This window comes from Thioclava sp. NS-SX20 (assembly GCF_057380695.1).
Genome location: NZ_CM170816.1, coordinates 1,545,738 through 1,660,488, shown reverse-complemented (window position 1 = coordinate 1,660,488; position 114,751 = coordinate 1,545,738). Strand labels below are relative to the sequence as shown.

At 61.6% G+C, this 114,751-nt stretch carries 101 protein-coding genes, 2 tRNA genes and 1 pseudogene (2 of these 104 only partly in view); 74 read left to right on the top strand and 30 right to left on the bottom strand.

Annotated features, from left to right (window positions below; translation table 11 throughout):
- On the bottom strand, positions 1-135 hold the start of the coding sequence (gene pepN, locus AC2ISB_RS08085) for an aminopeptidase N (protein WP_486574672.1). 2,409 nt of this gene lie to the left of the window's left edge; only the first 135 of its 2,544 coding nucleotides appear in the window; it begins with the start codon at positions 133-135; its stop codon lies beyond the left edge, outside the window.
- A 161-nt stretch (positions 136-296) separates the two neighbouring features.
- On the opposite strand from pepN, the gene AC2ISB_RS08080 reads away from it, so the two are divergent.
- Both AC2ISB_RS08080 and AC2ISB_RS08075 read left to right on the top strand, forming a co-directional pair.
- On the top strand, positions 297-2,453 hold the full coding sequence (locus AC2ISB_RS08080; protein WP_486574671.1) for a malate synthase G: 2,157 nt from the start codon (positions 297-299) through the stop codon (positions 2,451-2,453).
- Positions 2,454-2,646: 193 nt separating this feature from the next.
- Complete coding sequence (locus tag AC2ISB_RS08075) at positions 2,647-3,420, top strand: gamma-glutamyl-gamma-aminobutyrate hydrolase family protein (RefSeq protein ID WP_339107722.1); 774 nt, start codon at positions 2,647-2,649, stop codon at positions 3,418-3,420.
- 99 nt (positions 3,421-3,519) lie between these two features.
- Here the strand turns inward: AC2ISB_RS08075 and AC2ISB_RS08070 are convergent, their stop codons facing one another.
- The 3 genes from AC2ISB_RS08070 to glmU are packed head-to-tail and all read right to left on the bottom strand — an operon-like array spanning position 3,520 to position 7,596.
- Positions 3,520-4,419 carry a DNA alkylation repair protein gene (locus AC2ISB_RS08070; RefSeq protein WP_486574670.1) on the bottom strand — a complete coding sequence of 300 codons (900 nt, stop codon included), beginning with the start codon at positions 4,417-4,419 and terminating at the stop codon, positions 3,520-3,522.
- A complete protein-coding gene (gene glmS, locus AC2ISB_RS08065) occupies positions 4,416-6,230 on the bottom strand; it encodes a glutamine--fructose-6-phosphate transaminase (isomerizing) (protein WP_406736284.1) in 1,815 nt (604 codons plus the stop codon). Before glmS ends, AC2ISB_RS08070 begins: the two co-directional genes overlap by 4 nt.
- Positions 6,231-6,234: 4 nt before the next feature.
- Positions 6,235-7,596, bottom strand: coding sequence for a bifunctional UDP-N-acetylglucosamine diphosphorylase/glucosamine-1-phosphate N-acetyltransferase GlmU (gene glmU / locus AC2ISB_RS08060; protein WP_486574669.1), 1,362 nt, complete (start codon positions 7,594-7,596; stop codon positions 6,235-6,237).
- Positions 7,597-7,735: 139 nt separating this feature from the next.
- On the opposite strand from glmU, the gene AC2ISB_RS08055 reads away from it, so the two are divergent.
- From AC2ISB_RS08055 to AC2ISB_RS07945, 23 genes and pseudogenes are all read left to right on the top strand, one after another.
- Positions 7,736-8,416 carry an HAD-IA family hydrolase gene (locus tag AC2ISB_RS08055; RefSeq protein ID WP_339107718.1) on the top strand — a complete coding sequence of 227 codons (681 nt, stop codon included), beginning with the start codon at positions 7,736-7,738 and terminating at the stop codon, positions 8,414-8,416.
- 76 nt (positions 8,417-8,492) lie between these two features.
- A complete protein-coding gene (locus AC2ISB_RS08050; RefSeq protein WP_486574668.1) occupies positions 8,493-9,686 on the top strand; it encodes a DegT/DnrJ/EryC1/StrS family aminotransferase in 1,194 nt (397 codons plus the stop codon).
- Positions 9,687-10,096: 410 nt separating this feature from the next.
- Positions 10,097-10,462 (top strand): NADH-quinone oxidoreductase subunit A, encoded by a 366-nt coding sequence (locus tag AC2ISB_RS08045; protein ID WP_339107716.1) that lies wholly within the window; start codon positions 10,097-10,099, stop codon positions 10,460-10,462.
- Positions 10,453-10,986 carry a NuoB/complex I 20 kDa subunit family protein gene (locus AC2ISB_RS08040; RefSeq protein WP_339107715.1) on the top strand — a complete coding sequence of 178 codons (534 nt, stop codon included), beginning with the start codon at positions 10,453-10,455 and terminating at the stop codon, positions 10,984-10,986. Before AC2ISB_RS08045 ends, AC2ISB_RS08040 begins: the two co-directional genes overlap by 10 nt.
- A gap of 12 nt (positions 10,987-10,998) precedes the next feature.
- Complete coding sequence (locus tag AC2ISB_RS08035; RefSeq protein WP_339107714.1) at positions 10,999-11,643, top strand: NADH-quinone oxidoreductase subunit C; 645 nt, start codon at positions 10,999-11,001, stop codon at positions 11,641-11,643.
- 34 nt (positions 11,644-11,677) lie between these two features.
- Positions 11,678-12,916, top strand: a complete 1,239-nt coding sequence (locus AC2ISB_RS08030) for an NADH-quinone oxidoreductase subunit D (RefSeq protein WP_486574667.1) — start codon at positions 11,678-11,680, stop codon at positions 12,914-12,916.
- Positions 12,916-13,782: pseudogene (gene nuoE / locus AC2ISB_RS08025) on the top strand (NADH-quinone oxidoreductase subunit NuoE); the annotation flags it as partial. The gene AC2ISB_RS08030 and the pseudogene nuoE, both read left to right, overlap by 1 nt.
- Before the next feature lie 85 nt (positions 13,783-13,867).
- Positions 13,868-14,638, top strand: a complete 771-nt coding sequence (locus AC2ISB_RS08020; RefSeq protein WP_486574666.1) for a hypothetical protein — start codon at positions 13,868-13,870, stop codon at positions 14,636-14,638.
- Between the two features lie 101 nt (positions 14,639-14,739).
- Positions 14,740-16,035 carry an NADH-quinone oxidoreductase subunit NuoF gene (nuoF, locus tag AC2ISB_RS08015; RefSeq protein ID WP_339107710.1) on the top strand — a complete coding sequence of 432 codons (1,296 nt, stop codon included), beginning with the start codon at positions 14,740-14,742 and terminating at the stop codon, positions 16,033-16,035.
- A complete protein-coding gene (locus AC2ISB_RS08010) occupies positions 16,032-16,352 on the top strand; it encodes a hypothetical protein (RefSeq protein WP_339107709.1) in 321 nt (106 codons plus the stop codon). Before nuoF ends, AC2ISB_RS08010 begins: the two co-directional genes overlap by 4 nt.
- A 63-nt stretch (positions 16,353-16,415) precedes the next feature.
- Positions 16,416-18,449, top strand: a complete 2,034-nt coding sequence (gene nuoG / locus AC2ISB_RS08005; protein ID WP_339107708.1) for an NADH-quinone oxidoreductase subunit NuoG — start codon at positions 16,416-16,418, stop codon at positions 18,447-18,449.
- A 12-nt stretch (positions 18,450-18,461) separates the two neighbouring features.
- Positions 18,462-18,863 carry a hypothetical protein gene (locus AC2ISB_RS08000; RefSeq protein ID WP_339107707.1) on the top strand — a complete coding sequence of 134 codons (402 nt, stop codon included), beginning with the start codon at positions 18,462-18,464 and terminating at the stop codon, positions 18,861-18,863.
- A gap of 23 nt (positions 18,864-18,886) precedes the next feature.
- Complete coding sequence (gene nuoH, locus AC2ISB_RS07995; protein WP_339107706.1) at positions 18,887-19,924, top strand: NADH-quinone oxidoreductase subunit NuoH; 1,038 nt, start codon at positions 18,887-18,889, stop codon at positions 19,922-19,924.
- Position 19,925: 1 nt separating this feature from the next.
- Entirely contained in the window at positions 19,926-20,417 is a 492-nt protein-coding gene (gene nuoI, locus AC2ISB_RS07990; protein ID WP_339107705.1) for an NADH-quinone oxidoreductase subunit NuoI, read from the top strand.
- Between the two features lie 6 nt (positions 20,418-20,423).
- Positions 20,424-20,846, top strand: coding sequence for a carboxymuconolactone decarboxylase family protein (locus AC2ISB_RS07985; RefSeq protein ID WP_339107704.1), 423 nt, complete (start codon positions 20,424-20,426; stop codon positions 20,844-20,846).
- Positions 20,843-21,445, top strand: a complete 603-nt coding sequence (locus AC2ISB_RS07980; RefSeq protein WP_339107703.1) for an NADH-quinone oxidoreductase subunit J — start codon at positions 20,843-20,845, stop codon at positions 21,443-21,445. Before AC2ISB_RS07985 ends, AC2ISB_RS07980 begins: the two co-directional genes overlap by 4 nt.
- Before the next feature lie 124 nt (positions 21,446-21,569).
- On the top strand, positions 21,570-21,875 hold the full coding sequence (gene nuoK, locus AC2ISB_RS07975) for an NADH-quinone oxidoreductase subunit NuoK (protein WP_339107702.1): 306 nt from the start codon (positions 21,570-21,572) through the stop codon (positions 21,873-21,875).
- 3 nt (positions 21,876-21,878) lie between these two features.
- Positions 21,879-23,978, top strand: coding sequence for an NADH-quinone oxidoreductase subunit L (gene nuoL / locus AC2ISB_RS07970; protein ID WP_486574665.1), 2,100 nt, complete (start codon positions 21,879-21,881; stop codon positions 23,976-23,978).
- Positions 23,978-25,507 (top strand): NADH-quinone oxidoreductase subunit M, encoded by a 1,530-nt coding sequence (locus AC2ISB_RS07965; RefSeq protein WP_339107700.1) that lies wholly within the window; start codon positions 23,978-23,980, stop codon positions 25,505-25,507. Before nuoL ends, AC2ISB_RS07965 begins: the two co-directional genes overlap by 1 nt.
- A 12-nt stretch (positions 25,508-25,519) precedes the next feature.
- The gene (nuoN, locus tag AC2ISB_RS07960; RefSeq protein WP_339107699.1) at positions 25,520-26,959 is read left to right on the top strand and encodes an NADH-quinone oxidoreductase subunit NuoN; all 1,440 of its coding nucleotides are present in this window, start codon (positions 25,520-25,522) and stop codon (positions 26,957-26,959) included.
- Complete coding sequence (locus AC2ISB_RS07955) at positions 26,949-27,707, top strand: biotin--[acetyl-CoA-carboxylase] ligase (protein ID WP_486574664.1); 759 nt, start codon at positions 26,949-26,951, stop codon at positions 27,705-27,707. Before nuoN ends, AC2ISB_RS07955 begins: the two co-directional genes overlap by 11 nt.
- 12 nt (positions 27,708-27,719) lie before the next feature.
- Positions 27,720-28,499, top strand: coding sequence for a type III pantothenate kinase (locus AC2ISB_RS07950; RefSeq protein ID WP_339107697.1), 780 nt, complete (start codon positions 27,720-27,722; stop codon positions 28,497-28,499).
- Positions 28,496-30,169, top strand: coding sequence for a ribonuclease J (locus AC2ISB_RS07945; protein WP_406721004.1), 1,674 nt, complete (start codon positions 28,496-28,498; stop codon positions 30,167-30,169). The genes AC2ISB_RS07950 and AC2ISB_RS07945 overlap by 4 nt, the downstream gene beginning before the upstream one ends.
- Positions 30,170-30,370: 201 nt before the next feature.
- On the opposite strand, the gene AC2ISB_RS07940 is transcribed toward AC2ISB_RS07945, so the two are convergent.
- A complete protein-coding gene (locus tag AC2ISB_RS07940; RefSeq protein ID WP_486574663.1) occupies positions 30,371-32,491 on the bottom strand; it encodes a DEAD/DEAH box helicase in 2,121 nt (706 codons plus the stop codon).
- Positions 32,492-32,824: 333 nt separating this feature from the next.
- On the opposite strand from AC2ISB_RS07940, the gene AC2ISB_RS07935 reads away from it, so the two are divergent.
- From AC2ISB_RS07935 to AC2ISB_RS07905, 7 genes are all read left to right on the top strand, one after another.
- The gene (locus AC2ISB_RS07935; protein WP_486574662.1) at positions 32,825-34,762 is read left to right on the top strand and encodes a cation:proton antiporter; all 1,938 of its coding nucleotides are present in this window, start codon (positions 32,825-32,827) and stop codon (positions 34,760-34,762) included.
- 107 nt (positions 34,763-34,869) lie between these two features.
- Positions 34,870-36,612, top strand: coding sequence for an arginine--tRNA ligase (argS, locus tag AC2ISB_RS07930; RefSeq protein WP_486574661.1), 1,743 nt, complete (start codon positions 34,870-34,872; stop codon positions 36,610-36,612).
- A 57-nt stretch (positions 36,613-36,669) separates the two neighbouring features.
- Entirely contained in the window at positions 36,670-38,133 is a 1,464-nt protein-coding gene (locus AC2ISB_RS07925) for an SPOR domain-containing protein (RefSeq protein WP_486574660.1), read from the top strand.
- Positions 38,133-39,125, top strand: coding sequence for a glycoside hydrolase family 3 N-terminal domain-containing protein (locus tag AC2ISB_RS07920; RefSeq protein ID WP_339107692.1), 993 nt, complete (start codon positions 38,133-38,135; stop codon positions 39,123-39,125). Before AC2ISB_RS07925 ends, AC2ISB_RS07920 begins: the two co-directional genes overlap by 1 nt.
- A complete protein-coding gene (locus tag AC2ISB_RS07915) occupies positions 39,125-39,904 on the top strand; it encodes a segregation and condensation protein A (protein WP_339107691.1) in 780 nt (259 codons plus the stop codon). Before AC2ISB_RS07920 ends, AC2ISB_RS07915 begins: the two co-directional genes overlap by 1 nt.
- Positions 39,901-40,569: an SMC-Scp complex subunit ScpB gene (gene scpB, locus AC2ISB_RS07910; RefSeq protein WP_339107690.1), complete on the top strand. Its 669-nt coding sequence runs from the start codon at positions 39,901-39,903 to the stop codon at positions 40,567-40,569. The genes AC2ISB_RS07915 and scpB overlap by 4 nt, the downstream gene beginning before the upstream one ends.
- Positions 40,570-40,580: 11 nt before the next feature.
- Entirely contained in the window at positions 40,581-40,793 is a 213-nt protein-coding gene (locus AC2ISB_RS07905) for a hypothetical protein (RefSeq protein ID WP_339107689.1), read from the top strand.
- Positions 40,794-40,994: 201 nt separating this feature from the next.
- Here AC2ISB_RS07905 and AC2ISB_RS07900 read toward each other — a convergent pair whose 3' ends face one another.
- The 8 genes from AC2ISB_RS07900 to AC2ISB_RS07865 all read right to left on the bottom strand — a co-directional run bounded on the left by AC2ISB_RS07900 (position 40,995) and on the right by AC2ISB_RS07865 (position 47,422).
- Positions 40,995-42,071 carry a 2'-deoxycytidine 5'-triphosphate deaminase gene (locus tag AC2ISB_RS07900; protein ID WP_339107688.1) on the bottom strand — a complete coding sequence of 359 codons (1,077 nt, stop codon included), beginning with the start codon at positions 42,069-42,071 and terminating at the stop codon, positions 40,995-40,997.
- A 93-nt stretch (positions 42,072-42,164) separates the two neighbouring features.
- A tRNA-Pro gene (locus AC2ISB_RS07895) sits at positions 42,165-42,242 on the bottom strand.
- A 103-nt stretch (positions 42,243-42,345) separates the two neighbouring features.
- Positions 42,346-43,662 (bottom strand): MerR family transcriptional regulator, encoded by a 1,317-nt coding sequence (locus AC2ISB_RS07890; protein WP_486574659.1) that lies wholly within the window; start codon positions 43,660-43,662, stop codon positions 42,346-42,348.
- An 85-nt stretch (positions 43,663-43,747) separates the two neighbouring features.
- Positions 43,748-44,047: an integration host factor subunit alpha gene (gene ihfA / locus AC2ISB_RS07885; RefSeq protein ID WP_339107686.1), complete on the bottom strand. Its 300-nt coding sequence runs from the start codon at positions 44,045-44,047 to the stop codon at positions 43,748-43,750.
- Positions 44,048-44,172: 125 nt separating this feature from the next.
- Complete coding sequence (locus AC2ISB_RS07880) at positions 44,173-45,147, bottom strand: beta-ketoacyl-ACP synthase III (RefSeq protein ID WP_339107685.1); 975 nt, start codon at positions 45,145-45,147, stop codon at positions 44,173-44,175.
- Between the two features lie 4 nt (positions 45,148-45,151).
- A complete protein-coding gene (gene plsX / locus AC2ISB_RS07875) occupies positions 45,152-46,192 on the bottom strand; it encodes a phosphate acyltransferase PlsX (RefSeq protein WP_406721675.1) in 1,041 nt (346 codons plus the stop codon).
- 150 nt (positions 46,193-46,342) lie between these two features.
- Positions 46,343-46,549: a 50S ribosomal protein L32 gene (rpmF, locus tag AC2ISB_RS07870; RefSeq protein WP_339107683.1), complete on the bottom strand. Its 207-nt coding sequence runs from the start codon at positions 46,547-46,549 to the stop codon at positions 46,343-46,345.
- Between the two features lie 312 nt (positions 46,550-46,861).
- Positions 46,862-47,422, bottom strand: coding sequence for a YceD family protein (locus tag AC2ISB_RS07865; protein ID WP_486574658.1), 561 nt, complete (start codon positions 47,420-47,422; stop codon positions 46,862-46,864).
- A gap of 230 nt (positions 47,423-47,652) precedes the next feature.
- Here AC2ISB_RS07865 and AC2ISB_RS07860 point away from each other — a divergent pair, with 230 nt between their 5' ends.
- From AC2ISB_RS07860 to proB, 10 genes are all read left to right on the top strand, one after another.
- On the top strand, positions 47,653-48,132 hold the full coding sequence (locus tag AC2ISB_RS07860) for an outer membrane protein assembly factor BamE (RefSeq protein ID WP_339107681.1): 480 nt from the start codon (positions 47,653-47,655) through the stop codon (positions 48,130-48,132).
- A gap of 267 nt (positions 48,133-48,399) precedes the next feature.
- Entirely contained in the window at positions 48,400-49,137 is a 738-nt protein-coding gene (locus AC2ISB_RS07855) for a GNAT family N-acetyltransferase (protein WP_486574657.1), read from the top strand.
- Between the two features lie 119 nt (positions 49,138-49,256).
- Positions 49,257-51,080 (top strand): ATP-binding cassette domain-containing protein, encoded by a 1,824-nt coding sequence (locus AC2ISB_RS07850; protein ID WP_486574656.1) that lies wholly within the window; start codon positions 49,257-49,259, stop codon positions 51,078-51,080.
- Between the two features lie 127 nt (positions 51,081-51,207).
- Positions 51,208-52,311, top strand: coding sequence for a histidine kinase dimerization/phosphoacceptor domain -containing protein (locus tag AC2ISB_RS07845; protein ID WP_486574655.1), 1,104 nt, complete (start codon positions 51,208-51,210; stop codon positions 52,309-52,311).
- A 184-nt stretch (positions 52,312-52,495) separates the two neighbouring features.
- The gene (gene rplU / locus AC2ISB_RS07840; RefSeq protein WP_406720996.1) at positions 52,496-52,879 is read left to right on the top strand and encodes a 50S ribosomal protein L21; all 384 of its coding nucleotides are present in this window, start codon (positions 52,496-52,498) and stop codon (positions 52,877-52,879) included.
- Between the two features lie 18 nt (positions 52,880-52,897).
- On the top strand, positions 52,898-53,167 hold the full coding sequence (gene rpmA / locus AC2ISB_RS07835; protein WP_339107676.1) for a 50S ribosomal protein L27: 270 nt from the start codon (positions 52,898-52,900) through the stop codon (positions 53,165-53,167).
- Between the two features lie 267 nt (positions 53,168-53,434).
- Positions 53,435-53,974 (top strand): GNAT family N-acetyltransferase, encoded by a 540-nt coding sequence (locus AC2ISB_RS07830; protein WP_339109524.1) that lies wholly within the window; start codon positions 53,435-53,437, stop codon positions 53,972-53,974.
- A gap of 3 nt (positions 53,975-53,977) precedes the next feature.
- Complete coding sequence (locus tag AC2ISB_RS07825) at positions 53,978-55,000, top strand: GNAT family N-acetyltransferase (RefSeq protein WP_486574654.1); 1,023 nt, start codon at positions 53,978-53,980, stop codon at positions 54,998-55,000.
- 137 nt (positions 55,001-55,137) lie between these two features.
- The gene (gene obgE, locus AC2ISB_RS07820; protein ID WP_339107674.1) at positions 55,138-56,169 is read left to right on the top strand and encodes a GTPase ObgE; all 1,032 of its coding nucleotides are present in this window, start codon (positions 55,138-55,140) and stop codon (positions 56,167-56,169) included.
- Between the two features lie 11 nt (positions 56,170-56,180).
- Complete coding sequence (proB, locus tag AC2ISB_RS07815; protein WP_486576776.1) at positions 56,181-57,323, top strand: glutamate 5-kinase; 1,143 nt, start codon at positions 56,181-56,183, stop codon at positions 57,321-57,323.
- A gap of 55 nt (positions 57,324-57,378) precedes the next feature.
- Here proB and AC2ISB_RS07810 read toward each other — a convergent pair whose 3' ends face one another.
- From AC2ISB_RS07810 to AC2ISB_RS07790, 5 genes are all read right to left on the bottom strand, one after another.
- A complete protein-coding gene (locus tag AC2ISB_RS07810) occupies positions 57,379-58,797 on the bottom strand; it encodes a hypothetical protein (protein ID WP_406720994.1) in 1,419 nt (472 codons plus the stop codon).
- Positions 58,798-58,858: 61 nt separating this feature from the next.
- Complete coding sequence (xth, locus tag AC2ISB_RS07805; protein WP_406736302.1) at positions 58,859-59,665, bottom strand: exodeoxyribonuclease III; 807 nt, start codon at positions 59,663-59,665, stop codon at positions 58,859-58,861.
- Positions 59,662-60,093 (bottom strand): HD domain-containing protein, encoded by a 432-nt coding sequence (locus AC2ISB_RS07800; protein ID WP_486574653.1) that lies wholly within the window; start codon positions 60,091-60,093, stop codon positions 59,662-59,664. The genes xth and AC2ISB_RS07800 overlap by 4 nt, the downstream gene beginning before the upstream one ends.
- 30 nt (positions 60,094-60,123) lie before the next feature.
- A complete protein-coding gene (locus AC2ISB_RS07795; RefSeq protein WP_486574652.1) occupies positions 60,124-60,663 on the bottom strand; it encodes an NYN domain-containing protein in 540 nt (179 codons plus the stop codon).
- A 140-nt stretch (positions 60,664-60,803) separates the two neighbouring features.
- Positions 60,804-61,136, bottom strand: a complete 333-nt coding sequence (locus tag AC2ISB_RS07790; RefSeq protein ID WP_339107669.1) for a HesB/IscA family protein — start codon at positions 61,134-61,136, stop codon at positions 60,804-60,806.
- An 89-nt stretch (positions 61,137-61,225) separates the two neighbouring features.
- Here AC2ISB_RS07790 and AC2ISB_RS07785 point away from each other — a divergent pair, with 89 nt between their 5' ends.
- Entirely contained in the window at positions 61,226-62,422 is a 1,197-nt protein-coding gene (locus tag AC2ISB_RS07785) for a deoxyguanosinetriphosphate triphosphohydrolase (protein WP_486576774.1), read from the top strand.
- Between the two features lie 67 nt (positions 62,423-62,489).
- Here the strand turns inward: AC2ISB_RS07785 and AC2ISB_RS07780 are convergent, their stop codons facing one another.
- The 4 genes from AC2ISB_RS07780 to puuE all read right to left on the bottom strand — a co-directional run bounded on the left by AC2ISB_RS07780 (position 62,490) and on the right by puuE (position 66,039).
- Positions 62,490-63,041 (bottom strand): VOC family protein, encoded by a 552-nt coding sequence (locus tag AC2ISB_RS07780; RefSeq protein ID WP_339107668.1) that lies wholly within the window; start codon positions 63,039-63,041, stop codon positions 62,490-62,492.
- A 267-nt stretch (positions 63,042-63,308) separates the two neighbouring features.
- Complete coding sequence (locus AC2ISB_RS07775; RefSeq protein ID WP_486574651.1) at positions 63,309-63,791, bottom strand: ureidoglycolate lyase; 483 nt, start codon at positions 63,789-63,791, stop codon at positions 63,309-63,311.
- Entirely contained in the window at positions 63,791-64,624 is an 834-nt protein-coding gene (locus AC2ISB_RS07770) for a bifunctional allantoicase/(S)-ureidoglycine aminohydrolase (RefSeq protein WP_406736305.1), read from the bottom strand. Before AC2ISB_RS07770 ends, AC2ISB_RS07775 begins: the two co-directional genes overlap by 1 nt.
- Complete coding sequence (puuE, locus tag AC2ISB_RS07765; protein ID WP_486574650.1) at positions 64,624-66,039, bottom strand: allantoinase PuuE; 1,416 nt, start codon at positions 66,037-66,039, stop codon at positions 64,624-64,626. The genes AC2ISB_RS07770 and puuE overlap by 1 nt, the downstream gene beginning before the upstream one ends.
- A 159-nt stretch (positions 66,040-66,198) precedes the next feature.
- Between puuE and uraH the strand changes: the two genes are divergently transcribed.
- From uraH to AC2ISB_RS07740, 5 genes are all read left to right on the top strand, one after another.
- Positions 66,199-66,555, top strand: a complete 357-nt coding sequence (uraH, locus tag AC2ISB_RS07760) for a hydroxyisourate hydrolase (protein WP_486574649.1) — start codon at positions 66,199-66,201, stop codon at positions 66,553-66,555.
- 257 nt (positions 66,556-66,812) lie between these two features.
- Positions 66,813-67,442: an ATP-dependent Clp protease proteolytic subunit gene (locus AC2ISB_RS07755; RefSeq protein ID WP_339107664.1), complete on the top strand. Its 630-nt coding sequence runs from the start codon at positions 66,813-66,815 to the stop codon at positions 67,440-67,442.
- 126 nt (positions 67,443-67,568) lie between these two features.
- On the top strand, positions 67,569-68,834 hold the full coding sequence (clpX, locus tag AC2ISB_RS07750) for an ATP-dependent Clp protease ATP-binding subunit ClpX (protein WP_339107663.1): 1,266 nt from the start codon (positions 67,569-67,571) through the stop codon (positions 68,832-68,834).
- A 132-nt stretch (positions 68,835-68,966) separates the two neighbouring features.
- Positions 68,967-69,341 carry an NADH:ubiquinone oxidoreductase subunit NDUFA12 gene (locus AC2ISB_RS07745; protein ID WP_339107662.1) on the top strand — a complete coding sequence of 125 codons (375 nt, stop codon included), beginning with the start codon at positions 68,967-68,969 and terminating at the stop codon, positions 69,339-69,341.
- 8 nt (positions 69,342-69,349) lie between these two features.
- The gene (locus AC2ISB_RS07740; RefSeq protein WP_406736307.1) at positions 69,350-69,733 is read left to right on the top strand and encodes a DUF2155 domain-containing protein; all 384 of its coding nucleotides are present in this window, start codon (positions 69,350-69,352) and stop codon (positions 69,731-69,733) included.
- Here AC2ISB_RS07740 and aat read toward each other — a convergent pair.
- Positions 69,697-70,335, bottom strand: coding sequence for a leucyl/phenylalanyl-tRNA--protein transferase (gene aat / locus AC2ISB_RS07735; protein WP_486574648.1), 639 nt, complete (start codon positions 70,333-70,335; stop codon positions 69,697-69,699). The two genes, AC2ISB_RS07740 and aat, sit on opposite strands and share 37 nt — an antisense overlap.
- 72 nt (positions 70,336-70,407) lie before the next feature.
- On the opposite strand from aat, the gene AC2ISB_RS07730 reads away from it, so the two are divergent.
- The gene (locus AC2ISB_RS07730) at positions 70,408-71,118 is read left to right on the top strand and encodes a class I SAM-dependent methyltransferase (protein WP_339107659.1); all 711 of its coding nucleotides are present in this window, start codon (positions 70,408-70,410) and stop codon (positions 71,116-71,118) included.
- A 90-nt stretch (positions 71,119-71,208) separates the two neighbouring features.
- Here AC2ISB_RS07730 and accC read toward each other — a convergent pair whose 3' ends face one another.
- Together accC and accB are read right to left on the bottom strand one after the other, a co-directional pair.
- The gene (accC, locus tag AC2ISB_RS07725) at positions 71,209-72,555 is read right to left on the bottom strand and encodes an acetyl-CoA carboxylase biotin carboxylase subunit (protein ID WP_339107658.1); all 1,347 of its coding nucleotides are present in this window, start codon (positions 72,553-72,555) and stop codon (positions 71,209-71,211) included.
- A 10-nt stretch (positions 72,556-72,565) separates the two neighbouring features.
- Positions 72,566-73,057, bottom strand: a complete 492-nt coding sequence (accB, locus tag AC2ISB_RS07720) for an acetyl-CoA carboxylase biotin carboxyl carrier protein (protein WP_339107657.1) — start codon at positions 73,055-73,057, stop codon at positions 72,566-72,568.
- Positions 73,058-73,323: 266 nt separating this feature from the next.
- Here accB and AC2ISB_RS07715 point away from each other — a divergent pair, with 266 nt between their 5' ends.
- Entirely contained in the window at positions 73,324-74,667 is a 1,344-nt protein-coding gene (locus AC2ISB_RS07715) for an NAD(P)-dependent oxidoreductase (protein WP_486574647.1), read from the top strand.
- 3 nt (positions 74,668-74,670) lie between these two features.
- Positions 74,671-75,969 (top strand): NAD-dependent dihydropyrimidine dehydrogenase subunit PreA, encoded by a 1,299-nt coding sequence (gene preA, locus AC2ISB_RS07710; RefSeq protein WP_486574646.1) that lies wholly within the window; start codon positions 74,671-74,673, stop codon positions 75,967-75,969.
- Between the two features lie 51 nt (positions 75,970-76,020).
- On the opposite strand, the gene AC2ISB_RS07705 is transcribed toward preA, so the two are convergent.
- Positions 76,021-76,941, bottom strand: coding sequence for a hypothetical protein (locus AC2ISB_RS07705; protein WP_406720983.1), 921 nt, complete (start codon positions 76,939-76,941; stop codon positions 76,021-76,023).
- Positions 76,942-77,182: 241 nt separating this feature from the next.
- On the opposite strand from AC2ISB_RS07705, the gene AC2ISB_RS07700 reads away from it, so the two are divergent.
- The 11 genes from AC2ISB_RS07700 to AC2ISB_RS07650 all read left to right on the top strand — a co-directional run bounded on the left by AC2ISB_RS07700 (position 77,183) and on the right by AC2ISB_RS07650 (position 87,319).
- On the top strand, positions 77,183-77,782 hold the full coding sequence (locus tag AC2ISB_RS07700) for a TetR family transcriptional regulator C-terminal domain-containing protein (RefSeq protein ID WP_339109520.1): 600 nt from the start codon (positions 77,183-77,185) through the stop codon (positions 77,780-77,782).
- 137 nt (positions 77,783-77,919) lie between these two features.
- On the top strand, positions 77,920-78,465 hold the full coding sequence (locus AC2ISB_RS07695; RefSeq protein WP_406720982.1) for a hypothetical protein: 546 nt from the start codon (positions 77,920-77,922) through the stop codon (positions 78,463-78,465).
- Between the two features lie 116 nt (positions 78,466-78,581).
- Positions 78,582-79,442, top strand: coding sequence for an alpha/beta hydrolase (locus AC2ISB_RS07690; protein WP_486574645.1), 861 nt, complete (start codon positions 78,582-78,584; stop codon positions 79,440-79,442).
- Positions 79,443-79,729: 287 nt separating this feature from the next.
- A complete protein-coding gene (locus tag AC2ISB_RS07685; protein ID WP_486574644.1) occupies positions 79,730-80,980 on the top strand; it encodes a Zn-dependent hydrolase in 1,251 nt (416 codons plus the stop codon).
- A 175-nt stretch (positions 80,981-81,155) separates the two neighbouring features.
- Positions 81,156-81,545, top strand: coding sequence for a tautomerase family protein (locus AC2ISB_RS07680; protein WP_339107650.1), 390 nt, complete (start codon positions 81,156-81,158; stop codon positions 81,543-81,545).
- A gap of 64 nt (positions 81,546-81,609) precedes the next feature.
- Positions 81,610-83,064: a dihydropyrimidinase gene (gene hydA, locus AC2ISB_RS07675; protein WP_486574643.1), complete on the top strand. Its 1,455-nt coding sequence runs from the start codon at positions 81,610-81,612 to the stop codon at positions 83,062-83,064.
- A gap of 87 nt (positions 83,065-83,151) precedes the next feature.
- Positions 83,152-83,931: an ABC transporter ATP-binding protein gene (locus tag AC2ISB_RS07670; RefSeq protein WP_339107648.1), complete on the top strand. Its 780-nt coding sequence runs from the start codon at positions 83,152-83,154 to the stop codon at positions 83,929-83,931.
- A gap of 84 nt (positions 83,932-84,015) precedes the next feature.
- Positions 84,016-84,879 carry an ABC transporter permease gene (locus tag AC2ISB_RS07665; RefSeq protein WP_406720979.1) on the top strand — a complete coding sequence of 288 codons (864 nt, stop codon included), beginning with the start codon at positions 84,016-84,018 and terminating at the stop codon, positions 84,877-84,879.
- 44 nt (positions 84,880-84,923) lie between these two features.
- On the top strand, positions 84,924-85,718 hold the full coding sequence (locus tag AC2ISB_RS07660; protein ID WP_486576772.1) for an ABC transporter permease: 795 nt from the start codon (positions 84,924-84,926) through the stop codon (positions 85,716-85,718).
- 44 nt (positions 85,719-85,762) lie between these two features.
- Positions 85,763-86,746: an ABC transporter substrate-binding protein gene (locus tag AC2ISB_RS07655; protein WP_339107645.1), complete on the top strand. Its 984-nt coding sequence runs from the start codon at positions 85,763-85,765 to the stop codon at positions 86,744-86,746.
- A 117-nt stretch (positions 86,747-86,863) separates the two neighbouring features.
- Complete coding sequence (locus AC2ISB_RS07650; RefSeq protein WP_339107644.1) at positions 86,864-87,319, top strand: hypothetical protein; 456 nt, start codon at positions 86,864-86,866, stop codon at positions 87,317-87,319.
- A gap of 5 nt (positions 87,320-87,324) precedes the next feature.
- On the opposite strand, the gene AC2ISB_RS07645 is transcribed toward AC2ISB_RS07650, so the two are convergent.
- Positions 87,325-88,563: a mechanosensitive ion channel family protein gene (locus AC2ISB_RS07645; protein WP_339107643.1), complete on the bottom strand. Its 1,239-nt coding sequence runs from the start codon at positions 88,561-88,563 to the stop codon at positions 87,325-87,327.
- A 163-nt stretch (positions 88,564-88,726) separates the two neighbouring features.
- Between AC2ISB_RS07645 and AC2ISB_RS07640 the strand changes: the two genes are divergently transcribed.
- From AC2ISB_RS07640 to AC2ISB_RS07615, 6 genes are all read left to right on the top strand, one after another.
- Positions 88,727-90,061 carry a short-chain fatty acyl-CoA regulator family protein gene (locus AC2ISB_RS07640; protein WP_486574642.1) on the top strand — a complete coding sequence of 445 codons (1,335 nt, stop codon included), beginning with the start codon at positions 88,727-88,729 and terminating at the stop codon, positions 90,059-90,061.
- 99 nt (positions 90,062-90,160) lie between these two features.
- Complete coding sequence (locus AC2ISB_RS07635) at positions 90,161-90,574, top strand: response regulator transcription factor (RefSeq protein ID WP_339107641.1); 414 nt, start codon at positions 90,161-90,163, stop codon at positions 90,572-90,574.
- Entirely contained in the window at positions 90,561-90,830 is a 270-nt protein-coding gene (locus tag AC2ISB_RS07630; protein ID WP_406720977.1) for a hypothetical protein, read from the top strand. Before AC2ISB_RS07635 ends, AC2ISB_RS07630 begins: the two co-directional genes overlap by 14 nt.
- 29 nt (positions 90,831-90,859) lie before the next feature.
- The gene (locus AC2ISB_RS07625) at positions 90,860-93,553 is read left to right on the top strand and encodes an ATP-binding protein (RefSeq protein WP_406721670.1); all 2,694 of its coding nucleotides are present in this window, start codon (positions 90,860-90,862) and stop codon (positions 93,551-93,553) included.
- Between the two features lie 116 nt (positions 93,554-93,669).
- Positions 93,670-94,812: a FliM/FliN family flagellar motor switch protein gene (locus AC2ISB_RS07620; protein ID WP_406736319.1), complete on the top strand. Its 1,143-nt coding sequence runs from the start codon at positions 93,670-93,672 to the stop codon at positions 94,810-94,812.
- 192 nt (positions 94,813-95,004) lie between these two features.
- Positions 95,005-96,939, top strand: a complete 1,935-nt coding sequence (locus AC2ISB_RS07615) for an enoyl-CoA hydratase-related protein (RefSeq protein WP_406736320.1) — start codon at positions 95,005-95,007, stop codon at positions 96,937-96,939.
- Positions 96,940-96,987: 48 nt separating this feature from the next.
- Here AC2ISB_RS07615 and AC2ISB_RS07610 read toward each other — a convergent pair whose 3' ends face one another.
- Positions 96,988-97,203 carry a hypothetical protein gene (locus AC2ISB_RS07610; RefSeq protein WP_339107637.1) on the bottom strand — a complete coding sequence of 72 codons (216 nt, stop codon included), beginning with the start codon at positions 97,201-97,203 and terminating at the stop codon, positions 96,988-96,990.
- Between the two features lie 156 nt (positions 97,204-97,359).
- Here AC2ISB_RS07610 and AC2ISB_RS07605 point away from each other — a divergent pair, with 156 nt between their 5' ends.
- Complete coding sequence (locus tag AC2ISB_RS07605) at positions 97,360-97,611, top strand: DUF2312 domain-containing protein (RefSeq protein WP_339107636.1); 252 nt, start codon at positions 97,360-97,362, stop codon at positions 97,609-97,611.
- Positions 97,612-97,741: 130 nt separating this feature from the next.
- Here the strand turns inward: AC2ISB_RS07605 and AC2ISB_RS07600 are convergent, their stop codons facing one another.
- The gene (locus AC2ISB_RS07600; RefSeq protein ID WP_339107635.1) at positions 97,742-98,617 is read right to left on the bottom strand and encodes a hypothetical protein; all 876 of its coding nucleotides are present in this window, start codon (positions 98,615-98,617) and stop codon (positions 97,742-97,744) included.
- A gap of 118 nt (positions 98,618-98,735) precedes the next feature.
- Between AC2ISB_RS07600 and AC2ISB_RS07595 the strand changes: the two genes are divergently transcribed.
- Together AC2ISB_RS07595 and AC2ISB_RS07590 are read left to right on the top strand one after the other, a co-directional pair.
- The gene (locus tag AC2ISB_RS07595; protein WP_486576770.1) at positions 98,736-100,397 is read left to right on the top strand and encodes an ABC transporter permease; all 1,662 of its coding nucleotides are present in this window, start codon (positions 98,736-98,738) and stop codon (positions 100,395-100,397) included.
- A gap of 51 nt (positions 100,398-100,448) precedes the next feature.
- Positions 100,449-100,524, top strand: a tRNA-Thr gene (locus AC2ISB_RS07590).
- Between the two features lie 220 nt (positions 100,525-100,744).
- Here AC2ISB_RS07590 and AC2ISB_RS07585 read toward each other — a convergent pair.
- Entirely contained in the window at positions 100,745-100,975 is a 231-nt protein-coding gene (locus AC2ISB_RS07585; protein ID WP_486574641.1) for a M48 metallopeptidase family protein, read from the bottom strand.
- Between the two features lie 245 nt (positions 100,976-101,220).
- Between AC2ISB_RS07585 and AC2ISB_RS07580 the strand changes: the two genes are divergently transcribed.
- The 3 genes in view from AC2ISB_RS07580 to AC2ISB_RS07570 are tightly spaced (at most 4 nt apart) and all read left to right on the top strand, a layout consistent with a single transcriptional unit that may run on beyond the window.
- Entirely contained in the window at positions 101,221-104,118 is a 2,898-nt protein-coding gene (locus tag AC2ISB_RS07580; protein ID WP_486574640.1) for an SNF2-related protein, read from the top strand.
- 4 nt (positions 104,119-104,122) lie between these two features.
- The gene (locus tag AC2ISB_RS07575; protein WP_486574639.1) at positions 104,123-109,027 is read left to right on the top strand and encodes a hypothetical protein; all 4,905 of its coding nucleotides are present in this window, start codon (positions 104,123-104,125) and stop codon (positions 109,025-109,027) included.
- A gap of 4 nt (positions 109,028-109,031) precedes the next feature.
- Positions 109,032-114,751 carry the 5' portion of a DEAD/DEAH box helicase gene (locus AC2ISB_RS07570; RefSeq protein WP_486574638.1) on the top strand. Its footprint extends 634 nt past the window's final position, so the window shows 5,720 of its 6,354 coding nt (coding positions 1-5,720); the start codon lies at positions 109,032-109,034; its stop codon lies off the right edge, out of view.

The following is a 114,751-nucleotide window of genomic DNA, read 5'->3' as shown; positions in this document are numbered from 1 at the left end:
GCCTTCGCCCTTGGGGGTCAGATGCAGCCGCGCCATCACGCGGGTGGCGGCAGGGGCCAGCCGGAAGGTCAGATGTACCTGATCCAGATCGAACGGGTAGGGCGTATAGTCTGACAGGTAGATCGTGCCGTCCATCGGGGTGGCTCCTTTGCTTCGTCTTGTGACGTCTTTATAGGCGGCTCAGGGTAGGCCCGCACGCGGGGAGGTTCAAGACGGGGTCATGTCTTTGTGTCACTGGACACTCCCGTGATCTCGGGTCAGGTTGTAAGCCAAATCACGAATGACGGGAGGGTGCTATGGTTGATCGGGTCGAGCGCGCAGGACTACAGGTCGCGGCAGAGCTTGCCGCCTTTATCGAAGAGCAGGCGCTTGCGGGCACGGATGTGACGCCCAAGCGGTTCTGGGCAGGTCTTGCGGTGCTGATGAGCGACTTCGCTCCGAAAAACCGCGACCTGCTTGACGTGCGCGAGAAGATGCAGGCGCAGATCGACGCATGGCATTTGCAGCGGCGCGGCCAGCTGCATGATGGCGCGGCCTATAAGGCCTTCCTGCAAGAGATCGGCTATCTGCTGCCCGAGGGCGCGGATTTCACCGTTGAGACCCCCGCGACTGATCCGGAATTCGCGCAGATCTGCGGGCCGCAGCTGGTGGTGCCGATCATGAACGCGCGCTATGCGCTCAATGCCGCCAATGCGCGTTGGGGGTCTTTATATGATGCGTTTTACGGCACCGATGCTTTGGGCGATCTGCCCGAGGGCAAGGGCTTTGATGCTGCACGCGGGGCCAAGGTTGTCGCCGCCGCCAAGGCGTTTCTGGACAGGACCTTCCCGCTGGTTTCGGGCAAATGGGCCGATGTCAGCAGCCTGCGGGTTGATCATGGCGGGCTGTTTGTGACCACCGATGATCTGACCGGCCTGATGAATCCCGCGCAATTTGCGGGCTATCAGGGCGCGACGGATGCGCCCTCGGCCATTGTGCTGAAGAATAACGGGCTGCATGTGATCGTGAAGATCGATGCCTCCCATCCCATCGGCAAGACCGATCCGGCGCATATCAGCGATGTGGTGATAGAGGCGGCTGTTTCCGCGATCATGGATTGCGAGGATTCGGTCGCCGCTGTGGATGCCGAGGATAAGGTGCTGGCCTATTCCAACTGGCTGGGGCTGATGCGCGGTGATCTGACCGAAAGCGTCGAGAAGGGGGGCAAGAGTTTCACCCGCGCGTTGAACCCCGATCTGGCCATCACCCTGCCTGAAGGGGGCGAGGCGCAGCTGAAGGGGCGCTCGATGATGCTGGTGCGCAATGTCGGCCATCTGATGACCAACCCCGCCGTGCTGGATGCCGAGGGCCGCGAGATCCCCGAGGGGCTGATGGATGCGCTGGTCACGACGCTTTGCGCCATGCCCGATCTGGCCAAGACGGACGGGCCGCGCAACTCCGAGACGGGCTCGGTCTATGTGGTCAAGCCGAAGATGCATGGTCCTGCCGAGGTCGCATTTGCCTGTGCGGTCTTTGACTATGTCGAAGAGGTGCTGGGCCTGCCGCGCTATACGGTGAAGCTGGGGATCATGGATGAGGAGCGCCGGACCTCGGTGAACCTCAAGGAATGTATCCGCGCGGCCAAACATCGCGTGGCCTTTATCAATACGGGCTTCCTTGACCGGACGGGCGACGAGATCCATACCTCGATGGAGGCCGGTGCCCTGCTGCCCAAGGGCGAGATGAAATCCCAGCCGTGGATTGCCGCCTATGAGGACCGCAATGTGGATATCGGTCTGCGCTGCGGGCTTTCGGGGCGGGCGCAGATTGGCAAGGGCATGTGGGCGATGCCCGATCTGATGGCGGCCATGCTGGAGCAGAAGGTGGGCCATCCCAAGGCGGGGGCCAATTGTGCTTGGGTGCCATCGCCCACGGCGGCCACTTTGCATGCGATGCATTACCATGCGGTGGATGTTCTGGCCCGTCAGCGCGAGATTGCGGCCGAGCGCCGGCCCGAGCGGCTGGATGATCTGCTGTCGATCCCGCTGGCTGCGGGGCGTAATTTCTCGGAAGAGGAAACCACCCGCGAGATCCGCAATAACGCTCAGGGCATTCTGGGCTATGTGGTGCGCTGGGTCGATCAGGGGGTGGGCTGTTCCAAAGTGCCCGATATCCATGACGTGGGGCTGATGGAAGACCGCGCCACCTGCCGGATTTCGGCGCAGGCGCTGGCGAACTGGCTGCATCACGGGGTGGTCTCGGAAGAGGCCGTGATGCATGGGCTGCGCGAGATGGCTGTGGTGGTGGATCGCCAGAACGCGGGCGATCCCGCCTATCAGCCGATGGCGCCCGATTATAATGGCGTGGCCTTTCAGGCGGCCTGCGATCTGGTGTTTCAGGGGCGCAACCAGCCTTCGGGCTATACCGAGCCGGTCCTGCATCACCGTCGCCTGCAATATAAGGCGACCCGCTAGGTAACCGAACCGGATCTGCTTGCGGTGCAGGCAGATCCGCTTTGTCGCGCTGCATTCGCGGGCAGAATGTTACGCGACGGGCAGGCTGTGCGTATCTTTGGCAGGCTCTTCGCCGTGGCGCACATTTGTTGCGCATATGAAGCCTTTTCTTGCGAAACCTTCCCGCTTAGCTTGACCGCAAAGGAGAGCAGGCATGACCAGACCCATCGTAGGCATTATCGGCAACACCGCGCTGATCAATGATCGTTTTCCGGTGCACGAGACCGGCACCATGGTGTCCGAGGCGATTGCGGAAGTGTCTGGCTGTATCCCGATGATCATTCCGCCCGACCCCGGCTGGATGACGGTGGCCGAACTGATGGAAAGCTGTGACGGCTTCCTTCTGCCCGGCGGGCGCCCGAATGTGCACCCGTCCGAATATGGCGATGAGGAAACCGAGGCGCATGGCACTTTTGACCGCAAGCGCGATGCCATTGCACTGGAGCTTGTGCGGGCCTGTGTGGCGACCGGTCAGCCGATTTTCGGGATCTGCCGCGGCTTTCAGGAAATCGCCGTGGCGATGGGGTCCACCCTGCATCCCGAGATCCGCGAATTGCCGGGGCGGCGCAACCACCGGATGCCTGTGGATGTGTCGCTGGAGGAAGGGTTTTCCAACCGGCACAAGGTCTCGCTTGCTGCGGGGGGGCGATTTGCGCGGCTCTTCGGGGCGGAAGAGGTGGAAACCAATTCGCTGCACGGTCAGGGCATTCTGGAAGCGGGCCCTCGCATCGTGATCGAGGGGCGGGCCGATGATGGCACTGCCGAGGCGATCTATGTGAAAGACGCGCCCGGGTTTACCATGTCGGTGCAATGGCACCCCGAGCATCGGGCGGCGCAGGACCCTGTGTCGCGGCCCCTGTTCGAGGCCTTTGGTCATTCGGTGAGGTCATGGGCGATTGCGCGGCGTGGTGCGGTGAAAGTGGCCTGATCTTGGTGGCAGATGTGGAAAAGGGGGCGATCTCGCCCCCTTCTTTCATATTCGGGGAATATGAAATTCATCCCCCGAGGATATTTTCGGCAGCTGGACTCAGAGACCGTTCTGGGCTTCGCGGCGCAGGGTGCGCGGCAGATGTTCCTGTGTGGCAAGGAAATGTTCGACGCGGGCGCGTTCGAATTTTGCCAGATCTGCCAGCCAGCGGCCGATGGCGCGCGACAGATCGACCGGCGCGCCCGGTGCCAGACGTGCGGCCAGTGTCAGCAGGTGGTCTTGTACGCGGTGGTCTTCGGGTTTGGGGTTGCGCAGCTTGGTATAGGGGCGCGTCATCAGGAAGATGGCGAGCTTCGGGCCGATCGGGCCTTGGGGCTGTTCGACCGCTTCGTCGAGGTCTTCGGAGAGGGGCTGGCCCTCATTCGCCCATGCGTCAAGCTGGCTGAGGCGCGCGAGATTGGCCTGCAGGCGTTTGGCCGCCGGCTTGCTGATCGCGTCGATCAGGGCGAAGCAATCGGCCTCTTCGATCCAGCGGGTCAGCAGTTGCCACGCCATATCGTCGGGGCGCATGCGGGCTTGGGTCAGCAGCTTGGTGGCGGCGATGCGGGCCTCATAGATGCCCGATTGCCAAAGCTCATTGGCGAGGCTGACACGGCCTTCATTGTCCAGCGCCTCGCGCCACATGGCGGCCATATCGGTGAGGCCGGTGGCGGTTACGCCGATGACGCGGCAGCTGGTGCCGGTTTGCGCTTGCAGTTGTGCGGCGCGTTCCGCATCGGCCCATGCCTCGAGGGCATAGAGCGCATCTTCGATGCTGGGCGGTGCGAGGGTGTCTTCCGGCTCGGCCTCTTCCTCGAAGAACTCGTAATCGGCATCCGAGGCGGCATAGGCTTCGGCCTCGGCGCTGAGTTTTGCGGTTTCTTCGGGCGAAAGGCGGGTGCCATCGTCCTGCAGGATTTCGGGTTTGGGGCCTTTGCGGCCCCCACGTTTGCGGCTCATTCGACGGTCACCGATTTAGCTAGGTTGCGGGGCTGGTCCACATCGGTGCCTTTAGCGATGGCGGTGTGATAGGCCAGAAGTTGCGCGGGCAGCGCATAGAGGATCGGGGCCCATGGTTCAAGCACTTCCGGCAGCTGCAGCGTGGCCCAGGTGCCCTCGGAGGCCTCGGAGAGGCCTTGGGCATCGGAGACCAGAAGCACCTTGCCGTGGCGGGCCATGACCTCTTGCATATTCGAGACAGTCTTGTCGAAAAGCCCGTCATGGGGGGCGAAGACGATCACCGGCACCGTGCGTTCGATCAGCGCGATGGGGCCGTGTTTCAGCTCGCCGCTGGCATAGCCTTCAGCGTGGATATAGCTGATTTCCTTCAGCTTCAGCGCGCCTTCCATCGCCAGCGGATACAGCGGGCCGCGCCCGAGGAAGAGGATGTCTTGCGCCTCGGCCAGCTGGCCCGACAGCTCGGCAATCTTCTCGCCGATGCCGAGGCCTGCATTCATCAGGCCGGGCAGGGCGCGCAGGGCCTGCATATGGTTTCGGGCGTCTTCGGGGCTGAGATGGCCGCGATCCAGACCCGCCTTCAGTGCCAGAATGCCGAGTGTCAGCAGCTGGCAGGTGAAGGCTTTGGTCGAGGCCACGCCCACTTCGACGCCCGCATGGATCGGCAGGGCGATGCCCGCCTCGCGCGCCATAGTGGAGGTGGGGACATTGACCACGGCGATGGTTTTCTCGACCTTCTCGTTGCAATAGCGCAGCGCGGCCAGCGTATCGGCGGTTTCGCCCGACTGGCTGACAAACAGCGCCGTGGAGCGCGCGGGCATCGGCGGCTCGCGGTAGCGGAACTCGGAGGCGACATCAATCTCGCAGGGGATGCCCGCGAGCTTTTCAAACCAGTATTTCGCGGTCTGGCAGGCATAGAAGGCCGTGCCACAGGCCACCAGCGTCAGCCGCTCGGTGCCGGAAAAATCCACGCTTTCCGGCAGGTTGAGGCTGTCGCCCCGCAGATAATGGGTCAGCGCATCGGCCAGAACCACCGGTTGCTCGGCGATCTCCTTGGCCATGAAGTGCTTGTATCCGCCCTTTTCGACGCGGGTCTGGCCCAGATCGATACGGGCCTCATCGCGATTGGCGCGGCGGCCCGCGTGGTCGAAGATTTCCGCGCCCTGACGGGTGATGAAGGCATAATCGCCCTCTTCCAGATAGGTGATGCGGTCGGTCATCGGCGACAGCGCGATGGCATCCGACCCCACGAACATCTCGCCCTCGCCATGCCCGATCGCCAGAGGCGAGCCTTTACGCGCGGCGATCATCAGATCGTCCTCGCCGTCAAACAGCCACAGAAGGGCGAAGGCGCCCTCAAGCTTGGCCAGCGTGGCCACGGCTGCCTCGCGCGGGGGCATGCCGCGGTCCATCATCAGGCGGGTCAGCTGGGCCACGGTTTCGGTGTCGGTCTCGGTTTCGGGGGTGATGCCGGCTTGGGCCAGCTCGGCGCGCAGCTCGCGGAAATTCTCGATGATGCCGTTATGGACCACCGCCACCGGCCCCGAGCGATGCGGATGTGCATTGGTCACCGTCGCCGCGCCGTGGGTCGCCCAGCGGGTATGGCCGATGCCGGCTTTGCCCGGCAGCGGTTCATGCACCAGAAGGTCCGAGAGGTTGACCAGCTTGCCCACCGCGCGGCGGCGGTCAAGGCGGCCTTCGTTGATGGTGGCGATGCCCGCGCTGTCATAGCCGCGATATTCCAGCCGTTTGAGGCTTTCGACCAGAAGGGGGGAGACTTCATGCGTGCCAAGCACGCCGATGATTCCGCACATGGGCTCAGCCTTTCTTTTCGGATTTCGCGGCGGCGCGGCGGGCTTTTTCCTCGCGCAGCATGGTCATCAGTTTGCGGGCCAGACCGGGTTTGTTGACCTGTTGGCCGCGCGCCACGGAAAGGGCGTCATCGGGCACATTCTTGGTGATCACCGACCCCGATCCGGTGAGCGCGCGCGCACCGATGGTCACGGGGGCCACCAGCATGGTCGAGGAGCCGATAAACGCGTCTTCCCCGATTACCGTGCGATGTTTGAAGACGCCATCATAGTTGCAGGTGATGGTGCCCGCGCCGATATTGGTGCGCGCGCCGATCTCGGCATCGCCCAGATAGGTCAGATGGCCGACCTTCACCCCCTCGGCCAGCGTCGCATTCTTGACCTCGACGAAATTGCCCACATGGACATCCTCGGCCAGTTCCGCGCCGGGGCGCAGGCGGGCAAAGGGCCCGATAGTGGCCCCGCGCGAGATATGGCAGCCTTCAAGATGGCAGAAGGCTTCGATAGAGGCGCCGGATTCAACGGTGACCCCCGTGCCGAACACCACATTCGGGCCCACGGTCACATCGCGGCCCAGATAGGTGTCGAGTGCGAAATAGACGCTGTCGGGATCGGCCATGCTGACGCCGTTTTCCAGAGCGTCGTTGCGCTGGCGGGTCTGGAACAGGGCCTCGGCACGGGCGAGTTCGGCGCGGGTGTTGATGCCCAGCGTCTCGGCCTCGTCGCAGGTGACCACTTCGGCGCTCAGGCCGCGGGCACGCGCCGCGCCCACGATATCGGTCAGGTAATATTCGCCCGCCGCATTGTCATTGCCCAAGCCCTGCACCAGCTCGGTCAGCAGCACCGCATCACAGGCGATGACGCCGGAATTGCACAGCCGGATCGCCCGCTCGCTTTCGGAGGCGTCCTTGTATTCCACGATCCGCTCCAGCGCGGGACCCTGCGCGATCAGGCGTCCGTAACGGCCCGGATCGGCGGCCACAAAGCCCAGCACCGCAACCGCCGCATCCGAGGCGGCAAGCGCGTCCAGCGTTTCGGGGCGGATGAAGGGTGTGTCGCCATAGAGCACGATCACGCGCCCGTCGAAGCCCTCCAGCAGCGGCAGCGCCTGTGCCACGGCATGGCCGGTGCCAAGCTGCTCGGCCTGCCGGACATATTGCGCATCGGGTGCCCATTGGGCGACCGCCTTCTCCACCAGATCGGCCCCGTGGCCGGTTACGGCGATAATCCGCTCGGGCTCCAGCGCGCGTCCTGCGGCCAAAGCATGCGCGACCAGAGGCGCGCGGCCCACCTGATGCAGCACCTTCGGCAGGTCGGAATTCATGCGGGTGCCTTGCCCGGCAGCAAGGATAATCAGCGCGTTTGCCATAGCTCTGCCTTTTCTTCTGGCCTTTTCTTCTGCTCATCCCCGTTTTACCCATAGTGCAACGGGCCGCAAGGTGCCTGATCATCACGTCGTTTTTCGGCGTGTTTCAACATCGCCCCGGCTTCGGGGCAGGAAGGACTGCATGCAGACGGTTGTCTTCGATCTGGACGGCACATTGGCCGATACCTCGGCGGATCTTATCGCGGCGGCCAATGCCTGTTTCGTGGCGCGCGGCTATGCGCCGGTGCTGCATCCGCTGGACGATGCGGTGATCGCTTTTCATGGCGGGCGGGCGATGCTGCGCGAGGGGTTCGGGCGGCTGGGCCATGAGGATGTTGAGGCGGCCATCGATGCCGATTTCGACCGCCTTCTGGCCCATTACGACGCCCATATCTGCGTCCACACCACGCTGTATCCCGGTGTGGTGGCGGCGATAGAGGCGCTGCGCGAGGCGGGGTACAAAACCGCCATCTGCACCAATAAGCCCGAAGGCCTTGCGGTGAAGCTGGTGGATCAGCTTGGCATTGCGCCTCTGTTCGATGCGCTGATCGGGGCCGATACCCTGCCCACCCGCAAACCCGACCCCGCCCCCTATCTTGCGGCAGTCGAGCGGGCAGGGGGGGCTGTGGCGCAATCGGTCCTGATCGGTGATACCGAAACGGACCGGAAGACCGCCGCCGCCGTGGGGGTGCCTTGTGTGCTGGTCACTTTCGGCCCCGAGGGCGAGGCTATCTTGCGTCTGGAACCCGAGGCGGCGATGGCCAGCTATACGATCCTGCCCGCCTTGGTCGCGCAGCTTCTGCCCGCGCGGCCACAGGGCTAAGGGGCGGGGCGGCGGCTGCGCGTTGTGCCGCCCGCCGAATGGTGCCGATTTTCCGCCGAACTCTGGAGCATGGCCGATGCCTGACGAGATCTTTACCAAGCCCTTCACCCAGCAGGAGCCTCTCCCCGAGGCGGCCATCGCCCGCGCCGTCGAGGTGATGCGCCACGGGCGGCTGCACCGCTATAACACCCTTCCGGGCGAATATGGCGAAGTGGCCGATCTCGAGATCGAGTTTGCCGATTTCACCGGCGCGCGCTTTGCGCTGGCGGTGGCATCGGGGGGCTATGCTCTGGGCTGCGCCTTGCGGGCGATTGGTGTGCGGCAGGGCGAGCACGTGCTGACCAATGCTTTTACGCTGGCGCCTGTGCCCGGCGCGATTGCGGCGGTGGGGGGCGTGCCGGTGCTGGTCGAGGTGACGGAAGATCTGGTGATCGATCTGGACGATCTGGAGGCCAAGGCCGGTCAGGCGCGGGTGTTGATGCTGAGCCATATGCGCGGCCATATCTGCGACATGGACCGGCTGATGGAGATTGCCCGCCGCCATGACCTGACGGTGATCGAGGATTGCGCCCATACGATGGGGGCGGCGTGGAAGGGGGTGCCTTCGGGGCGGCATGGGGTGATCGGCTGCTATTCGACCCAGACCTACAAGCATATGAATTCGGGCGAGGGCGGATTGCTGGTCAGTGACGATCCGCAGGTGATGGCGCGGGCGATCCTGCTGTCGGGCAGCTATATGCTTTATCCGCGCCACCGCGCTGCCCCCGCCAGCGACTATTTCGAGCAGTCGAAATATGACACGCCCAATGTCTCGGGGCGGATGGATAACCTGCGCGCGGCGATCCTGCGCCCGCAACTGGCCGATCTGCCGCAGCAGATCGCACGATGGAATCGCCTTTACCAGAGATTGGAAGCCGAGCTTGCAGGGGGGCAGGGGCTGGCCTTGGTGTCGCGTGCCGAGGGCGAATCCTATGTGGGATCGTCATTCCAGTTCCGCCTGCCCGCCTTTAGCGCCCCTATGGTTGTGGATTTTGTGACGCGCTGTCTGGCGCGCGGGGTCGAGCTGAAATGGTTCGGCGCGAAGGAGCCCATGGGTTTTACGTCACGTCATGAGAGCTGGCACTATGTTCCGCCCCAATCCCTGCCACGTAGCAATGCCATTCTGGCCGGATTGCTCGATCTGCGGCTGCCTTTGAGCTTCGATCTGGACGATATCGCGCTGATCGCCCGTATTCTGCGCGAAGAGCTGCAAAAAACACGGGCGATATAAACCGGAAGTTGTGCATTCTTTGCCGTCTCGGGGCGGGTGATCCGGAAATGAAACACCTGCGACAAAGAATTTCGCGGGATTTCAACATGGAATTTTCCCTGTGAAACAAGCCATTTGCGGAAAATAGGGTTAATAAATGCATATTTTAGAGGAAAACATTTCGCCGTAAACGGTCGATTCACGCTTGCTCGTTAGCTCTCATGCCATATCCTGAGCGGTGAGTTGGACTGATCGGTTTGCTTCGGATCTTATTGTCGATATTCGCTTTTTCAGGGTTTCTTATCTAAAATGACTGCCCCGAAATATACGAAATAGACCCGACATCTGTTGACCCCGGAGCGACACGAGTCTATTGCTCACCGCAGCTTGAACCGGCGCGACGAAACGTCGCGAGTCTAGGGAGCCAGACAGTGCACGAATACCTGCGCGAATATCTTCCCATCCTCATCTTTCTGTGCGTTGCCATTGCCTTGGCACTATTGCTTCTGGGGGCAGCCGCGATCATTGCGATCCGCAATCCTGACCCGGAAAAGGTCTCGGCCTATGAATGTGGTTTCAACGCATTCGATGACGCGCGGATGAAATTCGACGTGCGCTTCTATCTCGTGTCGATCCTTTTCATCATCTTCGACCTCGAAGTGGCCTTTCTGTTCCCGTGGGCGGTGGCGTTCCAGGATATCTCTATGACCAGTTTCTGGGCCATGATGGTGTTCCTTGGCGTGCTGACCGTGGGCTTTGCCTATGAATGGAAGAAAGGGGCGTTGGAATGGGCGTGATGACCTCTGCCAATACCGCTGCTGTGGACAAAGAGTTCGCGACGCAGGCCATCAACAAAGAGTTGCAGGACAAAGGCTTCCTGCTGACCTCGACCGAGGATGTGATCAACTGGGCGCGCAATGGCTCGCTGCACTGGATGACCTTCGGTCTTGCCTGCTGCGCCGTGGAGATGATGCAGGCTTCCATGCCGCGCTATGACGTCGAACGGTTCGGCATGGCGCCGCGGGCCTCGCCGCGCCAGTCGGACCTGATGATCGTGGCCGGCACGCTGACCAACAAGATGGCACCCGCGCTGCGCAAGGTCTATGACCAGATGCCCGAGCCGCGCTATGTGATCTCGATGGGGTCCTGCGCCAATGGCGGTGGCTATTACCACTACAGCTATTCGGTCGTGCGTGGCTGCGACCGCATCGTTCCGGTCGATATCTATGTGCCGGGCTGCCCGCCCACCGCAGAGGCGCTGCTTTACGGTCTGCTGCAGCTGCAACGCAAAATCCGCCGTACCGGCACGCTGGTTCGCTAAGGAGGGCAGGCTATGACCGATGATCTGCAAACCGACGCCCGTCAGGACGCCCGCCTTGATGCGCTGGCCGAGCTGGCCGCCCATATCGAGGCCCGTCGCCCCGATGACGTGATTTCCACCGAGATCGCTTTTGGCGAGCTGACGGTGAACGTGACCCTTTCGGGGATCGAGGATTTCGTGGCCTTCCTCAAGGAAGACCCGAACTGCATGTTCTCTTCGTTGACCGATATCACGGCGGTCGACCACCCCGAGCGCGCGAAGCGCTTCGATATGGTCTGGCAGTTCCTGTCGATGTATCGCAACCAGCGCATCCGCGTGAAGGCCGAGGTCCGCATCGACGAGATGGTGCCCTCGATCACCGAGGTGCATAAATGCGCCAACTGGTTTGAGCGCGAGGTCTTCGACATGTTCGGCGTGCTGTTCTCGGGCCATCCCGACCTGCGCCGTCTGCTGACCGATTACGGCTTCCGTGGCCACCCGCTGCGCAAGGACTTCCCGACCACCGGCTATGTCGAGGTGCGTTGGGACGAGGTGCAGAAACGCGTGGTCTACGAGCCCGTCAAACTGGTGCAGGAATTCCGCCAGTTCGACTTCCTCAGCCCGTGGGAAGGGGCGAAATACATCCTTCCGGGCGACGAGAAGGCGGGGGCGAAGTGATGCACATCAAGACTTTTGCGATGGAGATGGGCGCATGATGGACGGCGATATCCGGCAGAACCATTATGACGACGGCACGCAGGACGCCCTGACCGGCGAACAGCGCATCCGCAACTTCAACCTCAACTTCGGGCCCCAGCACCCCGCAGCGCACGGCGTTTTGCGGATGGTGGTCGAGCTTGACGGCGAGATCGTGGAACGCGTTGACCCGCATATCGGCCTCTTGCATCGCGGCACCGAGAAGCTGATGGAAAGCCGCACTTATCTGCAGAACCTGCCCTATTTCGACCGGCTCGATTATGTCGCGCCGATGAATCAGGAACATGCATGGTGTCTGGCGATCGAGAAACTGACGGGGACCGAGGTGCCGCGCCGTGCTTCGCTGATCCGCGTGTTGTTCTGCGAGATCGGCCGCGTGCTGAACCACCTGCTGAACGTGACGACCCAAGCTATGGACGTGGGCGCGCTGACGCCGCCGCTCTGGGGCTTCGAGGAACGCGAGAAGCTGATGATCTTCTACGAGCGGGCCTGTGGCGCGCGTCTGCACTCGGCCTATTTCCGGCCCGGCGGCGTGCATCAGGACCTGCCGCCCGAGCTGATCGAGGATATCGACACTTGGGCCAAGGAATTTCCAGCCAAGCTCGACGATATCGACACGCTGATCACCGAAAACCGCGTGTTCAAGCAGCGTAACGTGGATATCGCCATCATCACCGAGCAGGACATCCTCGACTGGAGCTATTCCGGCGTGATGGTCCGCGGCTCGGGGCTTGCATGGGATCTGCGTCGCAGCCAGCCCTATGAATGCTATGACGAATTCGATTTCGACGTGGCCGTGGGCAAGAATGGCGACTGCTATGACCGCTATCTGGTCCGTATGGCCGAGATGCGCGAATCGGTGAAGATCATCCGTCAGGCGCTGGACAAGCTGCGCGTGGAGAAGGGCGATGTTCTGGCCCGTGGCAAGATCACGCCCCCCAAACGCGGCGATATGAAAACCTCGATGGAGAGCCTGATCCACCATTTCAAGCTTTACACCGAAGGGTTCAAGGTTCCGGCAGGCGAGGTCTATGCCGCCGTCGAGGCGCCCAAGGGCGAATTCGGCGTGTTCCTCAAATCCGATGGCACCAATAAACCCTACCGCGCGAAGATCCGCGCGCCGGGCTATCTGCACCTGCAATCCATGGACTATGTCGGCAAGGGCCATATGCTCGCCGATCTGGCCGCAATCATCGGCACGATGGATATCGTGTTCGGGGAGGTCGACCGCTAATGCTTCGCCGTCTACATCACGAACAGCCCGAGAGCTTCGAGTTCACGCCCGCCAACCATGAATGGGCGCTGGCGCAGATGACCAAATATCCGGTCGGGCGTCAGGCCTCGGCCATCATTCCGCTCTTGTTCCGCGCGCAGGAGCAAGAGGGCTGGCTGAGCCGTCCGGCAATCGAATATGTCGCTGATATGCTGGAAATGCCCTATATGCGGGCGCTTGAGGTTGCGACCTTCTACTTCATGTTCCATCTGGCCCCTGTTGGGTCGGTGGCGCATATCCAGATCTGTGGCACCACGTCCTGCATGATCTGCGGGTCGGAAGACCTGATGAAGGTCTGTAAGGAAAAGATCGCGCCCAATCCGCATGAGCTGTCGGCAGATGGCACCCTGTCTTGGGAAGAGGTCGAATGCCTTGGCGCTTGTGCCAATGCGCCGATGGCCCAGATTGGCCGCGATTACTATGAAGACCTCTCGGAAGAGAGCATGTCGACCCTGATCGACCAGCTGAAAGCGGGCGAGCGTCCGGCTCCGGGGTCGCGCATCGGGCGCTTCTCGTCGGAACCGAAGACCGGCCCAAATGCCTGTGTCGATGTTCCGGGCGATAAGGAAGCCCATAACGCGACCACTTCGATCGCGCTGCAATATGGCACCTATATCAAGAAAATCGATGGCACCGAAGTGCCGCTGACCGCGCCGTGGCAGGCGACGGGCCAGATTGGCCCTGTGGGCCTGATGGGCACCCAGCCGCGTCCGAAAACTGCCGCTCAGCAGGCGGCTGCCCGTGCTCCTCGCCCCGCACAGGGCGTGCCTGCAAGCACCCACGGCATCACCGAGCAGGACGCCGAGGCCGATTCCAAAGGGAAGCCGACCGAAGAGTCCAAGCCGCTTTAATTCACGCCCCGTGCCCCGTTAGGGGCATGGACCTCTCCGCAGCCCGAAAGGCCTGACGCGCATGATGAACGAAATGAAGAGCCAAGCGCAGAAAACAGTGACCCTCTGGGGTGCTGTTCTGGGTGTTATCGTCTTCTTGTTCACTCTTAGCTCGGGTTTTCTTGCGGCACTGTTTTTGGGGATCGTGGCAGGGTCGCTGTTTCGCGGGGTTCTGAAATGGGCCTTCATGGACGGGACACTGGATCTGCAGGAGGCCGAAATCGAGGTGGGCAAAGCGGCGCGTGCCGTCCCGCCGATGCATTCGGTCAATCATGACGCTGTGGTGGCCTATACGCATAAAAGCGAGCCTGCCGCCGAGTTGAGCGAAAAGCTGGCCGACGGTCTGGACGCGGCAGAATCGCAGGCCAAGGTGCATATGGACAAGGTCGATATCATCGCGGCCACGGCGGAAAGCCGGATCCGTCACCAGAAGGACCAGCCCGGCTGGGTCGATCCGGACGAGGAGGATGCCGAAGAGGCGGATCCCGCCGAGGGGGCCGCAGATCCGGGCGAGGCACCGCAGGGGATTGCCGCACCGCGGAACGGGCAGGGCGACGACCTCAAACTGATCGAGGGGATCGGGCCGAAACTGGAAGAGCGCTTGAACAGCTGGGGGATCTGGCATTACGAGCAGATCGCGGCTTGGGGGCCTGCACAGGTGGCTTATGCCGATGCCAATGTGCCGCGCTTCAAGGGGCGCTGCACGCGGGATAAATGGGTCGCACAGGCCAAGCTGATTGTGGAGGAAGGCAAAGAGGCCTTTCTTGCACGCGCGAAGACGAATGATTACTGAGCGTTAGCTCGATTACAATACCGCGCTGGTCGGAACGGCGCATCTGCCGCCGGAACTCCGGTAACAGCCGGCCAAAGGGCCAGGGAAGTGAGGAAAGTGACATGCTGAAAGATCAGGATCGGATCTTTACCAACCTCTACGGGATGTATGACCAGTCGCTGGCTGGTGCGATGAAACGCGGGCATTGGGATAATACCGCCGGTCTTCTGGCCAATGGGCGCGACTGGATCGTGGACCAGATCAAGGCGTCGGGGCTGCGTGGCCGTGGTGGTGCAGGTTTCCCGACCGGTCTGAAATGGTCCTTCATGCCGAAGGAAACCGATGGCCGTCCGTCCTTCCTTGTGATCAATGCCGATGAATCCGAGCCCGCGACCTGTAAGGACCGCGAGATCATGCGCCACGACCCGCATTGTCTGGTCGAAGGGGCGCTGGTTGCCGGTTATGCGATGGGCGCGCGCGCGGCCTATATCTACCAGCGCGGCGAATATACCCGCGAGAAAGAGGCGCTGCAGCGCGCGATCGACGAGGCCTATGACGCGGGCTTCCTTGGCCCGAATGCCTGTGGCTCGGGCTATCAGTTCGATGTCTTCCTGCATCACGGGGCCGGTGCCTATATCTGTGGCGAGGAAACCGCGCTTCTGGAAAGCCTCGAAGGCAAGAAGGGCATGCCCCGCATGAAGCCGCCATTCCCCGCAGGCGCGGGCCTTTATGGCTGCCCGACCACGGTGAATAACGTTGAATCCATCTCGGTAACGCCCACGATCCTGCGTCGCGGGCCGGAGTGGTTTGCAAGCTTTGGCCGCCCCAACAATGTGGGCGTGAAGCTGTTCGGCTTCTCGGGCCATGTGAACACGCCCTGCGTTGTCGAAGAGACGCTGGGCCTGTCGATGCGCGAGATGATCGAGAAACATGGCGGCGGTGTCCGTGGTGGCTGGAAAAACCTCAAGGCGGTTATTCCGGGCGGCGCATCCTGCCCGATCCTGCCCGCCTCGATGTGCGAAGACGCGATCATGGATTTCGACGGGATGCGCGACAAGAAATCGGTCTTCGGCACGGGCTGCATGATCGTGATGGACCAGAACACCGATGTCATCAAAGCGGTGGCGCGCCTGTCGAAATTCTTCCATCACGAAAGCTGCGGCCAATGCACGCCCTGCCGTGAAGGCACCGGCTGGATGAGCCGCCTGATGGACCGTCTGGTGACCGGCGATGCCGAGATCGAAGAGATCGACATGCTGCAATCGGTCACCAAACAGGTCGAAGGCCACACCATCTGCGCCCTTGGCGACGCGGCGGCTTGGCCGATCCAAGGCCTGATCCGTAACTTCCGTGAAGAGATCGAAGACCGGATCAAGGCCCGTAAGACCGGTCGCATGGGGGCGTTTGCGGCAGAATGACCCTGAGCTTCCCTCATATCGCCCGCGGGGCTGTCCTTGCCGGTGCGCTTCTGGCGCTTGCGGCATGTGGCGACAAGCCTCTTGATGGTCCGGATGCACTGGTGGATGGCGCGGCGCGTGCGGTGCCTGCGGGGTACCAGATCGCGCAATCGCCTTCGGGGCTGATCGTCATGCGCGACGGGGCGCCCTTCGCCGCCGATGAGGGGGCCGAGGCCAAGAAAGTCCTCAGCCGCTGGTGTGGCGCGCAGGGGGTCAATTCGGGGCTGGATGACAGTTTCAGCAACGGAACCTGGGTCTTTCCGGGGGGCTGTAAATGATGGCCCTTCGCACAGATATCACCGCGCGGATTGCCGCGCCCGAGCATACTGACGGATTGTGACATGGCAGACCTCAGAAAAATCAATATTGATGGCACCGATTACGAGGTGGATGGCAGCCTGACGCTTCTGCAGGCCTGCGAGGAAGCCGGTATCGAGGTTCCGCGTTTCTGCTATCACGAGCGTCTGTCGATTGCGGGCAACTGCCGGATGTGTCTGGTGGAAGTCGTGGGCGGCCCGCCCAAACCCACGGCCTCCTGCGCGATGCAGGTCAAGGATCTGCGCCCCGGGCCGGAAGGCCAGCCGCCGGTCATGAAGACCAAATCGCCTATGGTGAAGAAGGCGCGCGAGGGTGTGATGGAGTTCCTCCTGATCAACCACCCGCTCGACTGCCCGATCTGTGACCAGGGCGGCGAATGCGACCTTCAGGATCAGGCGGTGGCTTACGGCGTCGATTTCTCGCGCTATCGCGAGCCCAAGCGTTCGGCCACCGAGCTGAACCTCGGCCCGCTGGTCGAAACCCATATGACGCGCTGCATCTCCTGTACCCGCTGCGTGCGCTTCACGACGGAAGTCGCGGGCATCACCCAGATGGGCCAGACCGGACGCGGTGAGGATAGCGAGATTTCCTCCTATCTGGACCAGACGCTCGACAGCAATCTTCAGGGCAATATCGTTGATCTTTGCCCCGTTGGCGCGCTGGTGTCGAAGCCCTATGCCTTTACCGCCCGCCCGTGGGAGCTGACCAAGACCGAATCCATCGACGTGATGGATGCGCTTGGGTCGAACATCCGCGTGGATACCAAAGGCCGTCAGGTCATGCGGATCCTGCCGCGCAATAATGACGCGGTGAACGAGGAGTGGCTGGGCGATAAGTCGCGCTATATCTGGGACGGGCTGAAACGCCAGCGTCTGGACAAGCCCTATATCCGCAAGGATGGCAAGCTGACCCCCGTCAGCTGGCCCGAGGCTCTGGAAGCGGCTGCAGCCGCGATCAAGGGCAAGAAGGTTGCGGGCCTTGTTGGCGATCTGGCCTCGACCGAAGCGGCCTTCGCGTTGAAACAGCTGATCGAGGCGCAGGGCGGTAAGGTGGAATGCCGCACCGATGGCGCGCGTCTGCCGGTTGGCAACCGCTCGGCCTATGTGGGCAATGCGACCATTGCCGATATCGACAATGCCAAGATGATCCAGCTGATCGGGACCAATCCGCGCGTCGAAGCGCCGGTGCTGAATGCGCGTCTGCGCAAGGCATGGCTGAATGGGGCGAAGATCGGTCTGGTCGGTGAGGCTGTCGATCTGACCTATGACTATGCCCATGTCGGCACCGACCGCGCGGCGCTGGAAAGCCTGTCCTCGCGCGAGATCTCGGACGAGACCAAAGAGAAACCCAGCCTTGTGATCGTGGGGCAGGGGGCGCTGTCCGAGGCGGATGGCGAGGCCGTTCTGGCCCATGCGATGAAGCTTGCGGAAAACAGCAACTCGAAGCTTCTGGTTCTGCATACGGCGGCTGGCCGTGTGGGGGCGATGGATGTGGGCGCTGTCACTATGGGCGGTCTGCCGGTGGCGATCGAGGGTGCAGAGGTGATCTATAACCTCGGCGCCGATGAGGTCGAGATCGCGCCGCGTTCCGAGGGTGGCCCGCTGGTCATCTATCAGGGCAGCCACGGCGATCGCGGTGCGAACCGCGCCGATATCATCCTGCCAAGCGCCTGCTACACCGAGGAAAACGGTCTGTTCGTCAATACCGAGGGCCGTCCGCAGCTTGCCTTCCGCGCTGCTTACCCGCCGGGTGAGGCGAAGGAAAACTGGGCGATCCTGCGTGCGCTTTCCGCCGAGCTGGGCGCGAAACAGGGCTGGGATACGCTGGCCGGTCTGCGCCGTGCGATGGTGGCCGCCGTGCCGCATCTCGCACGCGTGGACGAGGTTGTCGAAAGCGACTGGACGCCGGTCGAGATCCGCGACATGGGCAAGGCGACCTTCCGTGCCCCCTTCCGCGACTATTATCTGACCAACCCCATTGCACGGGCTTCGGTGCTGATGGCGGAGCTTTCCGCCGGTGCCAAGGAACGTGCGAAATCCCAACTGGCCGCTGAATAAGGACCCCGCCCGATGCGCCCCAGCCTTTGCCAGATCGCGCTTGCCACAACCGGCCTTTTGGTCGGTCTGTCGGCCTGTGCCTCGGCAAAAGGGACGTATCGGGACGTGACCTACCAGCCGGTTGAAACCCGCCTGCTACAGGATGATCTGGTCGAATTCAGGGCATCCGTGGGCGGTAAGGGGGCAACCGCCGAGGCGGCAACCGATTTCGCGGCCTGCGCTGCGGCACAATATTCCCTGATCAGGGGCTTCGGGTTCGCGCGGCATATCCGCACGACCCTTGACGACAAGGACGGTCTCTGGCGGGCAGATGCCGTTTACACAATTTCACCCGCATTGCCGCGGGGTCTGCGCACCATCGATGCCGAAGTGACGGTATCCGATTGCGCTGATCGTGGCATCCCGACGGTTTAAGAGAAGGCGATCTGAGGAACATCATGGCCGAGTTTATCGCTACACCCTTTGGCACATTCGTGATCATCCTCCTGCAGGCGGTCGCATTGATTGCCTTCGTGATGGTTGCATTGATCTTTCTGGTCTATGGCGACCGCAAGATCTGGGCGGCGGTGCAAATGCGCCGCGGTCCCAACGTTGTCGGTCCGTGGGGTCTGTTCCAGACCTTCGCCGATGCGGGGAAATACGTTCTCAAAGAGATCGTGGTTCCCGCCGGTGCCGATAAATTCGTGTTCTTCCTCGCACCTGTGATGTCGATGGTGCTCGCGGTCCTCGCTTGGGCCGTGATCCCGATGGCCGATGGCTGGGTGCTGGCCGATATCAACGTGGCGATCCTGTTCGTCTTCGCGATCTCCTCGCTCGAGGTTTACGGCGTGATCATGGGCGGCTGGGCGTCGAACTCGAAATACCCCTTCCTCGGCTCGCTGCGCTCGGCGGCACAGATGATCTCCTACGAGGTCTCTCTCGGTCTGATCATTATCGGGATCATCATCTCGACGGGGTCGATGAATCTAAGCGATATCGTGCGTGCCCAGGATGGCTCCTTCGGTCTGTTCAACTGGTACTGGCTGCCGCATCTGCCGATGGTAGCACTCTTCTTCATCTCGGCGCTGGCCGAGACGAACCGCCCGCCGTTTGACCTTCCCGAAGCCGAATCCGAACTGGTTGCGGGCTTCATGGTGGAATATAGCTCCACCCCCTATCTGCTCTTCATGGCGGGCGAATATATCGCGATCTGGCTGATGTGTGCGCTGATCTCGATCCTGTTCTTCGGTGGCTGGCTGTCGCCGATCCCCGGTCTGCCCGATGGTGTGCTGTGGATGTTCCTGAAGATGGTCTTCTGGTTCTTCATGTTCGCCATGGTGAAAGCCATCACGCCGCGCTATCGCTACGACCAGCTGATGCGCATAGGTTGGAAGGTCTTCCTGCCGCTGTCGCTGGGTTGGGTCGTGATCATCGCGTTCCTGGCGAAATTCGAAATCCTTGGTGCCTTCTGGGCCCGCTTCGCGATTGGAGGCTAATATGGCATTCGATTATGCCCGCGCCGCGAAATACTTCCTGCTTGTCGATTTCATCAAAGGCTTCGGCATCGGTATGCGGTATTTCTTCAGCCCGAAGCCCACGCTGAACTACCCGCATGAAAAGGGGCCGCTATCGCCACGTTTCCGTGGCGAACACGCGCTGCGCCGCTATCCCAACGGGGAAGAGCGCTGCATCGCCTGCAAGCTGTGCGAAGCCGTCTGCCCCGCGCAGGCGATCACCATCGATGCGGAGCCGCGCGCTGATGGCTCGCGCCGCACCACGCGCTACGATATCGACATGACGAAATGCATCTATTGCGGCTTCTGTCAGGAAGCCTGCCCTGTGGATGCCATCGTCGAAGGCCCGAACTTCGAGTTTTCCACCGAGACCCGTGAAGAGCTGTTCTACAACAAGGAAAAGCTTCTGGATAACGGCGCGCGCTGGGAAGCCGAGATCGCCCGTAACATCGAAATCGACGCCCCTTATAGGTAACGTGCCATGACGCAGGATTTCACCAAACTTTTCCAGACGATGATGGAGCAGGGGGCCGAGATGGCCCGCCGCTTCAATCCCGCATTGGAGAGCTTCAATCCTGCGGCATTCGATAGCTACTTCCCCACCATGTCGCGCGACATGATGGAGATGTGGTTCGGCAATACATTCAATCGCGATGGTCTGGATGCGAAGACACGTCTTCTGCTGACCCTCGCGGCACTGACCGCCATGGGCGCGCAGGCCGACGGCCAGATCCGGCTGACGATCCGCCACGCGATGGAGGCCGGTGCAACACAGCGGGAGGTCGCCGAGACGATCTTCCAGATGAGCATGTTTGGCGGGGTGCCCGCCATGAGCCGTGCCTTCGAGATCGCCAAAGCGGTCTTTGCAGAGCAGGCAGAAGAATCTGCGGGAGATGACGCATGATGGTATTTTCGTTTTATCTCTTCGCCATCCTCGTGGTGGTGTCGGGGCTGATGGTTGTGCTGGCGCGCAACCCCGTGCACTCGGTGCTGTGGCTGATTTTGGCCTTCTTCTCGGCGGCGGGGCTGTTCATTCTGATGGGCGCGGAATTCGTCGCCATGCTGATGGTCATCGTCTATGTGGGCGCGGTCGCGGTGCTGTTCCTCTTTGTGGTGATGATGCTGGATGTGGACTTTTCGGCGCTCAAAAGCGGGATGGTCAAATATCTGCCCATCGCCGTGCTGATTGGCATCGTGATCCTCGTTCAGCTTGGCTGGGCGATTGGCACATGGAAGATTTCGGATCAGGCGACCTCGCTGCGGGCGGCTGTCGCGCCGGAAGGTGTGGATAACACCCGCGCGCTGGGGATGATCATCTATGACCAGTATTTGTATCTCTTCGAGGCCTCGAGCCTTGTGCTTCTGGTCGCGATGATCGGCGCGATCATGCTGACCATGCGCCATCGTGTGGATGTGAAGCGGCAGGACCCGATGATGCAGATGCAGCGCGACCCCAAAGCACAGCTGAAGCTTGTTGATGTGAAGCCGGGGCAGGGGCTTTAAGCCTGCCGCGATAAAGATCGGGCGCGGGAACCTGCGCCCCCAAACGCCTGAGCGCGCAAGAATTCGGCAGGCAGGACCTGTCAAAGACGGATGGAGTACGGGACGATGACCCGGAGGGACAACGATGATCGGACTTGAGCATTACCTGGGGGTGGCGGCGATCCTGTTCGTCATCGGCATTTTCGGAATTTTCGTGAACCGGAAGAACGTCATCGTCATTCTGATGTCGATCGAACTGATGCTTCTTTCGGTCAATATCAACCTCGTCGCCTTCTCGACCCATATGGGCGATCTGGTGGGGCAGGTGTTTACCATGTTCGTGTTGACGGTGGCTGCCGCAGAGGCCGCGATCGGCCTTGCCATTCTGGTGGTCTTCTTCCGTAACCGTGGCTCTATCGACGTGTCCGACGTCAATATGATGAAGGGATAAGCGATGCCGACGATCATTCTGTTTGCGCCGCTTCTGGGCGCGCTTATCGCGGGCTTCGGCTGGCGGCTGATCACCGAGAAGGGCGCGATGTATGTCTCGACCGCCCTGCTGATCCTGTCTGCCGTGCTGAGCTGGGTCGTGTTTCTGGGCTTTGACGGTCCGACGCAGCATATCGAACTGTTCCGCTTTATTGAATCGGGCGATATCGACAGCTCCTGGGCGATCCGCCTTGACCGTCTGACCGCGATCATGCTGATCGTGATCAACACCGTCTCGGCGCTCGTGCATGTCTATTCCATCGGCTACATGGCGCATGACGAGAATTTCGGGGAGGGCGAGCATTACAAGGCCCGCTTCTTCGCCTATCTGTCGCTCTTCACCTTCATGATGCTGTCGCTGGTCACTGCCGACAACCTGATCCAGATCTTCTTCGGCTGGGAAGGCGTGGGCTTGGCCTCCTATCTGCTGATCGGGTTCTACTACAAGAAACCCTCGGCAGGGGCCGCCGCGATCAAGGCGTTCATCGTCAACCGTGTGGGCGATTTCGGTTTCCTGATCGGGATTTTCGCGCTGTTCTTCCTGACCTCCTCGGTCGATTTCGACACGATCTTCCAGATGGTGCCGCAACTGGCAGAGCGCCGTCTCGATTTCTGGGGCGTGCAGGTGAATGCAGTCGAGCTGGCTGCGATCTTCCTCTTCATCGGTGCGATGGGCAAATCCGCGCAGCTTCTGCTGCACACCTGGCTGCCCGACGCAATGGAAGGCCCGACGCCCGTTTCGGCGCTGATCCACGCGGCCACGATGGTCACCGCAGGCGTGTTCCTGCTGTGCCGCATGTCGCCGCTCTACGAATTCGCGCCGGAAACCAAATCCTTCATCGTCTTCCTTGGTGCAACCACCGCCTTCTTCGCCGCGACCGTTGGTCTTGTGCAGAACGACATCAAGCGCGTGATCGCCTATTCGACCTGTTCGCAGCTGGGCTATATGTTCGTGGCGGCAGGCGTCGGGGTCTATCCGGTTGCCATGTTCCACCTGCTGACGCATGCCTTCTTCAAGGCGATGCTGTTCCTCAGCGCCGGTTCGGTCATCACCGCGATGCATCACGAGCAGGATATGCGCAACTATGGCGGTCTGCGTAAGAAACTGCCGCTGACCTTCTGGGCGATGATGGTGGGCACGCTGGCGATCACCGGCGTCGGCATTCCGCTGACCCATATCGGTTTTGCGGGTTTCCTGTCGAAAGACGCGATCGTGGAAAGCGCATGGGCAGGTACTGCGGGCGGTTATGCCTTCTGGATGCTGGTCATCGCCGCGCTCTTCACCTCGTTCTACTCGTGGCGTCTGATGTTCATGACGTTCTTCGGCACCGCACGCGGTGACAAGCACAAGCATGAGCACGCGCATGAAAGCAAAGCCGTCATGACCGTGCCGCTGGGCATCCTTGGTCTGGGGGCCATTCTGGCGGGGATGGTCTGGTATGGTCCGTTCTTCGGAAACGAAGAGAAAATGGCCAAATTCTTCAATATGCCCAGCCATGAAGTGGCCGCTGTCGAGGCGCCTGCCGTCGAGGCCGTGGCAACCGGCACCGGGACGACCGAGGCAGGTCAGGCCGCCGATGGTGCGCATGAGATGCCTGTTGTGGGTCCGACTGGCGAAGCGGCTGTGTATATCTCTCCCGCGAACCATGTGATCCACGAAGCGCATGAGGCCCCCGCATGGGTCAAGGTCTCGCCGTTCATCGCAATGCTGATCGGCTTCGTTGTGGCGTGGGTGATGTATATCGCTCAACCCAAACTGCCCGCCAAACTGGCCGCGTCGATGTATCCGCTTTATAAGTTCCTGCTGAACAAGTGGTATTTCGACGAGCTTTATGACTTCCTCTTCCGCCGTCCCGCATTGGGCCTCGCACGTTTCTTCTGGAAGAAAATCGACGAAGCCACGATTGACGGTGCCATCAACGGGCTTGCGTTCAAGGTTATTCCTGCGCTGACCCGCCTCGCTGGCCGGATGCAGTCCGGCTACCTCTTCCACTACGCATTCACCATGGTCATCGGCATCGTGGTGCTCATGTTCTGGGTCGTTCTGGCCGGAGGGTCGCAGTAATGCAGAACCTGCTTTCCATCGTCACCTTTATCCCCGCGCTGTCGGCGATCATCCTTGCGGTGGTCATGCGCGGGGGCACCGAGGCGGCAGACCGTAACGCAAAATGGTTTGCACTGACCGCCACGCTGGTGACGCTTCTTGCGTCCTTCTTCCTGCTGGCAGGCTATGATCCGAAAAACACCGAATTCCAATTTGTCGAGCAGGCAAGCTGGATTCTGGGTATGAACTACAAAGTCGGTATCGACGGGATCTCGCTGATTTTCGTGATGCTGATCACCATCATGATGCCGATCACCATTCTGTCGGCATGGGTCAATGACCGCCGTGTGAAGGAATACATGATTGCCTTCCTCGTGCTGGAAACCTTCATGCTGGGCGTGTTCACCGCGCTCGATATCGTGCTGTTCTACCTCTTCTTCGAGGCGTCGCTGATCCCGATGTTCCTGATCATCGGTGTCTGGGGCGGGCGTCGCCGCGTCTATGCGACCTTCAAGTTCTTCCTCTACACCTTCACGGGCTCGGTGCTCATGCTGGTGGGGATTGCATGGATGTTCGCGATTACCGGCACCACCGATATCCCGAGCCTGATGAGCTACGACTTCTCGTCGGAGGCCTTCAGTGTGCTGGGCATCAATATTCCGGGCGGTGTACAGACGCTGCTGTTCCTTGCCTTCTTTGCCTCTTTCGCGGTGAAAATCCCGATGTGGCCGGTGCATACATGGTTGCCTGACGCGCACGTGCAGGCCCCGACGGCGGGCTCGGTCGACCTGGCGGCGATCCTGCTGAAAATGGGCGGCTACGGCTTCCTGCGCTTCTCGCTGCCGATGTTCCCTGTCGCCTCCAACCTGATGTCGGATTTCATCCTGTGGATGTCGGTCATCGCGATCATCTATGCCTCGCTGGTGGCGCTGGCGCAGACCGATATGAAAAAGGTCATCGCCTATTCGTCCATCGCGCATATGGGCTTTGTGACGATGGGGATCTTCTCGTTCAACAAGCAGGGCATCGACGGGGCCGTCTATATCATGCTGAGCCACGGCTTCGTTTCGGGCGCGCTGTTCCTTGGTGTGGGGATCATCTATGAACGCCTGCATACCCGCGAGCTGGCCGCTTTCGGCGGGCTGGTCAAGCGGATGCCGACCTACGCGCTGTTCTTCATGTTCTTTACGATGGCCAATCTGGGCCTTCCGGGGACGGGCAGCTTTGTGGGGGAATTCCTCGCGCTGACCGGTGCCTTCAAGGCGCATACGGTTGTTGCCACGCTGGCGACGGTCGGGGTGATCCTTTCGGCGGCCTACGGGTTGTGGATGTATCGCCGGATCTTCTTCGGCGATCTCATCAAGGAGAGCCTGAAAGCGGTGCGTGATCTGGATGCGCGCGAATACGCAATGGTCGTGCCGCTGGTCTTCATCGTGCTGCTTCTCGGGATCTATCCCAGCTTCCTGACCGATATCATCGGACCGACCGTGGCCAAACTGGTCGCTAACTACCATGCCGAACTCGCCGCTGCCGGCGTGCTCGTGCAGTAAGGAGAGCCAACAATGACTTCTACGGATTTCACCACGGTGATACCGGAATTTATGCTGTCGCTTTACGCGATGGCGGCACTTCTGGGTGGCGTCTGGCTTGGCAAGGACAAGGTCGCGGGGTTCATCCTGTGGCTGACGGTGGCGATCCTCGTGCTGTTCGCACTGCTGATCGGCCTTTCCAACGTGAACAATGTGGCCTTTAACGGGCTGTTCATCGAGGACGGGTTCTCGCGCTTTGCCAAAGTGCTTATCCTGCTGTCGGCGGCAGGGGTGCTGGCGATGGGGGCGGATTATCAGGAGCGTCGCGGCCTGATGCGCTTCGAATATCCGGTGCTGATCACGCTGGCGGTCGTCGGGATGATGATGATGGTCTCGGCGGGCAACCTGATGTCGCTCTATATCGGGCTGGAGCTGCAGTCGCTGGCGCTTTATGTGGTTGCCGCGCTGCGCCGTGACAGCACGCGGTCCTCGGAAGCCGGTCTGAAATATTTCGTGCTGGGCGCGCTCAGCTCGGGGATCCTGCTTTACGGTGCGTCGCTGACCTATGGCTTCGCCGGTACAACCGATTTCGCGGGGATCCTGTCGGTGGTCCATGCCGGCGAGATCCCCGTCGGCGTGCTCTTCGGGCTGGTCTTCATGATGATCGGTCTGGCCTTCAAAGTGTCGGCAGTGCCGTTCCATATGTGGACGCCGGATGTCTATGAGGGCTCGCCCTCTTCGATCACCGCCTTCTTCGCAACCGCACCGAAAGTGGCGGCGATGGCGCTCTTCGCGCGTCTGCTGTTTGATGCATTCGGCGGCGTTACGGCGCAATGGGGTCAGGTTGTGGCGCTGTTGTCGGTGGCCTCGATCATGCTGGGCTCCATCGGAGCGATCGGTCAGACCAATATCAAACGTCTGATGGCCTATTCCTCGATCACCCATATGGGCTTTGCGCTTCTGGGGCTGATGGCAGGCACGGAGCAGGGCGTCGCGGCGATGCTGCTCTATATGGCGGTATATGTGACGATGAATATCGGCATGTTCTCCTTTATCCTGTCGATGGAACGCGATGGCCAGCCGGTGACCGATATCAAAGCGCTCAGCATGCTGGCGCGCCGTGGTCCGATGCGGGCATGGGCGCTGTTGATCCTGCTCTTCGCGCTGGCCGGTGTGCCGCCGATGATGGGCTTCTGGGCCAAGTTCTCGGTGCTCGTGGCCGCTGTCGAGGCAGGCTATGTCTGGCCTGCGGTCTTTGCGGTGGTCGGCTCTGCCATTGCGGCCTTCTATTACCTGCGCATCGTCTACTATATGTATTTCGGTGACGAGGAAGAGCTGGGCATCGACAAGCGTATCGCCACGCCGCAGCGCGTGTTGCTGATCGGTTCGGGGATCCTCATGGTGGCCGGTTCGATCAATCTCTTCGGCATCGAGGGCGTCGCGCAAGCGGCAGCGGCAGCACTTGTCCACTGACCTACCGCACTGGCCCGAGGCAGTGGCCCGCAAGACCCTGCCTCGGGTGGACAGCACGATGAGTGAGGCGTCCCGCATGGCTCCGCATCAAGCGGGGCCTGTGTGGATTCTGGCCCATGAACAAACCGCAGGTCACGGGCGGCGTGGTCGCCCGTGGATCGCGCCAGCGGGCAATTTCTCGGCCAGCTACCTGTTCCGTCCGGGCGTCGAACCGGCGCAGGCGGCCCTGTATTCCTTTGTGACGGCCTTGGCGCTGGACGAGGCGTTGTGTCAGGTTGCCGGTCCGCAAGCGCATCTGGCGATCAAGTGGCCCAATGACGTGTTGCTGAATGGTGGCAAGGTCTCGGGGATCTTGCTCGAAACCATCGGGCAGGGACCGGAGGCATGGTTGTGCATCGGGGTGGGCGTCAATCTGGCAGGGGCACCGCCCGGCACAAGTGTCGAGCCAGGGGCCATTGCCCCCATCAGCCTGCGTGAAACGCTGGGATTTGCCCCCACGCCCGACGAGTTCCTCGCCTATCTTGCCCCCGCGTTCGAACGCTTCGCGACCCAGTTCCGCACCTATGGCTTTGCGCCCATCCGCACGGCATGGCTGGCGCGCGCGGCACGGATCGGCACGCAGATCCGCGCCAGAACGGGCACCGAGACCCATGAGGGCATTTTTGAAACGATCGACGAAAGCGGCGCGATGATTCTGGCCGGTGCCGACGGGCGCATGGCCATTTCCGCCGCCGATATCTTTTTCTGAAAGGGGGGCGCGATGCTTCTCTGTATTGATTGCGGGAACACCAATACGGTTTTCTCGATCTGGAACGGCACCGAGTTTCTGAGCACTTGGCGCATCGAGACCAATCACAAGCGCACGGCGGACGAATACTATGTCTGGCTGACCTCGCTGATGATGCTGCATGATATGAAAGTGCGGATCGGGGCAGTGGTGATCTCCTCGACCGTGCCACGGGTGGTCTTCAACCTGCGGGTTCTGGCCAGCCGCTATTTCGATTGTCGCCCGCTGGTGGTGGGCAAGCCCGAATGCCTGTTGCCGGTTGCGCCGCGCGTGGATATCGGCACTACGGTCGGGCCGGACCGGCTGGTGAATACCGTGGCGGGGTTCGACCGGCATGGGGGTGACCTGATTGTTGTCGATTTCGGCACGGCAACCACCTTCGATGTGGTGGCCCCCGATGGGGCCTATATCGGCGGGGTGATCGCGCCCGGCGTGAACCTGTCGCTTGAGGCGTTGCATGCCTCTGCGGCGGCGCTGCCGCATGTCGATGTGACCATGCCGGAAAAGGCCGTAGGCACGAATACGGTCGCCTGTATCCAATCCGGTGTTTTTTGGGGCTATATCGGCCTTGTCGAAGGCATCGTGCGGCAGATCCGGCTGGAACGTGCCCGCCCGATGAAAGTGATCGCCACGGGTGGTCTTGCAGAACTTTTCGAGCAAGGGTTTGATCTCTTTGACAGTGTCGAGTACGACCTAACTATTCACGGGCTGCGACTGATACACGATTATAACAAGGGGCTGGCAACCGCATGAGCGACAGGCTGATCTATCTCCCGCTGGGCGGGGCAGGCGAAATCGGGATGAATGCCTATGTCTATGGCTATGGTCCCGAAGGGGCGGAACGGCTGATCGTTGTCGATCTGGGCGTGACTTTCCCTGATATGGACGGTTCGCCCGGGGTCGACCTGATCATGGCCGATGCAGGCTGGTTGGAAGACAATGCCGACCGGATCGAGGCGATTTTCATCACCCATGCCCATGAGGACCATATCGGCGCGCTGCCCTTCCTCTGGCCGAAACTGCGCAAGCCGGTCTATGCCCGTGCCTTCACCGCAAGCCTGGGCCAGCAGAAGCTGAACGAGAACGGGGTGAACACGCAGGTGACCGTGGTCGAGCCGCGCCCCGAGGTGATCGAGGCAGGCCCCTTCAAGGTGCAATTCGTGCCGATCTCGCATTCGATCCCCGAAAGCTCGGCGCTGATCATCGACACGCCTGCGGGCCGTGTGGTGCATTCGGGCGATTTCAAGCTGGATGCCAATCCCATCGTGGGCGAACCCTTCGATGTGAATATGTGGCACGAGATCGCGCAGGAAGGCGAGGGCATCAAGGTGCTCACCTGTGATTCCACCAATATTTTCAGCCATCTTCCGGGCAAATCCGAAGCCACCCTGATCGAGCCTTTGACCAAGCTGATCCAGATGCAGGAAGGCATGATTGTTGCCACGACCTTTGCATCCAACGTTGCGCGTCTGAAAACGCTGGCGGATGCCGGCGTGGCGGCAGGGCGTTCGGTCTGCCTGCTGGGGCGTTCGATGAAACGCATGGTGCAGACGGCGAAAGAGACCGGCGTGCTGAAAGGGTTCCCTTCGGTGATCCAGCCGGAAGAAGCCGCCGAGATCCCGCGCGAGAACCTGATGCTGATCGTCACCGGCTCGCAGGGCGAGCGGCGCGCGGCTTCGGCGGCACTGTCGCGCGGCAAATATCTGGGGCTGGAGATGAAAGAGGGCGATGCGTTCCTCTTCTCTTCGAAAACCATCCCCGGCAACGAGATCGGCGTTATCAAGATCATGAACGCGTTTTCGGAGATGGGGGTCGAGGTGATCGGTGATCGCGGCGGCCTCTATCACGTCTCCGGCCATGCCAACCGCCCCGATCTGGAAGCGGTGCATGACTTGCTGCGCCCGAAGATGCTGATCCCGATGCATGGCGAACACCGCCATCTGCGCGAGCATATGAAACTGGCGCAGTCGAAGGGGATTGCCTCGGAAATTGCGACCAACGGCACCATGCTGGATCTGGCGGGCGACACTCCGAAGGTGGTGGAATATATCGAGACGGGCCGCCTGTATCTGGACGGCACCGTGTTGATTGGCGCGCTGGACGGGGTCGTGCGCGAACGGATCCGGATGGCGCTGAACGGTCATATCATGGTCAACGTGATTATCGACGAGGATGGCGGCCCGCTGGGCGATCCGTGGGTCGAAACGATGGGCCTGCCGCCGAAGGGCCGTTCCGGTATCGCGCTTGAGGAGGTGCTGGAGCAGGAGCTGACCGAGGCGCTGGACCGCGCGCCGGGTAAGGTGCTGGGCGATGACGACAAGATCGAGGATCTGCTGCGTCGTCAGGCCCGTACCTGCTCTTTGGAAGAGATCGGCAAGAAGCCCGAGGTGACGGTTGTGGTCTCGCGGCTGATGGACGAATAATCCCGTCTCTGCATCCCAAAGATGCCCCGCCCGTGCATGGCACGCGGCGGGGTTTTTTATGTCCGCGTGCCGCGCCTCTTTTACCGTTTTCGCAGGGCGGGCATGATGTGGCCTGGCCCGAGACGGCAGGTGCCTTTCGGCCATTAAAAAAGCGACCCCGAAGGGCCGCTTTCTCGTCGTTTCATCATATTGGGTCGGGCCTCAGGCCTCGTCCCCCGGCACTGTGGTTTCAGCGGCGGGAGCCTCTGCGCCTGTGTCCGTGGCAGGCTCCCCTGCCGCCGCCTCGTCCACTTTTTTCTTGCGCGTGCGCGTCGTGGTCGTTTTGGCCTTGGTGGTCTTCGGCTTTGCGGTTTTGGCGCGCGCACGGGTGGCACGTTTGGGCTTTTCGGGCGCCTCTGCCGCGGCTTCGTCTTCGGCAGCCGAGACGACCGGAGCGCCGACAGGCGCGGGCTCCTGCGCTGTCGGCGCGTCGTCAGCGGGCACAGACGCCGTTTCGGCCGCAGCGTCCGCGACACCCGCGGGGGCAGGCGCAGCCGACGGCTCGGCTGCGGGCGCCTTGTCGTCCCCTGTGGCGTCAGCCGACACCTCTTCTGCGGTGGGCGCAGCGGTCGCGGCTGCCTCGGTCGAGGCGTCCTCGGCCTTCTTCGCCGGAGATTTGCGACGGCGCGAACGGGCGGGCTTTTCCGCCGGTGCCTCTTTGACCGTTTCGACGGTATCGGTCGCAGTCTGTGCCACAACCTCGGTCTCGTCCTCGGTATCCTCGGGCGTCGGGCGCGAAATCACGAATTCCCGCAACAGGAATTCCGGCACATGATCGCCCATGCCCACCACATCGGGACCGTCATCCCGACGGTTGCGGCGATAGCGGTCCGAGCCATTGCGATCCGTGTTGGGACGGTCCTGCTCGCGGGGGTGTGCGCGGGGATGTTCGTGGCGCGGGGCGCGGGCCTGCGTATCCTCGATACGCGGGGCGTCTTCCTTGCGCTCGGCCTTGGCGCGCTCCGGCTTGGCAGAGGCTTCGCCGGATTGCTTGATCGGCTCTTTCGAGGCTTCCTGACCGTGGTCAGGCACCGGACGCTTGCGGTCGCGATCACGTTCGCGGCGCGTGCCGGTGCGGCCCCCGCGGTCATTGCGCGGACGCGGGGCCTGACTTGCGGCTTCCGAAAGCTCGAACCCTTCGGGGATCTCTGCACGGGGCAGGGTCATCTTGACCAGTTCCTCGATCTGGCTGAGGAATTTCTCGTCATAGGGCGTTGCCAGCGACACAGCGGTGCCATGGCGGCCCGCGCGGCCCGTGCGCCCGATGCGGTGCACATAGTCTTCGGCATGCATCGGCAGGTCATAGTTGAACACATGGCTGACGCTGGGCACATCCAGACCGCGGGCGGCCACATCCGACGCCACAAGGATCTTCAGCTTGCCATCGCGGAAATTCTCCAGCGTGCGCGTGCGCTGCGACTGGTCCAGATCGCCGTGGATCGGCTGTGCGTCAAACCCGTATTTCTGCAACGATTTCGACACGATATCCACATCTGTCTTGCGGTTGCAGAAGACGATGCCGTTATCCAGCTTATCGCCTTCAGCCGTGATCAGCGCGCGCAGCAGCTCGCGTTTGGTCTTGGCGGATTGGTCCTTACGCGGCGGGGTGATTTCCACCAGCTTCTGGGTGATGTTCTGCGAGGTGGTGGCCTGACGGGCCACTTCCACACGCACCGGCGCCTGCAGGAAGGTATTGGTGATCCGTTCGATCTCGGGGGCCATCGTTGCCGAGAAGAACAGCGTCTGGCGGGTGAAGGGGGTCAGCTGGAAGATGCGCTCGATATCGGGAATGAAGCCCATATCCAGCATGCGGTCGGCCTCGTCGACGACCATCACCTTCACATCGGTCAGAATCAGCTTGCCGCGTTCGAAATGGTCCAGCAGGCGGCCCGGGGTGGCAATCAGCACGTCCACGCCCTTGTCGATCAGCTTGTCCTGTTCGCCAAAGGCCACGCCACCGATCAGCAGGGCGCGGGTCAGTTTGGTGTGCTTGGCGTAAAGGTCGAAATTCTCCGCGACCTGAGCGGCCAGTTCGCGCGTCGGTGCCAGCACCAGCGAACGCGGCATCCGCGCGCGGGCACGGCCACGGCGCAGGCGGGTCAGCATCGGCAGGGTGAAGGACGCGGTCTTGCCGGTACCGGTCTGTGCAATTCCCAGAACATCCTTGCCTTCAAGGGCAGGGGGAATCGCTTTTTCCTGAATCGGGGTGGGCGAGGTATAGCCCGCCTCTTCGATGGCAAGAAGAACCTTGGGGTCGAGTTTCAGCTCGGAAAACTTGGTCATACGCGTCCTGATCACAGCAGAGGAGGTCTGCAGAAAAAAGGGACGCGGTTGTTCAGGCGCCCCGGCTACTGTCCCGCCGGATTGCGGGATGGCGCTGCACTAGCCGAATTTCTGCAAAAGGTCAATGTAAACGGGGTTTGGCATGGCAAATGCCCGCATTTTACCGCAAACGGGCGGCGCGACAGCCCCGAAACGGCTTTCTTGCCGCGCGGATCGGGGCCGATATTGACCTTTGGCGGGGCGGGTTCAAATGTCGGGAACAGGGCGCGGCGGTTCTGTCAGCTGTGCCGGTTCTTCGGTTCAGGATGCTTCAGTTTGTAAAGGGCCTAGGGAATGGCGCAAGAGATCGCAACGCAGGCAGTGCATCAGGCCGCCGGTCTGGGGCCTGTCATGGCCTTCGCCCTTGTGGGGATCGTTGGAGTGGGGGCGCAATGGCTGGCGTGGCGTCTGCGCCTGCCCGCCATCGTATTCATGCTGATTGCAGGGGTTCTGGTCGGGCCGGTGACAGGTCTGGTGGACCCGATGCGCGATTTCGGAGACCTGACCGGCCCGCTGATCAGTCTTGCGGTGGCGGTGATCCTTTTCGAGGGGGGCATGTCGCTTGATCTGCACCGGCTGGGCGATGCCCGTGCGGGGGTGATGCGGCTGGTGCTGATCGGCGCGCCTCTGGGCTGGCTGATGTCGACGCTGGCGCTGCGCTTGGCGGCGGATCTGTCGTGGGAAAGTGCAGCCGTGTTTGGGGGCATCATGATCGTGACGGGCCCCACGGTGATCGCGCCGCTCTTACGCTCGGCACGGCTGGCGCGGCGACCGGCGCAGCTTCTGCAATGGGAAGCCATCGTGAACGACCCGATCGGGGCGCTGGCGGCGGTGCTGGCCTATGGTGTGGTGCTGGTGTTCCATGCCGATCTGGCATTGTCGAAAGCCGCGCTGGAGACCGGTTTCGGCATTCTGTTCGCTCTGGCGCTGGGGCTTGCGGCGGGGCGCGCGACGGTCTGGGCGTTTCAGGGCGGCAGGGTGCCCGAATTCATGAAGGTGCCGGTGCTGTTTGTGGGGTTGCTGATGACCTTCGCGCTGGCCGATACCATCTTGCATGAAAGCGGGCTTCTGGCGGTGACGGCGATGGGGCTGGTGATCGGCAATGCCGATCTGCCCGCCTATACAGAGCTGCGCCGTTTCAAGGAACATGCCACGGTGCTGCTGGTGTCGGGGGTGTTCATCCTGCTTGCGGCCAGTCTGGACCTGTCGCAGCTGGCGATGCTCGACTGGCGCGCGGCGGGCTTTATCATCGCGGTTGTGGGGATTGCGCGTCCGGCCACGGTGCTTCTGTCGCTCATGGGGACGACGATCGCGTGGAAAGAGCGGCTGTTCATCGCGCTGACCGGTCCGCGCGGGGTGGTTCTGGTGGCGGTGGCGGGGCTGTTTGGCCAGCGCTTGGCCGATGCGGGAGTGGAGGATGGGGCCCTGATCGCGCCTCTGGCTTTCCTGCTGGTGACGGTCACGGTGGTGCTGCATGGCTTTACGCTGGCCCCGCTGGCGCGGTTTCTGGGACTTGCGGACACCGATAAACCGGGGGTGCTGATCGTGGGCGGCTCGCGGTTTTCCACCCGTCTGGGTGAGGCGTTGCAAAAAGCCGATGTGCCGGTGCTGATTGCCGACCCGAACCACCAGCATCTGATCCGTGCCCGTGCGGAGGGGCTGAAGACCTTCTATGGCGATATTCTGGGCGAGGCGGCGGAAGACACGATTGAACGTCTGGCCTATTCCAACGTTCTGGCGGTCACCGATAACGATGCCTATAACACGCTGGTCTGCACCGACCTTGGCGCCGAGCTTGGCCGCGCCCATGTCTGGCAGGTGGCGCGGCAGAAAGAAGACCAGCGCCGTCATGCGCTGCCCACGCAACTGGGCGGGCAGCCCTTTGGCGGAGGGCGCAGTTTTGAAACCTTCCGCGATATGGAGCGTGAGGGCTGGAGCTTCCGTGTGACCCGCCTGACCGAGGAGTTCACGCTGGCGCAATGGCGCGAACGGCGTCCGATGGCGGTGCCCATCCTGCGGATTTCGCCGCGCGGCGAGATCGGGTTTGTCGATAATGGCGAGGAGATGAAAGCCGATGCGGGGATGCGGATTCTGGCGCTTTTGCCGCCCGATGCCGGATCGCCCGATGCCGGATCGCCCGATGCGGGATCGGAGGACCCCGCGCGCCAGTCTGTACCCGAGGGGGGCGACCGGCCCGATGCCCCGCCCGGACCAGTGGCACCGTTGCCCTGAGGGCTGTGACGGCCTAAAGATCGCCGCAAAAGCCGCGCGGCCCAGCCGCAGCAGTTGACCTTATGCCCCGCCTCTGGCAGTGGAGAGGCAACCAGAGGAAGACCCAGATGAACCTGTTTGCCAATATCCGCGCGGTCGTGATCAACGCGCTGAACGAGATGTCGAAGGAAGGCACGCTCCCCGAGGGGCTGGACCTGAGCAATGTCACTGTCGAGCCGCCGCGTGATCCGCTGCATGGCGATATGGCGACCAATGCCGCGATGGTGCTGGCCAAGCCCGCAGGCGCCAAGCCCCGCGATCTGGCCGAGGCGCTGGCGGCCAAGCTGCGCGATGAGCCGCGCGTGACCTCTGCCGAAGTGGCAGGCCCGGGCTTTTTGAACCTGCGTCTTGAGGGATCGGTCTGGGGCGATGTGGCGCGTGCGGCGCTGAAAGCCGGCGCTGATTTCGGGCGTGCCGATCTGGGCAAAGGTCTGAAGGTCAATGTCGAATATGTTTCGGCCAATCCGACCGGTCCGATGCATGTGGGCCATACCCGTGGCGCGATCTTCGGTGATGCGCTTTGCAGCCTGCTGGATTTCGCGGGTTATGATGTGACGCGCGAATATTACATCAATGATGGCGGCGCTCAGGTCGATGTTCTGGCGCGCTCCGCCTATGAGCGTTACCGCGAGGCCTGCGGTCAGGAGCCCGAGATCCGCGAGGGGCTGTATCCCGGCGATTACCTGATCCCCGTGGGTCAGGCGCTGAAGGACAAATACGGCGACAGCCTGCTGGATAAGGGCGAGCAATACTGGCTTGAGGATATCCGCGAATTCGCCACCGAAGCGATGATGGAGATGATCCGCGGCGATCTGGCGTCGCTGGGTGTGAAGATGGATGTCTTCTATTCGGAAAAATCGCTTTATGGCACGGGGCAGATTGAAGGCGCGTTGAAGCGTCTGGAAGATCTGGGCCTGATCTACGAAGGCGTGCTGGAGCCGCCGAAAGGCAAGCTGCCCGAAGATTGGGAAGAGCGCGAGCAGACGCTGTTCAAATCGACCCAATTCGGGGATGATGTTGACCGTCCGGTGAAGAAATCCGACGGCAGCTGGACCTATTTCGCCCCCGATATCGCCTATCACTGGACCAAGGTCGAGCGTGGCTATGACATGCTGATCGACGTCTTCGGCGCCGACCATGGCGGCTATGTCAAGCGGATGAAAGCGGCTGTGGCGGCTTTGTCCGACCGCAAGGTGCCGCTGGATATCAAGCTGATCCAGCTGGTGAAGCTGTTCAAGAACGGCGAGCCCTTCAAGATGTCCAAACGTGCGGGCACCTTTGTCACTCTGCGCGATGTGGTCGAGCAGGCGGGCGCCGATGTGACCCGCTTCCATATGCTGACCCGCAAGAATGACGCAGCCCTTGATTTCGACTTCGACAAGGTGCTGGAGCAGTCGAAAGACAACCCCGTGTTCTACGTGCAATATGCGCATGCACGGGTGTGCTCGGTGCTGCGTAAGGCGCGTGATGCCGGTTGGGATCTCAATGATTCCAAGCTGGCCGAGGTGGATATCATGCTGGACGATGCCGCCCAGCAAGTGCTGGCGCGCAAGATCGCGGAATGGCCGCGTCTGGTGGAAATCGCGGCGCGTGCCAATGAGCCGCACCGCGTGGCCTTCTTCCTCTACGAGCTGGCCTCCGATCTGCATAGCCTGTGGAACCGTGGCAATGACAAGCCCGAGCTGCGTTTCTTCCAGGAGGGGGACGAGGCCGCAACCGCTGCACGAATCACATTGGCACGCGCCACGGCGGTTGTGATTTCTGCCGGACTTGGTATCCTTGGCGTCACTCCGGCTGAAGAGATGCGCTAAAACGCACGCCGCCGGAATAGAAGGTAGTGGACCGGGAAACCGGCGGCGAGGCGGATAATGGCAGTCTTTCACAGACCCTTCGAAGGGGAGGATGCGTCCTTTGAAGAGGAGGCATCCGGCAATGAGGGGGGGCGCCCACGGCGGCGCTCGTCCAGCTATCTTGCGCCTTCGGTTGGCAAGAAGCGGCGCGATTCCTCCGACCCTTCGGGCGAGTCGAGCTTTTTCATGCCCAGTCAGGCCTTTGTGCCGCGCGGTGATTATGACGTGGAGGACGAGGCACTGGAATTCGGGGCCTATCGCCCGCACCGCCAGCCTGACGATCACGATTTCATCGCGGAAGAAGATCCCGAGGCATGGGCCGAACCCGCACCGGCCTACACGCCAGAAGCCCCTGCCGCAGCGGCTGTTGCCTCCGGCGCATCGGTGGCCGGTTCCGCACGGGGCTTTACCCCGAATTACGCCAATCAGCCGCATCCCTCGACCGCAGGCGGGTTTGATCCGCGTTACGGGGCGGAGGTCTTTGACGATGACGAACCCGCCTTACGCCCCAATCCGTTCCAGCGCTGGGTCAATCTGGCGGGGGCGGCAACATCTGTCGCGCTGATTCTGGGCGTCGTCGTCTGGGGCTACAAGCTGGCGATGCGCGATATTCAGGGCGTGCCGGTCATCAAGGCGATGGAGGGTCCGTCGCGCGTGGCCCCCGAAGATCCGGGTGGCGAACTGGCCGAACATGTGGGGCTTTCGGTCAATGGTGTGGCGGGAACCGGCGTGGCCGCGCCTGCCCCCGAACGGGTGACATTGGCCCCCGCCGAAGCCGGTCTGAGCGATGATGACAAGGCGATGTCCGATCTCAAGCCCATTGATGCCGCGACCGCGCCGATGGAAACCGACGAGACGCCCGAGACCATTGTGGTGCCGGTGCCCGACAGCAATGCCCGGCCCACCCCCGAGATGCAGGCCGCGACTCAATCGCTTGCCGCCCCGGGGGCGGTGGACGAGGCCACTGCCGATAGCCTGACCAATTCCGACAGTAACGCTTTGGTCGTCGATGATGCCGATGGAACGGGCGACGATGGCGCGGTGGCACCGCCTTCGCCAGAGGCGATTTCTCAGACGATTCCGGGCGTGATCCGCTCGCCGCGTCCGATGCTGCGCCCTGCGCGTGATCTGGTGGCGGAGGCGGTGGCAGCCTCGTTTGGTGGCGGGGCCGATGCCTCGACCCCCAGCGAAAGCGAGGGGCCGGTGGAAATCGATGCGGCGAGCCTGCCGGCGGGGACGCGTCTTGTGCAGTTGAATACCTATCAAAGTGCCGATGAGGCGCGGAAGGACTGGGACCGCGTGGTGACCAAATTCGGGCCCCTAATGGATGGCAAGAAACGTGTGATACAGGAAGCGACGGCGGGGGGGCGTACCTTCTACCGCCTGCGTGTGCAGGGCTTCGAGGATCTGGCACAGGCCCGTCAGTTCTGTGCGGCCCTTGTGGCCGAGGGGGCATCCTGTATTCCGGCGACGGTGCGCTGATGAGCTCGGCAACGATTCTCGGTCTGTCGGGGCTGACCCTGACCGCGCGGGAGCGCGCTTTTTTCCGCGCCGTCCAGCCTTGGGGATTTATCCTGTTCGCGCGCAATATCGACACACCCGAACAGCTGCGCCGTCTGACGGCGGATCTGCGCGAGGCCGTGGGGCGGGACGCGCCGGTGCTGATCGACCAGGAGGGCGGGCGGGTGCAACGTCTGCGCGCCCCGCATTGGCGCGAATGGCTGCCGCCTCTGGAACAGGCGCAGCGGCCCGACCCCGAGCGCGGCTTCTGGCTGCGGGCGCGGATCATGGCCGATGAATTGCGCGCCGTGGGGATTGATGCGAATTGCGCGCCCTGCTGCGATATTGCGGGGCCGCAGACCCATCCTTTCCTGCGCAACCGCTGTCTGGGCGAGGATGCCGCAACCGTGGCCCGCAATGCCCGCGCGACCGCTTTGGGGTTTCTGGCCGGGGGCGTGTTGCCGATTATCAAGCATATTCCGGGGCATGGTCGGGCAATGGCGGACAGTCACAAGGATCTGCCGCTGGTCGAGGCCTGCGCCGAGGATCTGCTGACCCATGATTTCGCCGCCTTCCAGCCGCTGCGCGATATGCCGATGGCGATGACCGCCCATATCCGTTTTGCCGCCTTCGATGATGCGCCCGCGACCCAGTCGCCGGTGATGGTGGACCTGATCCGGCAGGTGATCGGCTTTGACGGGCTGCTGATGTCGGATGACCTGTCGATGCAGGCGCTGTCGGGCGGCATCCGCCAGCGGGCCGAGGCCACGATGGCGGCAGGCTGTGATGTGGCGCTGCATTGCAACGGGGATATGGCCGAGATGGAAGACGCCGTTCTCGGGGCGGGGGCAATGTCCGAAGCCGCCTCTGCACGGGCGGCAGCGGCGCTTGCGCGGCGGGGGCCGCCCGAGCCTGCCGATATCGCAGCCCTTGAACGGGAACTGGAAGGCGTATTGCAGGCAAGCGAGGTCTGATGGCCGATCGTCCGAAATCGCAAGATGGCCGCGTGGCTGACCGTCTGGCTGCCGAGGCGCTGATCATTGATGTCAACGGCTTCGAAGGCCCGCTTGATCTGTTGCTGACATTGTCCCGCAGCCAGAAGGTGGATCTGCGCAAGATCTCCGTGCTGGCGCTGGCCGAGCAATATCTGGCCTTTGTCGACCATGCACGCGCGTTACGGATCGAACTGGCCGCCGATTATCTGGTGATGGCGGCGTGGCTGGCCTATCTGAAATCGCGCCTTTTGCTGCCGCCCGAACCCGATGCCGAGGGCCCCTCTGCCGAGGATATGGCCGCGCATCTGGCCTTCCAGCTGGAACGGCTGGAAGCGATGCGCGATGCCGCAGCGCAGTTGATGGCGCGTGACCAACTGGGCAGGGACGTCTTTGCCCGCGGGATTTCCGAAGAGGTGGTACGGGTGAAAAAGATCACCTATTCCGCCACGCTGATGGATCTGATGCGCGCCTATTCGCGCGTGCGCACCCGCGACGAATTCCGCCCCTATGCCTTTGACCGGCGCAATATCTTTACGATGGAACAGGCGCTTGAACAGCTCCGCGACCTGCTGGGCTATGCGGGCGAGTGGATGGATCTGTCAAGCTACCTGCCCGAAAGCTGGCGGGTGGACCCTGCGCGCAGGCGCTCGGCCACGGCGGCCACCTTTGCGGCGTCGCTGGAACTTGCCAAACAGGGCGTGGTCGAGCTGCGGCAATCCGAAACCTTTTCCCCCATCTCTATCCGGAAAACATCATGAGTGATCCTGTAGAAACCGTTTCCGCCGAAGAGCGCGAGCCGCAGCTGTTTTCCGCCCCCGCGATGGAGGCACAGGAGCGCATGGTGGAGGCGATGCTGTTTGCCACCCCCGAGCCGATCACCACGCGCGAGATGCAATCGCGCATGCCCGTAGGGTCCGACCCGCGCGAGGCGCTGGAAAACGTGCGCGCCCGTTATGAGGGGCGTGGCGTGCAGGTCGTGCGGGTGGGGGAAGGCTGGGCGATGCGCACCGCCCCCGATATGTCCTTCCTGCTGCACAAGGAAACGGTGGAGCAGCGCAAACTCTCGCGGGCCGCTACCGAGACCCTGGCGATTATCGCCTATCACCAGCCGGTCACCCGCGCCGAAATCGAGGAGATCAGGGGGGTGGCTGTCTCGCGCGGGACCCTTGATCTGCTGCTGGAGCTCGACTGGATCCGTTTCGGGCGACGGCGGATGACGCCGGGCCGTCCGGTGACATTTGTGGTGACGCAAAGCTTCCTTGACCATTTCAGCCTCGAATCCGCCCGTGATCTGCCCGCTCTTGCGGAACTTCGCAGCGCCGGATTGCTTGATAGCAGACGGATGCCGGGCGAGGAGGTCGAGGATGACGAGGAAGATATCGCCACCGGACAGGCCGGACAAAGCGAGATGTTCGAGGAATAGGAGCCAGAGCGATGCAGCAGATCCTGCGGATGATCTTCAACCAGCTTTTGCGGCGTGGCATAAACTACGGGATCAACAAAGGCATCGAAAGGGCGTCGCGCAAGGGCCGCAACGACGATACGCCGTTGACCCCCGAAGAGCGCAGGAAACAGCAACAACTGCGCAAAATGGCCGGAAATGCACGCCGTTTGGCACGCATGACCAAGCTGGGCCGCAGGTTTTAGGATGTTTCACCGCTAGGGGGCACCGCTAAGGGCGGCACCCTCTGTGTGTCATATCCGGTGTGGCACATCCTGCGTCTTTACAAGCGGGCTGCGTCGTTACAAGCGGGGTCGCCAGAGGCGCGCCGCGTGGCGCAAAGAACGCGGCACACGCGATATGGAACGCCTCTTCTGGAGCGTGCTTGCTTAGGCCACGGGCCGGACTCATGACTTGAAATGCTTGGCGAGCTTCAGCCCTTGGCCTTGGTAGTTCGATTTCAGATCCGCGCCGTAAAGGCGTTTGGGGCGCTCGGCCATATGTTCATAGACCAGACGGCCCACGATCTGCCCGTGTTCCAGAACAAAGGGGGCCTCGTGGCAACGGACTTCCAGCACCCCGCGCGAGCCGATGCCCCCTGCCGCCCCATGTCCGAACCCCGGGTCGAAGAAGCCCGCGTAATGCACACGGAACTCGCCCACCATCGCCAGATAGGGCGCCATCTCGGCAGCAAAATCGGGAGGAATCGTCACAGATTCGCGCGAGACGAGGATGTAGAACGCACCGGGGTCGAGGATGATACGGCCTTCGCTGGTGTGTAGCTCTTCCCAGAACTCGGTCGGATTATAGGCCCCGATCCGGTCCAGATCGATGACGCCGGTATGGGGCTTGGCGCGGTAGCCTACCAGATCGCCCGTCTCGGGACGCAGATCGACCGAGAAGCCCAGGCCGTGGTCGATGACCGCCTGACCGCTGACCAGTGGCTCGACCATATGCAGCGCGCGCAGCTCGTCATCCGAAAGCGCCGCCTGACCGCCCGAGAAGCGGATCTGGTTGAGCCGCATTCCGGGCCGTACCAGCACCGAAAAACTGCGCGGGCAGATTTCGGCAAAAAGAGGCCCCTGATAGCCATCGGGGATACGGTCGAATTCGGTGCCATGATCGGTGATGACGCGGGTCAGCAGGTCCAGCCGTCCGGTCGAGGATTTCGCATTGGCCACCGCGCTGATGCCTTCGGGCAGGCTGAGCGATTCCATCAAGGGCACCAGATAGACGCAGCCCTTTTCAAGGACCGCTCCGTTGGACAGGTCCATCCGGTGCATCTCGAAATCCGCCAGCTTGTCGGTCACGCAGGTTCCGCGCCCCGCAAGGAAGGAGGCGCGCACGCGATAGGCGACATGGCCAAGTCGCAGGTCAAGGCTGGCGGGCTGGATCTGTTCGGGGATCACCGGCGTTGCGGCACGGATTTCCTGCTTGGAGATCATCGCCTCGATGGCGGTATCGGACAAAACACCAAGGGTCATGGGCGGCTCTCCATCGTCATGCTCGGGCAGGGGGTGGGCCCGTTCGGCAGATCCGGATAAGCGAACACCCACCCCGAAGGGTGGGTGTTTCGGTGGTCGGGCCAGCGAGATTCGAACTCACGGCCTTCCGTCCCCCAGACGGACGCGCTAACCAGGCTGCGCCATGGCCCGACATGAGGCGCATATAGAGGGAAAGCGGCGCGGGGCGCAAGACCGAAATCGAAGATTTTTTCGTCTTTTTTCATCTGCTTTCCCGAAGACGGCGAAAAACCCTTCAGGGCCGGATTTCGCGCGACAATTCACGCCGCAATGCATGCAGTTTATCGACCGCCCGCGACAGGGCGACCTGCTCTGTGCGGGTCATCCGGTCGGGCTTGATGGTCGAGATACGGGCCACCAGCACCGAGATTCGCGTGGGCGGCAAAGCTGCGGCCCCGGCACCATCGCTTTGGGGCAGGGTGACCGTGGCAAGGGCTGCGGCGCTTTGCTCGGCACTGGGCCGCGGGGGGGCGGGGGGCTGCGCGATTTGCGGCTCTGCCAGCTCCGGCTCTGCCAGTTCGGGGGCTGCCTGTTCCGGTGCGTCTTGATCCTCGGCCTCCCCCTCCGGTTCCGAGGGTGCAGTTTCCATCGCCTCGGGAAGAACCGCGGGGGAAGAGATGTCTTCTTCATCCTCGATCAGAGCCGAGATGTCGTCATCGTCATCCGCGTCGGTCTCGTCGGCGAAAAGCGGTGTCTGTTCCCAGACATCGGCAAAGCTTGGCCCGTCCGGCACCTCTGGCTCGGGGACGAGCGAGGCGGCGTGCGCGGGCTGGGCAGGGGCGTCGGGAAGCGTGTCCATAACCTCTTCGCCCTCTGCCGGTTCCAGCTCGGGCAGAAAGTCATGCGGCTGCAGCGCGCCTTCGGACGCCGCTTGCGGCTCCGTCTGGCGGGGAGTGTCTGTAGCCGCGTTGAGGTCGGACGCGATAATCTCCGTCTCGGGGGGAGATATGGGGGCGTCCGGAGCCTCTTCTGCCTGCGGCTCTGGTGTGGACGGTGCGTCGTGATCCGGCTCTGCGGTCTTCTCGACAGAAACCGTATGTGCGGGCACCGCGAAGTCCGGGTCCGTCATCGCGTCCGGCAGGCTCCCTGCGGGGGCTGCAAGAGGCGGATGCATGGGGGGCGGAGCCTCGGGGGCAGAAAGCGGCTGCGTCCCGTGCACGGCACTTTCATCCCACGGCAAGGGCGCATCGGAAGACGGGGGGGGCGCCGCGCGCGGCATGTCGGAAAGGGGGGGCGCAGGCTGCGCAACGGGCGCGTCTGGGGCGTCGTCCGGCGGAAGATGGAGCCGCCCGAGATCGCAGACATGGCGCACGCCCTGCTCCTTGAGCACTTTCTGCACGCCACGTATGGTCAGCCCGTCTTCGTGCAGAAGCTGGCGGATACCTGACAAAAGCGCGATATCATCGGGGCGGTAATAGCGGCGGTTGCCAGCCCGCTTGGTTGGCTTGACCTGTGGGAATTTCCCCTCCCAAAACCGCAGGACATGCGATGGGACGCCAACGATCTCGGAAGTTTCAGAGATCGTCCGGAAGGCATCGGCAGCTTTTGCCATGACTCGTCAATTCCTTTCCCGGACGCTGCTGGGGCCGGGCTTGTCTAAAGGCACCCCATTCGGGGGCGCAGGTCACCTGATCGGATCAGTTCGAGTTGCCGTCGGCCACACGGTCTTTCATCAGATGGGAGGGGCGGAAGCTCAGCACCCGACGCGGGCTGATCGGAACTTCTTCGCCAGTCTTGGGATTGCGACCCATGCGCGAGGCTTTGTCGCGGATGGAGAATGTGCCGAAGGACGAGATCTTTACCGTCTCGCCTGCGACAAGCGCGTCGGAGATATGTTGTAGCACATCCTCGACCAGTTGGGCCGATTCATTGCGCGACAGGCCGACTTCGCGGAAGACAGCCTCGCTTAGATCCATACGGGTCAGTGTTTTGGACATATCGCCCCCTGAGAAGAATTTTCACTCAAGGATGGGGCTGTCGGTCAGCAAAGTCAATATCGCCAGTGCCTTGGCCGGTCTTTCCCCGGAGATAATGTCGGGTTTTGCCGGATTTTGGGCGCGGTTTACCAGCGCAGAACCACCGAACCCCATGCCAGACCGCCGCCAATCGCCTCGACCACGACGATCTCGCCGGTCTTGAGTTTGCCCTCGGAGGCACCGACCGACAGGGCCAGCGGGATGGAGGCAGCCGAGGTGTTGCCATGATCTTGCACGGTGACGACCACGCGCTCCATCGGAACGCCCATTTTTTCCGCCGTAGCGGAAATGATGCGCAGATTGGCCTGATGCGGCACGATCCAGTCCACATCATTGCCCGACAGGCCAAGCTTGTCCAAGGCCGTATGCGCGGTCTGGGCAAGTTTGGTGACCGCATGGCGGAAGACCTGATTGCCCTGCATCCGCAGATGGCCGGTGGTGCCGGTGCTGGACACGCCACCATCGACATAAAGAAGCTCGCGATAGCGCCCATCCGAGTGCAGATCCGAGGCCAGAATGCCACGGTCATTGACCGTGCCGGTGCCTTCGGCCGCTTCCAGAATCAGCGCGCCCGCACCATCCCCGAACAGCACGCAGGTCGAGCGGTCTTCCCAGTCCATAATGCGCGAGAAGGTCTCGGCCCCGATTACCAGCACGCGCTCTGCCTGACCCGAGACGATCAGCCCGTTGGCATTGGTCAGCGCGAAGATGAAACCCGCACAGACCGCCTGCACGTCATAGGCAAAACCGCGGGTCGAGCCGAGCCCCGCCTGCACCATTGTCGCCACGGAGGGGAAGGTGAAATCGGGGGTGGAGGTCGCCACGACAATCGCGTCGATATCCTCGACGCTCATGCCCGCATGTTTCAATGCGGCTTCGGCGGCCTTGATCGCCAGTTGCGAGGTGGTCTCGCCTTCGGCGGCGAAATGGCGCCGCTCGATGCCGGTGCGCGAGCGGATCCATTCATCCGACGTTTCAAGCTTGGTCTCGAATTCGGCATTTTCGACAATGCGCTCGGGCAGGTAATGCCCGACACCACGGACCACAGCTCTGATAGTCATTCGATTACTCGTTGTTAGAATTGGCAGCGTCGCCTTGCGCGGCATCCTGCCCAATGGGCATGTCACTTGCAACCCGCGCCGCGAGCCTTTCGGCAAAACCGGACGCCGCAAGACGGGCCGCCAGATCAATCGCTGCGGCAACCCCGAGCGCATCGGCAGAGCCATGCGATTTCACGACCGTGCCGTTCAGGCCAAGGAATACCCCGCCATTGGCGCGGCGCGGATCGATCTTTTCAGACAGGCGTTTGAGCGACTTCATCGCCAGCATCGCCCCCAGCTTCGACAAGACCGAAGAGGTCAGCGCCTCTTTCAGCAGGCGACCGGCCAGTTTGGCCGTGCCTTCGCCGGTTTTCAGGGCGATATTGCCGGTAAATCCGTCAGTCACAATGACGTCAGCTTTGTTGGAGGACAGGTCACTACCCTCGACGAAGCCCACAAATTCGAAATCACCGCGCTCCTGCGCATCACGGCACAGGCCGTAAGCTTCTTTCAGCTCGGCGCGGCCCTTATGTTCTTCGGTGCCGACATTCAGCAGCCCCACACGCGGGCGCTCGATATTGAGTGCATTGCGGCAGTAGGAACTGCCCATCAGCGCATAAGTCAGCAGGTCGGGCGCATCGGCTTTGATATCGGCGCCCATATCCAGCATGACGCACCAGCCCGCAGAATTCTGCGAGGGCCAGAAGCTGGCAATGGCGGGGCGGTTCACGCCCGGCAGCTTGCGCAGGCGCAGCATCGACAGCGCCATCAGCGCGCCGGTATTGCCGCAGCTCACCGCCACCTGCGCCGATTTCTCGCGCACGGCATCGACGGAGGCCCACATGGAGCTGTCCTTGCCATTGCGCATGACCTGAGAGGGCTTGTCCTCCATCCGCACCACATCACTGGCGTGGCGAATGGTGACAACCTTGCCCAGACCACGTGCATCGACGAGGCTTTTAAGCTCCGCTTCGGGGCCGTTGAGCAGGAAGCGCAGTTCAGGAGACTTCTTGGACGCGCGCGCAACCCCGTCGACCACGACGGAAGGGCCATGATCGCCCCCCATAGCATCGACAGAAATGACGATAGCGCCGGATTGCTCCGGCGCTGCGGTCGCATCGCGACCCTGCGTCACAGCAGTCGTATCCTGCCCTGCGTCCAGCGATTGGTCTTGCCGATTAAGCATGCCGATAGCTGTGTCGTCGGGCAACGCGGCTTATGCCGCGTCGTCGTCCAGATCGACTTCGTCAGCAGCTGCGACGACTTCGCGGTCGTCGTAGTGGCCGCAAGCGCCACAAACGTGGTGCGGGCGCTTCAGTTCGCCGCAGTTCGGGCATTCAGCCGGATTTGCAGCAACAAGTGCGTCATGCGCGCGGCGCATGTTGCGGCGGGAGCGCGTGACTTTATTCTGAGGGACAGCCATGTCTCAACCTCGGATGTTAGGGGGCGCATCGCCCGCGTTGGTGGCCGTAAAGCCGTGATTTTCCTGGTGTTTCACCCGATAGACGCTTGCGGCGACTCTGGTGTGAACCCAAAACTCGAATGAGGCCGGGAACATACTGCGATTTTCCAAAGGTGCAAGCCCTTTCTTGGGGCTTGGGCCTAGATTTTTCGCGGCAAGGTCCGGCCTGCCCGATACGGGGCAAATTGATCGTACGAGATGCCTTCCAAGACGGAGGGTCCCCAAGGGATCTGGCCTTTTGGAAGGGCCGGGATTCGTGCGTTCCCCGCCCGCTTACGCGTTTCCGTTCTTCTTGTCCATCAAAGCCTTCAGATTGGCGAAAGGTTTGAGGTCCTCATCGCGCAGCGGCGTTTCACCGGGTTTGGTGATGACCGTCTCGCCCAGCTCTGCGCCGTCCTTGCGCGGATAGAGCGGCAGGCCGAGTTCGAAGGCTTCGAGCGCCACATGGGCAAGGTCGATCACCGCGGGCAGGGCCTCGGCGCTGTCATCCTCGGGGATCTCCGATTCTTCGGCGGTAGGTTCCACCCAGTCGCGCAGGAAGCGACGGCTGACCGATTCTCTCACCTCGCCCGCGACCGGCTCCAGCGTGATGACGCAAGATTGCGTGATGCGTGCGTGGAGCTTGCCGTTGAGAACGAAGTCATGTTTGCCGGCGGGCGTCAGTTCGCCTTTGAAGCTCAGCGCCTCCACCGAGACGATATCGGCCCATTGGGCGATCTCCTTGCGCAGGGCGGGTTCGGGCGAGATGTCGAAGCGCAGAGGCTTGCGTCCGTTGAGGTCTTTCACCGCAACGGGGTGGGACCAGGGCATTTCAAGGGGGGTGCCGTCTGTCATGACGCGTGTCCTTCTGTCTGGGGCTGTCCGGCAGGGGCCGGGCGGGCCTTTGGCTGTGTCAGGGCCCGCAAGATGCGGGTGAAGAGGGGGGCCGCCGCGATGGCGGGTTGTTTTTTCCGGCAATATCCGGCACCAAGCGGGCCAGAACCTACCGGTTCCGGTCTTGAGGGCCGTGTGCAGGTATTGTAATCGGGATAAAAGGCCAGTGGCCGCGAGGCAAGGGGGATACAGTGAGCATTGGTTTCGCACCGCGCCGCCTGATGCAGGGGGTTGCCCTTTGCGCAGTGATCGGGCTTGGCGCTTGTTCGCCTATCTATCGCAATCATGGCTATGTGCCGACGGAAGAAGACCTGTCGCAAGTTCAGGTCGGAAAAACCACCAAAGACGATCTTGACCGGCTGATCGGGCGACCCAGCTCTTCGGGCGTTCTGGAAGGCTCGGACTGGTATTACGTCGGCTCGCGCTGGAAACGTGTGGGCTGGGGGGCCTCGCATGAGATCGACCGTCAGGTTCTGGCTGTCAGCTTCAACAAGGCTGGCGTGGTGTCGGGGGTCGAGCGCTATACCCTCAAGGATGGCCATGTGGTGCCGTTGACCCATCGCGTGACCGAGGCCAATGTGAAGGGCATCGGTCTGATCCGCCAGTTGCTGGGCTCGGTGGGACGTATGGACGCCGGCACACTTCTGGGGTCGAGCAGCCCCGACAATTAACGGGGTGCCGCCCGTCTGGGCCATATGCATGCCAAGATCGAACGCGCCGTCTTGCGGCGCGTTTTTCATTGGCCGCCCGTTTGCCGCAGGAAAGCTGCCGAAAATTCATGCGCTGGCACGGTGTCGGGCAGGCGGGAGCGGGCGCTGACTTCTTTTTTTCATGAACTGCGCATAGTCTTTCGGCAGGCGGGCTGTCGGGTGGGCCGTCGGGCAGGTCATGGAAGTCGGGCGGGTCGTGAGAGTGGACCATAGGGCCGGAGGCGACAGATGAGTTTTTCGTTGATACGGGGTCGATATGTGGCTCGCCTTGCCCAGACGGTGCAGGATCTTGAGGCGGTGCAGGCGATTCGGGGACTGTGTTTCCGTGGCGAGGGCTGTGTGGACCGCGATGCGTTTGACGCGCAGTGTCAGCATGTGATGGTGGAAGAATGCGGGAGCGGGCGGCTGGTCTGCTGTTTCCGCCTGCTACCGCTGGCCTCGGGGGAGGCGATCGGGCGCAGCTACGCAGCGCAGTTCTATGCGCTGGAGGCGCTGGCGGATTATCCCGCACCGATGGTGGAGATGGGGCGGTTCTGTATCCATCCTGCCTATCACGACGCGGATATCCTGCGGGTGGCATGGGGGGCGATGACGCGTTTTGTCGATGGGGCTGGTGTGGAAATGCTGTTTGGCTGCTCGTCCTTCAGGGGCACGGACTGGCGCGATTATGCGGATAGTTTCACGCTTTTGTCGCAGCGCCATCTGGGGCCGGAGCGCTGGTTGCCACGGGTCAAGGCGCCTGACGTGGTGCGCTATGCGCGTGCGTTGATGGGGGCGCAGGGGAACCCGAAACAGGCGATATTGCGGATGCCGCCCTTGCTGCGCAGCTATCTGGCAATGGGGGGCTGGGTTTCCGATCATGCGGTGGTGGATCCGGATCTGGGAACGTTGCATGTGTTCACGGGGCTTGAAATAGGCCGCATTCCGGCGGCACGGCGGCGGGCCTTGCGTCTGGTGGCGGGGTAGGGGCGCTGCCCCTCTTGGGGCGTTGCCCCAATTCACCCCGGGATATTTCGGGCAGCTGGAAGCGGGGGCCTGTGTGAAGGGTGATTGACCTTTGGGCTGGGCGTGATTAGCTGCGCGTCATGGCACGTGCACCTATTTTACAGCTTTCCGATATTTCGCTGTCCCATGGCGGCGATCCCGTGTTCGACGGTCTCGATCTTGTTGTCCAGCAGGGCGACCGTGTGGCCTTGGTGGGCCGCAACGGCACCGGCAAATCCACCTTGATGAAGGTGATGGCGCGGCTGGTGGAGGCCGATCATGGCGAGGTGGTGATTCCGCCCGGCATTTCGGTGGGCTATATGGAGCAGGAGCCCGATCTGTCGGGTTTTGCGACGCTGGGGGAGTATGCCGCTTCGGGGCTGGATCCTTCCGAGGGCTATAAGGTCGAGATGGTGGCCGAGGGGTTGAAGCTGAATATGGAGGCCTCGCCCGAGACGGCATCAGGCGGCGAGCGGCGGCGTGCGGCTTTGGCCAAGCTTCTGGCGGAGGCGCCGGAGTTGATGCTGCTCGACGAGCCGACCAACCATCTGGACATCGAGGCGATTGGCTGGCTGGAGGCCGAGCTGAAGGCGACGAAGGCGGCCTTTGTGGTGATTTCGCACGACCGGGCGTTTTTGAAGGCTTTGACGCGGGCCACTTTGTGGATTGACCGCGGGAAGGTGCGCCGTCTCGAGCGCGGCTTCGAGCATTTCGAGGAATGGCGCGAGGAGGTTTGGGCCGCCGAGGACGAGGCGCGGGCCAAGCTGGACAAGAAGATCAAGGTCGAGGCGAAATGGGCCGTGGAGGGCATTTCGGCGCGGCGCAAGCGCAATCAGGGACGGTTGCGGGCGCTTCAGGATATGCGCGCGGAACGATCAAACCAGATCAAGCGTCAGGGCGTGGCTGCGATGGAGATCGATTCGGGCAAGGCGTCGGGCAAGCGGGTGATCGAGGCGAAGGGGCTGTGCAAGGAGTTCGGCGGCAAGACCATCGTGCGGGATTTCGATCTGCGGGTGCTGCGCGGTGACCGGATTGCGTTTGTGGGCCCCAATGGTGTGGGCAAGACCACGCTTCTGAAGATGTTGATGGGGCAGATGGAGCCGGATGCGGGGACCGTGACCCTTGGCACCAATCTGGAGGTCGCGATTTTCGATCAGACCCGCGCGGCGCTTGATCCCGAGCAGACACTGTGGGAGGGGTTGGTGAATGACCCCGATATGGCGGTGCGCGGGGCCTCGGATCAGGTGATGGTGCGCGGCACGCCCAAGCATGTTGTGGCCTATCTGAAGGATTTCCTTTTTGATGAGGCACAGGCGCGGGCGCCGATTAAATCGCTGTCGGGCGGCGAGAGGGCGCGGCTGTTGTTGGCGCGGATCATGGCCAAGCCGTCAAACCTTTTGGTGCTGGACGAGCCGACCAACGATCTGGATGTCGAGACGCTGGATCTGTTGCAGGATATCCTGGGCGACTATGATGGCACCGTTTTGCTGGTCAGCCACGATCGGGACTTTATCGACCGTGTGGCCTCGACCACCATTGCGATGGAAGGCAATGGTCGGGCTGTGGTCTATGCCGGTGGCTGGAGCGATTACCGCCATCAGCGGTCCTTGACCGAACCCGAGGACCGGCCTGTGATCAAGCCCGCGGGGGAGGCGGTCCGGCCTGCGGCTTCGCCGGTTGTCGCGGCCAAAACCGAGGCAAAGCTGAGCTTTACGGAAAAGCATCGGCTTGAGGCGCTACCTGCGGTGATCGAGCGGCTGGAGGCCGAGATTGCCAAGCTGGAAGAGTTTCTGTCGGTCCCCGATCTTTTCGCCAAGGAACCGGTGAAGTTCCAGAAAGCCACGGAGGCTTTGGTCGAGCGGCAGCAGGCGCTGTCGGAGGCTGAAGAAGAGTGGCTGGAGCTGGAAGAAAAGGCGCAGGGATAAAAAGTGAAGCGGGGAGGCTTACTCCCTGCTTGCCTTGCGGCGGAGGCGCTTCTAGATTTCACAAAACGTTGAAATTTCTGAGGGACCTGCGCTTGCGCATGTTCCGGATTGTGTGAACGAGATCCCTATGCAAGCCCCGCTGCATCCCTGCGAAGCCGACCGCCTTCAGGCCCTCCGGTCTTACGATATTGTCGATACCGAATTCGAAGCGGAATTCGATGAGGTCGTCGATTTCGTGCGCGCGGTCTGTGACGTGCCGATCGTGCTGATTTCGCTGGTGGCGGAAGAGCGGCAGTGGTTCAAGGCGCGCCGAGGTCTGGATGTGGACGAGACGCCGCGCGATGTCGCCATATGTGCCTATACGGTGTTGCAGGACGATATTCTGGAAATCGGCGATACCCTGCTTGATCCGCGCACGCGCGACAATCGCCTGTGCACGCAGGACCCCGATCTGCGTTTCTATGCAGGGATGCCGCTGGTGACCAAGGACGGTTTTGCGATTGGCAGCCTGTGTGCGCTGGATCACCGCCCGCGTGTTCTGACCGATCTGCAACGTCAGACCCTGCGGGTGATGGCGCATCAGGTCATGGCGCGGCTGGAGCTGCGCCGGACCCTGCGTCTGGCGCGCGAGTTGCGCGGCGAGGTGGATCACCGCGTAAAGAACTCCTTGCAATCGCTGGCGGCGCTGGCCTCGATCAAGGCGCGCAATGTGGCTTCCGATGAGGGGCGCGAGGCCTTGCAGGCCATTCAGCGGCGCATCCAGACCGTGGCCATGCTGCACGAACAGCTCTATCGGTCCGATAGCGGTTCTGCGGTCAATCTGGGAGGCTATCTGACGGATGTGGCGCGCTATCTCGAAGGGCAGACGCCGGATCGGGTCAGTATCCTGTGCGAGGCCTGCGATCTGGCCGTCGTGGCCGAGCAATCTGCCGCTATCGGGACGCTGGTGAACGAATTCGTCGCCAATTCGATCAAACATGGTTATCCCGACGGGCGACGTGGCAATATCCGTGTGGGGTTGCGCCAGATCGCGCCCGACGAGGCCTGTCTGGAGCTTTCCGATGACGGAATCGGTCTTCCCGAAGGCGGTGTGGCGCGCAAAGGGTTGGGATTGCAGATCATGGAGGCATCGGCTGCGCAGGCGGCAGGGCAGTATGAGCAGGTGCCCGTCGAGCGGGGATTTGCCGTTGCCGTGCGGTTCCAGCCGCGCGCCAGTCGGGCGATCTTGTGAGCGGGACATCTGGAGATTGACTTTTGTTCTGTGATCACGCATACAGCGCCAACCCGGCATGATTCTGTCTGCCGGGTTTATCATTGTCACCGCCCTGAAAAGGGCGCGCTGTCCGAAGGCGGTCCCATGAGGGACCACAACACCGTCAGGGGCCAAAGGACGCGGAAGCAAAAAGGAAGACGCGATGTTTGCGGTCCTCAAGACTGGCGGCAAGCAATACAAGGTTCAAGCGGGCGACGTGCTCCGCGTGGAACTGATTGCTGCTGAAGCTGGCGATAAAGTCCAGTTCAATGAAATTCTGATGGTTGGCGGCGACAAGCTTGTCGTTGGCGCGCCCTTCGTTGAAGGTGCTGCTGTGCAAGCCGAAGTCATCGACTCGATCAAAGCCGACAAAGTCATCACCTACCACAAGCGCCGTCGTAAGCACTCGTCGCAGCGTACCCGTGGTCACCGCCAGAAGCTCACGCTGCTGCGCGTCACCGATATCGTCGCCTCGGGCGCAGATGCTTCGGTGAAAGAAGCTGTTGGCACCGCCGTCGCACGTCGTGCGGCTCACGAAACCAAGTAATCAGGGGAGTAACCACCCATGGCACACAAGAAAGCAGGCGGTTCGTCCCGTAACGGTCGCGACTCCGCAGGTCGTCGTCTTGGCGTCAAACTCTATGGCGGTCAGGCGGCTCTCCCGGGCAACATCATCGTGCGTCAGCGCGGCACCAAAGTCTGGGCCGGCGATAACGTCATGATGGGCAAAGACCACACCCTCTTTGCTGTCGCCGAAGGCACTATCGAGTTCAAGAAGGGCCTCAAGGGCCGCACCTTCGTCTCGGTTCTTCCTGTTGCGGAGGCGGCCGAGTAAGCCGACCTTCCCGTCACACGGATAATATGAAGGGGGATCGGCAGCAGCCGGTCCCCCTTTTGCGTGTCGCAGGGTTTGCGTTTGGCGCGAGGAGGAGGGGCCTTGTGCATAATGCAATGCGAAACGCCCATAACGCGATAAATGATCCGGCATCCGGCGCTTCTTTGCGAATTGACGCTAGGTCTTTATACGATTTTTACCTTGGCACATTATCTGCCAGAATTCGCCTCGAAACTGGATTACACTAGAGGCATTACGGAGGACGACATGTTTCAGGAAGCCATCCCTGACCAACCTGTGATCGAAGCTGAAAGGTTCATCCTGCGCCCGCTGCGCAAGTCCGATGCCGGGCTGATGACCATGTATACTTCGGATAAACGTGTCGCTACCGGAACCCGTGCCATTCCGCATCCGCTCCCGCCGGGGGCGTCAGACCAGTTCATCGCGCGTATCCTGTCGGGACAGGGCGATGAGGATGTCTGGGCGATTGACGGTTCTGCGCAGGGCTCGTGCGAGCTGTTGGGCATTGTGTCGCTGACCCGTATCAATGACACCCAGTCCGAGATCGGCTTCTGGGTCGGGGCAGGCTATTGGAATGCGGGCTATGCGTCCGAAGCCGTGCAGGCGATGGTTGCGGCCAATCCGCATGGCTCGCGCACGCTGCTGGCCGAGGTGTTTCAGGATAATCCCGGTTCGGGCCGTGTCCTGACCAATGCCGGTTTCGAATATCTTGGGGATGCCGAAAGCTGGTCCGTGGCGCGCAATGCCTCGGTGCCGACATGGACTTATCTGCGGAAAATGGACTGAGCCATGCTTCTGGCGCGCCATGTCCATACGGCGCGCCTGAGGTTGCGCCCCTTCTCTGCGGCGGATGTGCCTGCCATTGTCTCCGCGCTTTCGGGGTTCGAAACAGCGCGCTGGCTGGGGCGGGTGCCGCACCCCTATCGTCTCTCCGATGCACAGGAATTCGTGGCGCGCAGTCGGGACAAGCAGGTTTGGGCCATCGAGGATGGCGCGGGCTTTGCCGGTATGATCGGGATGGTGGGCGAGCTTGGCTACTGGCTCGCGCCGCACGCGCGCGGCAAGGGGTATATTCAGGAGGCGGCGCTGCATCTTGTGGCCTGCCACTTTGCCGACCCGCAGGTGGATCATCTGAAAGCGGGCTATTTTATCGGCAACCATGCATCGGCCAGAATTCTTTACGGGCTCGGGTTTGTCGAGGATGGTCCGGCAGACAGGCGGCCGAGCGTGGCATGGGCGGACCTGCGCCCGCATCAGCCTTTGCGCCTTGACCGCGCAGGCTGGGCGCGGCGCTTTGTTCCACAGATCCGCACGCCGCGCCTGCGGATCGACCCGCTGCGTCCCGAGGATGATGTGGCCTTCCACCGGCTCGTGACCTGTCCGTCTATCGGGCGGATGCTGCAACGGTTTCCTGCCGATTGGACACTGCCGCAGGCACGCGCCTTTCTGGCCGAAGCCCGTTGGCAGGGCGCGCGTCCGTGCCGTCTTGCGCTGCGCCATCAGGGCCGGTTCGTTGGCTCGATCGGGGTGGGGCAGGGCGCGTGCCCCGCTATTTTCTATTTCCTTGATCCGGCGGAGGCGGGACGGGGGCTGATGTCCGAAGCGTTAGAGGGGTTTATCGGCTGGCTGTCCGAGGCCTGGGGGCTGCGGCAACTGACGGCGCGGGTGTTTTGCGACAACCCTGCCTCGCGACATGTGCTGGAAAAGGCGGGCTTCCGTGTGACCGGCACCGGTTCGGGAACGTCGGCGCAGCGCGCTGCCCCTGCACCGGACTGGGGCTTGGACTATGAGGCGCCCGACCCCGCGGCCTGAATTTCGCAAATATCCCCAAGCTGTGGCCGCGCGCCCCACTTCCCACCTTGATCCGCAGGCGCAGGCAGCGTATCCCGTGCCATTGGTATCAACGCCACATCACGCCCGAAACTGCTGCAACCCGAAGGAACAGCCCGATGAAATTTCTCGACCTCGCCAAAGTCTATATCCGTTCCGGCGGCGGCGGTGCCGGCTGTGTGTCTTTCCGTCGCGAGAAATTCATCGAATTCGGTGGCCCTGACGGGGGCGATGGCGGCAAGGGTGGCTCGGTCTATGTCGAGGCGGTCGAAGGGCTGAACACGCTGATCGATTTCCGCTACCAGCAGCACTTTTTTGCCAAATCCGGTCAGCATGGTATGGGCAGCCAGCGCACCGGTAAGGATGGCGATGATATCGTGCTGAAAGTGCCGGTCGGCACCGAGATTATCGAAGAGGATGAAGAGACGGTCATTGCCGACCTGACCGAGGTCGGGCAGCGTATCCTGCTGGCCAAGGGGGGCAATGGCGGCTGGGGCAACCTGCGTTTCAAATCCTCGACCAACCGTTCGCCGTCCAAGGCCAATCCCGGTCAGGAAGGGGTGGAGCGCACGATCTGGCTGCGTCTGAAACTGATCGCCGATGCGGGGCTTCTGGGCATGCCCAATGCGGGCAAGTCGACCTTCCTTGCCACGGTGTCGAATGCGCGCCCGAAAATCGCGGATTACCCCTTCACCACGCTGGTGCCGAACCTTGGCGTCGTGGGCGTGGACGGACGCGAATTCGTGATGGCCGATATTCCCGGTCTGATCGAGGGCGCTTCCGAGGGCCGCGGCTTGGGCGACCAGTTTCTGGGCCATGTCGAGCGTTGCTCGGTCCTTCTGCATCTGGTGGATGGCACCTCCGAGACCGTGGTCGAGGACTGGCAGACCATCGTGGGCGAGCTGGAAGCCTATTCCGAGGCGTTGTTCGACAAACCCCGCGTGACCGTTCTCAACAAGATCGACGCGCTGGATGAGGAGACCTTGGCCGAGCGCAAGGCCGAGCTGGAAGAGGCCGTGGGCGGCAAGGTCTATCTGATGTCCAGCGTGGCCAAGAAAAACGTGGACACCGTGCTGCGCGCGCTTTGGGCGCAGATCGTGGAAGACCGCGGTGGCAATGGTGATGACGAGGACGGATCGTGGCAACCCTGATTGCGGGCCGGATGGCAGGTGCCCCCAGCGTGTCAACCGCCGCACAAAGCCCGCGCCTGTCGCAGGCCAAGCGGGTGGTGATCAAGATCGGTTCGGCGCTTCTGGTCGATCAGGCCGGTCTGCGGGCGGAGTGGTTGCAGGCATTGGCCGAGGATGTGGCGATGCTCAGGGGGCAGGGCACCGATGTGGTGCTGGTGTCCTCGGGCTCGATCGCGCTTGGTCGCCGCATCCTGCGATTGCCCCAAGGTGATCTGCCGCTGGAGCAGTCGCAGGCGGCCGCTGCTGTCGGACAGATCCGGCTGGCGCAGGGCTATCAGGAAATGCTTGCGCCGCATGGGGTGACCACCGCGCAGGTCCTGATGACGCTGGACGATACCGCCAACCGTCGCCGTTATCTGAATTCGCGCGCGACGCTGGAAACCCTGCTGTCGCTGGGCGTCGTGCCGATTGTGAATGAAAACGATACGGTCGCCACGGACGAGATCCGCTTTGGCGATAATGACCGTCTGGCCGCGTCGATCGCGGTGACGATCGGGGCGGACCATCTGGTGCTTCTGTCGGATGTCGACGGGCTCTATTCCGCCAACCCCAAGACCGACCCGACCGCCGAACATTTTCCGGTCGTGCCGCATATCACCCCCGAAATCGAGGCGATGGCGGGCGACCCCATCTCTGGTGTCTCGAAAGGCGGCATGAAGACCAAGCTGCTGGCCGCGAAAGTGGCTGTGGCGGGCGGATGTGCGATGGCCATCATGGACGGTTTCGTTGCACGCCCGCTTCTGGCGCTGGAAGAGGGGGCAAGGGCGAGCTGGTTCCTCCCCGAGGGGGACCCGCGTGCGGCGCGCAAGCGCTGGATTTCGGGCATGAAACCGCAAGGCCAGATGCATGTCGATCAAGGGGCCGTGCAGGCGCTATCGCATGGTAAATCGCTGTTGCCTGCGGGGGTGACGCGGGTCTCGGGCGAGTTCGGTCGCGGTGAGCCGGTGGCCATCCTTGCGCCGGACGGGCAGATCGTGGCCAAGGGGCTTGTGCGCTATACCTCGACCGAGGCGCGCGCGATCGCGGGGCATAAGTCGCAGGAAATTGCCGAGATTCTGGGCTATCCCGGACGGGCGGCGCTGATCCATCGCGATGATATGGTTTCGCTGACTTAAGTCAGGCAATAACCGGATAAGAAAAGCGCGCGGCCAAAGTCGCGCGCTTTTTCGATCAGATCCAGAACATCAGCCAGAGCGCAAGCATCACCGCACAGACAGCGCTATAGGCACCGTTCCATCTGAGACTGACGGTCGCGGGCGTCACATCGCCCAGCCGCGCCACAAGCATTACCGAGGCTGTGAAGGGCGAGGTGACCCCCGAAAGCGACCATCCTGCCGTGATCGACAGCACCATCGCGGTGGGCGAGATGCCAAGCGCTTCCGGTGTCGGCAGCAGCGGCCCGAAAAGCGAGACGAACAGGATGGGGTTCATCCCCAACTGCCCGCCGATCGGGATCAGGACGATGGGCAGGATCAGCAGCAGCCAGACCGGCATCGCCGCCAGATCCAGCCCGCTTCCCGCAACGATTGGCGCAAGCATGGTGCCCGCAGACGAGCCGATAAACCCCGCCATCGACAGGAGAACGATCTCGTTGCGATAGGAGGGCAGCTCGATGAACCCGAATTCGCAGGCGTGCAGCACCGCATGGTTGAGGCGCGTGCGTCTGGGGGCCCCGATCAGCAGCCAGCCCGCAGAGAGCAGCGGAATGATCATCAGGACGGACATGGCAGCGGGCAATCCGGCGGTCAGATCCAGAATGACAGCGGGGATCGCGATCAGCAGGATCAGCCAGAGCACCGGCAGAAGATCGCGGGCGGTGGTGGGCATACTGTCGCGCAGCGGGGTTGCGTGATGGCCTTGCGGGATCACCGGCTTGAACAGTTGGTCCATCGCCCAGCCGACCCCGATCAGGATCGCGGAAGACACGAGGGCGGGCAGGATGATGTGGTTCAACTCCGCCCCTTGCACGATCGAGGTCGAGATCACCATCGCAAAGCCCAGCGGAGACCAGCACAGGCTGGCGGCAAAGCCGCGATGGACCGCCTGCAGCATGCGGCGTATGCGGATTTTGCGGATTTCGGGGTCGGGTTCGCGGTCTGAGGAGGCACGCGACATGCCCCCCAGAAGCGAGATCGCGCCGTAGTTCAGCATCGGGGCGAAGGCCTGTGTGCCGATGGTCAGCGCGCTATAGCGCCGTCCGGGAGGCTGGCTGGCCAGATAGACCGCCGCGCGGGTGATTTTTTCCGAGATCCCCGCCACATGGCGCAATGTGGCCAGAGCCGAGAAAAAAGCGATGATGAAGCTCGCACGGCCAAGCGCCTCCGAGATCACCGCCCAGGGTGTGGGATAGAAGAGGAACGCATAGGCGCATAGTGCCAGCGCCACCACCACGAAGATCCGGCGCGAATTCTTGACCGAAGGTGTCAGCGCCAGCACGGCGATGACGCTCAGGACTTTTGCGACGGGCGCGGCAAAGGCGAAGATCTCCCAGTTGGCCAGAATGGTGCAAAGGATGATCAGGCCCAGAATGACCCCGATGGCCCGATCCAGCAATGTGGTCTGTTTGAGCTGCTCGAAGCTCGTTGCCATAGGCGGGGTCCTTTCGAAACGGGAAGCGGGTCTTAGACGGAGACAGGGGAGAAGGTGCGGATCAGGCGTCGAGGGTGATCCAGACCGGCACGTGGTCCGAAGGCTTCTCGCGGCCACGGATGTCACGGTCGATCTGGCAGTCGGTCATCAAGTCGGCGGCCTGCGGGCTCAGCAGCAGGTGGTCGATGCGGATGCCGTTATTGCGCGCCCATGCGCCCGCTTGGTAATCCCAGAAAGAGTAATGGCCGGGGCCTTGGGTGCGGGCGCGGAAGGCCTCGGTGAAGCCAAGATTCAGGATGCGGCGGAAGGCGGCGCGGCTTTCGGGCAGGGCCAGCGCGTCCTTTTGCCAGCTTTCCGGTTTGGCGGCATCCTCATCCTGCGGGATGATGTTGTAATCGCCCGCCAGAACCAGCGGTTCTTCCAGCGCCAGAAGCTCGGTCGCGCGGGCCTGCATCCGCGCCATCCATGCCAGCTTATAGCCGTATTTGCCTTCGGCAACCGGCGCGCCCTCGGCGTCGAACTCCACCGGATTGCCATTGGGCAGATACAGCCCGCAGACCCGCACCGCGCGCTCGCCGATCACGGTCGCCTCGATCCAGCGGGCCTGTTCGTCGCTGTCATCACCCGGCAGGCCGCGGGTGATGTCCTCTAGCGGCAGTTTCGACAGGATCGCCACCCCGTTGAAGCTTTTCTGCCCGTGGGTTTCAACGCGATAGCCCAGATCCTCGATGATCTCGCGGGGGAAGGCCTCGTCGATGGATTTGATCTCTTGCAGCAGGGCGACATCGGGATCGGCCTCTTTCAGCCAGTCCACCAGCGCATTGATACGGGCCTTGACGCCATTGATATTGAAGGTCGCGATTTTCATGGCCTGTCTCCGCTCTGGTCCAGAATCTTGAGCGCGGCATGATAGCGGGCGATCCGCTGCCTGTCTTCCGGCCCGATATGAGCAATACGCGACAGATCCAGATTGTCCAAGAGGTCGAGGCGCTTGACGACCCGCGCAATCGGGTGGGCGGCGGCGCGCAGAACGAAGGCCTCGTAGGGCTCGCCCATGCGTTTGCTCAGCGCATCGAGGGCTGTGGCCTGAAGATCGCTCAGCCCTTCGATGCGTAGCGCCGCGAGCGTCCAGTCGCTATCCTCGACCACATCATGCAGCACGGCCACCACGCGGCTGTCATGGTCCTTGGCCCCCAGCATCACCCGTAAAGGATGCAGGATATAGGGCGCGCCGCCCTTATCGGTCTGGCCCTTATGGGCCAGTGCGGCAATACGGATCGCGGTTTCGAGCTGCATCGGGTGTCCGGTGTGGATGGCTGACTCTGGTCAGAGAGAAAGCACAAGTCGCCCGCCGCGGAAATGGCCGCGGATCAGGACATTCTTGCGCTTGGCGTGGGAAAACTGGTCGAGCCAGTCGCGATAACGGTCATTGGTGATGATCTTTGCACCAAGCCGTGTGGCCTGACGCAGGATTTCGGGGTCGGCAGGCAGGCCGCTATCAACAACCTGTATCCGCCTGGGGGGCAGGCCAAGCAGCGGCGCAAGCTCTTCTGGCCCCATGTAATGGTCCGAGAGCTTGTAGCCCACATTGGCATCAAAGATCACGAGGGGCGCGTAACCGGCGGCTTTGGCCCGTGCCAGAACCCGTTGCAGGGCGGTCAGCTCGGGCAGGTTCTTGCGCCAATGCAGGACGTTGGAGCCGTCGATGAGGATGGGCTTGTGTCCGCGCAGATCCCTGCGCGGGGCGGGTGCGGGGGCTTTGCGGCGCAGTTGCCACTGGCGCGGTGGCTTCGATATCCGGAAATTGCGGACCCTTAGCACCAGATAAAGCGCCGCGAGCGAGGAAATCAGGCAGAGGGCCAGCAAATCTGGCTGATCCAGAAAAAAGGCGCAGGCGGCAGCGGCTACCGATCCGGCGAGAAGTATATCAGGGATCCGCATGGGCGGCTTTCAAAAAGGTCGCAGGCCGCACCGGTCATGACGAAACGGGCGCGGCCTGTGGCATGTTACATGGAGAAGGAAATCCCGCAGCCGCAGGAGGATACGGCATTGGGATTGTTGACCACAAAGCGCGCGCCGATCAGTTCGTCGGTGAAATCGATCACCGCGTTTTCCAGAAACGGCAGCGAGACGGGGTCGATCAGCACGCGCTGGCCCGCGCCTTGCAGGATCAGGTCATCTTCGGCGGCCTGCTCTTCGAGCTTGATGTCATATTGGAAGCCCGAACAGCCGCCGCCCTCAACGGCCACACGCAGGGCGCGCGGGGTCTCGGCATCTTCGTTGATTTCTGCCAGTCGCGCGAAGGCGCGCTCGGTGACTTTTGGCGGAATTTGCAGCATTTTCACACGCTTTCTGCCCGTTGGGGCCTGTTCTTCCCTAGGCTAGGGGATATAGGATGTCTTATATGCCGCGACAAGAAGAGGTTGCCGTGCTCAAGCCCTATGCCTGCCATCCCGAGAAGACTTGGGGGAGACTTATTCCGGAAAACTATTCCACGTTCCGGACCGCGTTTCAACGGGACCGCGACAGGATCATCCATTCTTCGGCCTTCCGGCGGCTGAAACATAAGACCCAGGTGTTTGTCGAACATGAGGGCGATTATTACCGCACCCGTCTGACCCATACGATCGAGGTGGCGCAGGTGGCGCGCACGATTGCCAACCATCTGGGGCTGAACACCGATCTGGCGGAAACCGTGGCACTGGCGCATGATCTGGGGCATCCGCCCTTCGGTCATACCGGCGAGGATGCGCTGCACGAGCTGATGGCGCCCTATGGCGGCTTCGACCATAACGCGCAGGCCTTGCGCATCGTGACGAAGCTTGAACGCCATTACGCCGATTTCGACGGGCTGAACCTGACATGGGAAGCCCTTGAAGGCATTGCCAAACATAATGGTCCGGTGATTTCGGATCGTGGCGGCAGCCATACGGTCGCGCGGCGCGAGGATCTGCCCTACGCACTGGCCGAAGTCGATGCGATGTGGGATCTGGAACTGGCGTCCAATGCCAGTGCCGAGGCACAGGTGGCTGCGGTGGCCGATGATTGCGCCTATAACCACCATGACCTGCATGACGGCTTGCGGGCGGGGCTGTTTACCGAGGATGACCTGTGCGAATTGCCGGTGATTGGTGACTGTTTCGAGGCGGTCGACAAGCTGTATCCGGGGCTGGACCGCTCGCGTCGCCAGCACGAGGCCTTGCGCCGCGTCTTTGGCGTGATGGTCGAGGATGTGATCGCTGTGGCGCAGAACCGGCTGGAATCTTTGCGCCCCGAGACGGTGGACGATATCCGCTCGATGGAGGGCCCGATCATCCGTTTCTCGAAGCCGCTTTACCAGAACCTCAAGGCGATCAAGCGCTTCCTATTCACCCGCATGTATCGCGCCCCGACCGTGGTGGTCGAGCGCAAGCGGGTGACGACGATGGTCAACGGGCTATTCCCGTTTTTCATGGAAAACCCGCAGCAGCTTCCGTCTGACTGGCAGGGCGATGTGGGTAAGGCCTTGGCCTCGGGGGGGGATGCCGAAATCCTCTTGGCGCGGGTGGTGCTCGATTATGTGGCGGGCATGACCGACCGTTTCGCCATTCAGGAATATCACCGGCTGATCGATCCGGATCTTTAAGGTGATGGGGGGCTCCCCCGTTCACCCGGAGCCCCCGTTTGCCTGATGTCACAGGCGCGATGGTGTTTTATCGCCCGGTTCTTCCGGGCAGGGGGCGTTCGGCCTGTTTCATGGCCGAGCCGCCCCATTCGGGGTGCTGCTTTTCTTGCTCTTTCACCGCCTGACGGAAGCGTTTCCATGCGCCCAAAGACGGCAGTCGCGGAATATGCGCCAGTTCCCAGTGAATACCGTTGATCGGGTCCTCAAAAAATACCGCATAATACCCCGGTGAATAGACGGGATATTCTGCGGGCGCATCTGTCACGGGGACAGCGTTCGGGCACAGAAACTCCGCATGGAACGCGTCCACCTCGCGCCGGTTGCGGGCCCAGAGCGCGATGTGATGGATGCCCGTCGCGCGAGCTTCATGCGAGAGTTTGCCGCCCGATTTGGCGGGTTGCAGCCCGATATAGCTATGCGGGAAGGGAAAACGCGCCATGTAATAGGTCGAGCGATACCCGATATCGAGCGTCCAGAAGCAGCGATATCCCAGCCAGCCGAACATGCGGTCATAGAAGGCGACCGAGGCATCGTAATCGAGAACCGAAAATTCGACATGGTTTATTCCGCGCCAGCGCATTGTGATCCCTCCAGATTTATCCGTTAAGACAGGATCTTGGTCCTTTGCGCGCAAGATCAATCAAAGGCGTCTTTTCCGCTGCGTCACATTGCGGGGCCGTATCTCTGTTCTTGGGGAATTGGGGGCGGTTGAGCGGCCTGCAAGCGGGGCGGCCATCGGCCATAGCAGGGGGGCTTCGGGACCGCACAAAGGGCCCCGAAGACTGCGCCCCCCGTCCGGACCGCCCAGATAAGGGCAGGCCCGTGCAGGTTTGGGGAGGCGCTGCTTCTAGCTGGTCCGCACGCGGAAGGGCGGGGCGATCCTTACCTCTTCAAGGTTTTTACCGTCCCCGATGCGGTCGACCACCGCAAAGAGCCCCGGACCGGCCAGCGGCGTCAGCACACCATGCCAGATGCCGCGGTGGAAGTTGATCGCCTGCGCGCCGTTTGTCACAAAAGCGCGCGGGCTGCCGGGGCGGTCGCCCAGATCGGGGGCCACGATGATCAGGAAAGGATGTTCCGACATCGGGATAAAGCATTGGCTGCCATGAGGATGGCGCTCGAGCAGGTCGCATTCATAGGGCAGGCTGCGCGGTTCGGCCTTGAAGATCGACACACCCGCGCGGCCTTCGAAGAAACTGAGCGCGGCGCGATCATGATAGCGGCCACATTTGCCGGCATTGATCAGACGGTCGGGCGCTCCCTCCGCCGACAGGACATCGCCAAAAGGGGCGAAGGCTTCGGCGGTAAGCGGTTCGGTGGTAATATCCATCAGCGCCCCAGCATTCCGCGCAAGGGCATGTGGCGGTTGACGTCCTTATACAGGAGGTACCGGAAGGGCTGGGTGCCGCCCGCATAGCAGGCCTGCGGGCAGAAGGCGCGCAGCCACATGAAATCGCCGCCCTCGACCTCGACCCAGTCCTTGTTCAGCAGATAGACCCCGCGCCCCTGTAGCACATATAGCCCGTGCTCCATCACATGGGTCTCGGCAAAGGGAATCGTTGCCCCCGGCTGGATGGTGACGATGTTGACATGCATGTCGTGGCGCATGTCGTCGGGTTCGACGAAACGGGTGGTGGCCCATTTGCCTTCGGTGCCCGCCATCGGGCGCGCTGCTGTCTGCTGGTCCGAGGTCACGAAGCTTTCGGGTTTGGCAATGCCCTCGGCGGGGGTCCAGATCTTGCGTATCCAGACCAGAGTGACAGGTGCCGCGGAGACATTGGCAAGTGACCAGTCCTCGTTCGGGGCAAGGAAGGCATAGCCGCCCTCGGAGAGATCATGGTGCGTGCCCTTGAGCGTCAGGTCAAGGCGGCCCGACAGCACGAAAACCACGCCCTCGGCATCGGGGTCCGGCTCGGGTTTGGTGGCATGGCCACCGGGAGCGATCTCGACAATCAGCTGCGCGAAGGTTTCGGCAAAGCCCGACATGGGGCGGGCCAGAACCCATGCGCGGGCCTTGTCCCATCCCGGCAGGTAGGAGGTGGTGATATCTGACAGCGTATGGGCGGGCAGGAAGGCATAGGCTTCGGTGAAAACCGCGCGATCAACAGTACGGGTGTTCTGGTCGCGCAGACCACCCGGCGGGGCGTAATAGGAAGAACTCATCAGATATCCATATCGTTGAGACGGTGGCGCGCGATCCGTTCGACCTGTCGGCAGGCCTCGGTGAATTCGGTCTCGGCGTCATGGGTGAGGCGGGTGTGGAAAGCCTGAAGGATCGAGGCCTTGCTGTGGTCGCGCACGGCAATGATGAAGGGAAAGCCGAATTTGGCGACGTAATCGGCATTGAGCTGCTGGAAGGTCGCGCGTTCGTCATCGGTCAGCGCATCAAGGCCCGCACTGGCCTGTTCGGAGGTGCTTTCGGCGGTCAGGCGTTTGGCCTGTGCCAGCTTGCCTGCCAGATCGGGATGGGCGCGCAGCACGGCCAGTTGCGCCTCGTGGCCTGCGGTGCGGAAGATCCGCGCCAGCACAGAGGCCACCCCTGCCGCGCAATCATGGGCAGGGCCCAGCTCCAGCTCCCAAGCGCGGCCCGCAATCCATTGCGAATGCTCGTAAATTCGGCCAAAGCGGGTGGCGAATTCATCCTGTGTCATCTCGCTCGGGCGGGGTTTGTGGACCGGCGGATGGGTGGCGGCCCAATGCGCGGCAATCTGGCCACGGGTGGCAAACCACACGCCCTCGTGGCTTTGCGCATAGTCGAGAAACCGTGTGAGCCCCGCAATTTTGCCCGGACGCCCGATCAGCCGGTTATGCAGCCCGATCGAGAACATCTTGCCCTGACCGGCTACGCCTTCGGCATAGAGCGTGTCGAATGTGTCTTTGAGATACTGGAAGAACTGCTCGCCCTCGATATAGCCGGGGGCTGTGGCAAAGCGCATGTCATTGGCTTCCAGCGTGTAGGGGATCACCAGCTGGTCGCGCCCCTCGAGCGTCAGCCAATAGGGCAGGTCGTCGTCATAGGTGTCCGAGATCCAGTCGAATGCGCCGGTTTTGGCGGTCAGCGCCACGGTATTGGCCGAGCAGCGCCCCGTATACCAGCCCTTGGGCGGGGTGCCCACGACCTCGGTATGCAGGCGGATGGCTTCGGTGATCTGGCGGGCTTCCTCTTCGGGCGGGATGTCCTTGTGTTCGACCCATTTCAGCCCGTGGCTGGCAATTTCCCACCCCGCCTCCTTCATCGCCTCGACCTGTTCGGGGCTGCGGGCCAGCGCCGTGGCCACGCCATAGATGGTCACCGGCAGGTTCCGGCAGGTGAACAGCCGGTGCAGCCGCCAGAACCCCGCACGCGCGCCATATTCATAGATCGATTCCATGTTCCAATGGCGCTGGCCGACCCATTGCGCGGCCCCTGCGATATCGGACAAAAACGCCTCGGATGCGGCATCGCCATGCAGGATGTTGTTCTCGCCGCCTTCTTCGTAATTGAGCACGAGCGATATCGCGAGCTTTGCCCCTTCCGGCCAGTGTGCATCGGGTGCGTCGCGACCGTAGCCGCGCATGTTTCTGGGATACCGGTCCATTTTTATCTCTCCTGTCTTGGGTCCGATCAAAAGCCCAAAATGCGGCAACTTCAAGAGCGCGCTCAGGGAATTGCGGTGGCAGGGCATGATCGGCTTGCGCTGCCTTGCCGCTCGGGCCAATCTTGCAGGGCTATATGGGGTTCGAGACGGAGCGATCGCATGTCAGGCTATCTGAGCACACATGTTCTGGACACAGCGCGGGGATGCCCTGCTCAGGGGCTGGAGGTGGTGCTGTTTCGTCTTGCGGGTGAGCAACGCGTTGAACTGGCGCGGATGCGCACCAATGCCGATGGGCGCACGGACCAGCCGATTCTCCCCGCTGCGGATTTTGCCACGGGGATTTACGAGCTGGTCTTCCATGCGGGGGACTATCTGCGCGCAACCGGCCAAGCAGGGGGCGAGCCGCTGTTTCTGGACATCGTGCCGATCCGTTTCGGGATCAATGACGCAAAGTCACATTACCATGTGCCGTTGCTTTTGTCGCCCTATGGCATGTCGACCTATCGCGGCAGCTAGCAGGCAGGGTGGCTCTGATCGAAAGTGCGAAAAATATTTCATACAAACGCGGATTGCGCGGAGCGGGTGTCTCAAAGCGGTTTGGCGATCTGTGTGGAGAGAAACGAACAATCTTATGCAAAATCGAGGAGATTTCTTCGCAATACGCTGAGCAAACCGTGAACGTCCCTTGCGAAGGACGGTGCGCGATCATAAGACTCAAGTAACGATTTTGGCGTTAGACATGTCTGACTAATGACAGGGAAGGGCAGATTTCCATGAAAGACCCGATGGATACCTATATGAACACGCTCGTGCCGATGGTGGTCGAACAGACCTCGCGCGGGGAGCGGTCCTACGATATTTACTCGCGCCTTCTGAAAGAGCGCATCATTTTCCTGTCGGGTCCGGTCCATGATGGCATGGCCACCCTGATCTGTGCGCAGCTTCTGTTCCTTGAGGCCGAGAATCCGTCGAAAGAGATCTCGATGTATATCAACAGCCCCGGTGGTGTGGTGACGGCAGGTCTGTCGATCTATGACACCATGCAATACATCAAGCCGAAGGTCTCGACGCTGGTGATCGGTCAGGCGGCCTCGATGGGCTCGCTCCTGCTGACGGCAGGCGAAAAAGACATGCGGTTCTCGCTGCCTAACTCGCGCGTGATGGTCCACCAGCCGTCCGGTGGCTATCAGGGTCAGGCGACCGATATTATGATCCACGCACAGGAAACGGCAAAACTGAAACGCCGCCTCAACGAGATCTATGTCAAGCATACCGGCAATGACTACGAGACCGTCGAAGCGGCCCTTGAACGCGATAATTTCATGTCGGCAGAGCAGGCCAAAGACTGGGGTCTGATCGACGAAATTCTCGAAAATCGCGGGAAAACCGAAGACAAGAAGTGACCCTCCCTTAACCGGGAGAGGTAATTTGACATTGGCATGACGGTCGGGCTGCCCTAGACTTTGTTTGCGGGTGGCCCGCCGCCCAAAAGGACCGGACCCGCCCGGCCGTTACTGCAGAGGGATATCATGGCGAACACTACAGGCTCCGACAGCAAGAACACCCTTTACTGTTCCTTCTGCGGCAAAAGCCAGCACGAGGTCCGGAAACTGATTGCCGGGCCGACTGTATTCATCTGCGATGAATGCGTTGAACTTTGTATGGACATCATCCGCGAGGAGACGAAATCGGCGGGGCTGAAATCCTCCGAAGGCGTGCCGACGCCGCGCGATATCTGCAAGGTTCTGGATGACTATGTCATCGGTCAGGAAAAGGCCAAGCGCGTTCTTTCGGTCGCGGTGCACAACCATTACAAACGTCTGAACCACGGGTCGAAACAGGATATCGAACTGTCGAAGTCGAACATCCTGCTGATCGGTCCGACCGGCTGTGGTAAAACGCTTCTGGCCCAGACGCTGGCGCGCATTCTGGATGTGCCCTTCACGATGGCCGATGCGACCACGCTGACCGAAGCCGGCTATGTCGGTGAGGATGTCGAGAATATCATCCTGAAGCTTCTGCAGGCGTCGGAATATAATGTCGAGCGGGCGCAGCGCGGCATCGTCTATATCGACGAGGTCGACAAGATCACCCGCAAATCCGACAACCCCTCGATCACCCGCGATGTGTCGGGCGAGGGCGTGCAGCAGGCGCTGCTGAAGATCATGGAAGGCACCGTGGCGTCGGTTCCGCCGCAAGGGGGGCGCAAACACCCGCAGCAGGAATTCCTGCAGGTGGATACCACGAACATCCTGTTCATCTGTGGTGGCGCATTCGCGGGCCTCGACCGGATCATCGCGCAGCGCGGCAAAGGTTCGGCCATGGGCTTTGGTGCCGATGTGAAGAACAACGATGACCGTGGCGTGGGCGAGCTGTTTGCCGAACTCGAGCCGGAAGATCTGCTGAAATTCGGGCTGATCCCCGAATTCGTGGGTCGTTTGCCGGTGATTGCAACGCTGACCGATCTCGACGAGGATGCGCTGGTCATCATTCTGACCCAGCCGAAAAACGCGCTGGTCAAGCAATACCAGCGTCTGTTCGAGATCGAGGGCGTCGACCTGTCCTTCACCGAAGATGCGCTGTCGGCGATTGCCAAACGCGCGATCGAGCGGAAAACCGGTGCGCGCGGCCTGAGGTCGATCCTCGAGGATATCCTGCTGGATACGATGTTCGAGCTGCCGGGCATGGATGGCGTGAACGAAGTGGTGGTCAATGAAGAGGCGGTTACTCAAGCCAGCGCCAAGCCGCTTCTGATTTATGCAGATGCGAAGAAAGAGGGCAGCTCTGCGAGCTAAGATCCTTGCGCCGCTCCGTTCTTTCGGGGCGGCGTTTTCGTGACCACGGGATCGGTCGCAAAGCCTATCTGCGCACTGGACCTTGTCGTGCGCTGCGATATAAGGGGCTGAGACAGCCTGCGGAGGAATAAGATGAAAACCCTGCTTCAGATTCTGACATGGTGGAATGGTCAGACGCTCAATACGCGCATCTGGTCGGCACGCAATGGCAAGAAAGTCGGCGAAGACGAGCAAGGTAACATCTTTTACCAGACCAAGGACGGCAAGCGTCGCTGGGTGATCTATAATGGCGAGAGCCAGGCAAGCCGCGTGTCGCCCGATTGGCATGGCTGGCTGCATCACACCTTTGCAGAGCCGCCGACCGAACGTCCGATGATCCATAAGACCTGGGAAAAACCGCATGAGGAAAACCTCACCGGGACGCCTGCGGCTTATGCGCCTGCAGGGTCGCTTCGTCGCGTGATGCCGGTCGAGCGTCACGACTACGAGGCATGGCAGCCCGAGTGATCTGATCCATGCGTATCTTCAAGTTTCTTTCCGTGGCGGTGATGGCCATCCTGCCAGCGGCTGTGTATGCGCAGGAAAGCGGTGTTATGACCGGCCTTGCCGATGCCTCGGGGGCGCAGCTGCGCGGGCTCGACAAGATCAATGGCATCGCTTCGGATATTGCATTGAAAACCGGCCAGAGCGTAACCTATGGCACGTTGAAGGTGACTCTGAACGAATGCCGCTACCCTTCGGAAGATCCGAGTTCGAATGCGTTCGCACATCTGACCATTTTCGACAATCAGACCAATAAACAGGCGTTTTCCGGCTGGATGATCGCGTCGAGCCCCGCGCTTTCGGCGCTCGACAATCAGCGTTACGATGTCTGGGTCATCCGCTGCACCAATTCCTGACCCGAGGGCAGGGGGCGTTTTGTGAAATCGCCCTCGCTTTCCAAAGCCCGTGCCAGTTTTGCGCGATATGCTTCGCGGGGAATTTCGATCCCGCCAAGGCTGGCCAGATGCGGCGTCAGGTATTGTGTGTCAAATAATGTGAAGCCAGATACACGAAGGCGGTCAACCACATAGGCGATCGCGATTTTCGAGGCATTGGTGCGACGCGAGAACATTGATTCGCCAAAAAACGCGCCCCCGAGGGTGATGCCGAACAGCCCACCCACCAGCGTCTTTCCCTCCCAGACCTCCATCGAATGGGCGAATCCGTGGCTGTGCAACTGGTCATAGAGGTCGAACAGTTGCGCGTTGATCCATGTTTCGTCACGGTCGGCGCATCCTTCGACCGTGGCACGGAAAGCGTGATTGACCCTGATATGATAGGGCATGCGGCGGATCTCGCGGGCCAGCGAACGGGAAAGGTGGAAGCCCTCAAGCGGCATCACGCCGCGCAGCTTGGGTTCGAACCAGTACAGGCGAGGATCCTCGCGGCTTTCGGCCATCGGGAAGATGCCATTTGCATAGCCGCTCAGAAGGAGCTCGGCTGTTAGCGTTTGTGCCATTTTCTTGCCCGTATTATCCTTTTAGGGTCTGCCTAGTGCGAGAATGGACCGAATTGGGGGCGAGCGCAAATCATGGGTTTCTTTGATTTTTTGCCGGAGATTGATCGATATTCCGAAGATCCCGGAACTGTGGCCCGGATGAATGCCCGCCATAAGATGGTGATCAAACCGCTGGCGGAGGAGATCGCGGGCAAGCGGGTGCTGGATCTGGCGGCCCATGACGGTCGTTGGGCCTATGCCTTTGCCGCGGCAGGGGCCGCAGAGGTGGTGGGGATCGAGGGGCGCCAGAGCCTGATCGACCGCTTCGCCGAGTTTCCGCGCGAGCATCTGAAGAAGAAGGTCAGCCTGAAATGTGGCGATCTCTTTGCGGGAATGCAGGCCGAGATTGAGGCTGGGCAACGCTATGATGTGGTTGGGGTTCTGGGCATTCTTTACCATGTGATGGACCATATGCGCCTGTTCGATCTGGTGCGTCAGTTGGGGCCGAAACTGGTGGTGGTGGATAGCGAATTTCTTGACCGTCCGGGGGCGGTGATCGCGCTCCAGCGCGAGCGGACCCATAAGGACCTGAACGCGATTGCCCAGTTCGAGGGGCAGGAGGTGACGGCCATCGGCATTCCCTCGCGCAAGGCGATGGAGTTGATTGCCGAGGTGCAGGGCTTTGATATCGACTGGCTGGACTGGGAGGGGCTGCCCGTGGCGCAACGGGAGCATGTCGGGGATTACTACCGCAAGGGCGAGAAGCGGCGCTATAGCTGCTTGCTGCGCCCGAAAACTGTCTGAGGCGCCATTTGCCAAAAGGAAAGGCCGCCTGATCGGCGGCCTTGCTGCTTTTTCTGGAGCATGTGGCAGCGTCTCGGACGCGGTTTGCCGTTATGCGTATTTGGCTTTCAGCCATTTCTCGAGCCAGTGGATCGAGTAGTTGCCGGCCTGAATATCGGGTTCTTCCAGCAGGGCGTTGAACAGCGGGATCGTGGTATCGACACCGTCGATGATCATTTCGCCAAGCGCGCGGTGCAGGCGGGCCAGTGCCTCCTGACGGTCGGCGCCATGCACGATCAGCTTGCCGATGAGGCTGTCGTAATAGGGCGGGATCTTGTAGCCCGCATAAAGCGCGCTATCGATGCGCACGCCCAGACCACCTGGCGCATGGAAGGCCGTGACCTTGCCGGGGCAGGGGGCGAAGTTGGGGATGCGTTCGGCATTGATCCGCACTTCGATGGCATGACCGTTGATCTTGAGGTCGTCCTGCGTGAACTCCATGCCGAGCCCTGCGGCCACACGGATTTGCTGGCGCACGAGATCGACGCCGAAGATGGCCTCGGTGACGGGGTGTTCCACCTGCAGGCGGGTGTTCATCTCGATGAAATAGAACTCGCCATCCTCATAGAGGAATTCGATGGTGCCGGCACCGGCATAGCCCAGTTCGCCAATCGCATCGGCGCAGATCTTGCCGATACGCGCACGCTCTTCCGGGGTGATGCAGGGGCCGGGGGCCTCTTCGAGCACTTTCTGGTGACGGCGCTGGAGCGAGCAGTCGCGCTCGCCCAGATGGACGCCGCGGCCCTTGCCGTCGCCAAAGACCTGAATTTCGATATGGCGCGGTTTTTCGAGATATTTCTCGATATAGACCTCGTCATTGCCGAAAGCGGCTTTGGCTTCCGAACGGGCAGTGCGGAAGGCGACTTCGAGATCTTCGAGCGAGGTCGCGACTTTCATGCCGCGCCCGCCGCCGCCTGCGGTGGCCTTGATGATCACCGGAAAGCCCATTTCGCTGGCCACGGCCTGCGCGGTTTCGATATCGGGCACGCCACCAGCCGAACCCGGCACGACCGGAATGCCGAGACGTTTCGCGGTTTCCTTGGCGGTGATCTTGTCCCCCATCATGCGGATATGTTCCGCCGAGGGGCCGATGAAGGTGATGCCGTGATCTTCCAGCGCCTGCACGAAGCCCGCGTTTTCCGAGAGGAACCCGTAGCCCGGATGGATCGCCTGCGCGCCGGTGACTTCACAGGCGGCGATGATCTGGCTGACCTTCAGGTAGCTTTCGGACGAGGGGTTCGGGCCGATGCAGACCGATTCATCGGCCATGCGCACATGCATGGCATCGGCATCGGCGGTCGAGTGGACAGCGACAGAGGCGATGCCCATCTCGCGGCAGGCACGGATCACGCGTAGCGCGATTTCGCCCCGGTTCGCGATAAGGATCTTGTCAAACATGGGTCCGGCCTTACTCGATGATCATCAAGGGCGAGCCGAACTCGACCGGCTGCGCATCATCGATCAGGATGCGTTTCACGGTCCCTGCTTTCGGGGCGGGAATGTGGTTCATGGTTTTCATCGCTTCGATGATCATCAGCGTCTGGCCTTCCTTGACCTGTGCGCCAACGGTGACAAAAGCGGCAGCCCCCGGTTCGGGCGACAGATAGGCGGTGCCGACCATCGGCGAGGTCACAGCCCCCGGATGGGCGGCGAGGTCTTCGCTGGCCGGTGCAGCGGCAGGAGCGGCGGCAGCAGGGGCCGCGCTAGGTGCGGGCGTCGCAACAGGTGCCGCAGCTGCGATCTGGGTCACAACAGTCGACTGTTTCGAGACGCGCACCTTCAGGCTGTCATCTTCGCCATATTCACGGGTGACCGAAATTTCGGCCAGATCGTTTGTATTCAGCAGCTCGGCAAGCGCCTGAATGAAGGCGACATCGGTTTCACGGATATTATTGCTCATAGGGTCCTCGAAAGGTGCGTGTTGTGGCCTGTCAAGAATGCCAATGTTCCTTGTCCACAGGCGTTCTGGCCGTGCTTATACGCCAGGTATAGCGCAGTGAAAAGCATCAAGAGCCGTTCGGGGGGTGCTGAAAATCACGGCACAGAGAGGGTCATCGATCTGTTCTTGGGCAATGATCAGTTTTTTCGGCACTTCCTATATTTTACCATTTGATAAAAAAATATTCGGTGGCACTGTGGAAAAAAGACGCAAGCAGGGAGGACATCATGTCCAACAGCCAGCTCACAGCCGGAATAGTGGCGGGGCGCATTGATCCGGAGGCTCTTGGGGCCAATTTTACCGATCTTCATCCGCCGCTCGACGGGCATGAGGCACAGGTGGCGGCAGATCGCTGCTATTTCTGCCATGATGCGCCTTGTGTGACGGCCTGTCCGACCTCGATCGACATTCCGTTATTTATTCGTCAGGTGTCGACCGGCACTCCCGAGGCTGCGGCCAAGACCATCTTTGATAGCAATATCCTGGGCGGCATGTGCGCGCGTGTCTGCCCGACGGAAAATCTCTGCGAAGGCTCTTGTGTGCGCGAGACGGCGGAGGGCAAGCCGGTGGAGATCGGGCTGTTGCAGCGCCATGCGACCGATACGCTGATGGCCAAGCAGAGCCACCCCTATGTGCGCGCCGATATCACGGGGCGTTCGGTGGCCGTGGTGGGGGCGGGGCCTGCGGGTCTGGCCTGTGCGCATCGTCTGGCGATGAAGGGCCACGAGGTCACCATCTATGATGCGCGCCGCAAGCCGGGGGGGCTGAATGAATATGGCATTGCCTCATACAAGGCGCCGGATGATTTCGCGCAGAAGGAAGTCGCTTGGCTGATGCAGATCGGCGGGATCACTCTGGTGGAAAACTGGATGTTGGGCCGTGCGGGCGATGGCGATCTGGCCGAGTTGCTGGAGGACTATGATGCGGTCTTCCTTGGCATGGGCCTGTCGGGGGTGAATGCGCTGCGTCTGACGGGCGAAGAGAAAGACGGCCTTCTTCCGGCAACCGATTTTATTGCTAACCTTCGTCAGGCATCCGATCTGGCCGCTTTGCCGATTGGTCGCGATGTGGTGGTGATCGGCGGCGGCATGACAGCGGTGGATGCGGCGGTTCAGGCGAAACTGCTGGGCGCGTTGAATGTGACGATCGTCTATCGCCGCTCGCGGGCCGAGATGCCGGCCTCAGGCTTCGAGCAGGATCTGGCGCTATCCAAAGGCGTGCGGATCATCGAACATGCCGCCCCTGTGGGGATTATCGGCAATGGATCGGTGCGCGAGGTGGAATTCGCCTATACCAAGGCGGGCCCTGAGGGGCTTGAGGTGACCGAAGACACCTTCCGGCTGAGCGCGGATCAATGCTTCAAGGCGATCGGCCAGACGCTGGGGGACACGCCCGAAGAGGTCAAAGTGGCAGGTGGCAAGATCATCACTGATGGCATCGGCCGCACCAGCATGGCGCGTGTCTGGGCGGGGGGCGATTGCACCCATGCGGGCGAGGACCTGACCGTGACGGCGGTCGCGCAGGGGCGCGATGCGGCTGAAGATATTCACTCTTTCCTGATGGAGGGCTAAGACATGGCCGATCTGTCGAGCAATTTTCTCGGTATCAAATCCCCCAATCCCTTCTGGCTGGCCTCGGCGCCGCCGACCGATAAGGAATATAACGTCCGCCGCGCCTATGAGGCTGGATGGGGCGGGGTGGTCTGGAAGACTTTGGGCATGGAAGGCCCGCCGGTGGTGAATGTGTCAGGCCCGCGGTATGGCGTGGTCTATGGGGCGGATCGCCGCGTGTTGGGGATCAACAATATCGAGCTGATCACCGATCGCGACCTGCAGACCAACCTCGACGAGATGACCCGCGTCAAGAAGGACTATCCTGACCGCGCGCTGATTGCCTCGATCATGGTGCCCTGCGAGGAAGAGGCGTGGAAGGCGATCCTGCCGCGGGTGATGGAAACCGGCGCCGATGGGATCGAGCTGAACTTCGGTTGTCCGCATGGGATGGCCGAACGCGGGATGGGCTCGGCCGTGGGGCAGGTGCCGGAATATATCGAGATGGTCACCCGCTGGTGTAAACAGTATTACGACAAGCCGGTGATCGTGAAGTTGACGCCCAATATCACCGATATCCGCAAACCCGCCGAGGCCGCTAAACGTGGCGGCGCCGATGCGGTGAGCCTGATCAACACGATCAATTCGATCACCTCTGTCGATCTGGACAGTTTCGCGCCGCAGCCCACGATTGACGGCAAGGGTAGCCACGGTGGCTATTGCGGCCCTGCGGTGAAGCCGATCGCGCTGAATATGGTGGCGGAGATCGCGCGCAGCCCCGAAACCGCAGGCCTGCCGATTTCCGGCATCGGTGGCGTGACCACTTGGCGCGATGCGGCGGAATTCATGGCGCTTGGCGCGGGCAATGTGCAGGTTTGCACGGCGGCGATGACCTATGGGTTCAAGGTCGTGCAGGAGATGATCTCGGGGCTGTCGCATTATATGGACGAGAAAGGGTTCACCTCGATTGACGAGCTGGTAGGCCGCGCGGTGCCCAATACGACCGACTGGCAGTATCTCAACCTCAACTATGTCACCAAAGCCGAGATCAATCAGGACGATTGCATCAAATGCGGGCGTTGCTATGCGGCCTGTGAAGACACCAGCCACCAAGCCATCGCAGTGTCGGAAGACCGCGTCTATTCGGTGAAAGACGAGGAATGCGTGGCCTGTAACCTTTGCGTTGATGTCTGTCCGGTGGATTGCATCACCATGCACGAGCTGGAATTGGGCGAGGTTGATCCCCGCACGGGGCGCGAAGTCGCCGCCTATGCCAATTGGACGACCCATCCCAACAATCCCGCCTCTCAGGCGGCGGAATAAAGGAAGGGGCCGGATGTTCCGGCCCCTTTTATCGTTTCGAAAGGCAGCAGGTCAGTGCTTGTTCTTGTTCGACATGTCGTCTTCGGCCGCGCCCTGAACGCCGATCCCCGTCTCGGGATTGATCGCATTCAGCGGCGCTTCCTCGACAGGTTGCGTGACAGGCGGGGTGACGGCCTCGGGGTCGGTGAAGACCGGAAGCTCCGACCCGAGAAGCTCTGCCCCGTCATTGGCATTGACCGTCGCATCGACATTCGCGCCATCGGGCAACTGGTTTGTGGTGCCCTCGACATCCGCGCCCTTCGCCCCCTTATCCGAGCAGACATACATCGTGCCGCCCACAGCCACCGCAGTCACCGCGACTGCGGCCAGACCTGCCGGAGAGGCTGCGGCAATAGCGGCCACGCCTGCATCCTTCAGCCGGCCTTTCAGCTTGTCCCCTGTCGTTTTGACAACGACCGAACCGATCTTCTTGCCCACCACCTTGCCGGTGACATCCTTGGCAAACCCGTTGGTATTCTCGGTCATCTGTTTGGCGGCATCGCCCGAGCCGTTCACCCGCTCGCAAAAGCTTTTGGACGCCTCGATACAATGGCCGAACCCGTCGCGCTCGCCCTGCGCATAGCCGATATAGGTGTCCTCGTCCTTGTCCCATTGCAGGCAGAAGGGCGCGCGGCCCTGATCGTCAAGCTCGGGGGTCATCGCGCGCAGGGTGACCTGACCGGGGCAGGTGACCTTGCCGCGTGATCCGAAGATCTTTTCGCGCAGGCTCAGGCTTTCTTTCACCTGCGGATTATCGGCATCGAAGACGAACTGGTTCTGCTGGCCGCGAATCGAGGTCTGGCAGCTTTGCAGCTCTGCATGGGCGGGGAAGGCGGAAAATGTTGCAGGCAAGGCCGCGACCAGGGCACTTGTCAGCAGGCAGGGCAGGGAGAGTGATCTCATCATATGCACCGAAAAGGAATAGCGCGACATATCCTATCAGCTTGGCTGTTGCCGCGCCAATGACAGTTTCGCGCGCATCTACGGTTTCTTGCGGGGAAATCCGGCCCTTTCACCGGCGCAAACTTGATGAAAACCGGATTGCTGGATATGCAAAATAAAGCTTCGGAGGAATTCTGTGACCGATACACGCCCATCCGCCCCCCAGAATGCGCAGCACAACGGCGTGCAGACCGCTGTCCAGACCGCAGCGGGGAAGACATCGGGCAAACCCCTGACCCGCATCCAGCGCCGGAATCGCCAGACCATTCTGGAAGCGGCGCTTGAGGTGTTCTCGGCGCATGGGTTCCGCGGATCGACACTGGACCAGATTGCCACCGAGGCGGGGTTGTCCAAGCCCAATCTGCTTTATTACTTCCCCTCGAAAGAGGCGATCCATGTCGAATTGCTGTCGGGGCTGCTGGATGTCTGGCTGGCTCCGCTGCATGCGATGACCGCCGAGGGGGACCCGAAAACCGAGATTATGGCCTATATGCGCCGCAAGCTGGAGATGTCGCGCGAGATGCCACGCGAATCGCGGCTCTTCGCAAATGAGGTGCTTCAGGGGGCGCCGCGCTTCCATGACGGTCTGGCGGGGCAGTTGAAGACGCTGGTCGAGGAGAAAGCGTTAATTATCCAGCAGTGGATCGATGCCGGTCAGCTGGCCAAGGTTGACCCGTATCACCTTATCTTCTCGATATGGTCGCTGACACAACATTATGCTGATTTCGATGTGCAGGTCCGCACCATCTTGGGGTCCGAACGCGATCCCTTCGCCGAGGCCGAGCGTTTTCTGGAGTTTCTGTTCGGCAGGCTGCTGTCTGTCGACCCCTGAGATCCTGTGCCGAGGCTCGCCGGAATAGCCCTTAAGGCGTTAACTATAGCATGTCTTTATCGGCATGGTTAGGGCTTCGGTAACGACTCGCGCCCAAGCTTGATCTGTGGGGGCTCTTTGGGGAAAGGGCTGTGGTGATGGATCGTTTTTCGGGGTTCTTGCCCTCAATCGGTTGGTCGCCGTTGTTGATGCCGGCTTTGGCAAAATCCGCTCCGGCGACAACAGTCGAGGCGGCGGCTGCCTTGTCGTCGAGCAATAGCGGACAGGGGGCAAATGTGGACACGCAAAGCGGGTCCGGCACGGGAACGGGCACGGGTGTGGCACTGGCGCGGCAGGCGGAAAGCAGCACCGCCGAAACCGTATCGGCCAGCTATGTCGATAGCGAGATCCTGGCTCTGCCTGCGGGGCCAAGCCCTGCCTTCCGCGTCTCCTTGCTGGAACAGCAGGCGGCGCGTGTGCGGGCCGGTGTCAGCAGCGCCGAGACGGTGACACCGGAACTGATGACCGAAGCCTATGCCAGTCTGACGCATGATCTGACGCAGACAGACACGGGCTGGGTTGCCGGTGGTACGGCCACGCAGGGCACCGCGCCGGAGACGACGAATCAGGTGGCGGCGGTGCCGGAGACGGCGCCGCAAAGCGGTGCAGATGCGGAGATCGTGACGCTGGATATGACGCGTTGACAGGGTTAACTTTGATTTAAGGGCGTTTTGGCGTCGTGGAAGATCTTAAAAATTGCTTTTGAGGTCCGTGACGGTATGGTCGGGGAAGTTCCCTCCCTGCATCGATCCGTTCCGCCATGTCTTCTTTCGATTGTTCCACGCATGTCTACACAACCTCCTCCCATAAGAAGGGAGAGGTCGATCTGCATGTCGATCTGTATCGCCCGAAAGAGTCCTCCGGGCCGGTGCCGCTTGTCGTGTGGCTGCATGCGGGCGGATTTCGTAAGGGAAGCCGTCAAAGCTGGACCCATGCCAAGATCGCCCAGATCTTTGTTGATGAGGGCTATGCCTTTGCCGCGCTGGATTACCGTCTGGCGCGCCCGCCAGCGGTTCTGTCTTGGCCAACCCAGCAGAAATTATCCGAGCTTCTGAACGATGGGGAAACCCATTGCCCGGGGCTGAACGAGTCTTTCCGTGGCCGTCGTCCGATGGCAGTGGTCGAGGATGTCTGCGCGTTCTTCGGCTGGATCACGGCGCGCGAGGCCGAGTTCGGCCTGTCGGGGGAATATCTGCTGGCAGGGGCCTCTGCCGGTGGGATTTCGGTGCTCAATACCCTGTTTCTGGCCGAGCATCTTGGCCGCACGCTGCCGCCGATCCGCGCAGCCTTCGTGCTATCGGGCGGATTTGCCTTCCCGAGTTTCATGGGCGCGACCCGCACCCCCATTCTGGCAATCCATAATCCGGCGGATGAGCGCGTCGATTTCTCGGCCATCATGCTGCTCAAGGAAAAGCGCCCCGAGCAGGTGGAACTGATTGTCGCGCACCGGCAAAAGCATGGCTTCCCGATGGTGATCCCCGAAGAGCCGATGGCGGCGGGGATTGGCCGTTTTATCACGTTCGACCGGCGGATGCAGAACGGCCTGCCGTTGCGCCGTATGCCGCTGATCCTTGATGCGCCCGGCACCTATGCGGCGGATTCGCTGATTGCCGTGTCCTGAGATCCGCTCGGGCGGGTGCCACTCCAGCAAAGCGGAGTTGCGTTAAGCGACTGGCTCGGCCCCGATTTTCCTGACCATTTTACTTGTCCCGCCCCGCCATCCGGAGCTTATGCGTAAAATTTAGGCGCAGGCTTCAGGTTTCTACGCTCCGGTTAGGGCGGACCCTGTCAGGCCCTTGACCCGTTTCGGCTTGGGGTGTCTCAATATTCTTGACCAGTTGGTCAGAAACGAATTCGTCACAAAGAGGACGCCCGCGAAGACGTTCCGGTGACAGGGAGTATTTGGATATGTCCGCACCCGGAGAAAACCTCCGCATCAATTCCGCACGCCTTTGGGATAGTCTTATGGAAATGGCCAAAATCGGGCCAGGGGTTGCAGGCGGAAATAACCGACAGACCCTGACCGATGAAGATGCCGAAGGGCGCGCGCTGTTCCAGAGCTGGTGCGAGGCGGCGGGCATGTCGATGGGCGTCGACAAGATGGGCACCATGTTTGCCACCCGCGCGGGCGAGGACCCCGAGGCGCTGCCCGTCTATATCGGCAGCCATCTTGATACCCAGCCCACGGGCGGCAAATATGACGGGGTGCTGGGGGTGCTGGCCGCGCTTGAGGTTGTGCGCACCTTGAACGACCTCAATATCAAGACCAGACATCCGATCGTGGTGACCAACTGGGCCAATGAGGAGGGCGCGCGTTTCGCCCCTGCCATGCTGGCCTCTGGGGTTTTCGCGGGCGAGATCGATCTGGATTACGCCTATGGCCGTCAGGATCTTGAGGGCAAGACCTATGGGGCCGAGCTTGAGCGTATCGGCTGGAAGGGCGTCGAAGAGGTCGGCGCGCGCAAGATGCATGCCTATTACGAATATCATATCGAACAGGGGCCGATCCTTGAGGCCGCCGAGAAATCCATTGGTGTTGTGACCCATTGTCAGGGGCTGTGGTGGCTGGAATTCACGCTGACTGGCAAGGATGCGCATACCGGCTCCACGCCGATGGCGATGCGGGTGAATGCGGGTCTTGCCATGAGCCGGATTTTCGAGATGGTTCAGGACGTGGCCATGAAGAACCAGCCGGGAGCTGTGGGCGGTGTGGGGCAGGTGACCTTCACCCCGAACTCGCGCAATGTGCTACCGGGCAAAGTGGTGTTTACCGTCGATATCCGCACGCCCGATCAGGCCAAGCTGGATGCGATGCGCGCCGAGATCGAGACCCGCGCCACTGGGATCTGTGCAGAGCTTGGTGTGGGCTGCGTCATTGATCCGGTGGGGCACTTTGATCCTGTGACCTTCGCGCCGGAGCTGGTGTCGAATGTCCGCACTGCCGCCGAGCGTCTGGGCTACAGCCATATGGATATCATCTCGGGGGCGGGCCATGACGCTTGCTGGGCGGCGAAAGTGGCGCCGACGACGATGATCATGTGCCCCTGTGTCGATGGGCTGTCGCATAACGAGGCCGAGGAAATCAGCCCCGAATGGGCGGCGGCGGGCTGTGATGTTCTGTGTCATGCCGTTCTGGAAACCGCGCAGATCGTGGGGTGATGTATTTTGCGGATAATTCGGTTCATGGAGGTATTACCTCAATGCATACCGGCATTTTCGCAAATCGAACCTTGCAACAAGGATGCTTGAAACATGGGCGTGATGGGTCAATTTCACTGTCAAGACGGCGCACCTTCCTTGGGAGTGCCGGATGCGACAATGAAGGAGATCACAGATGCCGCTTATCCAGTTTCATGTCATCGAAGGGCGCCCCGAGGCCGAGATCAAAGCGATGCTCGATGCCGGTCACGAGGCCGTTCTGGAGGCTTTCGCTGTGCCGCAGGACGACCGCTACCAGCTGGTGACCGAATACAAACCCGGTCGCATGGTGCTGCTGGATACGGGGCTGGGCTTTACCCGCGGCCCGAGCCCGATCCTTGTGCAGGTCTTCTCTTCGCCGCGCAGCGAAGAACAAAAACAGGCCTTCTACGACATTCTTTGCCGCAAGCTGGAAACAGCGATCGGTCTGGATCCGAAAGATCTGATGGTGTCGGTGATGTCCAACACACGCGCGGATTGGAGCTTCGGCTTCGGTCGCGCGCAATTCCTGACGGGCGAACTCTGATCTCTGTTGCGGCTTCGGGCGTAGCACAGATCTGCTGCGCCCCTGCCACAATAGGGAGACACCCATGACGAAAACGGTCATCAAGGGCGGCACGATTGTCACCGCCGATCTGACCTACAAGGCGGATGTTCTGGTCGAGGGCGGCCAGATCATCGAAATCGGGCCTGACCTTGCAGGCGACAAGGTTCTGGACGCCGAGGGCTGCTATGTGATGCCCGGCGGGATCGACCCGCATACCCATCTGGAAATGCCCTTCATGGGCACCTATTCCGCCGATGATTTTGACGCGGGGACAGCTGCGGCGGTCTCGGGCGGCACCACGATGGTGATCGATTTCGCCCTGCCCAATCCGGGCGAGAGTATGCTTGATGCGCTGAAGAAATGGGACAATAAAGCCGCCCGCGCGCATTGCGATTACAGTTTCCATATGGCGGTGACATGGTGGGGTGAGCAGGTCTTTGACGAGATGAAGACCATCACCGAGCGCGGCATCAATTCCTTCAAGCATTTCATGGCCTATAAGGGCAGCCTGATGGTCAATGATGACGAGCTGTTTGCCTCGTTCAAACGTTGCGCCGAGCTGGGCGCGCTGCCGATGGTCCATGCCGAGAATGGCGATGTGGTGGCCGAGATGTCGGCACGCCTTCTGGCCGAGGGCAATACCGGCCCAGAGGCCCATGCCTATTCCCGCCCGACGATTGTGGAGGGCGAGGCCACCAACCGCGCGATCATGATTGCCGATATGGCGGGCGTGCCGCTTTATGTGGTGCATACCTCCTGCGAGGAGAGCCATGAGGCGATCCGCCGTGCTAAGATGCTGGGCAAGCGCGTCTATGGCGAGCCGCTGATCCAACATCTGGTGCTGGATGAAAGCGAGTATTTCGACAAGGATTGGGACCATTCGGCGCGGCGCGTGATGTCGCCGCCGTTCCGCAACAAGCAACATCAGGACAGTCTTTGGGCGGGTCTGGCTTCGGGCACCCTGTCTTGCGTGGCGACTGATCACTGTGCCTTCACGACCGAGCAGAAGCGCTATGGCGTGGGCGATTTCACCAAGATCCCCAATGGCACGGGCGGGCTTGAGGACCGGATGCCGATGCTCTGGACCTACGGGGTGAATACGGGCCGCATCACGATGAATGAGTTTGTCGCCGTGACCTCGACCAATATCGCCAAGATCATGAACATCTATCCCAAGAAGGGCGCGGTTCTGGTGGGCGCGGACGCCGATCTGGTCGTCTGGGACCCCGAGGCCAGCAAGGTGGTCTCCGCCAAGACGCAGGTGTCCTCGATCGATTACAACGTCTTCGAGGGCAAAGAGGTCAAGGGCCTGCCGCGCTATACGCTGTCGCGCGGGGTGGTTGCGGCCGTCGAGGGCCGTGTCGAGGCGCCCGAAGGCCATGGGCAATTTGTCGCCCGCCCGCCGGGAACGGCGGTGTCTAAAGCGCTGTCGACATGGAAAGAGCTGACCGCGCCGCGCCCTGTCGTGCGCGCCGGTATTCCGGCCAGCGGCGTCTGAGACGTCAACTCTTGCGGGGTGCCCGCCTTCTGGGCATCCTCAACCCACAGAGCCCGGAAAACGGGTCATTAGGGAAAAACGGGGAAGATGAAGAAACCGATTATCAATGCGCGCGATGTCAATCTGGTGTTTGAAACCAATGACGGGCCGGTGCAGGCGCTGAAGGATGTGAACCTGTCCATCGAGCGCGGGGAGTTCGTGTCGTTTATCGGGCCTTCGGGCTGTGGCAAAACGACCTTTCTGCGCTGTATCGCAGCGCTCGAAACGCCCACGGGGGGCGCGTTGACCGTTAACGGGATTTCGCCCGATGAGGCCCGTAAGGCGCGAAGCTATGGCTATGTGTTTCAGGCGGCGGGTCTTTATCCGTGGCGGACGATTGCGGGAAATATCAAGCTGCCCTTGGAAATCATGGGCTATCCGAAGGCCGAGATGGATGCGCGGGTCGAGAAGGTTCTGGAGCTGGTGGACCTCAAGGGCTTTGGCCGGAAGTTTCCGTGGCAGCTGTCGGGCGGCATGCAGCAGCGCGCCTCTATCGCGCGGGCGTTGTCCTTTGATGCCGATATTCTCTTGATGGACGAGCCGTTCGGGGCGCTTGACGAGATCGTGCGCGACAAGCTGAACGAGGAGCTGTTGGCGCTTTGGGCGCGGACGGGCAAGACGATCGGTTTTGTGACCCATTCGATCCCCGAGGCGGTTTATCTTTCGACCAAGATCGTGGTGATGAGCCCGCGCCCTGGGCGGATCACCGATGTGATCGATAGCCCCTTGCCGAAGGAGCGTCCCTTGGAGATCCGCGATAGTCCAGAGTTTCTGGAGATTGCGCATCGGGTGCGTGAGGGGCTGCATGCGGGGCATGCCCATGTGTGAATTTGTTTGCAAGGGAAGGGGGGCGCTGCCCCCCAACCCCCCCGGGATATTTAGGGCAGCTGGAACTGTGATCGGGGGGGACTCATGACGCGGGTTGGTCCGGTATTGGTTGTGGTTTGTGCCATTATCGCGGTCTGGTATGGCGCGACGGTCTGGCTGAACAGTGCCTGGGTGTATGATCAGGCGGCGCGTTCGGGGCAGGCGGTTGGATTTTGGAATATGGTTGGTCAGACGATGGCGCTGGACAGGCCCGTATTGCCTGCGCCGCATCAGGTTGTGATGGGGCTTTGGGACGGGGTCACGGGACAGAAAGTGACGTCGAAGCGGTCTTTGGTCTATCATGGCTGGATTACGCTGGAGGCCACGGGGCTCGGGTTTATCATCGGGACCGTGGCGGGGCTGTTGCTGGCCGTGGCGCTGGTGCATAACAAGGCGCTGGATATGAGTTTCATGCCTTGGGCGATTGCAAGCCAGACGATCCCCGTGCTGGCGATTGCGCCGATGGTGATTGTGGTTCTGGCCTCGCTGGGGGTGAAGGGGCTTTTGCCGAAGGCGCTGATTGCGGCTTATCTGAGTTTCTTCCCTGTCTTGGTGGGGATGGTGAAGGGTTTGCGCGCACCTGATGCGATGCAGATTGATCTGTTGCGCACCTATGGCGCGCCGAAGACGGCGATCTTCTGGAAGCTGCGGTTGCCGTCCTCGATGGCCTATTTCTTTGCCTCGCTGAAGGTCGGGGTGGCGGCGGCTTTGGTGGGCACCATTGTGGCTGAATTGCCCGCAGGGGCTGTGGCGGGGCTTGGTGCGCGTCTGTTGCAGGGCAGCTATTACGGGCAGACGATCCAGATCTGGGCGGCACTGATTGCGGCAGCCTGTCTGGCAGCGGTGCTGGTGGGGCTGGTGGGCCTGATCGAGACGGTCGTGTTGAAACGGATGGGGTTGGTAAGATGAGCTTTCTGATCTTTGCGATCCTGTTCTGGGCCGTGGCCTTCTGGATGAATGCAACCATCGCGGCACGTTGGTCCGAGACAGGATGGGCGCGCTATTTTGTGCCTGCGCTCTTTGGCGTGACGCTTCTGGTGCTGTGGGAGGGGATCGTGCGCGGCTTTGCGGTGCCACAGGTGATCCTGCCTGCGCCAAGCCAGATTGCGATGCGCTTTGCGGCCTCGACCGGTGTGCTTTGGGTCGATTTCCGCCAGACCATTCTGAAGGGGGCGCTTTCGGGCTATGTGATGGGCTGTGCTGCGGCCTTTGTGATGGCGGTGCTGGTGGACCGTTCGGCCTTTCTGGAACGGGGGCTGATGCCGGTGGGGAACTTCCTTGCCGCGCTGCCGATCGTGGGGATCGCGCCGATTTTCGTCATGTGGTTCGGCTTTGACTGGCAGTCGAAGGCGGCGGTGGTGATTGTCACCGTGTTCTTTCCGGTGCTGGTCAATATGGTCGCGGGGTTGAAGGCCACCGATCCGCTGCAGTGCGATCTGATGCGCACCTATTCGGCCAGCTATCTGCAGACGCTGATAAAAATGCGCCTGCCTGCGGCTTTGCCCTTCCTGTTCAACGGGCTGAAGATTGCCACCACTCTGGCGCTGATCGGGGCGATTGTTGCTGAATTTTTCGGCTCTCCGACGCGGGGGATGGGGTTTCGGATCTCGACCGCGGTGGGGCAACTCGACATGGCACTGGTTTGGTCTGAAATTACGGTAGCGGCGTTGGCTGGTACCGGATTCTACGGGCTGATTGCGCTGGCCGAAAAAGTGCTGACCTTCTGGCATCCGTCTCAAAGGGGATGAGGCGGGCCAAGAGACGGCAAGATAAAAACCAACAGGAGAGTAAGATGAAGAACTGGATGATGGGCGCGGCGCTGGCGGCTTTGGCGACGGCAAGCCCTGCCTTTGCGGCGGATGTGACGCTGCAGCTGAAATGGGTCACGCAGGCGCAGTTTGCAGGCTATTACGTGGCGAAGGACAAAGGGTTTTACGAGGATGAGGGCATTGATGTGGATATCCTGCCCGGTGGTCCCGATATCTCGCCCACGCAGGTGATGGCCGGTGGTGGGGCCGATGTGACGGTGGACTGGATGCCCTCGGCCTTGGCCGCGCGCGAGAAAGGGCTGCCGCTTGTGAATATCGCGCAGCCGTTCAAATCCTCGGGCATGATGCTGACCTGCCTGAAGGAAAGCGGCATCAAGAGCCCCGAGGATTTCAAGGGCAAGACGCTGGGCGTGTGGTTTGGCGGCAATGAATACCCGTTTTTGAGCTGGATGAGCACCTTGGGCATCCCCACAGATGGTTCTCCCGAGGGGGTGACGGTGCTCAAGCAGGGCTTCAATGTCGATCCGCTTTTGCAAAAGCAGGCTTCCTGCATTTCGACCATGACCTATAATGAATACTGGCAGATCATCGAGGCGGGGATTTCCCCCGATGATCTGGTGACGTTCAAATACGAGGACGAGGGTGTGGCGACGCTTGAGGACGGTCTTTACGTCATGCAGGACAAGCTGGAAGATCCGGACTTCAAGGCGAAGATGGTCAAATTTGTCCGTGCGTCGATGAAGGGCTGGAAATGGGCCGAGGAAAACCCCGATGAGGCCGCCGAGATCGTGCTGGACAACGATATGACCGGGGCACAGACCGAAGAGCACCAGAAGCGCATGATGGAAGAGGTCGCCAAGCTGACGGCAGGGTCCAATGGCGCGCTGGATCCGGCAGATTACCAGCGCACCGTGAAGGTGCTGATGAATGGCGGCTCGGATCCGGTGATCACCAAAGAGCCGGAAGGCGCCTATACGCTGGAGATTACCGACGAGGCGCTGAAGTAAGCCTTTGGCATGACAGGGAGGGCGCGCGGGCAGAGGATCGCGCGCCCTTCCGGTTTTAATCGAAATTTCACCGCCCTCTGGCAGTCTGCATGTGGACGAGGCCCAGAGGAGGGCGGTATGAGTAAAGCGACAGTACATAAAGAGATCGTCAAGGAAGACGGGCTGCCGGCATGGGTGAAATGGGGCCTGTTTCCGGTCATGATCGGCGGCTTTGGCTGGGCGTTCTTTGCGGTGTCCCAAAGCCAGTTTGCGGCCCCTGCGTCATTTCTGTTCAACACACCCACGCAAGAGGTCGAGGCGGCCTATTGCATGGTCGTCGCCGAAGAGATCCACCCCAATCTGGTGCCGCCCGGCTCGTATATCAGCGAGGCGCGCAATTTCTGGATGGAGCGGTTGCGCAAGATCGCGGGGCCGACAATGGGCGAGGCGCTTCTCAAGGCGCGGGTTCAGCTGACGCGCGATATCGAACAGGTCACGAAACCCAACCCGAAACGCGAATGGCTGGAATTTACGGTCAGCGAATGCAGCCATAAGGCCACAAGCTACGGTATGCGCTTCCGCGAATTCCAGTAACGTCGCTATCCAAGCGGCCCGCGGGTCTGGCCCTGTGCTCCGGCATCTGTCTCGGGCAGCGCGCGCCCGGGCCCGGGTTCGGTGTTCAGCATGGCTTCGGCGCGGGTCTTGGGCAGGGCCGAGGGGATTTCGCGCTGGATATAGTCGATCAGCCCCTCGCGCATCTCGCAGCGCAGATCGAAGACGCGTGGCGCGGTGCGGGCCGATACCAGAACGCGCACCTCCATCACCCGTTCACGGAAATCGGTGACCTGCATCGCATAGACCTTGCCATCCCAGAGCCGGTTGTCCTCGGCGATTTTCTGGCCTGCCTTGCGCAGATCGGCAATCGGGGCGGAATGGTCGAGATAGAACATACAGGTGCCGATCAGTTCGGCATTCTCGCGGGTCCAGTTCTGGAAGGGTTGCTCGATGAAATAGCTCAGCGGCACCACAAGCCGACGCCAGTCCCAGAGTTTGAGCACGACATAGGTCGAAGTGATTTCCTCGACCCATCCCCATTCCCCCTCCACGATCAGCGCATCATCGATACGGATCGGCTGGGTCAGGGCAAGCTGGATACCGGCAATCAGGTTTTTGAGGATGGGTTGCAGGGCAAGGCCCACCACAATCCCTGCAGCTCCACCCGCCGCCAGCAGCGAGACCCCATATTGGCGCACGGCAGGCACCGTCATCAGGGCGGCGGCGACCGCCAGAACCACGATGGCAACATTTGCCACACGGAGCAGGATGCGCGCCTGCGTCACATGCTTGCGCGCCAGAAGATTGTCCTCGGCATCCAGCTTGAAACGGCGCATATGCAGCGTCGTCCAGATGTAGAGCGCGGTATGCGCGATCCATGCCAGACAGAGGATGAAGGCAATCAGCAGCAGGTGACTGATCAGCCGCGCCGCTCCCTCGGACAGGGGCGCGACGCTGATCCCTATGCCAAGCGCCAGCACGATCATCAGAAGACGCAGCGGTCGGGTAGAGCGCCCGACCAGCGAACGCCAGAACAGATCACGGTTGCGCACCATCCGGTCCAGCATGCTGCGCACCACCCGATGCAGCGCCAATGCCAGCAGCAGGCACATCGCCAGCACCAGCGTTGAAACCGCCCAATCCGGCAGGTAGCGGCTGGCATGATCCACCGCCGTGCTGACCGCATCATTCACCGCGGTTTCAAGGTCCTGCAACCCTTCCGGCAGGGTCTCATGCGCCCCTTCGAGGGTCTGTCCGGTATCGGGGGTGGTCTGGGAGGCCATCTTTGTCTCCGATCTCTTACGCGCCCTCTTATGCTGCGTTGCGGCGCGAAGAAGTCAAGCCGAGCCGTCCCGATCTGCGGCATTTTGCTTCCGTGACGGGATGTTTCGCGCTATCCCTTTGACAGGACTGTCTGATTGGCGGCTTTTGGGCGAGAGGACTGGCATGGTGCGCGCGGCGCTTACCGGCACCCGCATCCGCGAAAGACGGATGGCGATGGGCATGCGGCAGGCAGAGCTTGCCAGTCGTATCGGCATGTCCGCGGCCTATATCAACCTGATCGAACATAACCGGCGTCGGGTGGCCGATAGCCTGCTGGAGCAGATTGCCGCCGCGTTGGAGGTCGATCCGATGGCGCTGGCCGAAGGGGCAGAGGGCGTCTTGTTCGACAATCTGCGCGAGGCGGCGGCGCAGGCGCCTGCCGATATCGCCACGCAGATCGAGAGCGACCGGATCGAGGAATTCGTCAGCCGTTTTCCGGGCTGGGCCGCGCTTCTGTCCGAGCGCCAGCGGCAGGTCGGGGCGCTGAACCGGCTGGTGGAGCAGCTCTCCGAGCGGCTGTCGGAGGACCCGTTTCTGCTGGATGGTCTGCACGAGGTCATCTCGGCGGTGACCAGTCTTCGCTCGACGGCGGCGATCCTTACCGACGAGCCGCAGATCGAACCGGAATGGCAGGCGCGGTTCTTGCAGACGATTTCGGGGGAAAGCCTGCGTCTGTCGGGGGCGGCAGAGGCGCTGGTGGGCTATCTGGATGCACAAAGCGGGGCGGATCTCGGGCAGTCCGGCCCGTTCGAGCAGATGGAGGCATGGCTGCGCGATCAGGGTTGGTCGGTGGCCGAGCTGGAGGCCAATCCCCGTGCCAGGGTGGCCGATATTGTCCAGAATGCGCCCGAGCTTGCCTCGGATGCGGCCCGTGCTTTGGTGCGCGACTGGCTGGAGCGGATGCGCAATGATATCCGCGCCTTTCCGATGGCACGGCTGGAAGAGGGGCTCGCGCGGTTTGGAATGTCTCCGGGCGAGATCGCGGCGGCCTATCAGTTGCCCGCCGATCTGGTTCTGCGCCGTCTGGCGCAACTGCCAGCAGGGCATCCGGTGCTGCCCGATCTGGGGCTGGTGATCTGCGATGCTTCGGGGGCGGTGATTTTCCGCAGGCCGTGCAGCGGCTTTGCCCTGCCGCGTTACGGGGCGGGATGTGCCTTGTGGCCGATCTATGATGCGCTGCGCCAGCCGATGCAGCCGTTGCGCCATGATGTGGAAATTGCCGGTCGGGTCAGCCAGAGCTTTACCACCTATGCGATTTCCGTGCCGCAGGTGGTGGGCGCCGGCTTTGGTCAGCCGGTTGCGGTGCAGGCCTATATGCTGATCGTGCCGCTGGATCCGGCCGCGCTGTTGCAGCCGCGCAGGCCGATTGGCGTGACCTGCCGGATCTGTCCGCGCAGTGCCTGCAGCGCGCGGCGCGAGCCCTCGATTCTGGGGGCGGTGCGCGCCGAGCTGGGATAGGCTCCGCTTTAAGACCAATCGGCAGCAAGATCTTGAGCGCAGAATTTGACACAACCCCTCCGGCAAGAGATAGTCGAGACGGGAGAAGGAGAGACGGGCATGCCGCAAGACCATGTTCTTCTGATCGAGGATGAACCGAATATTGTCGAGGCGCTGCGCTTTATCCTGTCGCGGCGTGGTTTTGTTGTGTCGAGTGAATCCGATGGGGCAAAGGCGTTGGGGGCCATAGAGACCACCCGACCCGATGCCGTGATTCTGGATATGATGCTGCCCGGCCTGTCGGGGCTGGAGATCCTGACGCAGATGCGCGCGCATCCGGCCTTGCGGGCAATCCCCGTGCTGATGCTGACCGCGCGCGGGCAGGCGCGTGACCGTGCCGCGGCAGACCAGGCGGGCGCGACGGCCTTTCTGGCCAAGCCCTTCGCCAATGCCGATCTGGTCGCGGCGCTGGATGGTATGCTGGCCGCGTGTCGCGCGCCTGCGGCGCAGGGGGTGCGTCATGGCACCGGCTAGAGCGCCGCTTTTTCTGGCTAGGCGGTCCTACCGGCTGCGGCGGGTAATGGATGCGCTGCGCCTGCTTCCGCTGTTCGGGCTGATCCTGTTCGTGTTGCCCGCGATGTTTGTGGTGGAGCCGTCGCAGGTGGCGCGGTTCGGGCTGTATATCTTTGCGGTCTGGGGGGCGGTGATTGCCGTGACGGCCTATCTGTCGCGCAGGCTCGACCGGGCGCTGGATCCCGGCGAACCGCTGGCCGAAATTCGCGATGACTGAGCGATCGAATGACTGAAACACCCGTCGGTATGACGTTCGACAGCCTGATCCTTGTCTGCCTGCTTTATGTCGTCTTGCTGTTCGGCGTGGCCTTCTGGGCCGAGGGGCGCGCGCGTTCGGGGCGGATGCGGGTCTTACAAAGCCCGTGGGTCTATACGCTGTCCTTGTCGATCTACTGCACGGCATGGACCTTTTACGGCGCCGTCGGCTATGCGGCCCGTTCGGGGCTGGAATTCGTGACGATCTATCTGGGGCCGAGCCTTGTCTTCTGTGGCTGGTGGTGGTTCTTGCGCAAGCTTGTGCGGGTAGGGCGGGCCCAAAGGGCCACCTCTGTCGCAGACCTGATCTCGGCCCGCTACGGAAAATCCAACAGTCTGGGCGTGGTGCTGACGCTTCTGGCAGTGCTGGCAGCCACCCCCTATATCGCGTTGCAGTTGCAATCGGTGACCGAAAGCCTGAGCGCCTTCGCGACCCCCGGTTTTGCGCCCCCAGCGGAAGGGGCCCAGCAGAACTGGGCCCTGTGGATCGCCGTCGGGCTGGCCGCGTTTGCGATTTTGTTCGGGACGCGCAATCTGGATGCCAACGAGCGCCATCATGGCGTGGTCATGGCCGTGGCGCTTGAGGCGGTGGTCAAGCTGGTGGCGGTTCTGGCGGTCGGCAGTTTCGTGGTCTGGGGGCTGGGCGGCGGCTGGGGGGCGGTGATGGACCGTATCGACCATTTCGCCACGCAGGACTGGGTGCCCCAACCCGGGCGTTTCATGGGGCTGACACTGCTTTCGGCGGCGGCGATCCTGACGCTGCCGCGCATGTTTCAGGTTCTGGTGGTCGAGAATGTCGAAGAGCGTCATCTGGCCATCGCCTCCTGGGCCTTTCCGGCCTATCTGGCGCTGATCAGCGTTTTCGTGCTGCCGATTGCGGTGATCGGGCTGGAGCTTCTGCCCGAAGGCGCCAATCCCGATCTTTTCGTGCTGACCCTGCCGCTGTCGCAGCATCACGACTGGCTGGCTTTGCTGGCCTTTCTGGGGGGCTTCTCCTCGGCCACATCGATGGTGATCGTTGCGGCTATCGCCTTGGCGACCATGATCTCGAACCAGATCGTCACGCCGCTCTGGCTGGCTTTATGGCCGTCGCATAACAGCAATCTGCGCCATGTGGTGCTGATGTCGCGGCGCTTCTCCATCGCCTTGGTGCTGGCGCTGGGCTATGGCTATTACCGGCTGTCAGGGCAGGGGGCGCTGGCCGAGATCGGGCTGATCGCTTTTGTTGGGGCCGCGCAGACCCTACCGGCGTTGCTGGGCGGGCTGTACTGGCGCGGTGGCACCCATCACGGGGCGATGGGCGGGGTGCTGCTGGGCGGCGGGATCTGGATCTATACGCTGTTTCTGCCCTCGCTGGGGATCGACGGGTTGATGTCGCCGCAGATGCTGGCGGAAGGGCCGTGGGGGATCGGCTGGCTGCGTCCGGAGGCCCTTTTCGGGCTCAGCGGGATGGACCCGCTGCTGCATGCGCTGTTCTGGTCGTTGTTTGCCAATGTGACGGCCTATATCGGCCTGTCGCTTCGGGCCTTTCCTCCGCCGCTCGAACGGCTGCAGGGGGTGGCGTTCGTCAATATCTATGACGAGGGGCCGGGGCCGCGGGGCTGGCATATGGCGGTGGCCGAATCCGAGGATTACCTGTCGACGGCGCAGCGTATTCTGGGGGCGCAGACCGCGCAGAAGTTCTTCCAGAGCGAGGCGGCGCGGCAGGGCAAAACCGGCTGGCTGCCGGACCCGACCCCCGATTTTCTGGCCGCTCTCGAACGGAAATTTGCCGGTTCTGTCGGCTCGGCCACCGCCCATGCGATGCTGGCACAACTGTCGGGCGGGCGGGTGATCTCGGTCGGGGATCTTATCAATATGGCCAGCGAAGCCGCTGATATGAAAGAGCATTCCTCCCAGCTTGAGGCAAAGTCCGAAGAGCTTGCACAGGTGGCACGCCAGTTGCGGCTGGCCAATGAGAAGCTGACGCAGATCTCGGTGCAAAAGGATGCGTTTCTGGGCCAGATCAGCCACGAACTGCGCACGCCGATGACCTCGATCCGCGCCTTTTCAGAGATCCTGATGGAGCCGGACCTGCCCGACGAGATGCGCCAGAGCTATGCCAAGATCATCCTTGAGGAAGCGCGCCGCCTGACCCGGCTGCTTGACGATCTTCTGGATCTTTCCGTGTTGGAGCATCGCAAGGTGCAGTTGCATATCGGCCTGAGCAATCTGCATGAGCTGCTCAATCGGGCGGTGCAGTCCGCCGCCCATAGCGGCACTGCGGCGCAGTGCCGTATCGAGCGTGATTTCCCCAATGAACATGTGGCATTGTTTACCGATGGGGACAGGCTGGTGCAGGTTTTTATTAACCTTATCACCAATGCCCAGAAATACTGCGATGCGGAGAAACCCGTGCTGCGAATCGAGGTGCAACGGCAGGATGATCAGGCGCAGATCGATTTCGTCGATAATGGTGCAGGTATCCCGAAGTCGGCTCAGGATTTAATCTTTGAGAAATTTTCAAGGCTTACAGATATGTCTAGGGCAGGCGGAGCGGGGCTTGGTCTTGCCATCTGTCGGGAGATTCTCACCAATCTCGGGGGACGTATTGATTATCTGCCGGGTCAGGGAGGGGCGGCATTTCGTGTTTTGATACCGCTGCGGCGCGGAAAAATGGTTCACGAGGGCGCGGAAGAGACGTAAATCGGGACAGGATTAAATGTTTTGTAAACCCTGATCTGCGAGTCTGACGGAAGCGACCCTCAGTCGGGTACAAATGGGATATTATGGTGGATCAGAAGCCTTCGACAATCTTGCGTATGAAGACCGATGCAGCCAAGGCGGCGGCGTCGGGCGGTCCGGTCTCGCCCGAGCGTGCGATCCGCCATGTCTTCGCGAAAGTCGCACAGGATACATTGGGGCTGCCGCTTCAGGTGCTGGATGTGCATCAGTCTCAGGTCTCCTTGACCGAACTGATGGAGTCTTTTCCTGAACAGCCGATGCTCTGCGTGATCGAGGGGCCGAAAGACGCTTTTGGGGTTGTGGCATTGCCGCCAATCACCTTTTCCTCCCTGATCGAGGTGCAGACGATGGGGGTGCTCTCGCGCATCCAGCCCGCGCCGCGCAGGCCGACGCGCGTGGATGCCTCTATGGTGCAGGGGGTGCTCGATTCGCTTCTGGCGGGGCTGGAGGACGCGCTGGCGGAAAGCGATGACATCATCTGGGCTGGCGGGTTCCGCTATCTGTCCTTCTTCGATGATCCGCGTCCGCTTTCGCTGATCCTCGAGGAAATCACCTATCGCATGTTCCGCATCACGATGCAGATCGGCAGCGCGATGGACCGCGAGGTCTCGCTGCTTTGGGCCGTGCCCGCGCGCGGACGCGGGGAGCGTGTTCTGCCGCAAAGCGATGCCGATAACCGCGCTCCCGAGGCAGAGGCGCTGTGGGCGCAGCAGATGGAAAGCACCGTTATGAGCACCCGCGCCGAACTGACGGCGGTACTGCATCGCTGGAGCATGCCGCTTTCGGGGGTGATGAATTTCAAACCGGGGGTCGAGATTCCGATCCCGCGCGAGGCGCTCGAGAAGCTGCGTGTCGAGGGGGTGGATGGCCGCCGGATGGGGATGGCCAAGCTGGGCCAGCATAGCGGACGCCGCGCTTTGCGACTGACCGCCAGCGAAGCCGAAAGCGCGGAAATCAACGAACTGGACGAGATGCAGACCCGCCCCGATCTGGGCGCTATGGCCATTGGCAACACGCCCTTTGGCGAAGAGGGGACCAGCGGCGACGGATTTCCGGCAATGGGTGGTTTCGACATGGGCGGGGAGGCCGATGCTGGTGGCTTTCCGGCGATGGATATGGGCGGTCTGGGCGGTGATGACGCCGCAGAAGGCGGCTTCCCCGCGATGGATTTCAGCGCCTTCGAAGAGGATGACGCCCAACGCACCGGAACGGGTGGCTAGGCCCGCCCGTCGGGCAGGGCTTTGCATGATTTTCACCAAATTCCCCCCGTGCGACTTGCGAGACGCCTATGGCTTGCCGTAAGCGGTGAGAAGGCGGGCCTGCGCGGGCCTGCCATGTGCAGTTTAGCGGGGCGGGGTCGTATGGTCAGGCGGATCAGGGTTCAGCGATGTGATGGGGTCACTTTTCTGACTTTGCCGGAGACAGGCGGTGAAGGCTTCGATGCGGTGCTGCGCCGCTCTTTGGGGGGCGCTATCGGCCTGTGCCGACAGGAGGCCGACCTGCGGGGCGTTGTGATCCGCGCGACCGGCGCATGGCCTTGCGCCGACACTCCCGAAACGGATTTCGCCGATGAGGCCGAGACCCCGTCGATGACGGCGCTTGCGCAGAGCCTGTCCGATCTGCCCTGTCCGGTGGTTGTCGTGCTTGAGGGGCGCATCCGCGCGGGGGCTTTTGCTCTGGCACAGGCGGCACGTCTGCGTCTGGCGCTAGAGACCGCCAGCTTCGATCCGGTCGAGCCGAGCCTTGGCTATCTTCCGGCAGGGGGAAGCCTGATCCGCTTCCTACGCCGGAGCGGGCCGCGCAAACTTCTGTCTTTCCTGAAGGCCGGGCGTGCGCTTTCGGCGGCGCAGGCTGTCGAGCTGGGAGGCTGCGATGCGGTCGTTCCGGCAGATGCGCTGGATATGCCCGCTCTGGCTGATACCTTGCAGCAGGCCTTTGCCGAAGAGGGGTTGGTGCCCGATCCGGAAGGAGCCAGCCGCGAGACCGGACGCTATTTCACCGAACTCGATGCGCTGCGCGACACGCTTGAGGCCGGGCCGCAGCACGCGGTCTGGGAAAAGGCGCTGAGCATTGCCGAAGCGGCGGTTCTGCTGCCCTTCCCCGAGGCGCTGGATTTCGAGGCGGTGGCGCATAGCGATCTGCTGTCTTCGCCTGCCTCGCGGGCGCTCCGCCATCTGCGCGCGTCCGCGGCGCGGGTGCATGCGCAGGAGGCGCAGCCGGTGGGGGCGGGCGAGATCGGCGCAAGGACCTTTGCCGTCTGGAACCCGCCCGAGGGTCTGGTCTATGCGCTGGCCGGTGCCGGTCATCGGGTGATCTGGGCCGAGGCACAACAGGACCGTTTGGAGGCAGGGCTGTCGGGGCTGGCGCGGGCGCAGGAAGCGGCCGTGCTGTTGGGCCGGATGAGCGCGGCAGAGCGCGACGCCGCATGGGATCGTGTCAGCGCCACGACCGACGCGGCGCAGGCCTTTGCCAAGGCCGATATCATCCTTGCCGACTCTGCGCCGCAAGAGCGCGCCGAGATCGTCGGGGCGCTACAGGCGGTTTCGGCAGCGGCGCTGGTGGCGACGAACCAGCCCGAGGCCGCCATCCGGATCGAACGCTATGGCCGCCATGTCGAAGTGCATGGCAAAGCGGTCGAGGATGTCTATTTTCTGGCCGCGATCCTGCGGGCAGGCGGCGATCTGGCGATCGGCCTGCCGGGGATGGATCCGGGGCTGGTCGCGCGTCTTCAGGCTGCGCTATGGGCTGCGGCGGAACAGTCCGTGCTTTCGGGGGCGACGCCGGTACAGGTGGATCAGGCCTGTCAGGCCTTCGGCTTGCAGCCTCCCTTCCAGCAGATCGACCGGCTTGGCGTCGAGACCGTGGCGCATTGTCTGCGTCGTGCCGGTTTCGTGCCCGGCCCGCTTCTGACCTATCTTCTGGTCGAGGGCTATGGGGGGATCCGCAAAGGGCGCGGCGTCTATCTTTACAGTGACGGGGTGGCGCGGCCCGACCCGCTCGAGCCTGCGCTGCTGGACGCATTGCGCGCCGAGGCGGACCGTGTGGCACGTCCGCTGGATGCCGAGCGGATTGTCGAGCGGATCTGGCTGGCAATGGCGGCAGAGGGGGCGAAGCTTTTGCAGCTGGGGGCGGTGGACCGGCCCGGTGATCTTGATCTGAGCGCCGTGCACGGGCTGGGCTTCCCGCGCCACGAGGGCGGGCCGATGTTCATGGCCGACCAGCGCGGTCTGCTGGCCTGCCGCGAACAACTGGCGCAGCTTGCCGCAGGGGGCGCGCCGGAGCCTGTTACGCTGTGGGATGTGCTGATCCGTAACGGGCGCAGCTTCGGGGATCTTGATCGCGCCTGAGCGCTCATGCCCCCGACGCGCCTCTGTCGCGGTCTTGGGGGCGCCCGCCTAGCGCAGGAAGATCCCGACCACCACCATCATCAGCCCGATCACCGACACGAAAAGCGCGGCCAGATTGACCGCCACGATGCGTTGCAGCCTGAGCCGCATTTCGTCTTCGGAAAGACCCGCGCGTTTGGCTTTGGCGACGGTCAGAATGCACCATGCAAGGCCCGCCAGCCCCAATACGGAAATGATCGCGCCGGTCCAGATGAGGAATTGCATCGCGCTGCCCTTTTCAAAGAATTGCTGTTATGCCTGCGCTTAGCGATTTCGCGCCAATGTGACAAGCATTCAGGCGGTTCGTGCCCCCCGAGAGTGCTTGCTCCGCAGGCGCGGCTGGCTTAGGGAACAGGGCAAGACGAATAAGAGGAACATGTCATGCCCAATGATGCCGCCTATCAGGTAACCGCCGACGAGCTGCGCCAGTTCATCGAGCAGTTCGAAAGTCTCGAAGCCGAGAAAAAGGATATTGCCGAGCAGCAGAAGGACATCATGTCCGAAGCCAAAGCGCGCGGCTATGATACCAAGGTGATCAAGAAGATCATTGCCCTGCGCAAGCGCGACAAGAACGATGTCGCGGAAGAAGAGGCGATCATGGATATCTACAAGCAGGCGCTGGGGATGGAATGATCCCCGCCAGCTATGGCGCCCTGAAAAGGCCTCTCCTTGCGGGGGGCCTTTTGTCTATGCGGGCAATCGGAGCCTTCTGTCGCGTCAGTCCCCCGCTTCCGGCGTGGCCTGACGGCGGCCCGAACCGTGGTCAGGGCGCGAGGAAGGTGACATTCGGCATGGCGGCAATGGCGTCGATATCGGCCTCGTAGAGGGCGGTGACCTCGTCGATCAGGGCCTCGTCCCAGCCGGGGAGGGCCACATCCATTTCCAGCTCGTCCGGCTTGGCGAATTTGTCGAGAAAGGCCATCGTGATCTTGCGCCGTTGCTCGACGGTTTTGGGCGGGTTGTTGAGAATGTAATCGGCATAGCGGCGGAAGCCGCCCTCGGTCATGATCGTCTTCAGGATCATCTGTTCGCCGTTAAGTGTGACATCCCCGCTGATGCCGCTCAGGCTATGCAGGATTTCCGGCCAGATCAGTGGCGCGTCCTCATTGCACCAGACCACGATCTTATGGCCCTGCGCGGCCTCGACCATCCGTTCGAGGACAGGGCGCCAGCGCAGATCCCGGGGGTCGACCCCCTGCATGAGATCGTCATAGCTGCGCTCGGGCAGGCGCGTGGCCAAAGCGGGGATCAGGGTGGCGGGGTTGATCAGTGCCAGATGGAATTCGATCTCGGCATCGGGGAAGATATTGGCCAATGGCTCCAGCTTGCCCGGAACCATCGTATAGAAGCCCTTATCGGTGACCACACGCTCGGGAATGCACATGAAATATTCATGGCTGAAGATGATGCGGTTGATCTCTTCCTTATCGGTCACCGCAGCCAGCACGGCATCGGCGGTCTCGGGATCGGCTTCCCCGCCCTTCAGCGCCAGAAGCGTGTCGCGCAGCACCATCCGGTAACGGCGCGGATGCGGGACAATCACCCCGTTCTCGTCCAGCACGCGCGGGTTTCTTGCCAGACAGCGCACCAGACTATCCTCGTCGGTTGCATGGGCGCCAAGATGGAAGACAACCTGCATGTTTTTTCTCCGCTCTCATTATGGGGTTAGATTAAAGGAGCTTTGCTTTACAGGCAAACGGCTTTCGGTCTATGCGGGAAGGGTGTTCCTGATGGATAAACTCGGAATTGGGCAGGATATGGGCAAGCTAAAGGCGCATCTCGAACGGGGCAGGGCGGCAGGTACGGCGGGCTGGTCGGCGGTGGCCGTGCTGTTTGCCCTACTGATCCTTGCGCCGATCGTGGCGGTGGGCTGGCTTGCCGCGCATCCGGTGGAAAATATCTGGCCGCATCTTCTGGCCACGACCCTGCCGCGCTATCTTGCGAATTCGGCCATTCTGACGGGTGGCGTTGGCGTACTGACTGCGGTGGTGGGGACGGGGGCCGCTTGGCTGGTGGCGATGTACCGCTTTCCGGGGCATCGCTGGCTGGAATGGGCGCTGCTGTTTCCGCTGGCCATTCCGGCCTATGTGACAGCCTATGCGCTGGTGGATTTTCTGGACTATCCCGGTCCGCTGCAGACGCTGGCCCGCGGGGTTTTCGGCTGGCAGGGGGCGCAGGACTACTGGTTTCCGCAAGTGCGCTCGCGTTGGGCGGCGGTCATCGTGCTGGCGGCAAGTTTCTATCCCTATGCCTATCTTCTGGCGCGCAATGCCTTCCGCGAGCAATCCGGTGCCAGCTACGAGGTGGCCCGCGCCTTGGGGGCGGGGCCTTGGGCGCTGTTCTGGCGGGTGGGGCTGCCGCTGGCGCGTCCGGCCATTGTTGCGGGCGCGGCGATTGCCATGATGGAGACGGTCGCCGATTTCGGTGTCGTGGACTATTTCGGCGTGCAGACCCTGACCACGGGGATCTTTACCACATGGCTCGAGGCCGGAAATGCCGGAGGCGCGGCGCAGATCGCGCTGGTTATTCTTGCGGTGATCTTTGCTCTTTTTGCGGCCGAAACGCTGGGGCGCAGACGGTCGCGCTATTACCAGTCGGCACGGCAGAGCCGCCCCGTGACGCCGGTCACCCTGCATGGGGCGGCGGGATGGCTGGCTTTCGGGCTGTGCTGCATTCCTTTTGCGGCGGGGTTCGTTCTGCCGGTTCTGGTGATCGGAGGCCATGCGCTGGCCAATCCCGAGGCCTGGGCCGGATCGGGATTGCTGCTTGCGGTCTGGCATAGCCTGCTGACGGGGGGGCTGGCCTCTGTCATCTGTGTGCTGGCGGCTCTGGTGATGGTCTACGGGATGCGCCTGTCGGGGCAGGGGCTGCCGCGTCTGGTCATTCCGTTGACGGCACTTGGGTACGCCGCGCCGGGCGCGGTGCTGGCGGTGGGGATCTTGATACCTCTGGCGGCGCTTGATAACTGGCAGGCCGATACGATCTGGGCGCTGACCGGCCATGATCCGGGGCTGATCCTGACCGGAACGGGCATGGCGATCATTCTGGCCTATGTGGTGCGGTTCTTTGCCATCGCGCAGGCCTCGACCGATGCCGCTTTCGGGCGGGTGGCCCCGTCCTTGCCAATGGCCGCCCGCTCGCTGGGGCGGTCCTTGGGGCAGGTTCTATGCACGGTCTATCTGCCGTTGATGCGTGGATCTGTCGGCTCGGCGCTGCTTCTGGTCTTTGTCGAATGCGTGAAAGAACTGCCTGCGACATTGCTGCTGCGGCCTTTCAATTACGAGACGCTGGCAACGCGGGTGCACGAAAAAGCGAGCCTCGAAAACCTTGGCGATGCCGCGCCGCCCGCCCTTCTGGTGATGGCGGTCGGATTGCTGGCGGTGGTGGTTCTGGCCAAAGCCAATCTTTCGAGACGTTAAGTGCCGCAAGGACTTGCAAGCGCCCGAACAAGTTTGTATCTGAACGGGAGTGCCTCCATAGCTCAGTTGGTAGAGCTGCGATTTTGTAAGTCGAGGGTCGGGAGTTCGAGTCTCTCTGGGGGCACCAAAATTTGCTTAAAAATCTACATAATTCAATGACTTAATGGAATCACCTCGGATCTAGTCCACCTTTTGGTCCACCTTTTGTTTTTTGGTCTGGCAGCGTTAAAATCTAGTGTGAATGGATCTTCTAAACTTCTCAGAGATCGCCCGACTGTCCTTTCTTAAAACGTGATTCTAGGTCGTCAGCGCCTAGTCTCCCATGGGCCGCCCCACTTGCACGCCCGTTACTCCGCCATCAACCGCTCGACATCGGCATCAAGCCGCTGCTTCTTACGTTCCCAGTCGGGGTCGGCGGCGCTCAGTGTTGCCCAGAATTCGGGGCCGTGGTTGTGGTGCTTGAGGTGGACCAGCTCGTGTAGGATGACATAGTCGATGCATTCCTGCGGCGCCTTGATGAGATGCGGGTTTAGGACGATCTCGCCATGCGGCGCACAGCTTCCCCAACGCTTCTCCATCTCCTGCATCGTCGGATGTCACTGAGAACTGATGGGGTGGATACCCATAGGTCGGGTTAAAATCGAAATATGGTGTTTGAGCTTCCAAGTCAGCCTCTGTAGCCAAGCCGAGCGTAAGGGCGAAGTCGAGCAAACATTCCAGCGACCAGGATTGTGGGCTGGTGAGAAAAAACAGTGGTGGATCACGGACGGATTTTGTGTCTTTTTGGGCAGAAGATTGTAAATTTTCTTTTCAGAGCTTGAAGATGTCCACCACCACTACTGGCCCACTGCAACCTGGAACCCGTATCGTTGTGCGGGGGGAGGAGTGGCAGGTCCGCAAGCGCCAGGGTAATGCCGCGGTCGATTGCGTCGGGCTTTCTGGGATCATTCGCGGAAAGGTAGCTCAATTTTTGCCGGAACTGGAAACGATTGAGGTCATTGATCCCGCCGCGGTGGACCTCGTGCCGGATCGATCGCCCGCTTTCGTCGACACTCGCCTCTACATTGAAGCAACGGCAAGGCGTATTCCTCCGACCGACCATCGACCGCAACTGCTTGGTCGTGCGGCAATCGATGACCTGGCTTTCCAGCATGTTCCCGTGGAAAAGGCTTTGTCCCAGTCGCGACTCAGACTTCTGGTGGCCGATGATGTCGGTCTTGGCAAAACTCTCGAAGCAGGAATGATCGCTGCCGAACAAATCATTCGCGGGCGTGCGGAACGGATTCTGGTGATTTCTACACGGGCCATGCTGAACCAGTTCCAAAAGGAATTCTGGACGCGCTTTTCGATCCCGCTCGCACGCCTCGACAGTTCCGCAATCCGGCGGATGAAGAACTCACTACCGGCACATTACAACGTGTTCGATCAATTCCAGCGGGTGATCGTCTCGATCGACACGCTCAAGCGTGATTTGCAGTATCGCCAAGCTCTCCAGGACACGCGCTGGGATCTGGTAATCATCGATGAAGCCCACAATGCCGCAGATCGAAGCAACAAGGGCGCGGCTTCGCTTCGGGCACGGCTGGCGACTCTTCTTTCTCGCAAGGCGGATGCACTGCTGCTGCTTACCGCGACACCTCACGATGGCTCGCAAGAAAGTTTTGCCAGCCTGATCCGCATGTTGGATCCGGCTCGTCTTCCCGAGGGCACGGAACTTGAACGAGAGGAAATCGAAGACCTTGTCGTGCGTCGCTTCCGACATACGCCGGAAGTGGCCGAGGCGCTCGGCCAGAAGGTGAAGAGCCGCAAGCTGGAGAGGCATGAATTCGAGGTCACCTCTCTTGAGGAGCGTGCGTATGAAGCGATTGCCGGGCTCGAGATCGGCGACGGTGAGAGAGGCAGTGCCCTGTTTCGTGTCACCATAGCGAAAGCCATGTTCTCGAGCCCCGCGGCATGCCTCGAGACGGTCGAAAACCGGCTCCGCCGCAAGGTCGACAGCGATGAAGCAACGACAGCCCTGCAGGAGTTGCGCGAGACATTGCTGCCGCTGGATGCTCCTGGGGAGTTCTCGAAATATCAGAAGCTTCTTGCGCTTCTGCGGCGCTGGAAGTGGACGGGCAAGAAACCGCGAGATCGGATCGTGCTGTTTTCCGAACGCATCGCAACACTCAACTGGCTGCGAAAACACCTCGCCGAGGATTTGAACTTGCCAGACGAGGCGATCGGTCAGATCTCGGGCGGTGGGATGGAAGCAGATGAACGCAGTCAGCAGGTGCTGGAGGATTTCGCCCAGGAACGCCGTCCGCTCCGTATTTTGCTCGCGTCCGACATGGCCTCGGAAGGCCTCAATCTTCATTTCCACAGCCACCGGCTGATCCATTTCGACCTTCCGTGGTCGTTGCTTCGCTTCCAGCAGCGTAACGGACGTATCGACCGATATGGTCAGGAACATGTTCCGGAAATCCACTATCTTGTCGGGCTGAGTGCCCAACCGAAGATCCGCGACATGTGGGTGCTCGAGAAACTCGTCGAGAAGGATGAAGCAGCGCAGAAGGGCCTCAGTGATCCAGCGGTGTTCATGGGCAAGGGGTCACCTGAAAAGGAGGAGGATGCGCTTGTCGAGATGGTGGCAAGTGGTGTGTCGGCCGACGATTTAGGCACCATCATGGACGAAAATGCCTCGACAGTCGCTTTCGACCTCGATGACATTCTTTTCGGGGCCTTCGATGCCGCGCCGCAGCCTCCCGCCACGGTGGCAAATAGCGCATTCCAGCTTTACGGAAGGGTGTTCGACTTCGCGACGGATCTGTTGACGAGGATGCAGGAGCTTGGCGATGCACCTGACAATCTTCGGATTGATCGTGATGAGAGTACCATCGGCTTCACGCTGCCGGATGATCTGAAAACGAGTTCCGACTTCGGCTATGCCCGCAAGGGACAGGTGGACGAGCGCTACATGCCCCCGGAAGCCGCCATCAAGGGACAGGTCATGCTGAGCGATCAGCGTGAAACGATCAATACTGCCATTGCCCAAGCGCGTTTCTCGGAAGACGCCTGGCCGCAGACGCAATATCTGTGGGAGGTTCATCCGATCACCGGTTGGTTCATTGACCATGCGCGCGCCCGTTTTGGCCGTCGAAAGGTGCCTCTGTGTCGGCTCGAAAGCCTGTCGAAAGACGATGTCGCTGTCCTTCTGCAGGGCAGCGTGACCGATCGTGCTGGTCGCATCGTTGACAGCTTGTGGCAGATTGTTCGATTGTCAAAGGAACATGGCTTCACGCTTGGAAATGACGGTGGCTGGAAGATCATTGGCAATGAAGATCCATCGCAATTCCTCGAGCGGAGTGGTTTCGATCGCAGCGCCATCAATCCGGGCTCGGAAGGCGTCAGATGCGACGACGTGGCCATCCGGATCGCCGTTCAGAGGTTTCAGGAAGATCTTCATTTGCGTGCAGAAGAGCTTGCAGCCGCGCGGGCCAACTTCCGCAGTGAGGAGGAGGCGCGGCTGGCCAGGTACAGGGGCCGCTTCGAACGTGCGGCACAATTGCGCTTCGATCTCTTGAAAACGGACCGGGAACGAGAAGCAGAGCGTCGCCGCTTGCAAGACGAGAAAGAAATCGAGGCGCTGTTCGCAGATTGGCAGACCTGGATCGACAATCACTGCGAAATCGTGCGGGACAAAACCCCGCATGTCGATGTCGTCGCCGTTTTCGAAGGATAAGCCCATGAACCTGATCGGTATCGAGAACGAAAACGAGTTCTTTCCTTCTGGCGCGTTCGGCGATGATCTGGCCGAGGAATTTGCTTCGATGGCGGCAAGTTGGCCTGGCGGCAAGGAAAATCCTCTGCGCCGCGTGAAAGCTGTATCCGAGCCATGGCAGCGCATGATTTCCCGTCTTGGAGATGACCCGCGCAGCACGACCAGCCGAGAAGCGCGCCGCCGACAGACCGGGGCATTGCTGGAGGCCCTTGGCTACGAAGTGCGTCGCGACGTTGCGCGCCTCGGCAATGGAAAATTGGCGCCGATTCTCGGCATGTTGTCCGATATAGATGGCAAGGGACATCTCTGGATCATCGAAACCCCGATCCCCGACCAGGATCTGGCCGCCGATCCGCTCTCGGTGCCCTTCATCACGTCACAGGTTCATCCCGACTTTGCCGCGCAACTCGAAACCCAGGGCGCTCTTGAAGATCTTCTGGGGGACGAGGTGTTCGGTGCCCTCGATGCACCGCGCTATGTCCTCGTGATGGGACTGGGGTCTTGTGTGCTCGCGCGTCGAGACAAGTGGCCTTCGCGAGCGGTGCTGCGCTTCGATCTGACGCAGATCCTGACATCGGGCGATGACGAGACCTTCACCGCCTTGATAGGCCTGATCGGGCGCGAGGCTCTGGTGCCCCAGTCGGGCACACCAATGCTCGAAGCGATCGAGGAAGAGGCGCAACGTCGCGCCAATGCCGTCACGACCTCTCTCAAGGCAACAGTCCGGGAAGCAATTGAGATCCTCGGCACCGAAGTCCTGAAGGTGGCCGAGAACAAGCTTCCCCAAGGCAAATATCCGCCCGGTTACGGCAATCCCGGCACATGGATCACTGGTGACATCCTGGCGACAGAATCCCTGCGGATGATGTATCGCCTGCTGTTCCTGTTCTATGCCGAGGCCAATCCGCGTCTGGGTATCTTCGACATGAAGAACCCGGTCTATCGCACCGGTTACAGCCTCGAGGCGCTTCGCGAGCTCGAAAGCGTGCGCTTGCGTACCAAGGAGGAGAAAGAGGGTACCTACCTCTGGCGCTCGCTCACCTGTCTTCTCGACATGATCTGGAGCGGGGTCGAGCATGGTGTCATGCCCTGCAACCCGGTCAGGGTCTCGCTTCTCGATCCCGACAGTACGCCGCTTCTCAACCGGGTCACGCCGCGCAATGAAGCCGTGCAGCAGATCCTGCGTGCATTATCCCTAAAATCCACCCGTTCCGGTACCAATCGTATCTCCTATGCTCAACTCGGGATTGGCCAACTCGGCGCGGTCTACGAAACCCTGATTTCCTTCACCGGCACCGTCGCCAAGGAGGACATGCTCGAGCTGATCCCCGATGCGAAGGTCACGAAGAACAGCCCCAGGGGGATCGACGACGATGAGGCCCCCGCCGATCAGGGTGAGGAACTCGATCCGCTCAAGCCCGCCTGGTTCGTACCGAAATCCCGCGCAGGTGAATTCGCGCGTCCCCAGATCCGTTATCACAAGGGCCAGCCCGTCATCCATCAACGCGGCTCCTTCACCTATCGTCTGGCCGGGCGCGACCGTCAGAAATCGGCCTCCTATTACACCCCGGAACCCCTCGCACGGCTTCTGGTCAAGCATACGCTCGAAGAGGCTTGCAAACCTTATCGTCACCCTGATGGCAGCTACATCGCTGACCGCCTGCTGGAACTGAAGATCCTCGAACCCGCGATGGGCTCGGCGGCCTTCCTTGTCGAGACGGTCAACCAGCTTGCCGACATGTATCTCGACGCAAAGCAAGCCGAACTCGGCCGGACCATCCCGCAGGAAGATTACGAGGTCGAGAAACGCCGCGTCCGCGCCTATATCGCGGACCGCAACTGCTTCGGCGTCGATCTCAACCCGATCGCGGTCGAACTGGGCGCCATCTCGCTCTGGCTCAATTCGCTACATGCGGGCAGCTTCTCGCCCTGGTTCGGCGATCAGCTTCATGCGGGCAATTCGCTCATTGGCGCACGCCGCGCCTGCTACGATCCCAAATCGCTCAAAGCGAAGGGCAAGAGTGAACGCTGGTACGAACTCACCCCGCTCGAACGCCGACCCAACGAAGCGCGCCCCGAAGGCCATGTCTGGCAATTCCTGCTGCCTTCCGAAGGGATGATCCCCTTCGAGGGCGACAAGTCGATCTCGGATATTGCAGGCGACGCGCAGGAAAAGATCAAGCGTTGGCGCAAGGGCCCGTCGGACAAGGCGGGCAAGAAGGCCAAGAAGGAACTCGGCGATATCGACTGGCTCGACCCGCTGACCACCCTTGAAATCGAACAGCTGCAACGCCTGTCTTCGACCGTCGATCAGCTCTTTGATCAGGTGGCCGATCAGCTGCGTCAGGCCCGCGCCAAGGCCAATGACGCGATCACGCTCTGGCCCGATACCGCCATGCCCGGCGCATCCGGCCTTTCGCATCGCGACAAGGCGCGAGATTTCCGCGTCCTGACGGGGATCGAGCATGTGACCAACTCGCTCCCCTATCAGCGGCTCAAGACCGCGATGGACATGTGGTGCGCCTTCTTCACATGGCCGCTCGATCAGGTGGACCTGCTGCCCTCGCGCTTCGAGTTCATCATGAAGATGGACATGATCCTGACCGGCGGGCAGCGCGGCGGCGGGCTGAACTCGGCCGAGGCACTGGCCTTCGGCAATGCCCAGCTTGACCTGATCGACCGCATGGCCCCGGGCGAGGCCGACCAACGCGTGGGCCTGCTCGACTTGTCCCCCAAGGGCGCGCTTTTGCGCGAGACCGATGTCGATGCGCTGGTCGAGACGACGGATTGGGTCAAGATCGCCGTGGCGGTGGCCGCGCGCGAACGCTTCACCCATTACGACCTGATCTTTGCCGACGTGCTGCGCGACCGGAACGGGTTCGACGTGATCATCGGCAACCCGCCCTGGGCCAAGCCGTCATGGGATGCCAATGCCGTGCATGGCGAGCTGGATCCGGGCTTTCTGGCGATGGGGCTGTCGGCGTCGGACGGCGATGTCGCGCGCAAGAAGGTCTGGGCAGCCGATGAGCCGCATCGCTGGAACCGGCCTGACTTCAAACGCGATTTCCTGGCCGCCTATGTGTCGTCCAAGGGGGGCATGGAGGTCACGGGCAATGCCACTATGTTCCCCTATGCGGGCGGCGGGCAGAACAACCTTTATCGCTGTTTCATCGATCTGGCGTTTCGCCTGACCGCACCGCAGGGCGCGGCGGGGCTGATCCATCAAGACGGGCATTTGAGTGATCCGGGCGCAGGACATCTGCGTGAGCATTGGTATAAGCGTGTCGTCAAGCACTTCGAATTCTACAATAATATGAAGTCGAAGAACTTCGCCGAAGTCGCCCATTTCGCGCGGTTCTGTCTCAATGTTTATCGCGGACAGGATTCTGATCCAACGTTTGAACAATTCACCGCCGCCATGTTGCACAGTCAAGTCACTGACTCTTATCGGCATGATGGCTATGGCCCTGTACCGAGTGTTAAGAATGAATCTGGCGATTGGGACACCCGCGGCCATCGGGACAAGATCGTGCCTATCGACCGCGCCGCACTGACGGCCATTCACGAACTGGCAGAGGGCGATGACAGCCCCGTCTTGCAGACCCGCTTTATCCAGCCCTATTCGCGCGGCATGATGGAGGTCTTTGCCGCCTTTGCCCGCGCGCCCAAGCTCGACCCTTCAATCGAACGGCTGCCGGTTTGGCGCACCAACAGCAAAGGTGAAAGCCGGCTTGAACAAGTGCCGGGCTGGCAGCAGGTAGCAATTTGGCACGAAACCGGCGCGCAAAAAGACGGCACGATCAAACGCGAAACGGCTTTCCGCACCGTCGAGGAAACGGTGCTGCAAGGGCCACATTTCCACACCGGGAACCCGTTTTACAAAACTCCCCAACGGGATGCGCGAACCAAGGCATCCTACGATGTTCTGAACCTGAGCGATTTGCCCGAAGACTACACCCCGCGCAGCAATTACGGCCCCGCGCTGGAGATGAAGGACTACCGCGCCCGCATCACCGAATGCCGCTTTGACCCGACCCGCTATCACACGTCGTTCTATCGCGTGGCTTTCCGGCGAATGATCGCCCTGAATGGCGAGCGTAGTCTGATTTCGGCTCTTATCCCGCCACAGGTTGCCCATGTGGATGGGATCGAAAGCGTCTCTCTGGACAAGAATGATGACCTGTTGAACCTTGCTGCTGTGTCACAATCCCTTCCGCTCGACTTTTTCGTAAAAGCGTCCGGCCAAGGCGACGCACGCGACTCCTTCATGGCCAAATTGCCATTTCCGCCAGTCTCTCCCACCGCCAAGCACCGCGCCCTCCGGCTCGCCTGCCTGACCCGCGCCTATGCGCCGCTCTGGGAAGAGGCCGCCCCCGATTTGACGCCCCTGCCATGGAGCCTTGATGATCCGCGCCTGCCAAAGGTCGATCCCGGCCCCACATGGTCGCGCGACACCGCCCTGCGCACCGATTTCGCCCGCCGCATGGCGCTGGTGGAAATCGACGTTCTGGTCGCCCGTGCGCTTGGCCTGAGCCTCGAACAGTTGCAGGAAATCTACCGCATCTACTTCCCCGTCCTGCAGGAAAACGAACAGGGCACATGGTACGACCGGAACGGCCGTATCGTCTGGACCTGCTCCAAGGGCCTGCCCGGTGTCGGCTGGCTCGAGGACGGCAAATCACCGGGCCGCGCGGCGTGGGAGAAGAAGCTGGCAGAGAACCGGGACTTCCTGACCTGCAAGGCCATCGACGACACCCAACCCGGCGGCCCGCGCGAGGTCGATCGGGTCTTTGAGGGCCCGTTCGAAACCTGCGACCGCGCCGCCGACTATGCCCGCGCCTGGGCCCATTTCGACGCGTGGGGGGAGTAACGCCATGAACCCGATCCTGCTCAATGCCGAGGTGATGCAAGGCTATCGCGACCTTCTGCGCGGGTCCTTTACGATGTCATCGCCGCATTTCAAGGGGATGATCGAGAACTTCCTCGCCCGAGACGACACCTTCCTGAAGGGGCCGTGGATCAGCGCGGGCATGCCCTTCCGCCCCGGACCCGAGGAGGAGCTGTTCCCCGAAGTGCCGCTCGGGTTTCGCGCACACCTGCATCAGGGCATGGCGTTTGAACGGCTGGGCGGCGATGCGCCGCGCTCGACCCTTGTCGCGACGGGGACGGGCTCGGGCAAGACGGAAAGCTATCTCTGGCCGATCCTCGACATGTGCCGCCGACACAAGACCGAACCGGGGATCAAGGCGATCCTGATCTATCCGATGAACGCGCTGGCGCAGGATCAGGCGCGCCGCATCGCCAAGGCCATCGCGAAGACACCCGCGCTGGCCGGTGTGCGCGCAGGCATCTATGCCGATGCGCGGCCCAAGGATCCGGTGGTGCAGATGACCGAGGACAGCATCATCACCTCGCGCGAGGCGATGGTCGAGGCACCGCCGGATATTTTGCTGACCAATTACAAGATGCTCGACTATCTGCTGATCCGGGGCCGTGATCGCGATCTGTGGACCCGCAACTCGCCCGAGACCCTGCGGTTTTTGGTGGTGGACGAGATCCACACGTTTGACGGCGCGCAGGGGGCTGATCTTGCGATGCTGATCCGCCGGGTGAAGGCGCGACTGCGCACGCCTGCGGGGCATCTGGCTTGCGTGGGATCGTCGGCGACGCTTGGCGAAGGAGAAGAAGCCTCGGTCGCGTTGCGCCGCTATGCCGAGGACGTGTTCGGAGAAGCGTTCGACGAGGGCTCGGTGATCCGCGAGCATCGGCTGACACCCGACGAGGTCTTTGCCAGCGATCTGGAATATGACGAGCGCCCGTCAGCGGCGCGGATCGCGGCAGCCCTGGGGCGCGCGCGTGACATGGATCAGCCGGGTGCTGCTGCCGAGATCGCGATGGCGCTCTGGCCGGATCTCGCGCGCCCCGAGAATGCCTCCGACATTGGCTGGCGGCGTGAACTGGCGCATCGGTTGCGCCGGACCGACATGGCCAAGCGGGTTTTTGCTGCGCTTTCGGCGGCGGGCCCTGCCGCATCACTGCCTGCGGCGGCGGCGGAGTTGCGCGAACGCTCGGTCTCGATCCGGAAAGGGTATTCGGCGGAGGATGCAGAGCAGGTGATTTCCGCCATCGTCGCGGTTACGGCCTGGGCGCGCGATGATCAGCGCACGGGGCGAGTGGAGCCCTTCCTGACGCTGAGGGTTCAGAACTGGGCCCGCGAATTGCGTCGGATGGTGGCGACCTTGCCGCGCATCGACGGAACGGGTGCGATGACAACGCCCGATCTGCTGCATTTCGACGATATCGAGGAAGATGTGGCGCGCCGCGCGCTTCCGATCGTGCGCTGCGATCACTGTTTCACTTCGGGCTATCTGGGCGAGCTTGGCCAGCGCAACATGAGCCTCTGGAAGGATCCGAAGAAACTCTACGAGAGCTGGTTCGAAGGATCGACCCGGTTGCGGATCATCTATCATGATGAGTTGGAACGGAATTCACCCGGCGGGCTACTCGCGGTTGCGCAGGGGCAGATCTGTGCCGATGAAGTCCGTTTCGTTGCCCAACCTGTCGAAGGAAAACCTGAAGCCGGGCCCCAGACGCCCTGCTGGATATACGACCCATCGAGTGAGGCAGGAAAGATCAAGCGCGATTGCCCACATTGTGGAGCACGTGACGCACTATTCATTTTGGGGTTGCGATCGGCTCGACTGAGCGCCGCACTGGCGGGAACGCTGTTTTCCTCGCGTTTCCACGAAGAGATGGATGACGCCAAGCCGAGAATGCTGATGTTCTCCGACTCGGTACAGGACGCGACGCAGCGCGCCGCTGTCACCGAAAGCCGCAATGCGCGCTGGAATCAATCGCGCGCACTCTGGAGGAGTATAGACGGAAGTGACGAGCATTCCCTGAGCCTGAAGGCACTGTTCGATAAAATCCCTCATAGGTTGCGTACAGGCCTTGGGGATGAAACCTTCGTTGCTCGATATATTTCTGGGGAGATGACTTGGCGCGAAGGGTACAAGAAACTCGTCGTGGAGGGGACGCTTCCTGATCCGTCCCTCGCCGAAGATGTCGAGATGCGCCTGTCTTGGGATGCTTTCAGTGACATGACATGGCAATCTCGGCGGAGCCTGTCTTTACCTGGAACGCGTCTTGTTGCGACGGGGTTCGACGATCAGGCACTTGCTGCTGCGGCCGAACGCCTGTCGACAGCCCTTGCACATGAAAGCCTTCCAGCGGTTGTACGAGATGCCAAAGAGGCTCGTTTTCTGTTCTGGGGACTATTGAGCGAGATGACAGCGCGCGGCGCGGTCGATCATCCTTATGTAGTTGCTGCCCAACGTATGGCGTCTCACCGGGGCCCAAACTGGTTTGCCGGTCGGAAAACGATGGGACGGGGCGCAGATATTCGGCGCGCCCTTCCTACCTTCCGTGATGGGGGCCGCCGGAGCATGGGACAACCGCGCCTTCCGACCTTGCGTCTGAACGCAAGCGGTCACGAGAAAATTGCGGCAGATGCACGCGGCAACTGGTTCAGGCTCTGGATAGAGCGTTTTCTCGTTCGCTCGGGTAACGGTCTGAAAATTGATCGTCTGCGGGATACCCTCGCTTGCATGCTCCGCCTGTTGGAAGCGGAAGGGTTTGTCCGCGAAGTTCATGGTGCCGACAGTTCCGTCCCTTCGGCATGGCTGGTCTCATCGGATGCCGTGATTGTTTCAACAGAAGTCGAACACCTGGCCTGCGATCATTGCTCTCGCAAGATCGCCGCTTTGCCTGGTCAAGGAGACGGGTCACCGTGTCTGCGACCATCCTGCAAGGGAACACTGATCCGGGATGCCGATGGTGAGGGCTTCGATCACCTTCGCTGGTTCTATCGTCACGGCCGCGATCATCGTGTTGTCGCGCGCGAACATACAGGACTGCTTGATACGGAGACCCGCAAAGCGCTGGAATACGGATTTATCAAAGGCGAAGCGGCATGGAACCCAAATACGATTTCGGCGACAAGCACGCTGGAGATGGGGATTGATATCGGTGATCTGTCGACCATGCTTCTCTGCACCGTTCCACCGAAACCGGCAAACTTCGTACAACGTGCCGGTCGTACAGGACGACGGGACGGCAATGCCCTCAACATGACAACGGTCAGTGCTCGGGCCCATGATTTACAGTTCTGGGCTCGACCAGAGGCAATGTTGGCTGGAGAGGTTGAGGCACCCGGTGTCTATCTCAAAGCACCTGAAGTTCTGAAGCGCCAAGCCGCTGCATTCACGCTCGACCGCTTTGTGGAAAATGCTCTGCACAAGGTTGACTTTGGCACCGTCAAGCCGGTTCTGGATGCAATGGACAGCGACAAGCCAAGTGGAGATCTCTTCCTCTGGCTTGCTGATGTCGAACAGAACGGTCAGGTTCTTGCGCGTGATTTTCTGGCACTTTTGCCTGATGAAGCACGTTCCGTCGTTCGGATATGCGATGCCGTTACTCGTTATCTCACTGATCCAGGTGCTGAGGGGCTTCGAGCCCATGTTGCAGGGTCTCTTGCCTCGGTAAAAGCCGACCGTCAGCGTCTACGCGACATGCAGGACGACTATCGCAACCAGTTGCGCCGTCTGGACGCTCTGAAGCCTCCACCCGATGATCTCGAAGAGCGCAAGGGCGAACTGAAAATCGAGCAAGCCATCTTGAAAAAGATGATCTCGGAAAGCATCGATAAGGTCCAGCTTCTGCAGCACCTGACCGATAGCGGAATCCTGCCCAACTATGCTTTCCCTGAGGTCGGCGTGAAGCTCAAGAGCTTCATCCAGAAGGCCGGATCGGATCGAAAGTCTACGAACGATCCCGCCGACATCCGTAGCTCCGAGTATATCCGTCCGCCGTCATCAGCTCTGTCGGAGCTTGCGCCGGGGCAGATCTTCTACGTCGACGGCCGTCAATTGAAGATTGAGCAACTGGATATTGGACCGGACGACGTGGCCGCTGTGCGGTTCTGTCCCTCCTGTTCATGGACTGCGTCCGAACATGACGCTGCGCAGTTGGCTGGTTGCCCCCGTTGCGGTTCAGCGGCATGGCGCGACGTTTCGTGCAAGGCGGACGTGATCGACCTGAAATCCGTTGTCGTGTTTACGGATGAAGCCAAGGCTGCAATCCGTGAAGCAGATGAGCGCGACGGCACCATGCATGATCGCATGATCCTGCCTCGATACGAACAGCAGCAAATCGAGATCGCATGGACGACCGAGGGCGTTTCTCCACCCTTTGGCTATGAGTTCATTGATGCCTGCGAGATGCACGACGTCAATTTCGGGGAAAGGCGGGCCTCACCTACGGGTGGGCAGGTGGCCGGGCACGAACTTGCATCGTTTCCGTTCCTGATCTGCCGTCATTGCGGCAAAATTCAGTATGCGACCAACGACGAGGAAAATCCGGGCGAGCACAGCAAACGCTGCCCGGCAGAGGGAGGCAAGCAGCCACGCGAACAATGGCTGAAGAAGGTGTACTTGCGACGTTGGTGGAAGACTGAGGCACTGCGCCTTGTTCTGCCTGTCGCCGGAGATGCCAGCAATGACGAAATGAAGAGCTTCACTGCTGCCGTGGATCTTGGATTGAAGGCATTTTTTAAGGGGGCCGTCGATCATATTCGCAGCACGACCTTGTCGGAGACCTTGCAGGGTACAATGGTGCGCAGCTTGTATCTTTACGATGCGGTCCCGGGTGGCTCGAGCTATCTGCGTGAGCTGGCAGGTGATCGTGCAAGCCTGCGTCAGGTCTTTGTACTCGCCCAGAACGCGCTCGAAGATTGTTCCTGTCGCCATCTCGAACAGGCCGATGGCTGTCATGCCTGTGTTCGGTCCTATCGAGCGCAGTTCGGTCCTGGATCTGCAAGCCGGCGTGTTGGACTACAACTCGTCAATCGCGTGCTGAGCAGCTGGGACAGCCTTACGAAGGCAGAGGGCTCAATCAATGGCCGGATCTCTGGGCCGATGGGCGATAGTGCGCTGGAAGATCGTTTTTATCAGGTCCTCGCCGAACGGCTTGGTTCCCCTGATGCTCCGACGGAATTGACCGAGATCGTCACTGCGAATGCAAAGCGTGCCTGGCAGTTCAAGGTTCCTGGAAGCGACGGAACGCAACATATCTGGCGCCTCGAAACTCAGGTCCAGATCAACAAGGCCTTTTCCGGGATGCCGGTCAAGCGCGTAGATTGTCTACTTCGGCCGCCGGCCTCATCAAATGCCCTTCCCATTGTTGTCGAACTTGATGGTTGGGAACATCATGGGCCTAACATTGCCCAGGATCTTCGGGATCGTCTCGAGATGATCCGCTCCGGAGAGGTAAGGGTGGTGACCTTGACTTGGGCCGATCTCGAGGAACGAGCAGAGACCGCACCTCCTTTCCCGGCGCAAAATGTCGATGCGGCGAGGCAAATGGCCCGACAGCTGGCGCATCTCTCGGCGCGTGAACGCGGTTACCTCTTGAAGCTGCTCGAGCTGTTTGCGACGCCTGCGCGGGCGACTTCGCGTGCCTTCGACATGCTGCTGCTGCTATTGTATTTCCCCGAAATGCCGCTCTCGAGAGTCACAGGCAATGCATGTCTCGCACT

Excerpts from the sequence above, each read along its gene's own strand:
- AC2ISB_RS08080 (WP_486574671.1), top strand. The coding sequence starts at position 297 with ATGGTTGATCGGGTCGAGCGCGCAGGACTACAGGTCGCGGCAGAGCTT.
- AC2ISB_RS08075 (WP_339107722.1), top strand. The coding sequence starts at position 2,647 with ATGACCAGACCCATCGTAGGCATTATCGGCAACACCGCGCTGATCAAT.
- AC2ISB_RS08070 (WP_486574670.1), bottom strand. The coding sequence starts at position 4,419 with ATGAGCCGCAAACGTGGGGGCCGCAAAGGCCCCAAACCCGAAATCCTG.
- glmS (WP_406736284.1), bottom strand. The coding sequence starts at position 6,230 with ATGTGCGGAATCATCGGCGTGCTTGGCACGCATGAAGTCTCCCCCCTT.
- glmU (WP_486574669.1), bottom strand. The coding sequence starts at position 7,596 with ATGGCAAACGCGCTGATTATCCTTGCTGCCGGGCAAGGCACCCGCATG.
- AC2ISB_RS08055 (WP_339107718.1), top strand. The coding sequence starts at position 7,736 with ATGCAGACGGTTGTCTTCGATCTGGACGGCACATTGGCCGATACCTCG.
- AC2ISB_RS08050 (WP_486574668.1), top strand. The coding sequence starts at position 8,493 with ATGCCTGACGAGATCTTTACCAAGCCCTTCACCCAGCAGGAGCCTCTC.
- AC2ISB_RS08040 (WP_339107715.1), top strand. The coding sequence starts at position 10,453 with ATGGGCGTGATGACCTCTGCCAATACCGCTGCTGTGGACAAAGAGTTC.
- AC2ISB_RS08035 (WP_339107714.1), top strand. The coding sequence starts at position 10,999 with ATGACCGATGATCTGCAAACCGACGCCCGTCAGGACGCCCGCCTTGAT.
- AC2ISB_RS08030 (WP_486574667.1), top strand. The coding sequence starts at position 11,678 with ATGATGGACGGCGATATCCGGCAGAACCATTATGACGACGGCACGCAG.
- AC2ISB_RS08020 (WP_486574666.1), top strand. The coding sequence starts at position 13,868 with ATGATGAACGAAATGAAGAGCCAAGCGCAGAAAACAGTGACCCTCTGG.
- nuoF (WP_339107710.1), top strand. The coding sequence starts at position 14,740 with ATGCTGAAAGATCAGGATCGGATCTTTACCAACCTCTACGGGATGTAT.
- AC2ISB_RS08010 (WP_339107709.1), top strand. The coding sequence starts at position 16,032 with ATGACCCTGAGCTTCCCTCATATCGCCCGCGGGGCTGTCCTTGCCGGT.
- nuoG (WP_339107708.1), top strand. The coding sequence starts at position 16,416 with ATGGCAGACCTCAGAAAAATCAATATTGATGGCACCGATTACGAGGTG.
- AC2ISB_RS08000 (WP_339107707.1), top strand. The coding sequence starts at position 18,462 with ATGCGCCCCAGCCTTTGCCAGATCGCGCTTGCCACAACCGGCCTTTTG.
- nuoH (WP_339107706.1), top strand. The coding sequence starts at position 18,887 with ATGGCCGAGTTTATCGCTACACCCTTTGGCACATTCGTGATCATCCTC.
- nuoI (WP_339107705.1), top strand. The coding sequence starts at position 19,926 with ATGGCATTCGATTATGCCCGCGCCGCGAAATACTTCCTGCTTGTCGAT.
- AC2ISB_RS07985 (WP_339107704.1), top strand. The coding sequence starts at position 20,424 with ATGACGCAGGATTTCACCAAACTTTTCCAGACGATGATGGAGCAGGGG.
- AC2ISB_RS07980 (WP_339107703.1), top strand. The coding sequence starts at position 20,843 with ATGATGGTATTTTCGTTTTATCTCTTCGCCATCCTCGTGGTGGTGTCG.
- nuoK (WP_339107702.1), top strand. The coding sequence starts at position 21,570 with ATGATCGGACTTGAGCATTACCTGGGGGTGGCGGCGATCCTGTTCGTC.
- nuoL (WP_486574665.1), top strand. The coding sequence starts at position 21,879 with ATGCCGACGATCATTCTGTTTGCGCCGCTTCTGGGCGCGCTTATCGCG.
- AC2ISB_RS07965 (WP_339107700.1), top strand. The coding sequence starts at position 23,978 with ATGCAGAACCTGCTTTCCATCGTCACCTTTATCCCCGCGCTGTCGGCG.
- nuoN (WP_339107699.1), top strand. The coding sequence starts at position 25,520 with ATGACTTCTACGGATTTCACCACGGTGATACCGGAATTTATGCTGTCG.
- AC2ISB_RS07950 (WP_339107697.1), top strand. The coding sequence starts at position 27,720 with ATGCTTCTCTGTATTGATTGCGGGAACACCAATACGGTTTTCTCGATC.
- AC2ISB_RS07945 (WP_406721004.1), top strand. The coding sequence starts at position 28,496 with ATGAGCGACAGGCTGATCTATCTCCCGCTGGGCGGGGCAGGCGAAATC.
- AC2ISB_RS07940 (WP_486574663.1), bottom strand. The coding sequence starts at position 32,491 with ATGACCAAGTTTTCCGAGCTGAAACTCGACCCCAAGGTTCTTCTTGCC.
- AC2ISB_RS07935 (WP_486574662.1), top strand. The coding sequence starts at position 32,825 with ATGGCGCAAGAGATCGCAACGCAGGCAGTGCATCAGGCCGCCGGTCTG.
- argS (WP_486574661.1), top strand. The coding sequence starts at position 34,870 with ATGAACCTGTTTGCCAATATCCGCGCGGTCGTGATCAACGCGCTGAAC.
- AC2ISB_RS07925 (WP_486574660.1), top strand. The coding sequence starts at position 36,670 with ATGGCAGTCTTTCACAGACCCTTCGAAGGGGAGGATGCGTCCTTTGAA.
- AC2ISB_RS07920 (WP_339107692.1), top strand. The coding sequence starts at position 38,133 with ATGAGCTCGGCAACGATTCTCGGTCTGTCGGGGCTGACCCTGACCGCG.
- AC2ISB_RS07915 (WP_339107691.1), top strand. The coding sequence starts at position 39,125 with ATGGCCGATCGTCCGAAATCGCAAGATGGCCGCGTGGCTGACCGTCTG.
- scpB (WP_339107690.1), top strand. The coding sequence starts at position 39,901 with ATGAGTGATCCTGTAGAAACCGTTTCCGCCGAAGAGCGCGAGCCGCAG.
- AC2ISB_RS07905 (WP_339107689.1), top strand. The coding sequence starts at position 40,581 with ATGCAGCAGATCCTGCGGATGATCTTCAACCAGCTTTTGCGGCGTGGC.
- AC2ISB_RS07900 (WP_339107688.1), bottom strand. The coding sequence starts at position 42,071 with ATGACCCTTGGTGTTTTGTCCGATACCGCCATCGAGGCGATGATCTCC.
- AC2ISB_RS07890 (WP_486574659.1), bottom strand. The coding sequence starts at position 43,662 with ATGGCAAAAGCTGCCGATGCCTTCCGGACGATCTCTGAAACTTCCGAG.
- ihfA (WP_339107686.1), bottom strand. The coding sequence starts at position 44,047 with ATGTCCAAAACACTGACCCGTATGGATCTAAGCGAGGCTGTCTTCCGC.
- AC2ISB_RS07880 (WP_339107685.1), bottom strand. The coding sequence starts at position 45,147 with ATGACTATCAGAGCTGTGGTCCGTGGTGTCGGGCATTACCTGCCCGAG.
- plsX (WP_406721675.1), bottom strand. The coding sequence starts at position 46,192 with ATGGGGGGCGATCATGGCCCTTCCGTCGTGGTCGACGGGGTTGCGCGC.
- rpmF (WP_339107683.1), bottom strand. The coding sequence starts at position 46,549 with ATGGCTGTCCCTCAGAATAAAGTCACGCGCTCCCGCCGCAACATGCGC.
- AC2ISB_RS07865 (WP_486574658.1), bottom strand. The coding sequence starts at position 47,422 with ATGACAGACGGCACCCCCCTTGAAATGCCCTGGTCCCACCCCGTTGCG.
- AC2ISB_RS07855 (WP_486574657.1), top strand. The coding sequence starts at position 48,400 with ATGAGTTTTTCGTTGATACGGGGTCGATATGTGGCTCGCCTTGCCCAG.
- AC2ISB_RS07850 (WP_486574656.1), top strand. The coding sequence starts at position 49,257 with ATGGCACGTGCACCTATTTTACAGCTTTCCGATATTTCGCTGTCCCAT.
- AC2ISB_RS07845 (WP_486574655.1), top strand. The coding sequence starts at position 51,208 with ATGCAAGCCCCGCTGCATCCCTGCGAAGCCGACCGCCTTCAGGCCCTC.
- rplU (WP_406720996.1), top strand. The coding sequence starts at position 52,496 with ATGTTTGCGGTCCTCAAGACTGGCGGCAAGCAATACAAGGTTCAAGCG.
- rpmA (WP_339107676.1), top strand. The coding sequence starts at position 52,898 with ATGGCACACAAGAAAGCAGGCGGTTCGTCCCGTAACGGTCGCGACTCC.
- AC2ISB_RS07830 (WP_339109524.1), top strand. The coding sequence starts at position 53,435 with ATGTTTCAGGAAGCCATCCCTGACCAACCTGTGATCGAAGCTGAAAGG.
- AC2ISB_RS07825 (WP_486574654.1), top strand. The coding sequence starts at position 53,978 with ATGCTTCTGGCGCGCCATGTCCATACGGCGCGCCTGAGGTTGCGCCCC.
- obgE (WP_339107674.1), top strand. The coding sequence starts at position 55,138 with ATGAAATTTCTCGACCTCGCCAAAGTCTATATCCGTTCCGGCGGCGGC.
- proB (WP_486576776.1), top strand. The coding sequence starts at position 56,181 with ATGGCAGGTGCCCCCAGCGTGTCAACCGCCGCACAAAGCCCGCGCCTG.
- AC2ISB_RS07810 (WP_406720994.1), bottom strand. The coding sequence starts at position 58,797 with ATGGCAACGAGCTTCGAGCAGCTCAAACAGACCACATTGCTGGATCGG.
- xth (WP_406736302.1), bottom strand. The coding sequence starts at position 59,665 with ATGAAAATCGCGACCTTCAATATCAATGGCGTCAAGGCCCGTATCAAT.
- AC2ISB_RS07800 (WP_486574653.1), bottom strand. The coding sequence starts at position 60,093 with ATGCAGCTCGAAACCGCGATCCGTATTGCCGCACTGGCCCATAAGGGC.
- AC2ISB_RS07790 (WP_339107669.1), bottom strand. The coding sequence starts at position 61,136 with ATGCTGCAAATTCCGCCAAAAGTCACCGAGCGCGCCTTCGCGCGACTG.
- AC2ISB_RS07780 (WP_339107668.1), bottom strand. The coding sequence starts at position 63,041 with ATGCGCTGGCGCGGAATAAACCATGTCGAATTTTCGGTTCTCGATTAC.
- AC2ISB_RS07775 (WP_486574651.1), bottom strand. The coding sequence starts at position 63,791 with ATGGATATTACCACCGAACCGCTTACCGCCGAAGCCTTCGCCCCTTTT.
- AC2ISB_RS07770 (WP_406736305.1), bottom strand. The coding sequence starts at position 64,624 with ATGAGTTCTTCCTATTACGCCCCGCCGGGTGGTCTGCGCGACCAGAAC.
- puuE (WP_486574650.1), bottom strand. The coding sequence starts at position 66,039 with ATGGACCGGTATCCCAGAAACATGCGCGGCTACGGTCGCGACGCACCC.
- uraH (WP_486574649.1), top strand. The coding sequence starts at position 66,199 with ATGTCAGGCTATCTGAGCACACATGTTCTGGACACAGCGCGGGGATGC.
- AC2ISB_RS07755 (WP_339107664.1), top strand. The coding sequence starts at position 66,813 with ATGAAAGACCCGATGGATACCTATATGAACACGCTCGTGCCGATGGTG.
- clpX (WP_339107663.1), top strand. The coding sequence starts at position 67,569 with ATGGCGAACACTACAGGCTCCGACAGCAAGAACACCCTTTACTGTTCC.
- AC2ISB_RS07745 (WP_339107662.1), top strand. The coding sequence starts at position 68,967 with ATGAAAACCCTGCTTCAGATTCTGACATGGTGGAATGGTCAGACGCTC.
- AC2ISB_RS07740 (WP_406736307.1), top strand. The coding sequence starts at position 69,350 with ATGCGTATCTTCAAGTTTCTTTCCGTGGCGGTGATGGCCATCCTGCCA.
- aat (WP_486574648.1), bottom strand. The coding sequence starts at position 70,335 with ATGGCACAAACGCTAACAGCCGAGCTCCTTCTGAGCGGCTATGCAAAT.
- AC2ISB_RS07730 (WP_339107659.1), top strand. The coding sequence starts at position 70,408 with ATGGGTTTCTTTGATTTTTTGCCGGAGATTGATCGATATTCCGAAGAT.
- accC (WP_339107658.1), bottom strand. The coding sequence starts at position 72,555 with ATGTTTGACAAGATCCTTATCGCGAACCGGGGCGAAATCGCGCTACGC.
- accB (WP_339107657.1), bottom strand. The coding sequence starts at position 73,057 with ATGAGCAATAATATCCGTGAAACCGATGTCGCCTTCATTCAGGCGCTT.
- AC2ISB_RS07715 (WP_486574647.1), top strand. The coding sequence starts at position 73,324 with ATGTCCAACAGCCAGCTCACAGCCGGAATAGTGGCGGGGCGCATTGAT.
- preA (WP_486574646.1), top strand. The coding sequence starts at position 74,671 with ATGGCCGATCTGTCGAGCAATTTTCTCGGTATCAAATCCCCCAATCCC.
- AC2ISB_RS07705 (WP_406720983.1), bottom strand. The coding sequence starts at position 76,941 with ATGTCGCGCTATTCCTTTTCGGTGCATATGATGAGATCACTCTCCCTG.
- AC2ISB_RS07695 (WP_406720982.1), top strand. The coding sequence starts at position 77,920 with ATGGATCGTTTTTCGGGGTTCTTGCCCTCAATCGGTTGGTCGCCGTTG.
- AC2ISB_RS07690 (WP_486574645.1), top strand. The coding sequence starts at position 78,582 with ATGTCTTCTTTCGATTGTTCCACGCATGTCTACACAACCTCCTCCCAT.
- AC2ISB_RS07685 (WP_486574644.1), top strand. The coding sequence starts at position 79,730 with ATGTCCGCACCCGGAGAAAACCTCCGCATCAATTCCGCACGCCTTTGG.
- AC2ISB_RS07680 (WP_339107650.1), top strand. The coding sequence starts at position 81,156 with ATGCCGCTTATCCAGTTTCATGTCATCGAAGGGCGCCCCGAGGCCGAG.
- hydA (WP_486574643.1), top strand. The coding sequence starts at position 81,610 with ATGACGAAAACGGTCATCAAGGGCGGCACGATTGTCACCGCCGATCTG.
- AC2ISB_RS07670 (WP_339107648.1), top strand. The coding sequence starts at position 83,152 with ATGAAGAAACCGATTATCAATGCGCGCGATGTCAATCTGGTGTTTGAA.
- AC2ISB_RS07665 (WP_406720979.1), top strand. The coding sequence starts at position 84,016 with ATGACGCGGGTTGGTCCGGTATTGGTTGTGGTTTGTGCCATTATCGCG.
- AC2ISB_RS07660 (WP_486576772.1), top strand. The coding sequence starts at position 84,924 with ATGAATGCAACCATCGCGGCACGTTGGTCCGAGACAGGATGGGCGCGC.
- AC2ISB_RS07655 (WP_339107645.1), top strand. The coding sequence starts at position 85,763 with ATGAAGAACTGGATGATGGGCGCGGCGCTGGCGGCTTTGGCGACGGCA.
- AC2ISB_RS07650 (WP_339107644.1), top strand. The coding sequence starts at position 86,864 with ATGAGTAAAGCGACAGTACATAAAGAGATCGTCAAGGAAGACGGGCTG.
- AC2ISB_RS07645 (WP_339107643.1), bottom strand. The coding sequence starts at position 88,563 with ATGGCCTCCCAGACCACCCCCGATACCGGACAGACCCTCGAAGGGGCG.
- AC2ISB_RS07640 (WP_486574642.1), top strand. The coding sequence starts at position 88,727 with ATGGTGCGCGCGGCGCTTACCGGCACCCGCATCCGCGAAAGACGGATG.
- AC2ISB_RS07635 (WP_339107641.1), top strand. The coding sequence starts at position 90,161 with ATGCCGCAAGACCATGTTCTTCTGATCGAGGATGAACCGAATATTGTC.
- AC2ISB_RS07630 (WP_406720977.1), top strand. The coding sequence starts at position 90,561 with ATGGCACCGGCTAGAGCGCCGCTTTTTCTGGCTAGGCGGTCCTACCGG.
- AC2ISB_RS07625 (WP_406721670.1), top strand. The coding sequence starts at position 90,860 with ATGACGTTCGACAGCCTGATCCTTGTCTGCCTGCTTTATGTCGTCTTG.
- AC2ISB_RS07620 (WP_406736319.1), top strand. The coding sequence starts at position 93,670 with ATGAAGACCGATGCAGCCAAGGCGGCGGCGTCGGGCGGTCCGGTCTCG.
- AC2ISB_RS07610 (WP_339107637.1), bottom strand. The coding sequence starts at position 97,203 with ATGCAATTCCTCATCTGGACCGGCGCGATCATTTCCGTATTGGGGCTG.
- AC2ISB_RS07605 (WP_339107636.1), top strand. The coding sequence starts at position 97,360 with ATGCCCAATGATGCCGCCTATCAGGTAACCGCCGACGAGCTGCGCCAG.
- AC2ISB_RS07600 (WP_339107635.1), bottom strand. The coding sequence starts at position 98,617 with ATGCAGGTTGTCTTCCATCTTGGCGCCCATGCAACCGACGAGGATAGT.
- AC2ISB_RS07595 (WP_486576770.1), top strand. The coding sequence starts at position 98,736 with ATGGGCAAGCTAAAGGCGCATCTCGAACGGGGCAGGGCGGCAGGTACG.
- AC2ISB_RS07585 (WP_486574641.1), bottom strand. The coding sequence starts at position 100,975 with ATGGAGAAGCGTTGGGGAAGCTGTGCGCCGCATGGCGAGATCGTCCTA.
- AC2ISB_RS07580 (WP_486574640.1), top strand. The coding sequence starts at position 101,221 with ATGTCCACCACCACTACTGGCCCACTGCAACCTGGAACCCGTATCGTT.
- AC2ISB_RS07575 (WP_486574639.1), top strand. The coding sequence starts at position 104,123 with ATGAACCTGATCGGTATCGAGAACGAAAACGAGTTCTTTCCTTCTGGC.